This is a genomic window from Aurantimonas sp. 22II-16-19i (assembly GCF_002088275.1).
Taxonomy (GTDB): domain Bacteria; phylum Pseudomonadota; class Alphaproteobacteria; order Rhizobiales; family Rhizobiaceae; genus Jiella.
Genome location: NZ_AQQS01000002.1, coordinates 224,399 through 335,049 on the forward strand (window position 1 = coordinate 224,399; position 110,651 = coordinate 335,049).

Genomic DNA, 110,651 nt, shown 5'->3' on the forward strand with positions numbered 1-110,651 from the left:
AGGGGGAGGTCGGTCATGGGTGAGACACGCTGATGGTCGCTTCGCCGATGGGATGCAGTCGGTGGATGTTGCTCGCAGGATGGCGTAGAAAGGCAGTCCGAGCGGCTTTCCGGCGTGGTGCGATTTGAAGTTTCCAATCGCTCGTCCCCCCGAATTTGACTGGGATCCGGAGAAATCGTCGAGGAACGACGATGAGAGGGGCCTGCCCTTCGACCGAGCGAAATCCTTCGACTTCGAGTCGGCCGTCTATCGGCTCGATGATAGAAGCGATTACGGAGAGCAACGGATCATTGCGATCGGCCTCATCGGCGGTTGATTGCACGTGGTTGTGTTCACGATGCGAGGCACCGTTATGCGCATTATATCCCTGCGCAAGGCGAATGATCGGGAAGGGCGCATGTATGTCCACAGCAGAACGCAAGGCAATCGATAGGGCTCTGGCCCGCCATGCGGACGTCTTGGAAAAGACCAGGCGTGCAAGGGCGGAGATGACGCCCGAAGAAGACGCGGCGATCACTGCCGATGCTTTGAATGATCCCGACAACCCGCCCATCGACGATGACGCGGAGTTCATGAGCTGGGATGAAGCGAGGGCACGGTTGCTCGGCCGTACGCAGGTGGCGCTCGAACTGGATGTCGTCGAACGCTTCCGCCGGGCCGGCGACGATTGGCAGGAGCGGATCGACGCGCTTCTCAGGGAGGCCGCGCCTGCTGAGTGATGCGCCGGGGCGGTGGTGGCGCTGACGAGCCTGGAAAGGATCGCGGACGTCATCCGACCGCCGCCGTCGCGGTGGGGTCCGCCCCCACATGCCCATCCTCCCGCCGCTCCTCGCAATAGTCCGTGTCCGAGCAGGCATAGAGCCTCCCGCCGCGGTCGTCGGTGACGATCTCGTCCAGATAGACCCCCGTCGCGCCGCAGAGGCCGCAGGGCTGGGAGAAGGTCTGGACGCTGAAGGGATGGTCCTCGAAATCGAGGCTTCTCACCCGGGTGAAGGGCGGGATCGCATAGATGCGCTGCTCGCGGCCGGCGCCGAAGAGCTGCAGCGCCCGGCAGTCGTCCATCTTCGGATTGTCGAATTTCGGGATCGGCGAGGGATCCATGACGTAGCGCCCCTCGACCTTCACCGGATAGGCGTAGGTCGTCGCGATGTGGCCGTGCTGGGCGATGTCCTCGTAGAGCTTGACGTGCATCAGCCCGTATTCTTCCAGAGCATGCATGATCCGCGTCTCGGTCTCGCGCGGCTCGAGGAAGCGCAGGGGTTCGGGGATCGGCACCTGGTAGACCAGCGTCTGGCCTTCCGACAAAGGCGCTTCGGGAATGCGGTGGCGGGTCTGGATGATCGTCGCCTCCGCCGTCTTCGTCGTGACCTTCACATTCGAGACGCGGGCGAAGAAGGCGCGGATGGAGACGGCATTGGTGGTGTCGTCGGAGCCCTGGTCGATGACCTTCAGCACGTCCTCCGGCCCGATGATCGCCGCCGTTACCTGCACGCCGCCGGTGCCCCAGCCATAGGGCATCGGCATCTCGCGGGAGGCGAAGGGCACCTGATAGCCGGGGATCGCCACGGCCTTGAGGATCGCCCGGCGGATCATCCGCTTGGTCTGCTCGTCGAGATAGGCGAAGTTGTAGCTGGGCAGCGCAGTCATCGGCTTGGTCCCCCAAGGGCTGGATGGGCCGGCAGAGACAGGGAAGGACGAATTCCGTGACATGGATGGCGCTCGGCGAGCTTTTCGCGATCCTCTTCGGTCTCGCCCTTGGCTGGTTCTTCCTGATCTATCGCGATCCGGTCACCGGCAAGCTCGGGCGCGGCATCTCCGGGCGTCCGCGTGTGCCGGAGGGCGAGCGAGAGAGCGACGCCCGTCCGTCCGAGTGAGCAGGACAGACCGGTCATTTCTCCGCGTCCTCGTCCCGGACACCGTTGCCTGAAGGCCGACCCGCACCGCTGGGCTCGGCTCCATCGGCGGGCCTCGCGCCATGCTCGGCCTTCATCCGGCGCAGAAGCTCCAGCTCGGCCTGGAAGTCGACATAGTGGGGCAGCTTCAGATGTTCCACGAAGCCGGTCGCCTGGACGTTGTCGGAATGGGCGAGGACGAATTCCTCGTCCTGCGCCGGCGCTCGGCGCTCCTCGTCGAACTCGCCCGCCCGCAGCGCCCGGTCGACGAGGCTCATGGCCATCGCCTTGCGTTCGAGCTGTCCGAATACCAATCCGTATCCGCGAGTGAACTTCGGCGGCACGTCTTTCGAGCCGGCGAACTGCGAGACCATCTGGCATTCGGTCACGCGGACGCGGCCGATGGTGACGGCAAAGCCGAATTCCGGCAGGTCGACCTCCACCTCCACCTCGCCGATGCGGATCTCGCCGACGAAGGGATGGGTGCGGCCATAGCCGCGCTGGGTCGAATAGCCGAGGCCGAGCAGGAAGCCCTCGTCGCCTCTGGCCAGTGCCTGGAGCCGAAGATCGCGCGAGGCGGGAAAGGCCAGCGGTGAGCGGGTGAGGTCGGCGGGCTTGCCGCCATGATCCGCGCCGTCGCCCTCGATCAGCGCTTCGTCGCCGAGAATGTCGGTCACCCGCGGGGCGGGGCCGTCCTCTGCCGGCCGGCGCGATGCCGGCGCCGCGACCTCGCCGTCCTCGGCCATTTCCGGCTCGATCAGCCGGTGGGTATAGTCGAAGGTCGGGCCGAGCAGCTGCCCGCCGGGCAGGTCCTTGTAGGTGGCCGAGATCCGCCGCTCGATCAGCATCTTTCCGGTATCGATCGGGCGCGAGGCGGCAAAGCGCGGCAGGGTGGTGCGATAGGCGCGGATGAGGAAGATCGCCTCGATCAGGTCGCCGCGCGACTGGCGCACGGCCATTGCCGCGAGTTCCGGATCGTACAGCGATCCCTCGGCCATCACCCGGTCGACCGCGAGCGCCAGCTGGCCGGCGATCTGCTCGAGCGTCAGTGCGGGAACCGAGCGGTCGCCGCGCCGCCGGTCGGCGAGGAGGCGATGCGCATTGGCGATGGCGGCCTCGCCGCCTTTCACGGCAACGTACATCTCAGCCCTCCGTGACGATGGTGGAGCGGGGCAGGCAGAGCGCCTGCGTGCCGGCGGTCAGGATCAGGTCGAGCCCGCAAGGGTCGAGCGTCCGGTTGGCCCGCCGCGCCGCGACGAAGCCGTCACCGAGCCCTGCGACGCGGATGAGCGCGTGGCCGGAAATGCCGGGCCCGGTCAGGCGGAGTGCCTCGCCGCTGTCCAGCGAAGGCACCTCGACCAGCAGCGTCGCCGAGCGGTCCGGATAGGCGAGGGTGCCGAGGGCGAAGGTTTCCAGCGCCGACCTGTCGAAGCCGCGGGTGACGGCGAACCGCGCCGCGCCCGGCTCGGCCAGCCGGGCGCTGGTCTGGAAGCCGAGCCAGGCGGCGAGCGCATCGCCCGCGCCCTCGACGCTGACGGGCGTGTCGGCATCGGCGAGGGTGCAGAGGATCGCGCCCTGGGCGGGGGAGAGCGGCGCGGGCGGGGCGCAGCGGGACTCGAGATCGACGATGGTCCCGGGGCGCGACATCGCCTGCAGCAGGGCGGCGAACACCGCCTGCGCGTCGAACACCGGATCGGCGAAGCCGCCTTCGACCGCGCGGCGGGAGAGCTCAGTGGTGTCGGCCATCAATCCTCTCCGCGCATCATGGTGAAAAAGTCGACCCGCGTTGCTTCGGTCTCGGATCGCCGCTCGCGGTCGGCTTCGGCAAGCGCCGCTTCGAGGACTGCGACGACCTCGCTTTCCACGCCTTCCCGCGCCGCCTCGACCTGCCAGAGCGCGTCGAAGGCCGCGGCGAAGGTCGCGCGGTCGCCGTCGCGGCCGAGCACCATGGCGTGGCCCACCGGTCCTTCGTCGAGCCGGACGCTCGCCCGTGTCACGCTGGCCTCGCCGAGATTGAAGGGCGCGCCGCCGCCGCCCGCCCGGCCGCGCACCATGACGAGGCCGGCCTCGGGGCCGCGCAGGGGCAGGATCTCGCGGCCGCCGCCGAGCTTTCCCCAGGCTTCGCACAGGAACGCGGCATCCGCCTTCGCGAAGGCCGAGACCGCACGCCGACGGCCATTGTCCGGGGATGAGGGGGAAGGTGTGTCGTCGGGGCGGTGCATGATCTTACCGTCACTCGCGAAGAGCAGTTCGTTCGGACCTTATTGTCTATTTGTATAGACAACTGGATGATGTCTATTTAGCATGTCGGCTATGACGGGTAAATGACGATTCGCCCGAGTTTCTTCCGGATCCCCGTCGCGCAAGTCAGCGACGGCGTCGCCCTGTGGGAAACGAAAGGGGTCGAGATTCGCCGCGCTGGCCTTTGGGAGCCTGCCGGCGGTACGTCGCAGGCCGGTCAGTGGGACCAGTGGCCGCCGAGACATGCCGGGGCGAGACATGCCGGGACGACTGCAAAATCGAGAAAGGCTGCGATGACGTTAGAATCCAGCGCCGGCATCGCCCGATGGCGGCAGATCGCCGACCATCTGCGCCTCGACATCGCCGAGGGGCGGCTGTCCGACATGCTGCCGAGCGAGGCGCGGCTGGCCGAACGCTTCGCCGTCAACCGTCACACGGTGCGCCGGGCGATCGCGACGCTCGCCGAGGAGGGGCTGCTGGCGGCGACGCGCGGCCGGGGCACCTTCGTGACGCCCCGGCCGGGCCGCATCGCCTATCCCGTCGGATCGAGCAGCCGCTTTTCCGAAAACATCGGCGCCGCCTCCCGCGAGCCCGGCGGGTCGATGATCGGCGCCGTGCGCGAGGCGGCTCCGGCCGACATCGCCGCTCGTTTCGGCTGTCGCATCGGCGCGCCGCTGGTCCGGCTGGAGTTGTTGCGCGTCGCCGACGGCGCACCGCTGATCGTGTCGACCGTCTGGTTCGAGGAGGCGCGGGTGCCCGGCATCGTCGCCGCCTATGCCGAGGCGGGCTCGATCACCAAGGCGCTCGCCAGCCTCGGCTTCGCCGAACAGCGCCGGCTGTGGACGCGGGTCGCGGCGATCGCGGCGGAGCCGGGCGACGCCGAGCATCTCGCCTGTCCGCTCGCGGCGCCGCTGATCTCGACGACCAGCCTCACCGTCACCGCGGCAGGCGAGCCGCTGCAATATGCCCGCTCGCGCTTTCTCGGCAGCCGGGTGGAACTGGTCTTCGATCACGCCGGCGAAGCCAGGCCGCCGGAGGGACGCTGACGGCTCGCGTCCCCGAAAGCCTTCAGTCCGGGAAGATCGGGTTCGACCAGGCGAGCTTGCCCGCATCGTCGCAGACGACGACGCGGCACCAGTCGCCGGCGACGCGCTTCAGCGAGAGTTCGGCCGAGACCAGCGAGCCGTCCTGCTCATAGGCGGTCTCGGCCCGGCTGCCGCGGCCGACCAGCGAGATCATCCGGGCCGGCGAGGTCCGTACCAGGAGCGTGTCGCCCGCAGTCTCGATCGCCTCGATCGCCGGTCCCTGGCTGGAATAATAGAGGCCGTCCTTCATCGCCGCGAGGAGGGCGTCCGGCCGGTTCGTTTCGGCCTTGACCATCATCCAGCCGCCGCCGGCGTCCGGGATCTTCAGATGGGCATCGTCGGTGGCGTAGCCGGTGAGGTGCCGGTGCCCCTCGTTCAGGAGCTGGTCGAGGAGCGCCGTGCCGTCGCCGCGGCCGGTCTCGATGGCGCAGCCGGTGTTCCAGATCTCCACCGCATGGGCGACGTCCGCCAGCGCCCGGCCGTCCTCGATCGTCAGCGACGACCATTGCGGATGGGCGATTCCGACGAAGGCGCCGGCATCGCGGGCCCGACGGGCGAGGGACTCCATCCGCTCGTCGGGAAACGGCGGGTCGAAGTCGGCCGGCAGGCCACAGGCGAGGACGTGCCAGATTTCGCCCTGGCTGTTCTGCGGCGCGTGGATCTCGGCACCGAGGATCGTCGTGAATCCGTCGCCGCGAAACTCGTTCGTATCGGTGATCGGGAAGTCGAAGGCGGGCAGGAAATGGTCCGACAGGCAGAGGAAGTCGTAGCCCATGCCGCTGTAGAGCCCGCACACCTCCCCCGGCGACAGCGCGCCGTCCGAACGGGTGGAGTGGGTGTGGATGTTGCCGCGGTGGAATCGCCCCGCGGCGGAGAATGCCTCGCGCCCGTCCATGTCTCAGTTCTCCGATGACCAATCGCCGGATCCTTCCGGCAGTTCGATGACGCGGGGATGACGCCCGAATGAACACCCCGGCGCTGGCGCTGCGGCCCCGTCACCGCTCTGTCATCGTGCCGATAACGAAACGTCATCTGCGAGGGCTACAAGGCGCGGTCAAATTCTCCCCTTCCGGATGGGACTTTCCATGACCTTCGCCAACCCGATCACCCGCCGCTCGATGCTGAAGGCAGGCGCCGCTTCCGCCACATTCCTCGCCGCTCCGGCCATTCTCACCCGTCCGGGCTTCGGCCAGAGCTCCGGCACGGTCAACGTCTTCGTCTGGGGCGACTACGTCCAGCAGAACATGATCGACAAGTTCCAGAACGACACGGGCATCAAGCTCAACCTGTCGACCTACGGCTCCAACGACGAGGCCACGCAGAAGCTGAAGGCCTCCGGCGGCAAGGGCTTCGACATCATCTTCCCGTCGGTGACCAACGTCGCCAACTACCAGGACGGCGACACCTTTCTGCTGCAGCCGATCGACGAGACGAAGGCCAATGTCGGCAACGTGATCTCGTCGATGTATCGCGATTCGATCCAGCTCGGCGCCGTCCAGAACGGCAACCGCGTCGCCATCCCGTTCAACTGGGGCACCGAGGCGGTGACCTTCGATTCGACGGTGTTCGAGGGCGTCGCCGATGCCGACGTCTCCTACGGCATGCTGTGGGATCCGAAGGCCAAGGGCAAGGCGGCCTTCCGGCAGAAGTCGGTGCTGATCGGCACCGGACTCTATCTCGATGCCATGGGCGAGGTGCAGTCGAACCGCATGCTCGACGTCTACAAGAGCGAAGAGGACATGCGCCGGGTCTTCGACACGGTCGCCAGCTATATCGTCGATCATCGCGAGAACTTCGGCGCGTTCTGGAACAACGCCACCGAGGCGCTCAACGCCTTCCAGCAGTCCGGCTGCGTCGCCGGCCAGACCTGGGATTCCACCGGCCTGCTGCTCAACCGCGACAAGCCGGAGCTGAAATACCGCATGCCCAAGGAAGGCGGCATGACCTGGATGGACTCCATGGCGATCCCGTCCGGTGCCGAGAACCTCGACCAGGCCTATGCCTTCATCAACGCCATGCTCGACCCCGAGATGGCCGGCCTGATGAGCGCCAACACCGGCTACAACTCCTGCGTCGACGGCGCGGCAGCGAACGCCGGCGAGGTCTATGCGCGCCAGTTCCAGGAAGTCTACACCGCCGAGAACCTCGCCAATCTCTGGTGGTGGCAGCCGGATACGCCGTTCTTCGCGTCCGGCCAGCAGGAATATGTCGACCGCATCACCAACGCGTCCTGAGCCGAATGGGGCGCGGCTTCGAGCCGCGTCGGTCGATCAACCGCGGCGCGCGAGACCATCTTGCGCGCCGCCGTCAAAACCAGAGGGTTGCGGCGGCTCGCCGCGCCCTTCCGTCCTGAAGGGTGCGGGAATTGGACGAGCGCAATCCGACAGCCTGTCTTGCCGGCGAGAAGACGACCGGCAGGTCCCATGGCGAAGTGCGGCTTTCATACGCGGCGACGATCGAGCACCGCCTCATGCGCCAGCTGTGCCTCGGCCTCGAGGCGATGACCGGCCGGCGCCGCCTCGAGGCGCTCTACCGGGACTATGTCGGCGACCCTTCGCGCGGCGACTTCTTCGCCGAGGCGATCGCGCGCATGAACATCCGGCTGGCCGGCCAGGGCGTCGCGCACATTCCCCGGCAGGGGCCGCTGGCCGTCGTCGCCAACCATCCCTACGGCGCCATGGACGGGATCGCCCTCGGCTGCCTGCTCGGCCGCTTTCGCGGCGACGTCCGGATCATCGCCCATTCGGCGCTGGCCAGGGTTCCCGAACTGGCCGAGAAGCTCTTCGCCATCGACTTCTCCGGCACCCGGGAGGCCGAGCGCGCCAACATCAAGGCGCGGGCTGCCGCGCTCGCCCATCTGAAGGACGGCGGCTGCCTGATGGTGTTTCCGGCCGGCGGCGTGATGACGACGCCGCATCCGCTCGCAAGGCGCGCCGTCGAGCTGACCTGGGGCCCGCTGTCGGCCCGGCTGATCATGCGCTCCGGCGCGACCGTCCTGCCGGTCCATGTCCCGGGCCAGAACTCGCGCCTGTTCCAGATCGCCAGCCACCTGTCGCAATCGCTTCGCTATGCGCTGCTATTCCACGAGGCGGCGCGGATGATCGATGGTCGGATCGCGCTGCATGTGGGACGGCCGATCGATCCGACGGTGATCGCCGGCTTCCAGGACGCCGTGGCACTGACCGAATGGCTGCGCTGGCAGGTATTCTCGCTCGGCACGGCCGCCATCCCCGACGAGCCCGACTTCTTTGCCGGCATGTTCGAGGAAGACACCAGCGAGAGCGAGGCGATGCCGGCGGTCTGATCGCAAGTCCTGACGATCCCTCCGGGAGATCGAACTTCAGCACCTGTCGATAACTCCGGTCGGTCGCCACGCGGATTTCACATGCTGTCCGGTCCGATCGGTCGGACAGCGCGTGACAAGGCGGTTCGGGTCGCCGGAAGAATGGGTGCGGCTGGCCTTCAGGCCCCGGCCGGAGTTGCAACGAGGGGATATTCCGGCATGGATGGGAAAAGCGTCGAGCTTTCCGGCATCACCATGGTGTTCGACGGCTACACCGCCGTGCACCCGACCGATCTCACCATTCCCGCCGGCGAATTCCATTCCATCCTCGGGCCCTCCGGCTGCGGCAAGACCACGCTCCTGCGGATCCTCTCCGGCTTCCAGCGGCCGAGCCGGGGCCATGTGCTGATCGGCGGCGAGCCGGTCGACCACCTGCCGGCCAACCGACGGCCCACCGCGATGATCTTCCAGTCGCTCGCCTTGTTCCCCCGCATGAGCGTGCGCGACAACGTCGCCTTCGGTCTCGAGGCGCGGGGCATGTCAAAGCGCGAGCGCGGCGAGAAGGCCGACGAGCTCCTCGCGCTGGTGGCCCTCGAGGCCCATGCCGACAAGCGGCCGGACCAGCTCTCCGGCGGCCAGCGCCAGCGCGTGGCGGTCGCCCGTGCGCTCGCGGTCGAGCCGGCGGTGCTCTGCCTCGACGAGCCGCTGTCGGCGCTCGACCTGAAGCTTCGCCAGCACATGCGCACCGAGCTGCGCTCGCTGCAGAAGCGCACCGGCGTCACCTTCATCTACATCACCCACGACCAGGGCGAGGCCCTGACCATGTCGGACCGGATCTCGGTGATGAACAAGGGCCGGATCGAGCAGGTCGGCACCCCCACCGAAATCTACGACGCGCCCGCCACGCCCTTCGTCGCCGGTTTCGTCGGCGAGCAGAACGTCTTTGCCGGAAGGGTGACCGCGATCGAGAACGGCTTCGCCCGCCTCGACGGCCCCGGCGGCACCTTCACCGGACGCCGCATGATCGACGTTTCCGTCGGCGACGAGGCGATCCTGATGGTCCGCCCGGAGCGCACGGGCTTCGCCGGCCCGGACACCGACGACGGCAACCGGCTGAGCGCGCGGGTCGAGGGGCGCGAACTCGAGGGCCCCTACCTCAATCTCGTCGCCCGCGACGCGACCGGCCGCCGGATCGTCCTGCACCTGGCCAATGACGGACGCGCGCATCCCGAGGGCGGCCCGGCGGTGATCGGCTTCCGGCCGGAGGACGCCATCGTCATGACCGCCGCGAGCGGCGCCGCCGATGCCGCGGCACGGGTCGACGATGCGGGCGCCGACATGGCGGCGAGAGGTTGAGATGACCACGCTCCTGCGCACCTATGGCGGGCCGCTGACGACGCTGATCGTCGCCCTGGTGGTCCTGTGGATCGGCGGCATGATCGCCGCGCCGCTCCTGACCATGGCGGAGCGCTCCCTCGTCCATGTCGACCGCGGCGACGAGCTGACCCGGACGAACACCGCCGTGAACCGGCTGTCGCGGGACATCGCGACGATGGACTACGATCTGGCGGCGCATGAGCGGGAACAGGCCGATCTCAGGGCCGCGTCCCCCGGTGCGGCAAGCGGCGCCGAGGCCGGTGGCGGCGGCGGCTTCCTCGTCCCCGGCATGAGCGTTCCCTCTGCCGGCAACCGGCCGAACCCGGTCGAGCCCCCGTCGCCGTCACCCTCACCCTCACCCTCACCCTCACCCTCTCCCTCGGCGCCCTCGCTGCTGCCGTCCTTCGGGGCCGGCCCTGCCGCCGAGCGCACGTCGGACACCATCGCCCGGGAGATCGCCGACCTGCAGACGCGGCGTGCCGCGGCACAGGCCGAAATGGCGTCGCTGAAGGAGCGGCAGGCCGAACTCGTGGAAGCGAAAGCCAACGCCCCGCGCTATTCCTTCAAGAACTATTCGACGATTTCGCCGCTGCATCTGACGATCTTCGTCAAGACGATCTTCTACGCGGCCCTCGTCACCCTGATCGCCTTCGTCGTCTGCTATCCGGTCGCCTATTTCGCCTCGAACCTGAAGGGAGCGCTCGGGGCCGGCGTGATCCTGCTCCTCCTCGTCGTGCCCTATTCGATCAACGAACTCCTGCGGGTCTATGCCTGGGTGATGATCCTCGCCCGCGAGGGCGTCCTCAATTCGGCGCTGCAGGCGGTCGGCCTCGTCGGCAGCGACGGGCCGCAATGGGCGGCCTCGAACAACGCGGTGTTCCTGGTCTCCGCCTACACCTTCGTCCTGTTCATGATGTTCCCGCTGATGAACGCCCTCGGCACCCTCGACCGCAGCCAGGTCGAGGCGGCGCGCGATCTCGGCGCCTCGGTGTGGCGTGTGCACTACCGGGTGGTCATGCCCCACGCCAAGCCCGGGATCGCCATGGGAGCGATCCTCGTCTTCATGCTGTCGGCGGGCGTGATCACCGTGCCCGAACTTCTCGGCCGCGGCCTGCATCCGGACTGGTTCAGCCAGGTGATCTACCGGCGGTTCTTCGAAAGCGGCAACTGGAACCAGGGCTCGGCCTATTCGCTGATGCTGCTCTTCAGCTGCATCGTCTTCATCCTGATGGTGCTGTCGCTGTTCCGCGTGTCCATCCGGGAGATCGCCAAATGAGTGCGACCGTCGGCGAGCCGCCCGTCCTCGATGTCGGAGTGCGGACGAATTCCGGAACGCGCTTCTTTGCCAGTGGCGCCGGATCCGTCCTGATCAAGCTCTATCTCGGCGTCTTCTTCGTCGTTCTGTTCGCGCCGATCGTCATCATGGTGGCGGCGGCCTTCAACGCCTATCCCTCGCCCTCGATCACCGTCTGGCAGGGCTTCACGCTGAAATGGTTCGCCGCGATCTTCAACGATGCGCGGATGATGACCGGGCTGATGAACTCGCTGCTGATCGCCTGCGGCGTCATCGTCATCGCCATTCCGCTGGGCCTGTCCGGGGCGCTGCTTCTGACCCGGCTCGAAAGCCGGGCGAACGGTTTCCTCTACACCGTTCTCGTCGCCCCGATCATGATCCCGGGCATCGTTCTCGGCTGCACCTCGATGATCTTCTGGCGCGATGCCTTCGGCGTCGATGCGGGGCTGTTCACGGCGATGATGGCCCAGGCCTCCTTCATCGCCTCCTATTGCCTGCTCCTGTTCATGGCGCGGCTGTCGCGCCAGGACCGCAGCCTCGACGAGGCCGCTGCCGACCTCGGCGCGACGCCCCTCTTCACCTTCCGGCGGGTGACGCTGCCCTTCCTCGCGCCGACCATCGCGACGGCCTCGGTGCTGGCCTTCCTGCAGTCGATCGAGAATTTTCCCACCACCTTCTTCGCGATCGGGCCGGACTATACGCTGGTCACCGAGATCGCCAGCCGCATGCGCTTCGGCCTGTCGCCGATGATCAACGCCATCGGCGTCATCTTCATCGTCGTGACCATCGTCGCCTCGCTGATCTGGGCAAGCGGCCGGGTGCGGGCCGAGCGGCAGGCGCGCACCGGCGCGTGACGACGCTGCGAGGGACGGGGGGCGAGGTCTGGAGCTGCGAGGGCAGGGGGGCCAAGGTCTGAGGCTGCGAGGGCCGGGCGTGCGCCAAGCGGAGAGGGCGGCTTGCCTCGCGTGTGCCGGCACGCCACTGTTCCGCGCATGAAGCTACAGTTCCGCTGCCTGCCCGGCTGGAAGGGCAGGATCCCCGAGCCGAGACCTGCCACTGGCAACCTGCCGGCCTGGCTGAAGGCCATGCCGCGCAGCGCCATCTCCGGGATTGCCGGCGGCGAAGTGCGCACCGTGAAGCAGTGCCCGCCCTTCGTCGACGCCATGGGCGCCGGCGTCCTGTTTCCGCTGATCGCAGATCTGCAGGTGAAGGACGGCGTCTTCGAATGGGACAGCGGGCTGCCTGCCCATCCGCTCGCGAGGCTCACGCGCTCGCCGATCGGCCTGCATCTGCCCGAACAGCTGACCGGCTTTCCCGGCGCCGATCCGGCGAGCTTCGCCGTCAAGTTCACCAACCCCTGGACGCTGCAGATGCCGGAGGGCTGGTCGATGCTGTTCTCCCATCCGCACAACCGGCCGGAGCTGCCGTTCCGCACGCTCACCGGCCTCGTGGACGCCTTCCCGGCCGGCTTCGTGCATTTTCCGGCTCTGTGGACCGATCCGGCCTTCGAGGGCGTCGTTCCGGCCGGTACGCCGGTGGCGCAGGGCGTGCTCGTCCGACGGGAGGCGGTCACGATCTCCTGCGGTGAGATGGACGATGCGGAACTGGCCGCGAGCCTCGACCTCCAGGATGCCCTCGACGCCGATCCCGGCGTCTATCGCAAGCGGTTCAGGACGGGGCCGACCGGGGATTGAGCGCCAGCCTGCCGCGCGCGCCTTTCGAGCGCAGCGACAGGACGATGCCCGCATGGGCAGGATCGACGCTCGCCCAGGCCCGCTCGGCCTCGTCGAAGCGGCCGAGATCGCGCAGTGCCTCGCCCCGGCAGAGATGATGGCCGTCGCCGAGGGCGCTGGCGGCGACGTCGCCCAGGACCGCGAGCGCGTCGGAGGGGCGGCCGAGCAGCAGCGCCGCGCGGGCGGTGTTGAGGGTTGCATCCGCATCGCCGGGATGGCTGGCGAGATAGGCCATGCCGGCGTCGAAGGACGCCTGCGGTTCGCCCGCCTCGAGCCCGCAGGCAGAGATCTCGAACAGTGCCTTGATGTTCGCGGGATCGAGCTCGCGGGCCCGGCGTGCGGCGGCGAAACCGTCTCGTGGCCGGCCCGAAAGCCGCAGGGCGAGGGCGTGGTTGTAGTGGAGGGCGGCGTTGTCCGGCTCGGCGGCGACCAGAATGTCGAGCGCGGCGGCCGCGGCCGGAAAATCGCCGCGGGTCAGAGCGTGGAGAAGCGCGGCCGTGGCGGCGTGAGTTTCGGGCGCCGGCGCCTTCGGTCCGGCCTGCCGCCGCCGTGTCGCCGGCTGCCTGCCGCCGCCAGAGGTTGCGCTTTGCCCGTTCCTGCCTGCCCGGCCGCCTCGCATCGCGCCGTCTCCCGCGTCTGACCCCTCGGTCCGGCATCCATGGCAGGTCATGCGGCACGGCGGCAAGTGGGGCCGTCGGGCAGGCGGCGGCCCGGGCGAAACGGTTCAGTCCGCGCGGTCGCGGGTCAACAGTTCGGCATGGGGGAAGAGGGCGGGGGAGCCGCCGCAATGGACGAACAGCACGCGCCGGCCGGGCGCGATGCGGCCCCGTTCGACGCAGTCGATCAGCCCGGCCATCGCCTTGCCGGTATAGACCGGGTCGAGGAATAGGCCCTCGCTGCGCGCCAGCCGGCCGATGGCGGCGTTGCCCTCGGCGCTGGGCACGGCATAGGCCTCGCCGACATAGCCGGTCTCGATCGCGACGTCCGCAGGATCGAACCGCTTGTCGAAGCCGAGGAGCTCGGCGCCCGCATTGGCCATGGCGGCGATACGCTCGGAAAACGGCACCGCGCTGCCGCTGACGGCAATGCCGATCACCTTGGTCCGGGGCCAGAACATCGCGCAGCCTACGAGCAGGCCCGCCAGCGTGCCGCCGGAGCCGACCGGGGCGACGATCAATTCGGGAGCCGGCCGTCCCGCCTCGCCATATTGCTCGCACAGCTCCTTCACCGCCGCGACGTAGCCCATCGCGCCCAGCGCGCTCGCTCCGCCGAGCGGGATGATGTAGGGCGTCTCGCCCCTGGCCGATGCGGCGTCGGCGTGCTGCTGCATACGCGGATTGATTTCGGTGAAGTAGGCGTCCGGATCGAGGAAATCGATCTCGGCGCCGAGAAGATGGTCGAGCAGCAGGTTGCCCTGCATGACGTCCGGCCTGTTGCCGCGCAGCACGAGGACCGGCTTCATGCCGAACTTGCGGGCGGCGGCCGCCGTCATCCGGGCATGGTTGGACTGGTGGCCGCCGGTAGTGATGAGCACCTTCACGCCCCGGTCGACCGCGTCGGCCATCAGATATTCGAGCTTGCGCACCTTGTTGCCGCCGCCGCCGAAGCCCGTGAAGTCGTCGCGCTTGACCGTCAGCTCGATGCCGAGTTCCGCGCTGATCCGCTTCAGATCCTCGAGGGGGGTCGGCAGGAAGCCGAGGGAGATGCGGGGGATGTCGGAAAGCTTCATGTTGCGCTCGAACTTGTGCCGGAGGGGGTGTGGCGGGGCACGGTGGAAGCAATCGCTCCTGTTGTGATATATGATATATTTGGTAGGATCGGCGCAACGCCTTCGGTGGTGTATGAAGGAATTCTGCGCCTGAACGTTGCGCATGGCCGCAGACGGTGATCATAGGCGTACACGGTGGAGACGAAGATGGCCGATCCGATCATCCGCGTCGACGGTCTCGGCGCGTCATTCTTTCGCGACGGGGCGTGGCACGAGGTTGTGCGCGGCGTTTCCTTCGCCGTCCATGCGCGCGAGACGCTGGCGCTGGTCGGCGAATCGGGCTCCGGCAAGAGCGTGACGGCGCTGGCGATGATGCGGCTCCTGCCGCGCGAGACGAGCCGGCTGACCGGCAGGATCGTCCTCGAGGGGCGGGACCTCCTGGCGATGCCCGAGCCGGCGATGCGCCGGGTGCGCGGCAACGAGATCGCGATGATCTTCCAGGAGCCGATGACCAGCCTCAATCCGGCGCTGACGGTCGGCGACCAGATCTCTGAGGTGCTCGTCCATCACGACTCGATGTCCTTCCGAGAGGCGAAGGCCGCGACGCTGCGGCTGCTCGACAAGGTGCGCATCCCGGCCTCGGCGCGCCGCTTCGACGAATATCCGCACCAGCTGTCAGGCGGCATGCGGCAGCGGGTGATGATCGCCATCGCGCTGGCCTGCCGGCCGAAGCTCCTGATCGCCGACGAGCCGACCACGGCGCTGGACGTGACGATCCAGGCGCAGATCCTCGAACTCATCAAGATCCTGCAGGAGGAGGAGGACCTCGCCGTCCTGTTCATCACCCACGACATGGGCGTCGTCGCCGAGATCGCCGACCGGACGGCGGTGATGTTCAAGGGCGAGGTGGTGGAGACCGGCAACACCGCCGCCATCTTCCACGCGCCGCGCGAGGCCTATACACGGGCGCTGCTCTCGGCCGTGCCGGAACTGGGCTCGATGCGCGGCACCTTCCTGCCGGCCCGCTTCCCGCTGATCGATGGGGCGACCGGCAAGCCGGACGGCGTCGGCGAGACCGCCCGCGCGCCGGACCAAGCCGCGACGCCGCTGCTGCGCGTCGAAGGTCTCACCGCTCGGTTCGACACGGCGTCCGGCTTCTTCGGCCGCGTCACCGGAAGGGTCCATGCGGTCGAGAATGTCTCCTTCGATCTCGCCGCCGGGGAGACGCTGGCTCTTGTCGGGGAATCGGGCTGCGGCAAGTCTTCCACCGGCCGGGCGATCATGCGGCTCACGCCGGCCCAGGCCGGCTCGATCGCCCTCGACGGGCGCGAGATCCTCGGCCTGAAGGGTGCCGATCTCGGCTTCCTGCGGCGCAGCGTCCAGATGATCTTCCAGGATCCCTTCGCCAGCCTCGATCCGCGCATGCGCGTCGGCGCGGCGATCGCCGAGCCGATGCTGGTGCACGGCACCGCCGGCCGCGAGGAGGCCAGGCACAGGGTCGCCGAACTCCTGCCGCGGGTCGGGCTCGAGCCGGCGATGGCGGGCCGCTATCCGCATGAATTCTCCGGCGGCCAGCGCCAGCGCATCTGCATCGCCCGGGCGCTGGCGCTGGAGCCGAGGCTCATCGTCGCCGACGAGGCGGTCTCGGCCCTCGACGTCTCGATCAAGGCGCAGGTGATCAACCTGATGCTCGACCTGCAGCGCGACCTCGGCCTCGCCTTCCTGTTCATCTCCCACGACATGGCGGTGGTCGAGCGGATGAGCCACCGGGTGGCGGTGATGTATCTCGGCGAGATCGTCGAGATCGGGCCGCGCCCGGCGATCTTCGAAAATCCCCAGCATCCCTATACCCGCCGTCTGCTGGCGGCGGTGCCGATCCCGGATCCGGCCCGCAAGGGCATCCGGCGGCCGCTCGACGATGCCGAGATCAGGAACCCGATCCGCCCGGTGGACTACGTGCCGCCGAAACGGCAATGGCGGACGGTCTCCCCCGGTCATCTCGTCCAGGTCTGGGGCGAGGAATGGGCGGAGCCGGCCAAGGCGGCCTGAGCCGCAATGCGGGGCGGTCACGCCGACGCGGCGGCGGCGAGGGCGTCAGAACAGCGGCACGACCGTCCCGATGCCGCCCGCCTCGGCTTGTTCGAGCACCCGCGCGGCGAGGGCGATGTCGAAGACGTTGAGCCCGAAGCTCGAAAAGAACACCGAGTCTTTATGGTCTGGGCGCCAGCCGTCGACCACGATGGCGGCAAGGTCGGCGGCGACGCGGGCGGGCTGGAAGCGCCCGGCGCGATACATCTGGAAGAGGCTCTTGGCGCTCTTCTCGGCAAATCCGCCCCAGAGATCGACGGTCACGGCATCGAAGGCGTCGATGGCGCCGAAGCGAACCTCGTTGAAGCCGGCCTGGACGACCAGCCGCCCGGAGCGAACGGCCTCGCGCCCGAGAAGCGGCGTCGGTGCCGCCGTGCAGCAGAGGACGACGTCGGCGTCGGTGATCGCCTCGAGCAGCGTCGCCGCCGCCGCGACGGGCGGCCCGTCCGCCTGCCGCAGTTCGGCGAGGAGAGCGTCCCGCCGCTCCGGCGTCCGGTTCCACAGGCGGATCGCCGAAACGCCCGGGAACAGCGCCCGGACCATCTCCGCATGGGTCTTCGCCTGCGCGCCCGCGCCGAGAATCGCGACGCTGCGGATCCGCTCTGCGGCGAGCATCCGCATGGCGATGGCCGAGACGGCGGCGGTGCGCATCCGTGTGAGGAGGGCGCTTTCGACGAGGCCGAGGGGCCGGCCGTCGCTGAGCCGATTGACGAGGGTGGTGCTGGTGATGCTGGGCAGCTCGGCGCTGGGGGCGGCGCGGTGCATCGCCCATTTCAGCCCCGCCGCGTCATAGCGCCCGCCGACCGAGGCGGGCAGGCCATAGGCCTTCTCGCGCGGATCGGTGCCGACCGGCAGGACGCATTCGTCGACCATTGCCGCCTCGCCGAGACGCAGGAGCCGCGTCGTCTCGCGCACGTCCTCCACCGCCAGCGACCAGTCGCCGGCGCCGGCGGCGAGCGCCTCGGTGCGGGAGAGGATGCGAAGCGTGATCATCCGTCGCCGTCTCCCATCCGTCCCATGGCGGTGAGCCAGGCCTCGACCGACCTCAGGAAGCGCGGATAGCCTTCGAGGGTCAGGAACTCGTCGACGCCATGGGCATTGCCGCCCCGCCCGGCACCGCCGATCAGGAAGGATCGGGTGTGCGGCGCAAAGGCATAGGCGGGCGCGGCGCCGATCGCCCAAGGCCAGATCTGCGGCGGCCGGGAAGTCTCGGCATAGGCGGCAAGCAGCGCCTCGACGCCGGCCGATTGCCGCGGGAAGCGATGGCCCGGATAGGAATCGGCGAGGTCGATCGTCACGCCGTCCAGCCCGTCCTGCGCGAGTGCCGCCCGATAGGCGGCGACGAAGTCGGCCGGATCGAGGCCCGGCGGGCATCGCAGGTCGAAACCGGCATGGGCCGACGCGGGAATCACCGCGTCGCCGGCGGCAGGTTCGGTCGCAAGGCTCGAGATGGTGGCGGAGGCCGTCGACAGCACGTGGCGGAGCAGCGTCTCGGCGTCGCCGTCGATGGCGTAGCGCCGGGTCTTGCGGAAGGCGAGTTCGGCCATGGGATCGAAGGACTTCGCAAGCTCTGCGACGATCTCTCCCGCCTCGGCGTCGAGCGCGATCTCGGCGAGCCGCCCGGTCGGCGACTGGCCGAAGCGGGAGAGGGCCGCGACGAGCCGGCTCGCCGGATTGGCGATCCAGGGCGCGTTGCTGGAATGGATCGCGGCCGACGGCCCGCCCCATTCGCCGCCTTCGACGCCGATCCTGCCCTTGGCGATGCCGGAAAAGCCGAGAGTGAGGCGGGGAGGCCCGCCGCCATATTCGCAGAAGGACGGGAACAGCCCGCCGAGCGACGGCCGCACCGGGCAGTCCGGCTCGGCCAGATAATCCCGCAGCGCGCCGCTGCCGCTCTCTTCCTCGCCCTCGACGACGATCTCGACATTGACGCCGAGGTCGCCCCGCTCGGCGAGGTCCTTCAGGACCGTCAGCATGCCGGCCAGCGGCCCCTTGTTGTTCTCCGCCCCGCGGGCGACGAAGCTCGGCCCGATCCCTTCGAGGTCGACGATCCCGCCCGCAAAGGGCGGCGCCTGCCAGCCCTCCTCGCTCGCCGGCATCACGTCATACATGTTGTAGAGGACGACGCTGGTCGCAGCGCCGGTGTCGATGCGGGCGTGGACGACCGGCGCTCGGCCCCGGCTCGGCCTTGCCGAGACGATCTCGGCGCCAAGGTCTCGGCTCAGCCAGTCGGTGAGGGCCGCGGCCTGCCGGGCGAGCGACCGTTCGTCGCCGCGCACCGACGGGATGGCGCACCATTCCGCCGTCAGCGCCAGGGCCGCTTCAGTGAGTGCTCCGGAAGCCGCGGTCACAGCCGGATCCTCGGATTGAGGAAGACATAGGCGATGTCGACGAGGAAGTTCATCACCACGAAGACGAAGGCCGCGAACAGCACCACCGCCTGGACCACGGGAAAGTCCTTCGTCTGGATCGATTCGACGGCGAGGCGCCCGATGCCCGGCCAGGCGAAGATGATCTCGGTGATCAGCGCGCCGCCGAGCAGCGAGGCGAAATACATGCCCTGCACGGTGATCACCGGGATCAGGGCGTTGCGCAGCGCATGGTGCACGACGATGCGCCAGCTGGAGATCCCCTTGGCCCGGGCGGTGCGGATGTAGTTCTCGCCGAGCACCTCGATCAGGCTGGCGCGCACCAGCCGGGTGATGGCGCTGAAATAGTAGGCGCCGAGGGCGATCGAGGGGAGGATCAGCTGCCATGGCGTGCCGATGCCGCTGCTCGGCAGCCAGCGCAGGTTCAGCGAGAACACGATGATCAGGAGCAGCGCCAGCCAGAAGACCGGGATCGCCTGGCCGAGCAGCGAGATCACCCGGATGGCGAAGTCGATGCCGCTATTCTGGCGGATCGCGGCGATGGTGCCGAGGACGAAGCCGAGCAGCGAGCTCCATGCGAGCGAGACGCAGGCGAGCAGCGCCGTCGCCGGCAGGCGCTCGAACAGCAGGTCGAGAGCCGGGCGCTGAAAGCGCAGCGACTTGCCGAACTCGCCGGACAGCACCCCGCCGACGAAGCGGCCATACTGGATCCAGACCGGGTCGTTGAAGCCCATGGCCTGGCGGAAGGCTTCGATCTCGGCGCGGTTGGCGTCCGGCGGCAGCATCAGCGTCGCCGGATCTCCCGTCAGGAACAGCGCGAAGAAGACGATCAGCGAGACGCCGATCATGACCACCACCCCTTGCAGGGCCCGGCCGGCGATGAAGGACAGGGTTTTCACGGGGCTCAGGCGTTCCTGCGGTCGGCGCGGCGGACCAGCCAGTCGCCGAGGAGGTTGCAGCCGACCACCAGCGCGCCGATCACCAGGCCCGGATAGAGCACCAGCCAGTCGGCGAGGAGGATGAAGGACCGGCCCTCGCCGATCAGATTGCCGAGGGTCGGCGTCGGTGGCTGGACGCCGAGGCCGAGAAAGCCGACCGAGGCTTCCAGGATGACGAGGCGGGGCAGGTCGAGGGTCAGGAGCACGGTCTGCGGCCCGACGATGTTCGGCAGCACGTGGCGGAAGATGATGGCGAGGTTCGACATGCCGATGGCGCGCGAGGCCTCGACATATTCCAGTTCGCGCACCTCGAGGGTTCGGGCGCGGGCGACGCGGGCGAAGATCGCCCAGCCGGTCACCCCGAGGACGAGGACGAGATTGCCCATGGACGGGCCGACGACCGCGACGATCAGGAGAATGAGCAGGATGAAGGGGATCGCCATCTGGATGTCGACGGCGCGCATGATGACGATGTCGAGCCAGCCGCCGTAGTAGCCGGCGAGCATGCCGAGCACCGTGCCGAGGATCACCGAGATCACCGAGGCGGACAGGACGATGGCGAGCGAGACCGCCGTCCCGAGACCCAGCCGGGCGAGGAGGTCGCGTCCCAGCTGGTCGGTGCCGAGCGGGTGGAGCTGGCCGTCGATGACGCTCATCGGCGGCCGGAACGTGGCGGTCAGCGCCCCCCGCACCGGGTCGAGGGACCACAGCAGCGGAACGAGGATGCACAGAGCCGCCACCGCCACCAGGAGTGTGACGGCGAGCACGGCATCGGCGTTGCGCCGGACGGTCCAGAACTGCGTCATCCCTTACTGCGCAGCTTCCAGCTTGATGTCGAAGACGGGAATGCGGGCGTCGGGCCGGCCTTCGAACGTCACGTTCTTGGCTTTGCCGTAGAGGGCGTCTTCCTGGTAGAGCGTCAGCAACGGCACCTGCTCCCGGGCGACCGTCTGGATCTCCTCGAGGACCTTCTTGCGGGCCTCGGGGTCGACGATCTTGCGGCTCTCGTCCAGCAGCGTGTCGAGTTCCGGGACGGACGCGGTGGAATAGGGCTCGCCGCTGCGCATGATGGCGTAGATGGCCGCATCCGCGTCGAGGGTCTGGGTCGAGCCCCAGCCGAGCATGAAGATCGGGCCCTTGCGCGGCACGTCCTTGGTGTAGACCGCCCAGTCGAGAACCTCCTGGTCGATCTTGACGCCGATGTCGCCGAACTGCTGGGCGATGGCCTGGGCGACCTCGGAGTCCTTCATGTAGCGGCGGGTGGACTGCATCTTGATGGAGAACCCGTCGGGATAGCCGGCTTCCTTCAGGAGTTCCCTGGCCTTTTCCGGCTCGTAGGCGGTGGGCGGTACGTCGAGATAGCCGAAGTCGGCAGGGCCGACCTGGGTGCCCTTGACGCTCGCCATGCCGCCGAGAATGTTGTCGACGATGCCCTTGCGGTCGATCGCCGCGTCGAGAGCCTGGCGGACCTTCAGATCCTCGAGCGGCTTTTCCTTCATGACGAGGCCGAGATAGACGGTTAGGCCGCCGTTCTTCACCTGGACGAGATCGGCATCGGGGCTCTGGCGGACCAGCGGCACCAGATCGACCGGCACGTTCTCGACCAGATCGGCCTCGCCGGTGAGGAGCGCGGTCATGCGTGCGGTGCCATCGGGGATCGCCCGGAAGGTCACCTTGTCGATTGCGGGCTTGCCGCGCCAGTAGTCGGCGTTGGCTTCGAGGATGACGTGCTGGTCGGGCACGAAGTCGACGAGCTTGTAGGGGCCGGTGCCGATCGGCTTGGAGGCGAAGACGTCGTTGCCGACCTTCTCCACATATTTCGGCGGCACGATGTAGGCCGGATAGCGGCTCATCCGGGTCGGGAGCAGCGGATCGGGTCCATCGGTCTTGATCCGGACTGTTTCAGGATCCACAACTTCTACGCTGGCGACGGTCCGGATATAGGAGAGAGTCGGAGAGTTCGCCTGCGGATCGATGATGCGGTCGATGGTGAACTTCACCGCTTCGGCGTCGAAGCTCTCGCCATCATGGAATGTGACACCCGTGCGCAGCTTGAATTCCCAGGTAGTGTCGTCGATCGCCGTCCAGGAGGTGGCAAGTCCCGGAACCAGCTTCATCTCCTGGTCGCGCATGACGAGGGTGTCGAAGATGTTGTCGACGATCGTCGCCGCCTCGCGCAGGAAGCCCGGATCCATCGCGGTCGTCGAGACCGAGCGCGCGATGGTGATTTCCTCTTCGGCGGCGGAGGCCGGAAGATGCGCCGCGAGAAGCGCCGCTGTAGCGATGGCTAAGGCTCTGATATGTTTCATGATAGGACACAGCTCCAGTGAGTCGCCGGGGGCTGGGGGCGACAGCGAGACGGATCAGGGCAGAATGAGAATATATGATATATTTTTATGTGCAAGGCATGAGCTGAGGGGAGTGCGGGCTTAGGATGAAGCAAGCGAGCGGGGACAGGGGGCCGGGGTCGCCGTTGGGCCCGATGGGATTGGCGCCGCGGCGGAGCCTTGTCGCGCATGTCGAGGATGTGCTGCGGCAGGCACTGATTGAAGGCCGCCTGGAGCCGGGAACGCGTCTGGTGACGCGGGAACTTGCCGACAGCCTCGGCATGAGCATCACGCCGGTGCGCGAGGCGCTCGTGCGCTTCGTCGCCTCCGGTGTCCTGACCGCCGAACCGTCGCAGTCGTTCCGGGTGCCGACGCTCGATGGGGCTCAGTATGGGGAGATCGCCGAGGTGCGGAAGGCGGTTGAGGGACTGGCGGCGGCAAATGCAGCGCTGCGCATCTCGGCCAGCGAGATCGAGCAGATGGTCGAGCTGCTCGCCCGTTATCTGGCGGCGAAATCGTCGGACGATCCGCATCTGGCGCTGACCCTCAACAAGGAGTTTCGATTTGTCCTCTATGCAGCTGCCAATATGCCTACACTTCTGGGCGTGATCGAGATGCTCTGGCTGAAGGCCGGGCCGGGATTCAATTATCTTTACGACGGCGAGAAGCGGACGGTCACCGAACACGCCAATTACGAGGACCTTCTCGCCGCCCTGCGCTCACGAGATCAGGATGGCGCGCGCTGGGCGATAGAACACGCAATCGACGACGGTGCCAAGCGCGTCGTGGAAGCCATTGCCCGAAGAGGGGGGGCGACCAGCACGGTCTGACGCCTGGGCCATCGTGTTGCACCGCCTCAGTCTGCGCCGAGGGATTGGCGGGGCAGGTCGGTGCGGCGTCCCCACTCGTTCCAGGACCCATCGTAGATCCGCCAGCCGGATTTTCCCATTCGCTCGAGCTGGAATGCGAGCACCGCGGCGGTGACGCCGGAGCCGCAGGTGGTGACGATCGGCCGGTCGGGATCGATCCCCGCTTCGCGGAAGGCCTGCTCGGCCTCCTCTGGCGGGCGAAAGACGAAGCCGCGCTCGGGATCGATCATGCTCGTCCAGGGCAGGTTGATCGCGCCCGGCATGTGGCCGCTGGCAAGCCCCGGGTAGCCGGAGGGAAGAGCGCCGCTGAAGCGGTCGGGCGTTCGCGCATCGACCACCTGCGCCGAACCGGTCTCGAGGGCCGCGAGAACGTCCTGCCACGCCGCAAGGTCCGCCGGTTGCGGCTGCGGCGTGAAGACCTTCACCTGTAGTTGAGCCGGATCGCCCGTCTCGACGGGACGGTCCTCGGCCTGCCAGCGGCGCAGGCCGCCGTCGAGGATCGCCACCTTGTCGTGGCCGAAGCGGCGAAACATCCACCAGACCCGCGCCGCGACATAGGTGGCATCGTAGATCACGACCGGCGTCGAATTGCCGATCCCCAGCGCTCCGAGGGTCGCGGCGAAATGCTCCGGCGTCGGCATCGTGTTGGGATAGGGCGAGGCCGGATCGGAGGCGGCTTCGAGATCGAAGTGCCGGGCGCCGGGGACATGCCCGTCGCGAAAGGCCTCGATGCCCTTGCGTCCGGCCTCCGGTGCGAACCAGGCGCAGTCGAGCACGACCGCATCCTCACCGTCGCGTCGGCGCACGAGCTCGTCCGGTTCGATCAGCATCACCTGGCTCTCCTGGAAATCAACGCGGCACCACGAAGCATCGGACGGGCGCTCGGTCAACGGCGGGTGGGTCCCCGGACGCCGTCATTTCACCGGGTCGCGCATGGCGCGGCCTGCGCCGGGATTTTTGCGAAGAGGCGGGAATTCCGGCCCTTTAGAGTTTGCCGACAAGGCGATATGTCTCGCAGACCGTCGAATCGCCTGACAGTGAGGCGCGTGACGACATTCGGACCTACGCCGGCTGGCCATTTGCGGGCAGATACGGCATGCGTTGTTGTGCCCATTCGCTGGCATGGGTCTTATGTGATTGATCGAGCGAGGAACATCCCCCTCGCATGAGCAGACTGAATGGCTGAGACGGCTCGAGATGGCTGACCACAAGACTCTGCGCCTCGACGATCAACTCTGCTTTGCGCTCTACGCCGCGACGAATGCCGTGACGCGGGCGTACCGGCCGCTGCTGGCCGATCTCGACCTGACCTATCCGCAATATCTGGTGATGCTGGTGCTTTGGCAGGACGGCCGCTCCACGTCGCGCGCCATCGCCGATCGCCTGCATCTTTCCGCCAATGCCATCAGCCCGCTGCTCGAGCGGCTGGAGCGGGGCGGGCTGATTTTGCGCCAACGCGATCAGGCCGACCGGCGCGTCGTCCACATCGATCTGACGGAGCACGGCCGCGCGTTGCAGTCCCTGGCCTACGACGCACAGCAGGCGGTCGAATGCCGCACCGGTCTTGCTCTCGATGAGCTGGAACGTCTCCGCGACGAACTGGTAGCGCTCGCCATGCGCATGGGCGGGAATGCCGTCTCCTGTCCTTGACGCCCCCATCGGCCGCAGCCGCGGGCGTCAGAAGGGCGGGATCGACCGGACCGAGGCGGCGAGGCGCCACCTCGGTCGGCCACGACCGGATCAGTCGAAGCAGGTAGCCCGATGGACCCCATCGGCAGGTCGGACGTCTGGTCCGCTCACCCGCTGAGCCGAGCGGGTCGGATACACGGTCCGATCCGGGCGATCGGACGGGCGCTCAGTTGTTCGGCCCGTCGATGCGGGACGGAGAGATTGGATCGGAAGCCGGAAAGGTCTCGTCCAGCGCTTCGTCGAGTTCGGCTTCCTCGTGCTTGGCCTCGTCGCGTTCGCGCTTCTCCCGCTCGCGCTTTGCCTCGGAAGTCTCGTCGGCATCGTTCAGGCGGTTGTTGTTGCCATTGGTCATGGATTGCACCCTGTGACGGAATTCGTCCTGCCTGAACGATCATCCTCGCCGATGGTTTCCTTCGACCTCTTCGGCTGGCCGGTGTCCGGGACGCGCGGACGGCGCAACGTCGCCGGCTTGGCCGCTCCCCTGCGTCAATAGCCCGCCTGCCGGTCGACGACATTGTCCAGCGCCTCGCCGCGCTCGTGCGCCGCGATCTGGCGCATGATGATCGGCGCCAGTGCGTCCGGGTCCGAGAGCGCCGCCGCATGGGGCGTCACGAACACCTTCGGATGGCTCCACAGCCGCGATTCCGCCGGCAGCGGCTCGGCATTGAAGACGTCGAGCGAGGCCTCCATCAGCCGGTCCTCGTCGAGGGCGGCGAGGATCGCGGCCTCGTCCTGAAGCCCGCCGCGCCCGGCATTGACCAGCACCGGCCCACCGAGGGGCGTGTCGCGCTTCAGCCGGGCGAGGAGATCCTCGCCGATGATGCCGCGGGTGTCGGCGGTGAGCGGCAGGAGGACGACGAGAATGTCGCTTGCCGCGAGGAACGGGCCGAGGCCGGCGCTGCCGGCGAAGGTCTCGACGCCGTCGACGCGCTTCTCGCCCCGGCTCCAGCCGGTGACCTTGAAGCCCAGCACCTGCAGCTTCCTCGCGGCGTCGATGCCGAGAACGCCGAGGCCCATGATGCCGACGGTGATCTCGCGCGCCGCCGGCTGCATGCGCTCGTGCCAGATCTTCTGCGCCTGCTGCTGGCGATAGGCCCGGCCGCGGCGGAAATGATCCAGCACCCGCCAGACGACGTATTCGCTCATCCGCTCCTTCAGATCGTCCGCGACGATGCGCACGATGGGCACCGCGGGAAGTTCGCGGTCGGCGAGGATGTGGTCGACCCCGGCCCCGAGGGAGAAGATCGCCTTGAGCTCAGGCAGGGTGGCGAGCAGCCCCGGCGGCTGCTTCCAGACCACGGCGTAGTCGATCGGCTCGCCGCCGGCCTCGCTGGCGTCGACGACGATCCGCCGCTCGGGCGCCGCCTCGTGCAGCGCCTGCCACCAGCGGGAGGGATCGAATCCGGTGACGGAGAGGAGAATGGCCATCAGTCGCTTTCGCTGTCAAAGAGGCTGCCCTGCAGCGCCTGCGCTCGCGCGCGGCCCTTGCGGGCGAACCAGTGGGTGCAGGCGATGAGATAGCCGTTCAGGACACGGCCATCGTCGACCGCCGCGATCAGATCCTCCACCGGGGCGAGGATCGGGCGGATGTCTTCGTGCTCCTCGTCCTTGCCGGCGCTGATCCCGAGATGACTCGCATCGACGATGGCAAGGAAGATGTGGGCGTGCTCGTCGGTCAGTCCCGGCGAGGGCAGCATCGAGAAGCAGCGCTCGATGGCGAGGGCGGCAAGGCCGGTCTCCTCCTCCAGTTCCCGCGCCGCGGCCTCGGCGACATTCTCGCCGGCATCGACCATGCCGGCGGGAAGCTCCACCGCCGCCGCGTTCGGCGTGGCCAGCGACGCGGCCAGCCGGAACTGGCGGATCACGACGATCGAATCGCTCTGCGGATCATAGGGCACGATCACGGCCACCGCGCCGGTTGCCAGATATTCGCGCTCCATCGGGCCGATCCTGGCGCCGCCCTCGAGGGAATCATGCTCGATCGTCAGCTTCTTGAAGTCGCGGAAGCCGCTGTGGAGCAGCGCCTCGTCGACGATCTCGACGCCGAGCGGCTGGTCGGCCAGTTGGTCGCGATAATGCCCGCTCATTCCGATACGACTCCCGTCGGCGCCGCCTTGATGTCGAAGGCGGCGGCCATCAGCGCTTTCGTGTAGTCGGTGCGCGGCCGCTCGAAGATCTCTTCGGCGGGGCCGCGCTCGACCACCTGGCCGTTTCGCATGACGACCACCTCGTTGGCCAGCGCCCTGACGACCTTCAGATCGTGGCTGATGAACAGATAGGCGAGGTCGTGGCGTTTCTGCAGGTCGCGCAGAAGGTCCACCACCTGCGCCTGGACGCTCATGTCGAGGGCCGAGGTCGGCTCGTCCAGCATGACGAAACGGGGATTGAGGACCATGGCCCTGGCGATGGCGATGCGCTGGCGCTGGCCGCCCGAAAACTCATGGGGAAACCGGAAACGGGCGGCGGGATCGAGCCCGACCTCGGCGAGAACGTCGACGACCCGCTTGTCGCGCGCTTCGGCCGAAAGCCCGCGCTCGTGGATCGACAGGCCCTCGGCGATGATGTCGGCGATCGACATGCGCGGCGAGAGCGAGCCGTAGGGATCCTGGAAGACGATCTGCATCTTCCGGCGCAGCGGCTTCATCGCCTTGAAGGAGCGGGTGTCGATACGGTTCCCATCGAAGATGATCTCGCCCTTCGACGAGATCATCCGGCACAGCGCCAGGCCGAGGGTGGTCTTGCCCGACCCGGATTCGCCGACGACGCCGACGGTCTGGCCGGCCCGCAGCGTCAGGTCGATGCCGTCGACGGCCTTGACGTGGCTGGTGGTGCGGCGCAGCAGCCCGGTCTTGATCGGGAACCAGACCTTGACGTCGCGGGCCTCCATCACGACCGGCGAATTGACGTTGGCGGCCGGCGGGCGCCCCTTCGGCTCGGCGGCGAGCAGGTGCCGGGTGTAGGCGTGCTGGGGAGCGTCGAACAGCGCTCGCGTCGGCCCCTCCTCGACGATCTTGCCGCGATACATCACGCAGACCCGATCGGCGATGCGGCGGACGATGCCGAGATCGTGGGTGATGAACAGCATCGCCATGCCACGCTCGGCCTGGAGGGTCTTCAACAGCTCCAGGATCTGCGCCTGGACGGTGACGTCGAGGGCGGTGGTCGGCTCGTCGGCGATCAGGAGATCGGGATCGTTGGCGAGCGCCATGGCGATCATCACGCGCTGGCGCTGGCCGCCGGAGAGCTGGTGCGGATAGGCGCCGAGCCGCTCCTCGGCATTGCGGATGCCGACCTTGGCGAGGAGTTCGAGGGTGCGCTCGCGGGCCGCCTTGTCCGAGAAGCCGCGATGCAGCTTGAGCACCTCGCCGACCTGCTTCTCGATCGTGTGCAGCGGGTTGAGCGAGGACATCGGCTCCTGGAAGATCATCGAGATCCGGTTGCCGCGGACCTTCATCAGATCGCTCTCGTCGTCGTCGATGAGGTTTTCGCCCTCGAAATACACCGCGCCGCCCGGATGGCTCGCCGCCGGATAGGGCAACAGCTTCAGGATCGACAGGGCCGAGACCGACTTGCCGGAACCCGATTCCCCGACGAGGGCCAGCGTCTCGCCCTTGGCGATCGAGAAGGACACGTCGTCGACGGCGAGCACCGTCTTGCCGCTCTGGCTGAAGGCGACGGAGAGGTTCTCGACGGAGAGGAGGGCGGAAGCCTCGCCGACCTTCTTGATAGGTGTGCTCGTCAAGGGATGACTCCGCTGTGATCCGGCCCTGGATGTGGGTTTCGGTCGCGATTTGCGTTCAAGAGAGGGCGCCTCGATGTGCTGAGGGAGAATCAGAGCAACCGCATGGCTATCTCTTTCTCGGAAATTCGCGTCAGAGACGCCGGAAATCGAAGCCGTCGGTCGCTGGAGAGGATACTCGTGCAACCGGTTTCGACAGCCGTCGCAACGTGGATGGCATCCGGCAGCTTGCCGCCGTTCTCTGTCCGCACTGCAGCACTTCGGATGAGGATGTCGACAGTGATCGGAATGGTCCTGAGACCGAGTGGCTGCGTGAGGAGCGCTCGATAGGCGCGGACGAGATCATCTCTTGCCGCCGCCAGGGGCCTGACCATCACCTCAGCGAGAGAGAGTTGGCTTGTCAGAAGATCGAATTGGCCTCTGGCGGACAACTCGAAGAGCTTCATGACGTCGGGATGCTTCTTCTCCACGAACGCGATCAGGATGTTGGTGTCGACGTAGATCGGCGCCACTCTCAGTCGTCCCACTCGTCGCGAAGCGCACGGATACGCTGGACCGCCTCCTCTGTCGTGGTCCCGAGGTCGGCGCCGGCTCCCCAGATCCTCCGAAGAGCCGCAAGCCGTTGCTCCAGTTCCTCGGGTGAGATCGAAGGGGGCGTCGCAACCGCTTCACTCGCCGACAACTCCCCTTCGAACGTCACGCTCACCGGCGTGCCGGGAACGAATTTCTCCCGCATGTCCTCCGGCAGCTCGTCGACGCTGACCGTCCTCGTAATTCGCCCGACCTCACCCATCGAAACCTCCTCGCCTCATTTGAAGCTCTTGCGCGGATCGAAGGCGTCGCGCACCGCCTCGCCGATGAAGACCAGCAAGGATAGCATCAGGGCGAGGACGAGGAAGCCGGAAAAGCCGAGCCAGGGGGCCTGCAGGTTGTTCTTGCCCTGGGCGAGGAGCTCGCCGAGCGACGGCGAGCCGGGCGGCAGGCCGAGGCCGAGGAAGTCGAGCGCCGTCAGGGTGGTGATCGAACCGGACAGGATGAAGGGCAGGAAGGTGAGCGTCGCCACCATCGCGTTGGGAAGGACGTGGCGGAACATGATCGTCCAGTCACCGACCCCGAGCGCCCGGGCCGCGTTGACATATTCGAAGTTGCGGGCGCGCAGGAACTCGGCCCTGACGACGCCGACGAAGGCGACCCAGGAAAACAGCATCATGATGCCGAGCAGCACCCAGAAGCCCGGGGGCAGGATCGCCGCGATGATCAGCAGGAGGTAGAGGACCGGGATCGATGACCAGATCTCGATGAAGCGCTGGAAGAACAGGTCCACCAGCCCGCCGAAATAGCCCTGGACCGCGCCGGCGGTGACGCCGATGATCGCCGATCCGGCCGTCAGGATGAGGCCGAACAGCACCGAGATCCGGAAGCCGTAGATCACCCGGGCGAGGACGTCGCGCACCTGGTCGTCGGTGCCGAGCCAGTTCATGTTGCCGATGACGCAGCCGGGATCGTCCACCCCTTGCGGATAGCCCTGGCAGCGCTCTTCCTTGGACAGCGTCCAGAAGGGCGGCGAGGGGGCCGGCGTCGGCGGCTCGAGGTTCTTGGTATCGTAGGAATAGCGGATCGGCGGCCAGATCATCCAGCCATTGGCGTTGATCTCTTCCATGTTGACCGGATCGCGATAATCCGTCGTCGGCAGGAAGCCGCCGAACACCTCCTCGGGATAGTCGACGAAGACCGGATAGTAGAACTCGCCCTTGTACTCGACGAGGATCGGCCGGTCGTTGGCGACGAATTCGGCGAACAGCGCGATGAAGAACAGGATGCCGAAGATCCACAGCGACCAGTAGCCGCGCCGGTTGGCCTTGAAGTTGCGCCAGCGGCGCTGGTTGATCGGCGAGATCCGGGGCCGCCTGGTGAGCGCGCTGTCGGGCGCGAGCTGGGCGATGCCGCTGGTCTGTTCGCGGGCGATGTCGGCCGCCCGCTCTTCGGGCTGTTGGCCATTGCGACGCTCGGCGTCCAGACGGTCCTTCAGGGCGTCGTCCATGGTCAGACCTCCCGCCACATGGCTGCTTCCGAAAACCGGTTCCCACTTTTCGGCGCCATTCTCAGACCTCCCGCCGGTCGAAGTCGATCCGCGGATCGATCCAGGTGTACATGAGGTCGGAGATCAGCGTGGTGACGAGGCCGATGAGCGAGAAGATGTAGAGGGTGGCGAAAACCACGGGATAGTCGCGCTTGTAGATCGAGTCGAAGCCGAGATAGCCGAGCCCGTCGAGCGAGAAGATCGTCTCGATCAGCAGCGAGCCGGTGAAGAAGGCGGAGATGAAGGCGCCGGGAAAGCCGGCGATGATGATCAGCATGGCATTGCGGAAGACGTGGCCGTAGAGGACGCGCCGCTCGTTGAGCCCCTTGGCGCGGGCGGTGGTGACATACTGCTTGCCGATCTCGTCGAGGAAGGAGTTCTTCGTCAGGAGCGTGGTCGTGGCGAAGGCCGACAGCGACAGGGCGATCAGCGGCAGGGTGAGGTGCCAGAAGTAGTCCGGGATCGTGCGGGTGACGCAGGCGGCCGCGTCGAACTTCGACGACCAGGGCGCACACCAGGCGCCGCTGACGCCGTCCGACAGGAGGCCGCGCAACGGGAACCAGTCGAGGAACGACCCGCCCGCGAACAGCACCATCAGGAGGATCGCGAAGATGAAGCCGGGGATCGCATAGGCGACGATGACGATGCCGGAGGTCCACACGTCGAAGGTCGAGCCGTCCTTCAGCGCCTTGCGGATGCCGAGCGGGATGGAAATGCCGTAGGAGATCAGGGTGATCCACAGGCCGAGGGAGATCGACACCGGCATTTTTTCCAGGATCAGGTCCCAGACGCCGATCGAGCGGAAATAGCTTTCGCCGAAGTCGAAGCGGGCGTAGTTCCAGATCATCAGGCCGAAGCGCTCGAGCGGCGGCTTGTCGAAGCCGAACTGCTGTTCGAGCTTCTTGATGAATTCCGGATCGAGCCCCTGTGCGCCGCGATAGCCGGAATCCTGGGCGCTGGAGGACGAGCCGAAGTCGGAGCTCGCACCGGAGACCCGGTCGGCCGCGCCACCGGCCTCGCCGCGCAAGCCGGCCACGACCTGCTCGACCGGGCCGCCGGGCGCGAACTGCACCACGATGAAGGAGATCGCCATGATCCCGAGGATGGTCGGGATCATCAGCAGCATTCGGCGAAGGATGTAGGCGCCCATGTCGGGTTTCGCGTCTCCGTTTGGCGTCACACGACCCTTCCGGGCGGCGGCGCGGAATTCGCCTGTGTTTCGACGTTGTTAACCAAAAGCGCGGCGCAGCGCAAAAGACCGACCGCCAGGCGGGCGATCCTCCCGGCCGAGTGCCGCCCAGACCCTTTCGTGCCAGGCTTGCTCAGGCCTTGCCGATCGCCCTGGCCTTGGCTTCGTCCAGCCACCACAGCCGCTCGACCGGCCAGCCATAGTCGGGCTTCGGCTCCCTGAAGCCGAACATGTCCCAGTAGGCGGCCCGGTGGCTTTCCGAATGGATGTTCGGGATCCAGTCGAAGCGTGCGCGCAGCACCCGGTCGAGCGCCCGCATGGCCATCGTCAGGCTCTTGCGGTCCTCGGCCCGGTTGACGACGTCGATCAGCGCGTCGACGGCCGGATCGGCCATGCCGACGAAGTTGTTCGACCCCTCCCGGTCCCTGGTGAGGCTTCCGAACAGACCGACCAGCGTGTCCCGGGTGGGGGTCGAGCCGAGCGAGAAGGCGCCGCCGATCAGGTCGTAGTCGAAGCGGTTCTTGCGCTCCTGATACTGGGCGCCGTCGACCAGACGAAACGAGGCGTCGATCCCGAGCGACGTCAGGTTCTGGATGAACTTCGAGTAGACCCGCTCGAACCCCTGGTCGTCGATCATGTATTCGAGGGCGAAGGGCTGGCCGGCCGCGTTCACCAGCTTGCCCTCCGCCTGTTTCCAGCCTGCCTCGGCGAGCAGCCCGAGAGCCTCGCGCAGCCTCGCCCGATCGCGGCCCGAGCCGTCCGAGACCGGCTGGGTCCAGACGTCGCCGAAAACCTCTTCGGGCAGCTTGTCGCGCAGCGGCTCGAGGATCTTCAGTTCCGCCGGCGAGGGCGGTCCCTCCGCCTTGAAGTCGGATGTCTCGAAACACGAATCGGAGTGCTCGTAGATGCCGTAGAACATCTGCGCATTCGTCCATTCGAAGTCGAAGCACAGATTGATGGCGTGGCGCACGTTGCGGTCGGCGAAGCGCTCGCGGCGCTGGTTCAGCGCCCAGGACTGGAATGTCGGCGTCTTCTCGCGCGGAAATTCGCGCTTGATCACCTTGCCTTCGACGACCGCCGGAAACCCGTAGTCGGTCGCCCAGGTCTTCGAGGTGAACTCCTCGCGGAAGGTGATGTTGCCCTTCTTGAAGGCCTCGAAGCCGATCGTGCGGTCGCGGAAGAAGTCGATGCGGATGGTGTCGAAATGATCGAGGCCGCGGGCGAAGGCCATATCCCTCGCCCAGTAGTCCTGGCGCTTGCCGTATTCGACATAGCGGCCGAACTCGAATGCCTTGACCTCGAAACGCCCGCTGCCGGGGATCGGCTTCGCCGTCACGTTCTCGAAGGCTTCGGCGTCGAAGAAGGCCTTCGGCACGATCGGGATGCCGAAGGCGCCGAGGGCGTCCTGGTCGGTCTGCCGGCCGGAGAAGACGAGGCGGACGCGGTCCGGCGCCTCGGCGACCACCGCGTCCAGCTCCTGCAGCGTGATCTGCAGGGAGGGGTGCCCCTTCTCCTTGAACGTCTCGTAGCTGAAGACGACGTCCTCCGCCGTCACCTTGGCGCCGCTCGAGAACGTCGCTTCCGGGCGCAGCGCGAAGACATAGGCATTGCGATCCGCGGAGATCGTCACCGAGCTGGCCAGCGCACAGTAGAGCGAGTCCGGCTCGTCCAGAGACGAGGTCATCAGCCCGTCATAGAGCTTCTCGATCCGCGGCGGCGCATTGCCCTTGAGGACGAAGGTGTTGAGCGTGTCGAAGGTGAGCGGCGACTGGTTCAACGCCCAGTTCGGCACCGACATGTTGAACTGCCCGCCCGCCGGCGCATCCGGCGTCGCATAGCCGAAGTGTGAAAAGTCAGCCGGATATTTCAGGTCGCCGAAGGCCGACAGGCCGTGCAGCGGCGTCTCGGTCGGCGAGGCGGCGAAGCCGCGGCCGGGCAGGAGGGCGGATGCGGCGAGGCCGAGCGCCATCTGACCGAAGCCGCGCCGGGTGAAGCGGAACGTCGTGCCCATCAGTTCGACGCGGCCTTCTCGGCGCTCTTGATCCACCAGGCGAAGGGGTCGATGGTCGAATAGCCGGGCCGCTTGCCGGACATTTCGAGCTTGTCCCAATAGGCGAGCCACATGTCGGCATTGCGATACTGCGGAACGACGTAATACTCCCACAGCATCACCCGATCGAGCGCCCGCGTCGCGGCGACGAGGTCGTCGCGGTCGGTGGCATAGACGATGTTGTCGATCAGCTTGTCGATCGCCGGGTTCTTGATGCCTGCGTAGTTCCGGCTTCCGGGAGAGTCTGCTGCGGCGCTCGACCAGAAGTCCCGCTGCTCGTTGCCGGGCGAGAGCGACTGCGGATAGTATTTGACCGATACCATCTCGAAGTCGAAATTGGTGATTCGCTCGATATACTGGTTGGTGTCGACGATGCGGATGCTGGCATCGATGCCGAGACGCTTGAGGCTGTCGGCATAGGGCTGGAGGACCCTGGCGTCGGTCGGGTCGTCGCCGAGCATCTCGATCGAGAGCTGCCGCCCCGTCTTCGAATCGACAAGGCGTGTTCCCTCCAGTTCGTAGCCGGCCTCCCGAAGCAGCTCGAGGGCCTTGCGCAGATTGTCGCGGACCGAGCGGTTGTCGGTATAGACCGGCAGCTCGAATTCCTCGGTGAAGACTTCCGGCGGGATCTCATCCCGCAGCGGCTCCAGGAACTTCAACTCTCCTTCGCTCGGCAGGCCCGTCGCCGCGAGCTCGCTGTTGTCGAAGTAGCTGGCCATCCGCGAATAAAGGCCGAAGAACAGCGTCTTGTTCATCTCCTCGAAATTATAGGCGAGCGTCAGGGCCTCGCGCAGCCGGCGGTCCTGGAACTTCGGCAGGCGGTTGTTGAGGACGTAGGCCTGCATCGATTCGACCTGATGGTCCGGGATCGCGACCTTCTTCACCTGGCCGTTCTCGAAGGCCGGGAAATTGTATTCCTGCGACCAGCGCCGCGCGCTGTTCTCCAGCCGGTAGTCGTTGAGGCCGCCCTTCTTGAAGGCCTCCCAGGCTGCGTTGGCGTCGCGCAGATAGGTGTAGTCGATCCTGTCGTAGTTGTAGCGGCCCTTGTGGGTCGCGACGTCGGCGCCCCAATAGTCCTTCACGCGCTCCCACTCGATCGACTGTCCGGTGACGAAACGCCCGATCTTGTAAGGGCCCGAACCCAGCGGCGGCTCCAGCGTGGGCTGCGAGATGTCGCGCTTGTTGCCGTCGGGGCCGGTCCCCTCCCACCAGTGCTTCGGCAGCACCGTCAGGTCGCCCATGATGTGCGGCAGTTCGCGATTGCCGGTCTGGTCGAAGGTGAAGGTCACCTCGCGCTCCCCGGTCTTCTCCGCCTTGACGACGTTCTTGTAATAGGCGCCCCACTGCGGATGGAGCGCCTTCAGCGTGTCGAAGCTCCAGATCACGTCCTCGACGGTGATCGGTTCGCCGTCATGGAAGCGGGCCCGGGGATCGAGGCGGAAGGTGACGAAGGAATCGTCTTCCGGAAAACGCACCGCCTCGGCGATCATCGCATGGGAGACCGACGGCTCGTCCGTCGATTGCTCCATCAAACTATCGTAGAGCAGGCCGCCGCCGAAATTGGCGAGGCCCGCCGCCGGCGTGCCGCGCACGACGAAGGGGTTGAAGCTGTCATAGGAGCCGAGCGCCACCGAATTCAGCGTCCCGCCCTTCGGCGCATCCGGGTTGACGTAGTCGTAATGCTCGAAGTCGGCCGGATATTTCGACGGCTCGGTCAGCGACATCGATGTCTGCCACTCGCCGGCGGACGAGACATCCGGCGCTTCGCCGGCCGGAGCCTTCGACGTTGCCGCAGCCGCAGCGTCCGGCGCCGCCTCGCCGGCGGCAGCTGCCGGCTGCGCCGCCGAAACGGCGGGCTTTGCGTCCGCTCCGGTCGCGGCGCCATCCTGATCCTGCGCGGGTGCGGCCGATAGCGAGAGGCAGAGGGCCATACTTGTGGTGGCGATGAGCTGGGCGGCGCGCGTCATGATCGGCAAGGGCAGGTCTCCGTGGGCGGGGGTCCGTTCGTCGAAGGCTTCGTCACATCACAGCTTTATGGCGACCGTCGGGACGCCTTGCCAAGTGACGATTCGTTCATCTCGTGGAGGGAGCGGCCGTGCCCGTCAAAGCAAAGGCCCCGGCGACGAACCGGGGCCTTGCGGCAGGGCGGTATCATGAGAGCCGGTGAAGCGGGTTCACTGGCCCGTCGTCGCGCCGCTCTCGTCGAAGGTGGCGAGATAGGCGATGACGTTGTCGATGTCGGCGGTATTCTTCAGGCCCGGGAAGGACATCTTGGTGCCGGGCACCAGCGCCTTCGGGTCGGCGAGCCAGGCGTGCAGCTCCTCGACCGTCCAGGTCGGGTGCTCCGCGGCATAGCTCTGGAGCGGGGCGGAGAAGGTGTAGCCCTCGACCGCTGCGACGGCTTCGCCGACGATGCCGTTCAGCTCGGGCCCGATCTTGTTCTTGGCCCCTTCGCCGACGGCATGGCAGGCCTTGCACTTGTTGAAGACCTTTTCGCCGGCCGCCGGGTCTCCGGCGATGGCGACCTCTGTCGCTCCGCCTTCGGCCGGTGCGGCAGCGCCAGCTGCGGCAGCCTGCTCGCCGGCGGGAGCGGCTTGTTCGGCCGCGCCGGACGCCGGCTGCTCTGCCGCCGGGGCCGCCGGAGCTGCGGTCTCCTGGCTGGCAGCCGCCGGCGGGGCGGGCTGTTCACCCTGCACGCCTTCGGCGGACATCTGCGCCTCGGTCGTCGCGTCGCTGCTCTCGACGGGCGGCGCTTCCGGCGCGGATCCAGCCGCAGCCGGCGCCTGGGCCTCCTCGCCGCCTTCGCCCATCTTGGTGGTCGTGGCGGGGTTGGTGACTTCGGCCGCCTGCTCGCCTTCGCCGGCCGCTGCGGCGCCTTCGGCCGGAGCCTCGGGAAGCGCTGCCGGGTTGTCGGACAGGGAGCGCAGATAGGCGATGAGGGTGGCGCGGTCCTCCGGGCTCTTGATGCCGGCAAACCCCATCTTGGTTCCGGGAATGTAGCCCTTGGGATCCTTCAGGAAGTGATAGAGATGCTCGTAGTCCCACGGGACGGAGCCGCCCTGGGAGAACTCCGCCATCGCGGGGGAATAGGAGAAGTCGGCGACCGACGCGATGGGACGGTTGACCACGTCCCACAGATGCGGGCCGACCTTGTTGGGGCCGCCCTTCTCGCCGGAATGGCAGGCGCTGCACTTCTTGAACACGTCCGCACCGGCGTCGGCGCTGGCGGTCTGGAGCAGCGCGGCGATCGGCGGATCTTCCTGCGCGGCTTCCTGGCCGCCGGCGGGTGCCTCCGACGGATCGGCAGCGACGATCTCGTAGCCCGGCGTCTCGGGAGCCTCGGAATGGAACAGTCCTTCGGCGAGAAGGCTGCCGCCGAACAGCACGAAGACGGTGCCGAGAATGGCCCCGAAAATCTTGTTGGCTTCAAACGAATCCATGTGCGGGACCGATCCTCCCCATCCAATTCCACAAGCTGCCGCAAGCGGCAGACCCCCACGCAAGCGGCCGGACCCTAGGTGTTTTGCCGATTCATGGCAACACCTGTAGATAGCCCGGCAGCGGGGCTTTTTGTCACTTTCTAATGTGGGACTCAAGCTCCGGTCAAACCTCGTCACGGTTCAGCGAAAGTCTCATGTCGACACTCGTTCTCATCCCCGCGCGGCTCGGCTCGACGCGGCTTCCGAAGAAGGCGCTGGCGGTCATCGCCGGCCGCCCCATGGTGGTGCATGTGGCCGAGCGGGCCGCGGCTGCGGGCTGCGGGCGCGTCGTCGTCGCCACCGATGCCGAGGAGATCCTGAAAGAGGTCGAGGCGGCCGGCTTCGAGGCGGTCATGACGTCCACCGGGCACCAGTCGGGCTCGGACCGCATTCACGAAGCCTTGCAGAAAGTTGATCCGCAAGGCGGCGCCGAAACGATCATCAACGTCCAGGGCGACCTGCCGACGATCGATCCGGAGGCGATTCGCCGGGTGCTCGTGCCGTTCGAGGATCCGGCCTGCGACATCGCGACGCTCGCCGCCGAGATCCGCCACGACGACGAGCGCACGAACCCGAACGTCGTCAAGCTGGTCGGCTCGCCGATCGGGCCGGAGCGTCTGCGCGCGCTCTACTTCACCCGCGCCACCGCGCCCTGGGGCGAGGGGCCGCACTACCACCATATCGGGCTCTACGCCTATCGGCGCGAAAGCCTCGAGCGCTTCGTCGGGCTCTCCCAGTCTGTTCTGGAGAAGCGCGAGAAGCTCGAACAACTGCGGGCGCTGGAGAACGGGATGCGAATCGATGCCGAAATCGTCGATACCGTCCCCCTCGGCGTCGATGGTCCGGACGATCTCGACCGGGCGCGCCAGATCCTGGGAGCATGACGATGGCCGACGACCGCCCGATGATCGCCTTTCAGGGCGAACCCGGTGCCAATTCCGACATGGCTGTCAGGGACGTGTTCGGCGAGGCCTACGAGGCGCTGCCCTGTCCGTCCTTCGACGACGCCTTCGCGGCGCTGAAGAACGGCACGGTGGAGCATGAGGGCCGCGAGCGGCGGGTCGAGCGGGCGATGATCCCGATCGAGAACACGCTCGCCGGCCGGGTCGCCGACATCCATCTGCTGATGCCCGATTCGGGGCTGCAGATCGTCGGCGAACACTTCATGCCGATCCATTTCCAGCTGATGGCGCTGCCGGGCGTCCGCCGCACCGAGATCCGCAGCGTCGCCAGCCACATCCACGCCCTCGGCCAGTGCCGCAAATATCTGCGCGCCAATGGCTGGAAGCCGCAGGTCTCGGGCGACACCGCGGGAGCGGCCCGCGAGGTGTCGGAAGCCGGCGACCGGACGCGCGCGGCGCTCGCGCCGCGTCTTGCGGCGGACTATTACGGCCTGTCGATCCTCGAGGAGGACGTCGAGGATGCCTCGAACAACGTCACCCGCTTCGTCATCCTGGCCAATCCGTCCCAGCAGCCCTTCGCCGACCCTGACGAGCAGCGCCTCAGCCTGTGGGCGGCCCGCGATCCCGAAAAAAGCGACGACGGCCGCCAGATGATCAGCCGCGACGTGGTGACCACCTTCGTCTTCCGGGTGAAGAACATCCCGGCGGCGCTCTACAAGGCGCTGGGAGGCTTTGCCACCAACGGCATCAACATGACCAAGCTGGAGAGCTACCAGCTGGGCGGCAGCTTCTCGGCGACGCTGTTCTACGCCGATGTCGAGGGCCATCCCCACGACCCGGCGCTCGGCCGGGCGCTGGAGGAGTTGCGATTCTTCTCCGCCGAATACCGCAATCTCGGCGTCTACCGCGCGGCCGAGAACCGCCAGGCGCTGCTTCTGCCGGGGGAGTGAGGCAACGCGGTGCCGGCAGAAGCCCCTCGTCCTTCGAGGCTCAGCGTCGCTGCGCTCGGCTTAGCCCCTCAGGATGATGGGTCTTCTGCTCCGGCACTCGTCAAAGGCATCGCTGCGCAAATCCCCGTATTCGCTCCGGTAAGCCACCGCTCTCCAGGAACGGCGCATGGCCCTGGCCGGCGACTTCTATCGCTTCGAGATCGTCGTGGCGCTCCGTCATCGCGGCAACGGTCGCGCGGCTGAACAGCGCGGAGGTCTCGCCGCGGATGACGAGCAGCGGTATCGCCTTCATCAGGTCGAAGAAGGCCCAGAGTTCCGGCAGGTCGGCGCTAAGATCCATCGCCCGCAGCGGCTCGAGGAGCCGGAGATCGTAGTTGCCCAGGATCCGGCCACCGCGCTCGGTGAAGCCGGCACGGGCCATGCGCTCGAAGTCCTGACGCGACGCGGCGGGAAAGCTGGGACCGAGCGAGGCCGCCACCGCGTTGGCCGCGCTTTCCCAGTTGGCAAAGGATTCGACCATCCCCACCGTGTCGCGGATCTGCCTGAGCCCCTCGGTCTCGATGCGCGGGCCGGCGTCGTTGAAGACCGCGCCGGCGATGGCTGAAAGGCGCATCGCCGCGATCAGGTGGATGACCAGTGCGCCGCGGGACGTGCCGACGAAGACCGCGCGGGAAATGCCGAGATGGTCGAGGCCGGCGAGGGTGTCTGCGGCTTCGGCCGGCACCGTGTAGGCTTCGGGGCCTTCTGCATATTGCGACAGGCCGCGGCCGCGAAAGTCGAAGGATAAGACTGGACGCGTGGGATCCGGCTCACGGATCAGCCGGGCGAGTTCTGCAAAGTCGCGGGAATTGCGGGTGAGGCCGGGCAGGCAGACGATCGGCAGCGGAGCGGGCGCCCCGTCATCGCCACTCTGTCCGATCCCGCCCCAGAACCGGCCCGCCAGTCGCAGCCCGTCGTGGTCGAAGAAGAACGGTTCGCCGTCCGTCGGTGCCATGGCCGCCTCTCCGGAAAGTAGCAGTGGAGAAGCGTCTCCGCCGCCGATCATCGTCGAGCTATGGCGCGGCCGGGCGAATGCGAGCCGGGTGAAGCGAATTTCGGTGCAGTCCAAGCCGAAGCGGCGGCCGTGGCGCAAGGTCGCGCAACGGCCCGCCTTGCCTCAGCCGCGCCGGCCGTTGACGAGGTCGCTCTCGATGGAGAAGGGCGCGCCGAGGCGCATCTTGTAGACCTGGTAGTTCTCCATGATCCGCTGGACGTAGTTGCGCGTCTCGGTGAAGGGGATGCGCTCCACCCAGTCGACCACCTGGTCCAGCGACATGCCGCGCGGATCGCCGAAGCGCTCGATCCACTCGCGGGCGCGCCGCGGACCGGCATTGTAGGCGGCGAAGGTGAGGACGTAGGAGCCGTTGAAGTTGTCGATCTGGTCGCCGAGATACTGCGCCCCGAGGGTGGCATTGTAGGCGGGGTCCGAGGTCAGGCGCTGGGGCGAGTAGGCGACGCCGACCTTGCGGGCCATGCTCTTGGCCGTCCCCGGCATCAGCTGCAAGAGGCCGAGGGCGCCCACCGGCGAGCGGGCCTTCGGGTTGAAGGCGCTCTCCTGCCGGGCGATGGCATAGGCGAGCGCCTTGCCCGAGGCCGAGATGTTGGCGCTCGCGGGGATGACGCCGATCGGGAAGGCGAGGGCGGGGGCGTCGATACCGCGCCAGTAGGAGATCTTGCCGACCTGCAGGACGAGATGGTGGTCGCCGCGCCGCTCTGCCATGACCGAGAGAAGGGCGAGTTCGCCGGGACTGTCGAGCTCGCGGGCGAGATCGCGGTAGAGGATGTCGGCGCGCCAGTCGGAGCCGATCTGCTCCAGCCGCTGGATCGCCCGGACGGCCGGGCGCGAGGCGAAGCGGCTGCGGTCGGCCGAGCTCGGGTTGGGGAACTCGATCGCGCCGGGCCTGTGGCCGAGCCGCGAGGCGGCGAGCTGGCCGTAATAGGTCGCGCCGTAATGGGCGGCGCGCTGGTAGTAGCCGCGGGCATCGCCGCCGCCGCCGGCCTCGGCGGCGCGGCCGAGCCAGTAGTAGCCCCGCGACAGCGACAGCGGCTTGTTCGACATCTGGACGATGCGGGCGAAGTGGCGGGACGCCGTCCCGGGATCGCGCAGGAAGCGCATCGCGATCCAGCCGGCGTGGAACTCGGCCTCCACCGCCTCGGTGGAATCGGCCGCCGAATGGCCTGCCGCGACCCGGTAGGCCTGTTTCGCCTTGCCGAGATCGAGAAGGTCGCGGGCGACGATGCGCCGCTCGTTCCACCAGGCGTCGGGATCGATGAGGACCGCCGGATCGCGCGGCGCATTGGCGATGATCTCGGCGGCCTCGTCGACCTTGCCGGCCTTGCGGTTGTATTCGACGAGGGCGAGCAGATAGCCGGGATCGGAGCGCTGGGACCGCGGCACCGCCGCAAGCAGCCGCCCGGCATTGCCCTCGCCGCGGATGACGGCGGTGCGGGCGGCATAGAGCTCGCGCGCGCCGGCGAGCTTGGCGACCCGCGCGGCGTCGCTCACCCGTTCGCGGTAGAGCAGCATGTCCATGCGCGCCTTGTGATCGGCGGGCCCGATCAGCGTGCCGAAGGTCGACAGCATCGTGCGCTCGAGCGAGGTGTCCATCACCTCGCTGCGCCAGGTCCGGGCGATCAGCTGCTTGGCGCGGCCCACTTCGCCGACGCCGAGATAGGCCCTGGCGAGGGCCATCGCGCCCTGCGGGCTCTCCGGCGTGCTGTTGGCGAAAGCGGCCAGAACCTCTCGCGGGCCGTGATTCTCGCGCCAGATGGCCTTTTCGGAATTGATCCGCAGGTCCTTCATGCCCGGCCAGCCGGCGAGCGTGCGGGCGGCATTGGCGATCTCGATCGCCGGCACGTCCCTGCCGCCGGTGAGGGCGATCGCCCAGGTGAGGATCTCCCGGTCGAGGGAGCCGGGGGTCATGCCCTCGCGGATGGCCCGGGCGCGCAGGGCGTTGTTGTCGGAGAGCGCCTGCAGCCCGTTCTTCAGATCGCCCTCGACCGGCCGGACCGGATTGACGGCCCGCGGCATCGCCGCGATCGAGGCGGTGAAGGCGCTGGTTCCTGACGGCATCTCGGCCGGCGGGCGGCGCGGGATCGGGATGTCCGCCGGCACCGCGGCGGCCGGCGCGCCGAAGCGTCCGGCATCGAGGCCGACGCCGGCCCCCATGCTGCCGGTGAGGCCGGCGGGCCGGCCGCTCGGCAGCGGGCCGACCTCGGGCAGAAGTCCCGGCTGCGCCAGGCTCGGCTGCACGATCAGCGACGCCGCGAGCGTCATCAGCAGGCATCGGGTGATACGCGGAAGTCTCGGCATGGACATCCTCATCGGGTGTCGGAAATCGGGCGAAGCGCCGGGGCGATGTCTTCCGGCATGGTTGCCGACAATCTCACGATCGCCGTTAAGGCCGTGTTACCAGCAGGCTTTTCGCCGGTACCCCGGCAAATGACGACCCCGCTTGTCTCCTCCCCGGAGCTTCAATATGGTCGCGCTTCCAGCGAAGGGTCGGCGACGGTTCACGCCCCGCTCGGGGGAGGATCGATCGGGCCGCTCGGGGCGACGGCTGGCGGTTCTCCGGCAAACAGAACAAAATTCGCGGGGCACAGTCCCGAAGGGTGGATATAACATGTTCAAGGGCTCGATTCCGGCGCTGGTGACGCCGTTCGACAAGGACGGCGGCCTCGCCGAACAGGTCTTTGCCGACTTCGTCGAATGGCAGATCGCGGAAGGCTCGAGCGGGGTCGTTCCGGTCGGCACAACGGGAGAGAGCCCCACCCTCAGCCATGACGAACACAAGCGCGTCGTCGAGCTCTGCGTCAAGGTCGCGGCGGGTCGCGTTCCCGTGATCGCCGGGGCCGGCTCCAACAACACCGACGAGGCGATCGACCTTGCGGTCTTCGCCGAGAAGGCCGGGGCCGACGGGCTCCTGGTGGTGACGCCCTATTACAACAAGCCGAACCAGCGCGGCCTCTATGCCCATTACGCGGCGGTGGCCAAGGCGGTGTCGCTGCCGATCCTGATCTACAACATTCCGGGTCGCTCGATCATCGACATGACGCCGGAAACCATGGGCCGGCTGGCGGCGGACTTCGCCAATATCGTCGGCGTCAAGGATGCCACGGCCAAGGTCGACCGGGTCTCCGAGCAGCGGCTGACCTGCGGCAAGGATTTCGTCCAGCTCTCCGGCGAGGACGCGACGGCGCTCGGCTTCAACGCCCATGGCGGCCATGGCTGCATCTCGGTGACGGCGAATGTCGCCCCGCGGCTCTGCGCCGAAATGCAGGCCGCCTGCGCCCGCGGCGACTATGCGGGCGCGGTCGAGATCCAGGACAGGCTGATGCCGCTGCACAAGGCGCTGTTCATCGAGCCGAGCCCGACGGGCGTCAAATACGCGCTGGAAAAGCTCGGCAAGGTGGCAAATTCCGTCCGCCTGCCGCTGGTGCCCATCGAGGCATCCACCGCCGAGACGATCGACCGGGCGCTCGCCCATGCCGGCCTCCTGAACTGACGCTCCAGCCCCGCGCTCCCGCCTGCCGTGCCAGGACACGCGGCGAGAGGGCCTGGCACGGGGCGGCTGCGTGCCGGCGGTCCCTCTGGCGGTGCTCCCTCTGGCGGTGGGGGCCGGCAGGGACCAGATGTCGGGTCGAGACGACGACCCGCCCCAACTCAGAAGGACGTGCGCTTTTCGCGTACTGCATCGCACCATGGCCAAGAAGAAACCCGCCGATTCCAACATCGCGGCCGAAAACCGCAAGGCGCGGTTCAACTACGAGATCATCGAGACGCTGGAGGCGGGGCTCGTCCTCACCGGCACCGAGGTGAAGTCGCTGCGCGAGGGCAAGGCGTCGATCGCCGAGGCCTATGCGACGGAAGAGCAGGGCGAGCTCTGGCTGATCAATTCCAACCTGCCGGAATATCTGCAGGCCAACCGCTTCAACCACAACCCGAAGCGCCGCCGCAAGCTGCTGGTCCACCGGACCCAGCTGAACAAGCTCGCCGGCGCCGTGCAGCGGGACGGCATGACGCTGGTGCCGCTGAAGATCTATTTCGACGAGCGCGGCATGGCCAAGATGGAACTCGCCGTCGCCAAGGGCAAGAACGCCCCCGACAAGCGCCAGACCATCAAGGAACGCGAATGGAACCGCCAGAAGGCGCGGATCCTGAAGGAAGGCTGAGGCGCGGCCGCTCCCTCTCTCCGTCCCCGGCGCCGGATGCTCCCGCTCGCGGCGACACCGATGACCGCGGCGCCCGAAGAGAACGCGTGCGAAAATGCCCGGCGGCGCGGTGCGCCCCGAGATTGGCTGCAGTCCCTTTGCCGGGGCGCTTCGAGACGCGCCGCGGCGATGTCTGGCCGCCCCGAACGGAGGGGCAGCGGAACGCCGGAGGCAAGCCCTCCGATAATCTAGTCTAACGGCTCGCCTCCGGCGTTCCGCACGGTGTCTTTTCGGGCCCTTCTGGCTTGCCACATCCTGCGTGGTCCCTTGGGCTTTCGCCGCAGGGCCGCACCGAATGCGCTCACCGGCTGCCGGCGCTTCACGGGAGCCCCCTTTTCAGGGCCTCCCGTTGTAGCGGCCCGATCCGCACCCGCGCCGTAGTACGCGAGGGGCCGGCGGAGCCTCGAACCCGTCCGAGCCGTGAACAACCCTCCGGAAGGGGCCACGCCGCGGACACCGCCCGTCTTCCCGAACGATCCCGGCGATCATTCGTGTCCCTCGGGAAGACGGCGAGAGGATCGTAGGGCGCGTAGGTGGGGGCGGGGATATCTTTTTGGCGCTCGCTCTCTTCCCTCGTCCTTCGACTGGCTCAGGATGAGGGACGAGAACGGTTGCGCCCATCACGGCGTCGGCCGAAGATATTGACGGGTCGACGCCCACGCCGACGTTGCCACAGGGTGGTCCCAGTAGCCCCTCATCCTGAGCCTGTCGAAGGACGAGGGGCGCTTGGTGATGGAGGCCGGAAATCAGCCCTGCGCCCATCTCGGCCGTTATAATCATCGTGTCTGCCGCTTGAAACTGAACGTTCTTGCCAGATGCGTAAACGCCAGTAAGGCGCAAAATTTCTGGCCGATTCATTTCAGCCTGAGAGAGAACAAAAAAGGACCGAATCGTCCCCGTTCGGGTTTTGCAACAGGGCCTAGATGGAAGAGTTGGCCGCGCACGATCCTCCGGTTGCCATCGCTATTTTTCTGAATCTGCCGCTGTCTCTTCGCGACTTAGATTGTTACTTTTCACTCGCTGCAACTACAGTGGCAATGTGAACCCAAGCCTCGGAGCGCTCATTTCTACGCCCTTTCATATTCCCCGCACTCTCCGCGTAAGAGATAGGACAATGCCCGAGGCGGAGCTTCTCGTTGAGCCGGGCCTCGCCATTGTTCTTGCCGAACCCGGCGCAGGGAAGACCGAGCTACTCGCCAGCGCGGCCCGAAGGCTGGGAGGGACGCGCATACGGGCTAGCACCGTACGGAATTCCACCCGGTCCGCACTCCTCATCGTAGACGCATTCGACGAGGTGGCGCGTGTTGGCGAAGCTCGCGTGCACGACATTCTGCACAAAATCCGAGATTCAGAGCCCGAACGCGTTCTCCTCTCAAGCCGTTCTGGCGAGTGGGAGGATGCCCGGACCGGACTCACCAAGGAGATCTTCGGGATAGAACCAATGGTCGCTCATCTCGTGCCGCTGGACGAGGGAGAACAGCGACGGCTCTTCGAGCACCTCCACCCCGACCGCTCATTCGATGCGTTCTATAGGGGGATACACCAGTTCGATCTCCACCACCTCCTGGGCAATCCCGAGTTCCTGCGGCTCTTCGCGGGCGCCTACGACGAAGCCGACGGACGATTGACATCGCGGGATGGCGTTTTCACCCTAGCAGTCGAGAACCTCGCGAAAGAGTCAAACCCGGACGTCACAACGCGGGGGGCGCCGGCACGTCAGGCGCGCATTGCATGGGCGAACGAGGTCTTCTCGAAACTGCTCCTTTCCGGTGCGGATGGCATCGCTTTGGGCGATATCGCAGAGGACGACCTCCATCCGCAGTTCGAGACCATTGGTATGGGCGGTGATGGGCCGCCATCCGTTTTGGGGACGAGGCTTTTTCGCCCGGGGGGGGGGCGACGAACCAGCACGAGCCGGTCCATAGGATAGTCGCTGAATACGGGGCAGCGAAACATCTTGTCGGCCGCATCGGCGATCCGTCGTACCGTTTGACGATCACGCAATGTCTCGCCTTGGTCGCTCCGAACGGAACGGTGCGGGATGATCTGCGCGGGCTATTGGGCTGGGTGGCCGCTTTAGGGCCTCAGACGATCCAGGACGCGGCGATTGCGCTCGATCCCTATGCAGTGTTGTCCAACGGCGATCCGTCGCGGCTTACCTCGACCTCACGGATGAAGCTGATCGGCGCACTGGCTGATCTGAACGCTGACGACCCCTACTTCCGCCGCAGCGACAGATGGCGGACCTTCAGTGCATCCGGCTTCTTCACCGGAAACGTAGTTCACGCAGTCCGGCCGATGCTCGCCGCATCGGCTGATGGGCACCTTAGAGGATTGCTGCTGGAGCTTCTCGTCGGATCTCCCGCCGTTGTCGAACTTCGGCCTGAACTCGAAGCCATTCTCCTCGATGAAAACGCCTATATTGGTCCTCGCCTCAATGCACTGTCCTGCTTGTTAGGTGACAGCACTTACGAGCTGGACGAAGCACTTCGAAGTCTCGTGGCCATGCGGGACCTCGATGCCCTCCGGTTGGCCTCCGAGATCTTCATGAAGATGGCAGACGCGGCGCCCTACGAGCCGCTCCGCTCGGCACTTCAGGCTTCCGCCGGCCTTTACCCGACAGATCGTTTTGACCGTTCGCGTGTCATTGGCGAGCGATACTTCATCAAGCGGCTCGTCGGGGAACTCGCCCTTGATCTCACGGTCCGACTGCTGGATGATCTGACGGATGGGCTCCGCTGCATCTGTGGTCAGGAGCGATACCGCTGCCACTGCCGCGACGGCATCAGCAAGATCGTGGGCCTGCTCCTCGACAACTATTTCGAACGTGCTCGTAGCCTCCATGATCCTGATCGGGTTTGGAGATGGGTACGAAGCCTCCAATTTCACGGCCAGATTGGGACCGATCGGAGCGCCTCCGTGGCGGCGCTTCAAGCAGACGACACTCTCAGGCGAGCGCTTTATAAACGCGCCTTTGCGGCGCTGACGTCCCGAAGTGAAATCTCCGACGTGGCCTTCGACGTCATGAACTCCCGTGGGCATTCCGGCTTATGTCAGCGTGAGGGCGATGCGCGCTGGCTAGTCGATCTCGCATACGAGACCGACAATCCTTCGCTCTGGACCGTATTTGCACCGTCCCACCGATACTATGCTGCCAGCGAATTACGAGGGCCGGTCGATCTACGCCGGCATTGCCGCGAACAGGCGCGAGAGAAGCCGATCTTGATGCGCGAATGGGCAAGGATGAACCGCGCGCTAAAGAAAAACTGGGAGCAGCATCGGCCACGACGATATCGATTCGAAGCAAGGCAGCGGGGACGAGTACGCCGTTTGGCTGAGGCCAACACTGCCTTCTTCCGAGAGAATCGGCTGGCGATCGAACAAGGCGAGAATGTTCGATGGACCTGTGATGTTGCTAGGACCTACCTCATTCAGCCTGACATGCTTCCTGAAGTGACTCATGGTCTGTTCGATCCGGAGATCATTCTCAGACGTAGCCTTCTAACTCTGAGCGATCGTTGCCCTTCAGTCGGAGAAGTTGGGGAAGGTGATAAACAAGGATGGGTGCAGATTTTCCTCGCCGGAGCCGTCGCGGAATTTCGCGCGACAGGAACCCTAGCGACGGTCGCGCCAAACATTCTTCGAACCATCCTGCTCGGCACCCATGGCTACAGCGCTTTTGCGGAAGGTGAACGGGAGGCATTCCTTGCCGAGCTCCGCCAGCGGGTCGCTCTGCCACCCGAAGAAGTGGAAACCTATGCTCGCTCGTATCTAGAGCCCTCGCTATCGGGTTCGGCGGCCTACACTGACCTCCACTTTCTAGACCGCGAGCCGGCGCTGAAGCACTTGCGTGCCTCTCTTCCGCTCGAATGGCTGCGCCGGTTTCCCGACCTGCCCCTCGAGACTCTCGAGACTCTGTTCGACATGGCCGCGGGTCACGGCGATCGGGGAGAACTGCTTACGTTGATGAGAGAGCGGTGCATGGCACTCAACGAGGGCATGCTACCTCATCGAAATGAGAAGCAAAGACGCTTCTGGTTCATCCGCGACTTCTGGTTTTCTCAGGAGGTCCATCCACTCGTCTGGGCGTACATGGAACGAGATCGCGATACTGTCTTGTGGCTGGAGCAGCTACGGGAACGCGGCCGGGCGGAGGATGCTATCTGGACGACGTTGTCCGCCCCGAAGATCGAGCGAATCCTCCGCACGTATCTCACCGAGTGGCCCGTCGTCCCCCTCCCGTCGAGTTGGGGAACCGGCAGCCCTAGGGGAGAAACGGCGTATCGCTACCTCCGAGATATCGTCTGGCAAATCGGTCGGGACGATCCGGCCGTCGCGCTGCCCGTCGTCGAGAGGTTGCTAGCCGAGACGATTGCTTTGCCCTCCCTCAACGATCTTCGCAGCATTCGGGCCGACCTTCGCCGTCGGGCAGCGACGGCCTCGACGCGCGCCCGTCCGGCAGAGGTCGCGGCCTCTCTCGACGCCGGGCTCCCCGCCAGTGTCGAACAGTTGCGTGCGCTCGTGCTCGAGTTTCTTCAGGAGATGCAGAAGGACATCCGGGCTGGGCACAATAAGGTGCGCGATCAGTTCTATGACGGCGGCGAACGCCTGAATGAGGTCCGCGCGATGGCCTGTGTGTCCTCATGGCTCGAACCCCGTCTGGCCCCGTATGATGTGCACGATGTGGTCGAGCACCAGTTGGCGGACCGGAACCGGTGTGACCTCACCACAACCCGGATGGTCGCCGGCCAGGCACGGATGCTCGTGATCGAGGGCAAGGGACAGTGGCACAGCGATTTATTCACGGCGGCCAGTGCGCAACTCGCTGACCGCTATGGAATGCACCCCCACGCCGACGAGCAGGGCATCTTCCTCGTCGTCTGGTACGGGGCGGGGGTCGAGGTGGCCGGACGCAAGCGCCATGGTTTCGCGTCTGCCGCTGAGCTGCAAGCTTCCATTGAGGCTAGACTGTCAAGTCACCTGAAAGGGCGGGTCGATGTCGTGGTCCTAGATGTATCGCGCGCTTGAAGCGCCAAGCATGTCCTAGCTGCATCCGCGAGCATTTCGTGAAGCGTTTCAGTGATGGATCTGCGAACGGCAGTGCACCGCGCCAATACCTCTTGTCCCGCCGGAAGCTATCCCGCGTCCCCGTCATTGGCCTGGTGGTCGCTTTGAGTTGATTGTCGAATGGCCAATTTCTGCGCTCACCCACCCCAAAGCTTCCAGGCAGCTTCCGGCCATTCCAGCCGAATCCCGCCTTGACGACCACCGACGTCGGCCCCCCTCACCGATAAACCATATCAATACTATCAAACGCCCCCAGCGCGTGGTCCTCGCGGAAGAAGGCGTGGTCTTGCTCGAGGCGGTCGGAGGCTTCCTCGGCGAAGCGGACGAGGTCGGCGATGAAGAGGGCGCGGGGGGTGGCGGCGGCGACGATGGAGGGTTCGATGTCGTAGTCGATCTGGCCGAGATCGTCGGAGAGGGCGTGGGCCTGGGCCAGCACCGCGCCGCAGACCTCGGCGTATTCCTTCCAGGTGGGGTTGCTCAGCTCGTCGAGATCGATGTCGTCGCGGAAGGGGGCGCGCTCGCGGCTCATGAAGCTTTCGCCGTCGATGGTGACGGCGCCGTAGAAGATGTCGCCATGGGCGAGCTGCACCGCCTGGCCGTGGGCGATGCGGTCGGCCTTGGCGCCGGCGTTGAAGTCCGACGGCGGGGCGATGCCGTCGAGGGCGGAGCGCCGGGCGCTCTTGAACTCGATGATGATGTCGTCGGTGGCGTCCTTCGAGGGGCCCTCGATCAGGACGTAGTAGCGCGGCAGGCCCAGCGACGCGGTGCCCTGGCCGTGGCGCATGCAGACGTCCTTGACCTTGAGCTCGCCGGCGCGCTTCGGCGCGTCGATGCCGTTGGCCTTGGCGAGATCGTCGATGGCCTTCTGGAACTTGTCGATCTCGCCGGAGATCGGCTGCAACTCGTCGGAGGCGCGAAAGCCGCGGCCGGAGCCGTCGAGATAGTCCTCCCAGAGCCAGGCCTCGCGCTCCTCCCAGGCCTCCTCGAACAGCCGCTGGATCACCTTGGGGGAGTTGTCCATCCGGTAGCTCTCGTTCTTCTCCGTCGCATGCTCGGCATAGGCCTCCATGGCGGCGAAGTAGCCCTTGACGAAATGCTCGACGATCTTGCGGCGCTTCTTGCGCTTCAGGCCGCCCTCCTCGCGGGCGGCGATCCAGAAGCCGACGGCGCCGCGCTTCAGGTCGAAAGTGAAGGGGGCGTAGATCGTCTCGTCGAAATCGTTGACGCCGAAGATCGGCGCGCCGTGCTCGTCGGGCATGACGCCGAAGTTTTCCGGATGGACGTCGCCGAGCGCCATCACCGAGGGCATGTCGGCATCCTCGCCGACCATGTCGCGGTAGAACAGGAGCGCGGTGCCGCGGAAGAACTTGAAGAAATCGTTCGCGAGCTCGTCGAACTTCATCCGGGCCGCCTCGTTGCGCTGCTCGATGCGCTGGGCGTGATCCTCCCGCAGGGTCGAGCGGACATGCTCGCGCCGGGCCTGGCCGGTGAGGAAGCGCGGCGGCATGATCTCTTCGCCGGAAGCGATGCGGGCCGACAGCTCGCGGAACGCCTCGACCCGGCCCTCCGCCTTGCGCGACGGCTTGACCTCGACCTTTTTCGATTTCGTCGTCGCCGTCTGCTTCTTCTGCGCCTTGGCCATGGTCCATCCTTCCGCTCGCTGAGGTTCCGGAACGCGGCGGGGGGATGGCCGTTCCGTCGGCGGGGCGGGCCGACCGGTCCGGGGAACATGCAAGGAGCGGCGGAGCCCATGCCACGCGTCGGGATCATCTCGGACACCCACGGCCTGTTGCGGCCGGATGCCCTGGCGCTGCTCCAGGGCGTTTCGCACATCATCCATGCCGGCGACATCGGCGCGGCGCAGATCGTGCCGCGGCTGGCAGAGCTCGCGCCGGTGACGGCGATCCGCGGCAATGTCGACATCGCGGGCTGGGCGCGGCGCTTTCCGGAGACGGTGGCGGTGGAGCTGTTCGGGCGGCGGTTCTTCGTCATCCACGACCGCGGCGACCTCGCCTTCGATCCGGCGGCGGAGGGCTATGACGCGGTGATCTCAGGCCATTCGCACAAGCCGGGCATCGAGACGCTCGGCGGGGTGATGTATCTCAATCCCGGCAGCGCCGGGCGTCGGCGGTTCAGGCTGCCGGTGACGGTGGCGACGGTGCTGGTGGAGGGGGAGGGAATGGTGCCGGCGATTCACGCGGTTGTTTAGAAGCGGGGGCCCGCCTGACGGGGCGCCGCCGGTTGTCGTTTCCAGGGAGTGGCCACGACCACCGTCGCCATCCGGCAGGTACGCCCGCCGCGCGGCCGGTTGAACGGCGGGGGCGGTGCTCCAGCTAGGGGCGGAGGTCCACCAGCGACGTTCCAGGGCATGAACTTGCAGACAGGCAGCTCCCGGCGCGGCGAGGACGCCGCTTTCCTCGTCGGGCTCGCCCGGGCCTTTGCCGGCGCGCTGCTGTTCGCCCTGCCGATGCTGATGACGATGGAGATGTGGCAGCTCGGCTTCTCGGTGGATCCGCTGCGGCTGGCGCTGCTCCTCGTCCTGGCGGTGCCGCTGCTCACCGGGCTGTCGCACTACAGCGGGCTTCGGCCGATGACGCGGATCCGCGACGACATCGCGGACGTCTTCGTCGCGCTGCTCGTCGGGGCGGTGACGGCGGTGCTCGCCCTGACGGTGTTCAAGGTTCTGAGCTTCGACATGTCCGTGGAGGAGATCGTCGGCAAGATCGCGATCCAGGTCGTGCCGGCGAGCATGGGCGCGATGCTCGCCCGCGACCAGTTCGGCATGGAATCAGCCGGTGCCGACGAAGCCCGCCAGACCGGCACGAGCTATCGGGGCGAGTTGTTCCTGATGGCGGCGGGCGCGCTGTTCGTCTCGTTCAACGTCGCCCCGACGGAGGAAATGATGCTGATCGCCTTCCAGATGACGATCTGGCACGAGCTGGCGCTGGTGGCACTCTCGCTGGTGCTGATGCACGGCCTCGTCTACTCCCTCAGCTTCAAGGGCGAGCACGGCCATGACGGCACGGCCTCGTTCTTCGGCATCTTCGCCCGCTTCACGCTGGTCGGCTACGTGCTGGTTCTGGCGATCAGCTTCACCATGCTGTGGATCTTCGGGCGGACCGACGAGACGTCGCTGGTGGAGATCCTCAGCGCCACCATCGTCCTCGGCTTTCCGGGCGCCCTCGGCGCCGCAGCGGCGAGGCTGATCCTGTGACGGCGACGGACGAGGACCGGCAGCCGCAGTCGCCCGCGGACGCTCCCGCCGCTCCGCCCTCGACGTCGCCGGTCGAATGGCTGACGGCGGCGGCCGGCTTCGCCGTCGTCGCGGCGATGGTGGGCTATCTCGCCTTCATCGGCTGGTCTCGGCCGGAGGGGCCGCCGGCGGTCGAGGTGTCGCTCGTCGCCATCGTCCCGCAGAAGGGCCATCATCTGGTGCGCTTCGAGGCGCGCAACGAGGGCAACTCCACCGCGGCCGGGCTGGTGGTCGAGGGCCGGCTGGAGCGATCCGGCGAGGTCGTCGAGACGGCGCAGGTGACGATCGACTATCTGCCGCAGCAGTCGGTCCGGGACGGCGGTCTGTTCTTCGACGCGGATCCTTCGGGTTACGAGCTGGTTCTCGCGGCGAGGGGCTACATGACGCCGTGACGGCGACCGGACGACGTCCGGTGCGCCATGCGACCGGTGCCGGGCCGGGCCGGGCCGGGGGGCTACTTCAGAAACGCCGCCACCTCTGCGAACACCGCCTCGAACATTTCCGTCGTCAGCCGGCCGGTATTGGTGTTGTAGCGCGAGCAGTGATAGCTCGAAAAGATGCGCAGGCCCGCGAGATCCGTGGCCCCGGCGTGGCGGAAGGGATGTGCCGCGAGGCGGCCACCGAGCGTGCGGATGGTGGAATCGTGGGCGATCTTGCCGAGGGTGACGACGGCTGCGAGATTGGGCAGGCGGTCGATCGTCCCGGTGAGGAAGGGCCGGCAGGCGTTGATCTCGGCGCCGACGGGCTTGTTCTCCGGCGGCACGCAGCGCACCGAATTGGTGATCGCGGCGCCGATCAGCTCCAGCCCGTCGTCGGGGCGGGCGGCGAAGCGGCCATTGGCGAAGCCGAAGCGGGTCAGCGTCGCGTAGAGAAGGTCGCCGGCATAGTCGCCGGTGAAGGGGCGGCCGGTTCGGTTGGCGCCCCGAAGGCCGGGCGCGAGGCCGACGACGAGGAGGCGGACGTCGTCCGGCCCGCCGGGCGGCAGGAGGCTCGGAACCGGCGCATTGTGCCAGGCCGGTTCCTTGGCGCGCCATTCCTCGCGAAAGGCCGCGAGGCGTGGGCAGCGTGGGCAGTCGCGAGAAGGCTCGGCCGGGGTGTCGGCAAAGGGATGGGCCGGGCCCGGATGGGCGCCGGCTGCCGCTATGGACGTCGATGTCGACACGGACGCTGCTGCCTCTTGCGGCTCAGTAGTCGTCGTCTTCGGCTTCCGCCTCAGCGCGGCGGGCCATGCGGGCCTCGCGCTCGGCCGGATTGCGGCCGATCTCGCCGCGCAGGGTAACGATGTCGATGAAGTGGTCGGCCTGGCGGCGCAGGTCGTCGGAGACCATCGGCGGCGAGGAGGTCAGCGTCGAGACGACGGACACCTTGCGGCCCTTGCGCTGCAGCGCCTCGACCAGCGAGCGGAAATCGCCGTCGCCGGAGAACAGCACGAAGTGATCCACCGTATCGACCAGCTGCATCGCATCGATGGCCAGCTCGATGTCCATGTTGCCCTTGATCTTGCGGCGCCCGGACGGATCGGTGAATTCCTTCGCCGGCTTCGTCACCACGCGGTAGCCGTTGTAATCCAGCCAGTCGATCAGCGGGCGGATCGAGGAATACTCGTTGTCTTCGATCAGGGCCGTATAGTAATAGGCGCGAAGCACATAGGCCTGGCGCTGGAACCAGGTCAGCATCTTCTTGTAGTCGATATCGAATCCAAGATTTTTCGACGTAGCGTAAAGGTTGGCACCGTCGATGAATAGGGCAAGTTTTTCACGTTGATCAAACATTTTTGCGCAACTTTCGCTAGAAAACCGAAAAAAGACGATGGTTCAGTCGCCGACTGGATGGCAATGCCTGAGCGATGCAGTTTGAAGCGGGGCCGTAGCAGGTTTTCGCGGCGGACTGCAAGTCGTCATGCTGTCGCTCGATTGCGGCGATTTCACCGATGCAAGACATTCCGAAAGCGGCTCGGGGCGCCGCCGCGCCGGTGCTCGTGCGGATCGGCGGTGGGGGCTGGATCCCTGCGGACGCGGCGACCGGGGTTGATGGCGGCGATGAACCGGTCGCGGTAGAATCCGTGGGCGCGGGAGAAATCAGTCCGCGCGGGGGACTTGTCGCGCCGCGGCGAAACGGTTATGTCCGCGACTTCGTCACCGAATTTATTCGTTTCAGGAGACAGGCATGGCCCGCGTCACCGTAGAAGACTGCGTCGATAAAGTTGAGAACCGTTTCGAGCTGGTTCTCCTCGCCAGCCACAGGGCGCGCCAGATCTCGCAAGGTCAGACCATAACGGTCGATCGCGACAACGACAAGAACCCCGTCGTCGCCCTGCGCGAGATCGCCGACGAGACGCTGTCGCCGGGCGATCTGAAGGAAGACCTGATCCATTCGCTGCAGAAGCATGTCGAGGTGGACGAGCCGGAGCCGCGTCCCGACCAGGACCGCCGCGACGAGAACCAGCGCCTCGTCACCGCCGCCGCCTCGGAAGTGCCCGCCGCGATCCAGCCGGCCGCCGACGACGAGGAGCCGGTGTCGTTCGACCGGATGTCGGAGGACGACCTCCTCGCCGGCATCGAGGGCCTGGTGGCGCCGGAAAAGACCGACGATTATTGAATGAGCGAGGCGCTTGCCTCTACAATGCCGCCAGGCGTTGACACTATATCAAGGGGGTGTCGTTCTTGATGGGGCGACGCCCCCTTCGTCGTTCCGTCACCTCCAAGGTCTGATCGCCAAAGCCCATGATGCGGCAATACGAACTCGTCGAGAAAGTCGCGGCCTATAAGCCCGATCTCGACGAAGCGCTCCTCAACCGAGCCTATGTCTACGCCATGCAGAAGCATGGCTCGCAGAAGCGTGCCAGCGGCGACCCGTATTTCTCCCACCCTCTCGAGGTCGCGGCGATCCTCACCGAGATGCATCTCGACGAGGCGACGATCGCCGTCGCGCTGCTCCACGACACGATCGAGGACACCGACGCCACCCGCAAGGAGATCGACCAGGTCTTCGGGCCGAAGATCGGCCAGCTGGTCGAGGGCCTGACCAAGCTGAAGAAGCTCGACCTCGTGTCGAAGAAGGCCGCCCAGGCGGAGAACCTGCGCAAGCTGCTTCTGGCGATCGCCGACGACATCCGCGTCCTGCTCGTCAAGCTCGCCGACCGGCTCCACAACATGCGCACGCTGGGCCCGATGGCGCCGGAAAAGCGCGCCCGCATCGCCCAGGAGACGATGGACATCTATGCTCCGCTCGCCGGACGCATGGGCATGCAGGACATGCGCGACGAGCTGGAGTCCCTGGCCTTCCGCCACATCAATCTCGACGCCTACGAGACGGTGACCGCGCGGCTCGCCGAACTGCGCGAGCGCCATGAAGGCACCATCGCCGCCATCGAGCGCGACCTGACGGCGCGGCTGAAGGAGAACGGCATCCACGCCACCGTCTCCGGCCGCCAGAAGACCGCCTATTCGGTGTTCTCGAAGATGCAGAGGAAGGCGCTGTCGCTGGAGCAGCTGTCGGACATCTTCGGCTTCCGGGTGATCGTCGACAACGAGGAGGCCTGCTACCGCACCCTCGGCATCGTCCACCGGACCTGGCCGATGGTGCCCGGCCGGTTCAAGGACTACATCTCGACGCCCAAGCAGAACGACTACCGCTCGCTGCACACCACCATCGTCGGCCCGTCCCGGCAGCGCGTCGAGCTGCAGATCCGCACGATGGAGATGCACGAGGTCGCCGAATACGGCGTCGCCGCCCATGCCCTCTACAAGGACGGGGCGGCCTCGGGGCCGGTGCATCTGTCGAAGGATTCCAATGCCTATGGGTGGCTGCGCCGTACCATCGAGCTTCTGGCCGGCGGCGACACCGCCGAGGAGTTCCTCGAACACACCAAGCTCGAATTGTTCCAGGACCAGGTGTTCTGCTTCACGCCGAAGGGCCGGCTGATCGCGCTGCCGCGCGGGGCGACGCCCATCGACTTCGCCTATGCCGTCCATTCGGAGGTCGGCGACAACTGCGTCGGCTGCAAGATCGACGGACGGATCATGCCGGTCGTGACCGAACTCGCCAATGGCGACGAGGTGGAGATCATCTGCGCCAAGGGCCAGACGCCGCCCCAGGCCTGGGAGAACATCGCGGTGACCGGCAAGGCGCGGGCGGCGATCCGACGCGCCGCGCGCACGCAGATCCGCAAGCAGTATTCCGGCATCGGCCAGCAGATCCTCGAGCGCACCTACGGGCGGGCCGGCAAGACATTCTCGCGCGAAGCGCTGAAGCCGCTGCTCGGCAAGCTCGGGCACCGGGAGATCGAGGATGCGCTGGCCGCCGTCGGGCGCGGCGAGCTGAAGCCGACCGACGTGCTGCGGGCGGCCTTTCCGGACTATCAGGAGAGCCGGGCGGCGCGGCCGGCGGAAAAGGGCGAGGACGAGGGCTGGTTCAACCTGCGCACGGCCGCCGGCATGATCTTCCGCATGCCGGGACGCTCGAGATCGAAGCCGCGCACCAATGGCAAGGCGATCCCGATTCGCGGCGCCGGCGACGACATGCCGGTGCATTTCGGCCCGGACGGCGCGGTGCCGGGCGATCGCATCGTCGGCATCATCGAGCCCGGCAAGGGCATCATCATCTATCCGATCCAGTCGCCGGCGCTCACCGCCTATGACGACGAGCCGGACCGCTGGATCGACGTGCGCTGGGACATCGACGAGGCGATGAGCGAGCGGTTCCCCGCCCGCATCATGCTGTCGGCGAAGAACGAGCCGGGCTCGCTGGCCGAGATCGCCGAGACCATCGCCGTCAACGACGCCAACATCCACAACCTCTCGATGGTCTCGACCGCGCCGGACTTCACCCGCATGGTCATCGAGCTGGAGGTCTGGGACATCCAGCATCTCAACCAGACGCTCCGGCAGCTCAGGGCCAAGTCCTGCGTCGCCGACGTCGCCCGCGTCAACGGCTGAACCGGCGGCTTGCGGCAGCGCCAGCCGGTCACTAACGAAGGGGCGATGACGACAAGCGGAGCGACCATGACCAACGAGGACGTCCTCGACATCTTCCGGAAGGCCGGTGCCTATCTGGAGGGCCACTTCATCCTGACCTCCGGCCTCCGGAGCCCGGTGTTCCTGCAGAAGGCGCGGGTGTTCATGCATCCGGACCTGACCGAGACGCTGTGCCGGGCGCTCGCGGACAGGATCCGCGAGACGGTGGACGGTCCGGTCGACTTCGTCGTCGGGCCGGCGGTGGGCGGCCTGATCCCGGCCTACGAGACCTCGCGGCATCTCGGCGCGCCGGCGATCTGGGTCGAGCGGGAGAACGGCGTGTTCCGGCTGCGGCGGTTCGAGATCGCGCCGGGCGCCCGGGTCGTCATCGTCGAGGACATCGTCACCACGGGGCTGTCGATCCGCGAGACGGTCGCCTGCATGCGCGATCTCGGAGCCGACGTCGTCGCGGCGGCCTGCATCATCGACCGCTCCGCCGGCAAGGCCGATGTCGGCGTGCCGCTGATCGCGCTCGCCGAATACGAGGTGCCGGCCTATCCCGCCGACGCCCTGCCGCCGGAACTCGCCGCCATCCCGCCGGTCAAGCCCGGCAGCCGGTCGCTCTGACGACGGTCGGCAGGCGGCGGCCGGCGGACCTGACCTGCCCGGCTGCCTGGCTGCCTGCCGTGACGAGGCAAGCGCAACGTCGCTGCCGAAAGGTTTTTTGCCGCAATCGGATGCTCTTGAGTGGCGCGGGATGCGGGCGGCGCGATCGGCAGCACCCGCGATCGCCCCATCCGCGTATGATCGTCTCCGAACGGTTCCCACTGTCCGAGATCATGCATTAAGCTCGTGGTCGCGGGGGAGGGGACGGCCCGGAGCGCGCCGAGCGGAACGCGTCCTTGCGAGCCGGCCGTCGTCCCGGCGCCGATCTTGGTTGGCCGGTCTTGGTCGAACGTCCCGGGAGAGTGGAACGGTCATGTTGTTTCGGCGGCGGATCCCCGAAAGCCGATGGGAGCGGTTCTCGGCGTTGCTCTGGCCACGCCGGTCGTTCCGGCGCTCCTATCGCTATTTCGTCAAGCGGGTGATCCGCCTCGACGCCGCGCCGCATGCGGTGGCGGCGGGATTTGCGGCCGGGGTGTTCGCGTCGTTCACGCCCTTCATCGGGTTCCACTTCCTTCTCGCCTTCGCCATCGCCTATGTGATCGCCGGCAACATGGCGGCGGCGGCGCTGGGCACCGCGGTCGGCAATCCGGCGACCTTTCCGTTCATCTGGGGCGCCACCTACGAGATCGGCCGCACGCTGACGGCGAGGAGCATCGACGCGGCGCCGCATCCGGCGACGCTGGAATCGGCGCTGTCGCCGTCCAATCTCCTGGCCATCTGGGACCCCATCGTGAAGCCGATGCTGATCGGTTCGATCCCCCTCGGGCTCGCCGCCGCCATCGCCGGCTATGTCCTCGTGCGCTCGGCGGTCGGCAGTTTCCAGGCTCATCGCAGACGGCAGATCGCCGCGACGGGCAGGCCGCCCGGCCAGCCCGCGGCCCCGGCCGGGCGGCCGATCGTCGAGCGGCTCGCCGGCCAGGGCCAGTCGGGCGGCGGCGACACGGCCGGCGGCGTCCGCCCGCAGCCTGACAAAGTTTAACGCCGCCGCCGTTGCGAGCCGGCTTTCGAGTGGGTAGAAGGCGCTCTGCGGCCGGGCCGCGCCCGGTGCAATGGCTGGAAGAGAAGATGATGGTCGATCAGGCCGAACGGACGGACAAGGGCGGCTTCGGCGAGACCGTCAAGGTCATCATCCAGGCGTTGCTCCTGGCGCTGGTCATTCGCACCTTTCTGTTCCAGCCCTTCTCCATCCCCTCGGGATCGATGATGCCGACGCTGCTGGTCGGCGACTATCTGTTCGTCTCGAAATGGAGCTACGGCTTCTCGAAATATTCGTTTCCGTTCTCGCCGGACCTCTTCGAGGGGCGCGTCCTCTCCTTCGAGCCGGACCGCGGCGACGTGGTCGTCTTCCGCAAGCCGCACGAGGAGGAGGTCGACTACATCAAGCGCCTCGTCGGCCTGCCCGGCGATCACGTCCAGATGCGCGACGGGGCCCTCTACCTGAACGGCAAGGCCATTCCGCGCGAGCCGGCCGGCGACTTCACCTTCGACGACGGCACCACCGCCCAGCAGTATCGCGAGACGCTGCCGAACGGCGTCTCCTACACGACGCTCGACCTGTCGCCCAACTCGCCGGGCGACAACACCCGGGAATTCGTGGTGCCGCCGGATCACTACTTCATGATGGGCGACAACCGCGACAACTCGCTCGACAGCCGGTTCGACGTCGGCTACGTGCCGTTCGAGAACCTGGTCGGCAAGGCGCGGGTGATCTTCTTCTCGATCAAGGACGACGTGTCGCCGCTGGAGGTCTGGAACTGGCCGACCGACCTCAGGCCCAGCCGCTTCTTCACATGGCTCGGGTGACGCGGGAAAAGTCCCTCGAGGCGCTCGAACGGACGATCGGGGTTAAGATTCGCGACAGGGAGCGCTTCGAGCGGGCGCTGACCCATGCGAGCCTTCAGACCGAAGGCGGCGCCAAGAGCTACGAACGGCTGGAATTCCTCGGCGACCGGGTGCTCGGCCTCGTCATCGCCGAGCGGCTGTTCGGGCAGTTTCCCGAGGCCGACGAGGGGGAGCTGTCGCTGCGGCTGAACGCCCTCGTCAGCGCCGAGGCCTGCGCCGAGATCGCCGACGAGATCGGCCTGTTCGACTATGTGCGCCAAGGCACCGACCTCAAGAAGCTGAAGGGCGAGCGGACCCGCAACATCCGGGCCGACCTCGTCGAATCGCTGATCGCCGCCATCTATCTCGGGGAAGGGCTGGACACCGCCCGCGACTTCGTCATCCGCCACTGGGGCGAGCGGCTCGACGCCGCCGTGGTGGCGCGGCGCGACCCGAAGACGGCGCTGCAGGAATGGGCCCATCAGCGCGGGCCGACGGCGCCGCGCTACGAGATGATCGACCGCTCCGGCCCGGATCACGAGCCGGTCTTCGTCATCCGGGTGGCGATCGAGGGCATTGCGCCCGCCGAGGGGCGAGGCCGCTCCAAGCGGATCGCCGAACAGGAAGCCGCCGCGGAAGTCCTGCGGCGCGAAGGGGTCTGGAAGGACACGGATTGAGCGACGAGACCAACGACGACGCGATCGGAACGGCAGGCGCGGCAGGCGCGACGGGTGCGGCCGCACCGACGGGCGAAGCTTCCGGCACCGGGCGGCGCTCGGGCTTCGTCGCGCTGATCGGCGCGCCGAACGCCGGCAAGTCCACCCTCGTCAACCAGCTCGTCGGAACCAAGGTGACCATCGTCACCCACAAGGTGCAGACGACGCGGGCGCTGGTGCGCGGCATCGCCATGCACAAGACCGCCCAGATCGTCTTCGTCGACACGCCCGGCGTCTTCAAGCCGAAGCGCCGGCTCGACCGGGCGATGGTCAAGACCGCCTGGTCCGGCGCCCGCGACGCCGACATCGTTCTGGCCATCGTCGATGCCGAGCGCGGCGTCAGCGAGGACGTCGAACGCATCCTCGAGCGGCTGAAGGACACGCGGTCGACCAAGGCGCTGCTCCTCAACAAGGTCGACCGGATCCAGCGCGACAAGCTGCTCGGCCTGACCCAGCAGATCACCGAGCGCACCGAATTCGACCGGGTGTTCATGATCTCGGCGCTCGACGGCTCGGGTTGCCCGGACCTGATGGACTGGCTGGCGCAAACCCTGCCCGAGGGGCCGTGGTACTATCCGGAAGACCAGGTCTCGGACCTGCCGCTGCGCCAGCTTGCGGCGGAGATCACCCGCGAGAAGCTGTATCTGCGGCTGCACCAGGAACTGCCCTATTCGTCCCATGTGGAGACCGAGCTGTGGGAGACCCGGCCCGACGGCTCGGCCCGGGTCGAGCAGACGATCTATGTCGAGCGCGACAGCCAGAAGGCGATCGTCCTCGGCCACAAGGGCGAGACGATCAAGGCCATCGGCAAGGCGGCCCGCGAGGAGATCATGGAGGCGGCGGACCAGAAGGTGCACCTCTTCCTGTTCGTCAAGGTGCGCGAGAACTGGGGCGACGATCCCGAGCGCTACCGGGAAATGGGGCTCGACTACTCGAGCTGATCGGCAAGGGCGCTTTTCGCGATGGAATGGCGTGAGGAGGCGATCGTGCTCGGCGTCCGGCGCCAGGGCGAGACCAGCGTCATCGCAGAGGTGATGACGCGGGCGAGGGGGCGGCATCTCGGCATCGTGCGGGGCGGGCGCTCGCGCCGCCAGCAGCCGGTTCTGCAGCCGGGCAACAGCGTCGAGGCCCATTGGCGGGCGCGGCTCGACGAGCACATGGGCACCTTCATCCTCGAACCGGTGACGCTCCGGGCCGCCTCGCTGATCGAGAGCGCCGCGGCGCTGAATGCGGTGCAACTGGCGGCGGCGCATCTCAGGCTCCTGCCCGAGCGCGATCCGCATCCCCGGCTCTATGATGGGCTGGCCGTCCTGATCGAGCATCTCACCGAACCGCAGACGGTCGCCGCCCTGATGCTGCGCTTCGAGATCGCGCTTCTTGAAGAATTGGGCTTCGGCCTCGATCTCACGCGCTGCGCGGCGACCGGCCAGACCAGCGACCTCGTCTATGTCTCGCCGAAGACCGGCCGCGCCGTCAGCCGCGAGGCGGGCGCGCCCTGGCACGACAAGCTCCTCGCTCTGCCGGCCTTTCTGGCGGAAGAGGGCGGTGCGGAGGGGGAGGACGAGCTGCGCGCGGCCTTTCGCCTGACCGGCTACTTCCTCGCCCGCAACGTCTTCGGGCCGCGCGGCATCAAGGAACCCGAGGCGCGGCACGGCCTGCTGGCCGCCCTGGGGAAGGCCGGCGTCAGGCCGCGGCGCAACCCCTCTGCCGAGGAATGATCGCGGCGCTCTCGTCGTGCTTGCGACCGGTTTCCAGTTGCAGGTCGTATGACCTCTGGAGGTTCAGCCACAGCTCCGGCATCGTGCCGAAATAGCGCGCCAGCCGCAAGGCCGTGTCGACCGTGACCGGCGTTTCCTCCCGGGCCAGCCGCTCGATCCGGGTTCGCGGAACGTGCAGCGCCTTCGCCAGGCCATAGGGCGTCATGGCGAGCGGCGCCAGAAAATCCTCGCGCAGGATCTCGCCGGGGTGAATGAGCGGTCGTTTCAGATCTATTGCACGGACTCGATCTCGCTCGGGCAGCCGGTTCACACCGCCAACGCAGGCCGCTCCACCGCGCTCTCCCGGATCGGCCAGTGCATGAGCGCCGCGAAGAGGCCGAGGACGACGCCGAGCCACCAGACGACGTCGTAGGTACCGTAGATCTCGTAGAGATAGCCGCCGAGCCAGACGCCGAGGAAGGAGCCGATCTGGTGGGAGAAGAAGACGAGCCCGCCGAGCAGGCCGAGATACTTCGTGCCGAACATGATGGCGACGAGAGCATTGGTCGGCGGCACGGTGGAGAGCCACAGGAGACCCATCACGACGGAGAAGACCACCACCGTCGCCGGGGTGATCGGCGTCAGCATGAAGATCGTGACGACGATCGAGCGGCCAACATAGATCCAGGCGAGGAAATGCGGCTTCGACACGCGCTGGCCGATGATGCCCGACGAGATCGAGCCGATGATGTTGAAGAAGCCGATCAGCGACAGCGCCACCACCGCCCATGTCGGCGCGATGCCGACATCGGCGAGGAAGGCCGGGAAGTGGGCCGTGATGAAGGCGACCTGGAAGCCGCAGACGAAGAAGCCCGAGGTGAGCAGGAGAAAGCTCCGGGTCGCGAAGGCCTCGCGCAGGGCCGCGCCCATGGTCTGCTCGATCTCGGGCTTGAGGTCGCGGCGGGTCTGGCCGTTGCCCCTGAGGGCGAAGGAGAGCAGCGGAACGAGCAGCATCATCGCCGAGAGAACGAGCAGCGCGTCCGACCAGCCATAGCTGTCGATCAAAGCCTGCGACAGCGGCGCGAAGAGGAACATGCCGGCCGAGCCCGCCGCCGTGCCGAGGCCGAAGACGAAGGAGCGCTGCTCGGCGCTGACCCGCCTGGCGAAGGCGGCCAGCACGATGCCGAAGGAGCCGGAGGCGACGCCGAGCCCGACGAGGACGCCGGAGCCGATGGTGAGGAAGAAGGGCGAGGGGGCGACGGCCGTCACAGCGAGGCCCGCGGCATAGAGGAGGCCGGAAAGGATCAGCACCCGGGCGGTGCCGAACTTGTCGGCGATTGCCCCGAACAGCGGCTGGCCGGCGCCCCAGCATAGGTTCTGGATGGCGATGGCGATGGCGAACTCGTCGCGGCTCCAGCCGGTGTCCATCAGCATCGGCAGCTGGAAGAAGCCGATGGCCGAGCGCGGCCCGAAGGTCAGGAGCGCGATCAGGCAGCCGGCGCCGATGGCGATGAGGGCGGCGTTGTCGGGACGGTCTCGGGCGGGAGCGGCGCTCATGACGATCAACCTCGAGACGGATGGACGTGATCCTCGCTTTTACTCCGCAAATGGCCGGCGGCAAACGCGCAATCGCGATGGGTGTCATCAGGAAATGCGATGGGTCGTCGCTTGGGGGGCTGGGCGGGTGTGGGGGGCCGGTCTCGGGACCGGATCGCTTGACGCGATCCCGCCTGTCGGGCTTTTCCCTTCCGCTCGGCGGTTCGAGCCGATAGAACGCCGTCGCGGCGCAGCAATGGATGATGACCCGTGGACAGACATGAGACGATCGAGGCGTTGCGGGCCGCGCTCCGGCCGGCGCGGCAGGCGGGCGAGAGCATCGGCGTCGTGCCGACCATGGGCTATCTCCATGACGGCCATCTGGAGCTGGTGCGTCGGGCCCGGGCCGAGAACGACCGGGTGGTGGTGACGATCTTCGTCAATCCGACGCAGTTCGGGCCGAACGAGGATTTCTCGACCTATCCGCGGGACATGGAGCGCGATCTCGCGCTGCTGGATGCGGCAGAGGTGGACGCGGTCTTCACGCCCGGCGTCGCGACGATGTATCCCGAGCCGCTGCAGACGACGATCTCGCTGAAACCCTTGGGCGACATGCTGATCGGCCAGGTGCGGCCCGGCCATTTTTCCGGCGTCGCGACGGTGGTGGCGAAGCTGTTCAACATCGTCCAGCCGACGCGGGCCTATTTCGGCGAAAAGGATTTTCAGCAGCTCACCGTCATCCGCCGGATGGTGGCGGATCTGAATGTTCCGGTGGAGATCGTCGGCGTGCCGACGGTGCGCGAGGCGGACGGGCTGGCGATGTCGTCGCGCAATGTCCGGCTGTCGCCGGAGGATCGGCAGGCGGCGCGGGTGCTGTCGAAGGCGCTGGCCGAGGGCGCGGCGATGATCGCAGCGGGAGAGGGCGATGCGGCCAAGGTGCTGGCGCAGATGACGACGACGATCGCCGCCGAACCCGGCGTGGCGCTGCGCTCCCTCGACATCTGCGACGCGCGCGATCTCGAACAGGTCGAGGCGATCGACCGGCCGGTGGTGATGCTGGTGACGGCAGAGGTCGGGCCGGTGCTCCTGATCGACCAGCGCGAGGCGCGGACGGCCTGAGCGAGGCGATGACGGGAGACGGGCGATGAGCGCGCAGAACGAGGGCAAGCGCCGCACGGCGCCGCAGGTCCGGGCGCAGAAGGGCGGCGATAAGATCGTCTCGCTGACGGCCTATAGTGCGGCCCTCGCGCCGCTGGTCGATCCGCTGGTCGATTTCATCCTCGTCGGCGACAGCCTCGGCATGGTCGAGCACGGGATGGATTCGACGCTTGGCGTCACGCTGGACATGATGATCGCCCATGGCAAGGCGGTGGTGGGTTCGACGGCCGAGGCGCTGATCGTCGTCGACATGCCCTTCGGCAGCTACGAGGCCTCGCCCGAAGCGGCGTTCCGCGCGGCGGCAAGGGTGATGGCGCAGACCGGCTGCGGCGCGGTGAAGCTCGAGGGCGGCGCGCATATGGCGCCGACGGTCGCATTCCTGGCCGCGCGCGGCATCCCGGTGATGGCCCATGTCGGCCTGACGCCCCAGGCGGTGAACGCGCTCGGGGGCTTCCGCAGCCAGGGCCACGACGCGGCGGCGCGCGACAAGATCCTCGGCGATGCGGTGGCGGTGGCCGAGGCGGGGGCCTTCGCGGTGGTGATCGAGGGAGTGGTCGAGCCGCTGGCCGAGGAGATCACCCGGACGGTGGCGATCCCGACCATCGGCATCGGCGCGTCGGCGGCCTGCGACGGGCAGATCCTCGTCCTCAACGACATGCTGGGGCTGACGGCGCGGGTGCCGAGGTTCGTCAAGCGCTACGGCGCGATCGGCGAGGCGGTGTCGGAGGCGGTGAAGGCCTATGCGCAGGAGGTCCGCGGCCGGACGTTTCCGGCCGAGGCGCATGTGTACAAGCCGCGGGGTTGAGGGCGCGGCGACGAGCGGCGGACTGACGCCCGCCGATCGTCTTGTTCGTGGGCCCGATGCGGCCTCGTGCGGGCCGGTTCAGGCGGCCGGGTCGAGCTCGACCTTGATCCAGCCCTTCTCCTGGCTGTCGAAGGTCTCGTAAGCCTTGATGACGTCGCGCATCGGTTCGGTCTCGGTGAGGATGTGCTCGGGCTTGAGACCGCCCTTGCGGGTCAGCTCGACCAGCTGCTGGACGTATTTCTTGTGGTTGGCGTTGCCCATCCGCATGGTGATGTTCTTGTTCATCGCCGCGCCGATGGGGAAGAACTGGTCGCTCTGGGGATAGACGCCGATGATCGACAGGGTCCCGGCCTTGGCCAGGCTCTCGACCGCCCATTCCAGCGACAGTGACGGGGCGTCGCCGGCGGCGTAGTGCGCCGCGTCGGTGGCCGCGCTGGATTCGGCGATCTGCTTGACCTGCATCGCATACATCTCGGCGCGCTTCTCGACCACCTCCCTCATCGGGCCCTTGACCGGCTTGAAGGCGTCGACGCCGACGACGTCGATGGCCCGGTCCGGGCCGATGCCGCCGGTCAGCTCGCGGACCGCCTCGATGGGGTTCTCCTCCTCGAAATTGACGATCTCGGCGCCGAGTTCCTGCGCCTTGGCGAGCCGGTCCGGCCGGCGGTCGACGGCGATGACGCGCTGGGCGCCGTAGTGCCAGGCGGCGAGGATGGTGAACAGGCCGACCGGGCCGCAGCCCATGACGAGGACGGTCTTGCCGCGGCCCATCTCGATGTCGGCGATGTCGGCGCCGAACCAGGCGGTGGAGGCGATGTCGGACAGGCAGATCGCCTGGTGGTCGGTGATCTCAGGATGCAGCGGCACGAGATTGACGTTGGCATAGGGGATGCGGGCATATTCGGCCTGCAGACCGTCGAAGGGACCGGTCGGGGCCGGGCCGCCATAGAAGGACGTGCCGGCGAGATGGCCGTTCGGATTGGCGGTGTCGCACTGGGCGGTGTAGCCGTCGCGGCAGTAGGAACAGCAGCCGCAGGCGATGGTGGAGGGGATGACCACGCGGTCGCCGCGCTTCAGGTTGCGGACGTTGGAGCCGACTTCCTCGACGATGCCGACGCCCTCGTGGCCCATCACGGTGCCGGCCTTCATGCCGGGCATGGTGCCGCGGATCATGTGAAGGTCGGTGCCGCAGATGGCGGAGGACGTCAGCCTGACGATGGCGTCGGTGGGGGCGGCGATCTTGGGGTCCGGGACGGTATCGAGACGGATGTCGCGGACGCCATGGAATACCACTGCTCGCATGTCTGGATCTCCTTGACTGGGTCGCACGCGCGCGGCCCGGCGGGGCGCGCGGATGTCGTCAAGGCAAACCGGCCGTCTTCCGGCATCGTTCCAACGCTCGTGAGACGCCTACGGAGTTCGCGTCGGCGCGCATGACATCGGGCAGTTTCGCGCTGCCGCGCTCAGGGCCGGGGGGTTTCGCGCTGCCGCGCTCAGGCCGACACGAGCGGAAGCCAGAGCCAGAGGCCGACGAGGGTCGCCAGAAGCACCGGCGGCGTGATCAGGAGGCCGATCTTCATGTACTGGCCCCAGGTGATGGTCTGGCCCTTGCGCGAGAGGACATGGAGCCAGAGCAGGGTGGCGAGCGAGCCGATCGGGGTGAATTTCGGGCCGAGATCGTTGCCGATGACGTTGGCGTAGATCATCAGCTCCCGCGTCAGCGGGTCGAGATCGCCCTGGCCGATCGCCAGGGCGCCGACGAGGGTCGCGGGCATGTTGTTCATCACCGAGGCGAGGATCGCCGCCGCAAAGCCCGTGCCGACCGTCGCCACGAGGGAGCCCTTCGAGGCCAGCCATTCGAGCACGCCGGCGGAGAGGTCGGTGAGGCCCGCCTGGCCGAGGCCGTAGACCACCAGATACATGCCGAGGGAGAACAGGACGATCTGCCACGGTGCTTCCTTGAGAACCCGAGGCAGCGAGACGACCGCGCCGCCGCCGCCAAACCAGCGGCCGGCGATCGCCATCAGGACGAGGGCGCCGGCGCAGGTGACGAAGGCGACCGGCACATCCAGCGGGGCGGTGACGAAATAGGCGATCAGGAGGACGGCCAGGAGCGGAAAGGCCGCCCTGAACACCGCCGGATCCTTGATCGCCTCGCGCGGCTCCTCCAGCGTCGCCGCATCGTAGCTCTGCGGCAGGACGCGGCGGAAGGCGATCCACAGGACGGCGAGCGTCGCAGCGAGGGAGACGAAGTTCACCGGTACCATCACCGCCGCGTAGCGGTCGAAGCCGATGCCGAAATAGTTGGCCGAGACGATGTTGACGAGATTGGAGATGACCAGCGGCAGGCTGGTGGTGTCGGCGACGAAGCCGCAGCCGATGATGAAGGCGAAGGCCGCGGCGGGCGCGATCTGGAGGCGCAGCAGGATGGCGAGGACGATCGGGGTGAGGAGCAGCGCCGCGCCGTCATTGGCGAAGACGGCGGCGATGGCCGCACCGAGCAGGATCACCAGCGGGAACAGCCGGCGGCCGTTGCCGCCGCCCCAGCGGGCGACATGCAGCGCCGCCCAGTGGAAGAAGCCGGCCTCGTCGAGGATGAGGGAGATGACGATCAGCGCGACGAAGGTGAAGGTGGCGTCCCAGACGATGCCCCAGACCAGCCCGACGTCGGCCAGATCGACGATGCCGAGCGCCAGCGCGACGACCGCGCCGCCGCAGGCGCTCCAGCCGATGCCGAGGCCCTTCGGCTGCCAGATGACCAGGACGAGGGTGGCGAGAAAGATCGCGAAAGCGAGCATTGGGTCAGACCAGACATCGCGAGAGGGGAGGAACGGTGGTTGGATTCGTGCGATGTCCGGCGGCTCCCTTCGGGACGTCGGACATCAAGCCGGAGCCGGCGCCGAACGGGCTGGATCGGCCGCCGGATCCGGCCGACCGGACGGCCGTCAGATGCTGCGCTGGTTGACGCGGGCGGACAGCGCCTCGGCGGTCTCGACGCGCTCCGAGTAGCGGTCGGTGAGGGCGCCGGAGCGCCCGCGGGTCATGTAGGTGAACTTCGTCAGTTCCTCGCAGACGTCGACGATGCGCTCGTAGAGCGCCGAGGGCTTCATCCGGCCGGCCTCGTCGAATTCGTTGAAGGCCTTGGGCACCGAGGACTGGTTGGGGATCGTCACCATCCGCATCCAGCGGCCGAGGATGCGCAGCTGGTTGACGGCGTTGAAGCTCTGGGAGCCGCCGGAGACCTGCATCACCGCCAGCGTCTTGCCCTGGGTGGGGCGGACGGCGCCCTGCGACAGCGGGATCCAGTCGATCTGCGCCTTCATGATCCCCGTCATCGCGCCGTGGCGCTCGGGACTGACCCAGACCATCCCCTCGGACCACTGGGCGAGACCGCGCAGCTCGGCGACCTTCGGATGGTCCGGCTCGGCGGCGTCGGGAAGCGGCAGGCCGCGCGGGTCGAAGGTCTTCGCCTCGCAGCCGAGAAAGGTCAGGAGGCGTCCGGCTTCCTCGGCGACGAAGCGGGAATAGGAGCGCTCGCGCAGCGAGCCGTAGAGGGTGAGGATGCGGGGCGCATGGCCGGGATCGCCCGGCGCCGCGTAGAGCGCCGGGTCGACGGGCAGAAGCGCGCCGGCGACGAGATTGGGAAGGTCGGGAAGAGGCATGTCGGGCAAGCGATCGTCCATTCCGGAAAGGGAGGCGGCCCGGCCGGAACGGCCGGGCCGAGAGCCATGGGCCGGCCCGTCAGTTGCGGGCCGGGACGACTTCGCCGTCTTCCTTGGTGAAGGCGCCGATGTCGGGATTGGGAAGGATCTCCAGCACCTTTTCCGAGGGACGGCAGAGCCGGACGCCCTTGTCGGTCACGACGATCGGCCGGTTGATCAGGATCGGATTCTCCATCATCGCCTGCAGCAGCTCCTCGTCGGAGAGCTTCTCGTCGTCGAGGCCGAGCTCATGATAGGGCGTGCCCTTCTCGCGCAAGAGATCCCGGGGCTTCATGCCCATCATGTCGAGCAGTTCGATCAGCGTCTCGCGGCTCGGCGGCGTCTTCAGATATTCGATCACCTCCGGCTCCTCGCCGGACTGGCGGATCATCGCCAGCGTGTTGCGGGACGTGCCGCATTGCGGGTTGTGGTAGATCGTGACGGTCATGGGAGCTCGGTCTCTCTCGGTCGATCGGCGGTGGTGCCGCCATGCGGAGGGCTGCGGAACGGGCGGTCGGCCGCGTTCCGGGTTCAGGTAGCCAGCCAAATATGATGGCCACCAGCCGCACGCCAAGTGTTCTGGCGTGCGTGACGGGGAACCGCCGAGAAGCCTCGCCCCGGACGGCGTCGACCAAGACCGGGATCGGTATCGATGCTCACGCGACCTTGTTCTCCGGGGCGGCGATGGTGGTGCCGATCGAATCCAGATGACGCTTCAGGCTGATCCTGTCGAGGCTGGCGATCGGCAGGCTGGCGAAGATCGAGATGCGGTTGTTCAGCTGCCGGAACGTCTCGGCGAAGGCGAGGGCACGCTCCGCCGGTCCGCCTTCCGCGCTGGCGGGATCGGGGACGCCCCAATGGGCGCTCATCGGCTGGCCCGGCCAGACCGGGCAGGCCTCGCCGGCCGCGTCGTCGCAGACCGTGAAGACGAAATGCAGCTTCGGCGCGCCCTCGCGGCCGGCGGCAAACTCTTCCCAGGATTTCGACCGCAGCCCCTCGACCCGAAAGTTCAGCCGGCGCAGGAGGTCGGTCGTCAGCGGGTGGACCTCGCCGCGGGGCTGGCTGCCGGCCGAATAGGCACGGAAGCGGGTGGAGAAGTCGCGATTCATGATGCTCTCGGCGATGATCGAGCGGGCCGAGTTGCCGGTGCACAGGAACAGGACGTTGTAGATTTCGTCGGTCATTTCTTCCTCCCTTTGGAACGACATTTCATACCGTCGGCCCCGATCCTCGACCGGTGCCAAGGGGTACCCGTTCAAGCGCCGCCAAGGCTCGATACCAGTGCGCCGGGAGGCTGCCTCCCGGGCCACGGGTATCAGCTGACGGTCTGGCGCCGCTTCGCTGCCTTCTCGCCGTCCGCACATCCTTCGTCGCAGGACGCGGATGCACCGACGCCGCAGATCTCGGGATGACCGTCGCAGCAGTCCTCGGCCAGGAAGGCGAGGAGAGCCCGCATCGCCTCGAAGCGCACCGCGTAGCGCACCATCCGGCCGTCGCGCCAGGAATGCACGAGGCCGGAGCGGTCGAGCCCGGCCAGGTGAAAGCTCATGCGCGTCGGCATGATCGACAGCCGCTCGGCGATCTCGCCCGACGGCAGCCCGTTCGGTCCGGCCTTGACGAGCAGGCGGAAGGCGCGCAGGCGGTCGGCATGGGCGAGGGCGGCAAGGGCGGCAACGGCGTGGTCATCTTCCATGGATGCGATCATACAAGGATCGTTGGAGGATGCAAGATCGAGACGGCGTCCCGGATGAGCCTGGCCGCCTGTGTGGTCGACCTCGGCGAGCCACCGCCAGGAGATTCACGGTGCCGGTCTGTTCGCGGCAACCCGCCTGTGCCGGTGGCGCGCCGAACGGCGCTCGACGCGCTATCCCAGATCAGCCCGGTATCGGATGGGGCGAGCCCCCATGGCGCGTCGGAACGCCTCCTCGAACTGCGGCACGCTGCGGAACCCGCATCTTGATGCGATGTCCGCGACGGAGAGGTTCGTTGAGCGCAGCAGATCCCTCGACCGCAGGATTCTCCGTTCCAGGAGGAACTGATAGGGGGACTGGGAGGTCGTCGTCTTGAAAAGTCTCGAAAAATGGAACCGGCTCAGTCCCAGCACCTTCGCGAGGTCCTCGACGGAGAGATCGTCTTCCAGATGCGCCTCGATGAAATCCAGGAGCCGGTCCAGCTCAGCTTCGCTCAGGCGCGGGCCCGAACGCACAGCGTGCATCTGCAGCAGTTCGCCGACCGCCACGAGGCACAAGGATTCCAGATAGGCGGCACCCGAGCCGACGGTGATGGCGTTGGCCAGCTTTTCGAGTGTCACGCGAAGCGACAGGTCGAGGGCATAGAGGAAGGGCGGCGGACTGTTGACGGTGAAGCCGGTGCGAAACTCCTCGACCAGCGTCGTCGCATCGAAATACAGCGCCGTGAAACTGTTGCTGCGGATCTTCGGCACGGACCAGCCGGCGACCTGGCATCCGGCCGGGACGAAGGTCAGCCGGTGGCCGAGGGAGCGGCGGTGAGAGCGCGGGCCGTCGGAGAGCTCGACCTCACCGTCCTGCAACTCGATGTCGTGCAGGGCGAGGTAATGGCTGTTGCCCACGACCTTGTATTCGAACCGTTCGTCCGGGAGCCGCACATGCTCGATGCTCAGCCCCGACAGCTGGCGCAGCGGACGATCCGGCGATCGGACCCTCGCCGTTTCGAACTCAAGTTCACAATCCGGATTGATGAACCGTGCGGGCAAGATTCAGAATTCCTGCTTCAGTGTCAGTTTTCGTGCTGCTAAGGTCGCATTGTCAACCTCATTACGGGACGAGTGAATGGACGACAATGCTACACTGCTAGCACCGCGGCGATCCTATCCAGATGCACGGCCGGATGCCATCGCGAAGAGGCCCGCGCCATCGCCTCTGGTGGCCGAGCCCGGCCGCGCGCTGCGCGCCGACGAGCTTCCACGCGCCGGTGCATGCTTCGTCGCATGGTACGAGGTGGAGCGGCAGACGCGTTGTTCCCAAGCCGAACGGTCCGTCGCTTGAATCCGCAGGTGGCACCCCAGTTCCTGCTCGATCTCAGCGACCGTTTGCGCGAGATCGCCGCTCCGCGCGCGGTCATGACGGCCGCGGCCGAGCTCTTGGGTCGGCACCTCGGGGCCATGCGCGTCGGCTATTCGGAAATGGAGGAGGACGGTGTCCACCTTCATGTCGAGGGGGACTGGCGGGCGGAGGGGGTGGACTCGGTCGAGGGCCGTCACAATCTCGAAAGCTACGGCCCGGAGATCGCTGACGCCTACCGGACGGGCCAACTGGTCGCCATCGAGGATTTCGATGCCGACGCCCGCACCGCCGGCAAACCTTCCGCCCAAGCGCATCACGCACTCGGTGTCCGCGGGCAACTCGCGGTGCCGCTGATCAAGGCCGGACGGCTGATTGCGCTCCTGTTCGTGCATTCGGCCGAACCGCGTCGCTGGAGCGAGGCGGACGTCGCGCTCGTGCGGGAGGTGGCGGAGCGCACCTGGGCCGCCGTCGAGCGGGCTCGTGCCGAAGAGGCGCTGCGGCTCAGCGAGGCACGGTTTCGCACCGCGCTGGAGATCGGGACGGTCGGCGCGATCTATTTCGACATGGACGGGATGCTCATCGACGCCAATGACGCGTTCCTGCGAATGGGCGGCTACAGCCGGGAGGACCTCGAGGCGGGACGCCTGACCTGGCAGCGCCTGACCCCTGCCGAGTGGATGGACGATTCCGAGCATGCCTTCGCCGAGCTGAAGGAGAAGGGCCACACCACACCCTACGAGAAGCAGTACATCCGCAAGGACGGCTCAAGGTGGTGGGCGCTGTTCGCCGCCAAGCTGCTGCCCGACGGCACGGGCTTCGAGTTCGTGCTCGATATCAGCCACAACAAGCAGACGGAGGAGCGCCTGCGCGCCACGACGCAGCGGCTCAACGCGGTGCTCGACAATGCTTCGGTTGCCGTGTTCGTCATGGACGAGCAGCAGCACTGCATCTACATGAACCCGGCCGCCGAGGTGCTGACCGGCTATACGCTGGCGGAAACGCAAGGGCGGCCGCTGCACGATGTCGTGCACCACACCTATCCCGACGGTCGTCCCTTCCCGATCGAGGAATGCGCCATCGACCGCGCCTTTCCCAGGAACAACAAGGAACAGGGGGAGGAGGTGTTCGTCCACAAGGACGGCAGCTTCTACCCGATCGCCTTCACCGCGAGCCCGATCCGGGACGAGGACGCCAAGACGGTCGGGACCATCATCGAGGTGCGCGACATCTCACGCGAGAAGGCGGCGAAGGAGCGCCAGGCGCTGCTGATCGGCGAGCTGCATCACCGGGTGAAGAATACGCTGACCACGGTCCAGTCCGTCATGAACTTCACCCTGCGTACGTCGGACAGCATGGAAGCGTTCCGACAGGGGATGACCGGCCGGATCTCCTCGCTCGCCCGCAGCCATACGCTCCTGACCGACAACGAATGGGCCGGAGCCGATCTCCAGAAGATCATCCGCGCGGAACTGGAACCCTATGATGACGGCAAGCGGCTGACGCTCGATGGCGCGATCTTCCATCTCCCCGTCGATGTCGCCGTCCCGCTCGCCATGGCCGTGCACGAACTGACCACGAACGCCGTGAAATACGGCGCGCTGTCGGTCCCGGACGGGCGCCTGACCGTCGGCTGGAAGACGGAGCGGACGGAGAGCAGCACCATGCTCCATCTGGAATGGGTCGAGAGCAACGGTCCTCCCGTCACGCCCCCGGCCCGACGCGGCTTCGGCTCGACCTTGCTCGAGCGGGTGCTGGGCGGACAACTCGGCGGCACCGTGGAGGTGAACTATCCGCCGGAGGGCGCGCGCGTGCGCATCCAGGCCGTCATCTCGCAGGCCTGACATGGAAGGCAAGGCCAGAACCGCTGGTCCGACCGCTGCTGCTTTGCGCTGCCGCGGTTCGACTTGCAGCGGCACCGGTGCGCGGCTTCATCCGGTCGTTTCCACCAGCTCCGCCGCTCCCTACGCGTCGCCGGAAATGTGCGGCGCCACGTCGGCGCCGCCCATGCGGTTGTAGGCGTCGAGGGCGGCGACCTTGTAGGCCTCGGCCAAGGTGGGATAATTGAAGGTGTTCTCGACGAAGTAGTCGAGGGTGCCCTTCAGGTTGAGGACCGCCTGGCCGATGTGGATCAGCTCGGTGGCGCCCTCGCCGACGATGTGGCAGCCGAGGAGGCGCCGGGTCTTGAGGCTGAAGATCATCTTCAGCATGCCCTTGTCGAGGCCCATGATGTGGCCGCGGGAGGTCTCGCGGAAGCGGGCGACGCCGATCTCGTAGGGGATGCCGCGCTCGGTGACCTCCTTCTCGGTCATGCCGACCATGGACATTTCCGGCACCGAATAGATGCCGTAGGGAAAATATTCCGGCGGCTCGACGGCGGAAAAGCCGAAGGCGTGGCAGGCGGCGACGCGGCCCTGTTCCATCGAGGTGGAGGCAAGGCTCGGAAAGCCGATGACGTCGCCGGCGGCGTAGATGTGCGGGACCTCGGTCTGCAGCGTCTTCGGATCGACCTTGAGCCGGCCGCGATGGTCGGTGGTGAGCCCGCAGGCCTCAAGGTTGAGCGCCGTGGTCGAGCCCATCCGGCCGGCGGCGAAGAGGACCATCTGGCTGCGCACGTGGCGGCCGCCCTCGAGGACGATCTCGCAGAAGCCGTCGGCGAGCTTTCGCACCGCCTCGACCTTGTGGCCGAAGCGCAGGGCCATGCCGCTGTCGCGCAGCTGGTAGGTGAAGTCCTCGAGCAGCTCCCTGTCGATGAAGTCGAGCATGGTGTCGCGCGGCTCGATCAGCGTGACCTTGACGTCGAGGGCGTTGAAGATCGTCGCATATTCGACGCCGATGACGCCGGCGCCGATGATCGCCATGGAGCGGGGCAGGGCGGCGAGCTCGATGATCTCGTCCGAGTCGAGGACGGTCTTGCCGTCGAAGGGGATGTAGTCCGGCCGGAACGGCTTGGTGCCGACGGCGATGAGGAAGTTGTCGGCGGTGAAGCGATGGCTTTCGCCCTCGTCGCCATGCACCTCGATCGAATGGGCATCGACGAAGCGGGCCTCGCCGCGCAGGGTGGCGACGCGGTTGCGGGCGAACTGGTGCTCCAGCACCTCGACCTCGTGGCCGAGGGTCAGGTGCAGGCGGTCGCGCAGGTCGGCCGCGGTGATGTCCTGCTTCACCCGGTAGGCGCGGCCGTAGAAGCCCCGCTCGCGCCAGCCGGAAAGGTTGAGGACCGTCTCGCGCAGGGTCTTCGAGGGGATCGTCCCGGTGTGGACCGAGACGCCGCCGACCTTGCGGCCGCGCTCCACGACGAGGACTCTGTGGCCGAGCTTGGCGGCCTGGATCGCCGCGCGCCGGCCGGAGGGACCGCTGCCGATGACGATGAAGTCGTAATGTTCCACGCGGGGTGCCTCGATGGTGGGGTGTCGCTCGGGTGGCATGCCGACGAGCCGCAGGAGGCGCGTCTCGCCGGCATGCAGGAGTGGCTTGCAAGAAACGTGCCTATGCTTGACCGGGCCTTGAGGGACGCCAATCCCGCTCCGGCAAGCTGCTGCAACCGGCGGCGAGACAGTGGCGGCAGACGGGTGGCAGGTCGGCTGGGGCGGCCCGCGGGCGGGGTGAAGCATGGCGATCATCCCGGCGCGGCGGGCGCAGCTGCCGCTCGCAGCGACGGTCGATGCCCGTCGCCGCGGCAGATGCCGGCCTCGCCGGAGCGTCCCCGGACGCGCCGAAGGGTGACCGCGCCGTCACCGGCGATGCCATTGCCAGCGCCGCGGCCCGGCGCTACCACCTGCGGCAACGATCATTGTTAGCGGGGATGCCGCCATGGCACTCGATGTCGCGGTCCAGATGGACCATGTCTCGTCGATCTCGATCAAGGGCGATTCGACCTTCGCCATCTGCCTCGAGGCGCAGCGGCGCGGGCACAGCCTGTTCCACTACACGCCGGAGCGGCTGTCGCTGCGGGACGGCAAGGTGACGGTGCGCGGCGAGGTGATGGAACTGCGCGAGGAGGAAGGCAACCACTTCACCCTCGGCCCGCTGGAAAAGCGCGATCTCGGCGACAGCGACGTCGTGCTCCTGCGCCAGGATCCGCCCTTCGACATGGCCTACATCACCTCGACCCACATCCTGGAGCGGGTGCAGCCGAAGACCCTGGTGGTCAATGATCCGGCCGAGGTGCGCAATGCGCCGGAGAAGATCTTCGTCACCGATTTCCCGGACCTGATGCCGGAGACGCTGATCACCAAGGATCCGCTCGAGGTGGCCGAGTTCCGCAGGGAGTTCGGCGAGATCGTGATGAAGCCGCTCTACGGCAATGGCGGGGCGGGGGTGTTCCACATCACCCGGGAGGACCGCAACATCACCTCCTTCATGGAAACCTTCGGCCTGCTGTTCCGCGAGCCGTTCATCGTGCAGCGCTACCTCAAGGACGTGCGCCAGGGCGACAAGCGGATCATCCTCGTCGACGGCGAGGTCGCCGGCGCGATCAACCGGGTTCCGGCGGAGACCGACGCGCGCTCCAACATGCATGTGGGCGGGGTTGCCACCGCCACCGAGCTGACCGAGCGCGAGCGCGAGATCTGCGCGCGGATCGGCCCGGCGCTGCGCGAGCGCAACCTCCTCTTCGTCGGCATCGACGTGATCGGCGGGCTGCTCACCGAGATCAACGTGACGTCGCCCACCGGCATCCGCGAGGTGGCGCGCTTCGGCGGCAACGACATCGCGGCGATGATCTGGGACGCCATCGAATCGCGGCTCTGAGAGCGAGGGTCCCGGCGAGAGGCGTCGCGTCCCGGACGGGGCGGGCCGGGCCGGGCGTGACGGGCCGGGCAGGATGGTCGATCGCAGGCGTCGGCAGCGGCCGGACGCTTCAGTTTCCGTTCAACATGAATGGCGGATGAAGGCGCCGTTACGGAACTGTTCGGGCGCACTGTGTTTTCCTCAGGTCGAAAAGGTCGGGATCCCCCGGCCAGGAATTTTCGGCAGGAGGAACACCCATCATGATGAAGACGCTTCTCGCAGCGGCCGTGCTGGCGGGCGCCGTCGCGGCCCCCGCGGGCACGGCCAACGCCTCGGAACGGGCGGTGGCGACCACCGACGTCAACCTGCGCGCCGGACCCTCGACCGAATATCCGGTCGTCGACGTCCTGGTCGCCGGCGAACGCCTCCGGGTCTTCGGCTGCCTGCAGACCCGCTCCTGGTGCGACGTGCGCTTTCGCGGCCAGCGCGGCTGGATCTCGTCGAACTACATCGCGCTCACTGGCGGCAACTATTCCGGCCGGCAGGACTTCGACCCCTATTCGTCGCCGGTGATCACCTTCTCGGTCGACAGCTACTGGGGCGACCACTATCGCAGCCGCAACTTCTACGGCGACCGGGACCGGTTCCGCGGGCATCGCGACCGCGACCGCGGCCATCGCGGCGACCGCGGGCGGGATCACGATCGCGGCGATTACCGCGACCGGGACCGGGACGGCGGCCGTGACCGGGATCGCGGCGACCACCGCCGCGGCCGCGACGACGACCGGCGGGACTATGGCGGTCGGGGCGACCGGGGCGGATGGGGCGACCGCGACGGCCGTCCGGGCTTCGACCGCGATCGCGGACCCGATCGGGCCGACTTCGACCGTGGCGGGCGGGGCGGCCGGGGCGACCGCGACGGCCGTCCGGGCTTCGACCGCGATCGCGGACCGGATCGGGCCGACTTCGACCGTGGCGACCGTGGCGACCGTGGCGGCCGGGGCGGCCGGGGCGACCATGATCGCGGCCCCCGCCGTGGTTCCGACACGCGCGGCCCGGGCAACGGCGGGCCGCCGGTGCCGCTCTACCGGGTCGACTGACCCCGCGGCTGAGCGCCGGGCGGGTCGCGGGTCGTCATGCGCGATCCTCTCCCCGGCGGCATGACCGGAAACGAGCAGCGGCAGCCGGATGGCGATCCGGCCGTCGCTGTTTTCGTATCCCGCCCTTGCGTCGGATGGCTGGGACGACGTTCGTCGCTGGAAGACGACGGGCGTCACGCAGCGACGCGCCGGTCACGTCCGAAATCGTCTGTTCCCCGCATTTTCTGGTTGCCCTTGGGAAACATCTCGTAGAAGACTATCGTGTCACCGTAGCGTGCGCTCTTCCGGGCAAGAGCAGACGGCGACGGCCGATGTTGCGAGTATCAGGGGCTGCCGTTTGACCGAGCCATGGAGCGGATATCGCAAAGGTTGTATCGGGGGCATGCCTTGAGCGGCGCCGTTCGCTGGCTCGTGGCCGGCGCCGGCTTCACCGGGGCCGTCGTCGCCGAGCGGATCGCCCGGACGCTGGATCAGAGGGTCCTCATCGTCGATCGCCGCGACCATCTGGGCGGCAACGCCTATGATTTCACCGATGCGGACGGCAACGTCATCCACAAATACGGCCCGCATATCTTCCATACGGGCAGCGATCGGATCTGGGAGTATCTCTCGCAGTTCACCGAGTGGCGGCCCTATGTCCACCGCACCATGGTGGCGATCGGCGACCAGCTGGTCACGCTGCCGTTCAACCTCGATTCGCTGCAGCGGGTCTTCCCCGGCCCTGCCGCCGACAAGATCTCGGCGGCTCTCGTCGCCGACCACGGCTCCGGGACGCGGGTGACGATAGGCAAGCTGCTCGAGAGCCCGACGCCGGCGATCGCCGAGTTCGCGCGGTTCCTCCATGAGAACGTCTATCTCAACTATGTCCGCAAGCAATGGGACCTCGAGCCGGAAGAGCTGAGCCCGTCCGTGCTGGCGCGCCTGCCGGTGTCGATCAGCCATGACGACCGATACTTCCAGAGCCGCCACCAGGCGATGCCGGTCGACGGATATGCCGCCTTGTTCGAGCGGATGCTCGCCCATCCCAAGATCGAGGTCGCGCTCGGCACCGAATTTGCCGACGCGCGCGCCAGCCATCCGTCGGCGAGGATCGTCTATACAGGACCGATCGACGCCTATTTCGACCATCGCCACGGCGAACTGCCTTATCGCAGCGTCCGCTTCGACCTGAGCTTCGCCGCCGCGGAAAGGGCTCAGCCGGTGGGGACGATCAGCTATCCGGGGGCGGACGGCTACACGCGGATCACCGACCTCTCCCACATCACCGGGCAGACGAGCCGCAGCGTCCTCGTCAAGGAGTTTCCCGAAGCCTATGCCCGGGGGCGCAACGAGCCGTTCTACCCGGTGCCGACGCCGCAGAGCGCAGCGATGCTGAAGCCCTATGTGGAGGCCGCCGGCAAGCTGCGGGGCAAGGTCTGGTTCGCCGGCCGGCTCGGCGACTACGCCTACTACAACATGGACCAGGCCTGCGGCCGGGCGATGGCGCTGGTCGACAAGGAACTCGCCGGCGCGGCATGACCGCCCGTCGGCGCGTTGCGCATCCGCCGGATGCCGGGCCGCCTGATGCCCGGCCCTCCGATGTCCGGCGTCCCCTCGGCGCGGACGCTGCGCCGCCATGCCGCGGCACCTTGGTGGCGGAGGCCGGCAAGGCCGGCGACTGCCGGCGCGAGGCTGCTTGGAGATGATCCGGGGCTGTGCTAAGTCGCCTGCTCCGGGCGGGCCCGCGCAGCGATCCTCGTCCGCTGAGGCCAGGCCCCGCCGCAGGGCGCCGATCGCCACAGAGAGCGCCATTCGCCACAGGGAGAGTGACAGCATGAGCCAGGCCCAGAGCGCCGATCCGAAGACCGATTTCTCCGGTTTCTTCACGACCCCCATTTCCGAAAGCGACCCGGACGTCTTCTCCGCCATGGAGAAGGAGCTCGGCCGCCAGCGCCACGAGATCGAGCTCATCGCCTCGGAGAACATCGTCTCGCGCGCCGTCATGGAGGCGCAGGGCTCCGTCCTCACCAACAAATATGCCGAGGGCTATCCGGGCCGGCGCTACTATGGCGGCTGCCAGTATGTCGACCTCGTCGAGGAACTGGCGATCGAGCGGGTGAAGCAGCTGTTCGGCTGCGAATATGCCAATGTCCAGGCCAATTCCGGCAGTCAGGCCAACCAAGCGGTGCTGCTGGCGCTGTCGAAGCCCGGCGCGACGCTGCTCGGCATGAGCCTCGACGCCGGCGGACACCTGACCCATGGCGCCAAGCCGAACCTGTCCGGCCGCTGGTTCAACGCGGTCCAGTACGGGCTCGACACCTCGACCGGCCTCATCGACTACGATCAGGTCGAGCGCCTCGCCGTCGACCACAAGCCGGAAGTGATCGTCGCCGGCGGCTCGGCCTATTCCCGCCACATCGACTTCGCGCGCTTCCGGGCGATCGCCGACAAGGTCGGGGCGTATCTGTGGGTCGACATGGCGCATTTCGCCGGTCTGGTTGCGGCGGGCCATCATCCGAACCCGTTCCCGCACGCCCATGTCGCCACCTCGACGACCCACAAGACCCTGCGCGGTCCGCGCGGCGGCATCGTTCTCACCAATGACGAGGACATCGCCAAGAAGATCAATTCGGCGATCTTCCCGGGGCTGCAGGGCGGACCGCTGATGCATGTCATCGCCGGCAAGGCGGTGGCCTTCGGCGAGGCGCTGCAGCCGGGCTACAAGTCCTACATCGCGGCGGTCTGCGAGAATGCCAAGGTGCTGGCCGAGACGCTGCGCGAGGGCGGCCTCGACATCGTCTCGGGCGGCACCGACACCCATCTGATGCTGGTCGACCTGCGCCCGATGAACCTCACCGGCAAGGACTCCGAGAAGGCGCTCGGCCGGGCGAACATCACCTGCAACAAGAACGGCGTGCCGAACGACCCGCAGAAGCCGATGGTGACCTCGGGCATCCGCCTCGGCACCCCGGCGGCGACCAGCCGCGGCTTCGGCACCGCCGAGTTCCGCGAGGTCGGCAAGCTGATCCTCGAAGTGCTCGACGGTCTTCGCAAGGCCAATTCGGAAGACGGCAATGCCGAGATCGAGGCCTCGGTGAAGGAACGCGTCGTCGCGCTGACGGACCGTTTCCCGATCTATCAGGCGATCTGAGTCGGCACCGGCTTTTGGGCCGGGCCGTTCGTGACTATCTGGAAAAGGCCGCGTCACCGCGGCCTTTTCGTCGTGTGAGACCTGGCGCCATCGCAGATGGCCAAGGGTCGCGGATCGCGCGCTTCGTCGAGGCTTCGGCCCGGCGTCGAAGCCGCGACAGGTTCGACGGGCGGACGCCTCGGCGTTGCGGCGCGTTGCCATGAGTGCGGGAGCAGAAGACGATGCGCTGTCCCTATTGCGGGTCCCAGGACAGCCAGGTGAAGGATTCGCGCCCGGCCGAGGACGGCGCGGCGATCCGCCGCCGGCGGATCTGCCCGGACTGCTCGGGCCGTTTCACCACCTTCGAGCGGGTCCAGCTGCGCGAGCTCCATGTCCTGAAGAAGTCCGGCAAGCGGGTGCCGTTCGTGCGCGACAAGCTCGCGCGCTCGGTGGAGATCGCCCTCAGGAAACGGCCCGTCGATCCCCAGCGGGTCGAGCGGATGATCTCGGGCATCGTCCGGCGGCTGGAGCAGATGGGCGAGCCGGAGGTGCGGTCCGAGGCTATCGGGGCGATGGTGATGGAGGCGCTGCGGGGGCTCGACGACGTCGCCTATGTGCGCTTCGCCTCGGTCTATCGGGACTTCGCCGAGGCGAGCGACTTCGAGTCCGTGATCGGAGAACTCGCCCGCTCCCATACGGCGATCGCGATGGAGACGGTCAAGCCCGCCCCGGCTTCGAAGGAGGACGATCCCCATGACGACTGACGCAGCCCCCGTCGCGAATGGCGCCTCTGGCGCCTCGGCCTTCGCCCCGGAACGGCCCGAGGACCGCTGGTTCATGGCGGCCGCGATCCGCTATGCGATGCGCCATGTCGGGCGGACCGGCACCAACCCGTCCGTGGCGACCCTGATCGTGCGCAACGACGGCGAGGGGCCGCGCATCGTCGGGCGCGGCGTCACCGCGCTGGGCGGCCGGCCGCATGCGGAGGCGGGAGCGCTGGCCGAGGCGGGCGAACTCGCCCGCGGCGCGACCGCCTATGTCACTCTCGAGCCCTGCGCCCACCACGGCCGCACGCCCCCCTGCGCCGAGGCGCTGGTGCGCGCCGGCATCGCTCGGGTGGTCTCGGCCGCCGCCGACCCCGACCCGCGGGTCGACGGCAAGGGCCACCAGATGCTGATGGCCGGCGGCGTCGCCGTGACGCGGCGCGTGATGGAGAGGGAGGCGGCGCGCACCATCGAGGGCTACCTGACCCGGCACCGGCGCGGCCGCCCGGGCGTCACCCTCAAGATGGCCCTGTCGCGGGACGGGCGGATCGGCATTCGCGGCGGCGGCCAGGTGAAGATCACCGGCCCCGTCTCCGACGCCCAGACCCATCTGGTGCGGGCCCGTCACGACGCCATCCTCGTCGGCGCCGGAACCGCGCTGGAGGACGATCCGCGCCTCGACTGCCGGCTGCCGGGCATGGCGGGCCGCTCGCCGGCGCGCATCATCCTCGACCCGAACCTCAGAACCTCGCCGGAGATGACTGTCGCCCGCACCGCCCGCAGCGTGCCGACGATGATCGCCACCTTCGAGACCTCCGACCCGCAGCGGCAGGCCGCGCTCGCCGAGGCGGGGGTGACCTTCGTCGCCTGCGTCGCCGATCCGGCGAGCGGCCGCGTCGCCCTGCCGGAGCTGCTCGAGGATCTCGCCGCCACCGGCATCACCTCGATCCTCGTCGAGGGCGGGGCGAACATCGCCGCGAGCTTCCTCGCCGACGGGCTGGTCGACCGGCTGATCCTCGTCGAGGGCGCGGTGGAGATCGGCGAGGCGGGGATCGTCCCGCCGCTGGACGTCGCGGCGGCCCGAAGCCGCTACAGGCTGCTGCGGCAGGACGTGTTCGGCGCCGACACATGGTTCGACTTTGCCTGCGAGGAGATTGTCTGATGTTCACCGGGATCGTCACCGATATCGGCCGGATCGAGGCGGCGGAGCCGCGCGAGAAGGGCTGCAGCTTCCGCATCGCCACCGCATACGATCCCGCGACGATCGCGATCGGCGCGTCGATCGCCTGCGCCGGCGTCTGCCTGACGGTGACGGCGCTGCCGGAGGCCACGGCGAATGCGAGGTGGTTCGAGGTCGAGGCGTGGGAGGAGGCGCTGCGGCTGACCACCGCCGGCGGCTGGGGCCCGGGAACGCGGGTCAATCTGGAGCGGTCGCTGAAGGTCGGCGACGAGCTCGGCGGCCACCTCGTCTCCGGCCATGTGGACGAGCTGGCGGAGATCGTCGCGCGCGAGGACGAGGGGGAGGCCGTCCGCTTCCGTCTCAAGGCTCCGGCAGCCCTCAAGCGCTATATCGCCAGGAAGGGCTCGATCTGCCTCGACGGCACGTCGCTGACGGTGAATTCGGTGGAGGACGACGTCTTCGACGTGCTGCTCATCCGCCACTCGCTCAGCGTCACCACCTGGGGCGATCGCGCCGTCGGCGACAGCGTCAATCTTGAGATCGACCAGATTGCGCGCTATGCCGAACGCCTGTTCGGCGGCAGCAGCAGCGAGATTTGATCAAGCTTCGTCCCAGGATAATGTATCCCTTCGGGCGACTTCGACAGCAGTGGGAATCACCGCAGCTGCTGTCGATGGCCATCGCGCTTCGAGGAGCCGATCCTTTTTGATCCAAGCGAGTGAAACCGAGTCTGACTGGTTGCCGCCCAAGATTCGATATGCTGAAGCATCCTCGCCGGCATAAAATCCCACGTGACCTTTGCTGCTTCCTCGCGATTCCCGCCAAAAAACCATTACGGCCCCCGTCGTTGGCTCGGTCTTGTAGCCAAATCGCCTCCAGGCGCGAGCCCACAATGGGGCGGTTGGGATGGGCTCCCGGTCGAGGGTTGAACCGATGCAGTGAGCGACGAACAGGCCGCACCAGGGTGTGTCATCGGAATCGTATGGGATCCCAGCGTCGCTTGCCCAGTCGAGAATTTCAGGATTTGACCCGGTGCCGGGTTTCTCCTTAGTCCCTATCAGTCGGCGCGCTTCCTTGAACCAGACGAGATCGACCTGGTCGAGACCGGTATACTTCGGTGTGTTCGGAAACAGAGCGCCCAGCGTCATTGGACCGACGATGCCGTCGACTTCCAAATTTGAACGGCGTTGAAACTCTCTCACGGCTGCGATGGTCTGACGGCCCCAGATGCCGTCGATAGGACCGGGATTTATGCCGTGGGCGGCCAGCGCCTTTTGAATGTCGGATACTTTCATAGCGACAGGGCTCCCAAGGATGAACGCTTTTGACGCACTGGCCCGTAGGACCATCATTTTCATGGCCCCTGTTTGCGTGCGAGATACACGCTCTGAATGTGGACGAGGTTATTAAATCCCTTTAGGGAAGGCAAGGCCACTACCTAAATTCACAAGGAAAAAAATAGCTCTTCTATTCGCATTGAGAGCAGTATCAGTCAGCAATCATAGAAAATTTGAAGGAGGTGCCCTAAGGAGATATATCGCCTTCTGGCGATGATGGTCTCCCGGCGGCCGGTGCCCCCGCTACTATGGAGCAATGCGGCCCCGACCTTGCGAAAAGCCATGGGTCTTCCCGCCAGTGCCTGTTGCCTGTGGTGCGGCGGAGGCGTATCCCCGCGACGACCCATTTCCGGAAGGACTTCCCATGGCTTCCAACCCGCACATCCTGATCGTCGAGGCGCGCTACTACGAGCACATCGCCGATCATCTCCTCGCCGGCGCCAAGGCGGCGCTGGATGCCGCCGGCGCGACCCACGAGGTCGTCACCGTGCCGGGCGCGCTGGAAGCGCCCGCGGCGATCGGCTTCGCCTTGTCCGGTGCCGACGGCGGCGGCACCGAGTTCGACGGCTATGTCGTGCTCGGCTGCGTCATCCGCGGCGAGACCTTCCATTTCGACATCGTCGCCGGCGAATCCGCCCGGGCGCTGATGACGCTGTCCATCGACGAGGGGATCGCCGTCGGCAACGGCATCCTCACCGTCGAGAACGAGGAGCAGGCTCTGGTGCGCGCCGATCCGGCCCGCAAGGACAAGGGCGGCGAGGCGGCCAAGACGGCGCTGCGGATGATCGCCCTCCGCGAGCAGCTGGGAGACTGACCATGGCCGATCCGCATCAGCCGCCCCGGCCGGTGAAGGCCGCCAACAAGCGCGGCGCGGCGCGGCTCGCCGCCGTCCAGGCGCTCTACCAGATGGATGTGGGCGGCTCGAACCTGCTGGAGACGGTGGCGGAGTACGAATCCTACCGCCTCGGCCAGGAGATCGACGGGGAACAGTACCGCTCCGCCGACGCCGGCTGGTTTCGCGACGTCGTCTCCGGCGTGGTGCGCCAGCAGACGGTCATCGACCCGATGATCCACGCCGCGCTGCCGAGGGACTGGCCGCTCGCCCGCCTCGACACGACGCTGCGGGCGATCCTGCGGGCCGGCGTCTTCGAGATCCGCTCGCGGCTCGACGTGCCGGTGGCGGTGATCGTCAACGAATATGTGGACGTCGCCAGAGCCTTCTACACCGACGAGGAGCCGCGCCTCATCAACGCCGTGCTCGACCGCATCGCCAAGGAAAACCGCCCCGACAAGGTCGACAGGCCACAGCCGGGCGCCCCGGTGGACGAGACCCGAGGGGCGGACGAGACCCGAGGGGCTGACGGAAGCGAACCGTCGTGATGTCGGCCGCCGCCGGCGGGCTGGCGCAGGCAAGGGGTGCCGCAACGGCGCGGCGCAACGCCTTCGTCCTCGCCACCGCCCAGGCGGTGGTCGGCTCGGCGGCGCCGGTGGCGATCTCGACGGGGGGGCTCGCGGGAACCTGGCTGCTCATGGACGACAAGTCCTGGGCGACGCTTCCCGTCACCGGCTTCAATGTCGGCGTGGCGCTGGGGGCGCTTCCGGCGGCAGCCCTGATGCGGGCGATCGGCCGCCGCCTCGGCTTTTCCGCCGGCGCGCTGTTCGTCTCGGTGGGCGGCCTCTGCGCCGGGCTGTCGCTCATCGCCCAGTCCTTCTGGCCCTTCGTCCTGTCGCTGATCCTCGTCGGCTGCGGCAATGCCTTCACCCAGCAGTACCGCTTCGCCGCCACCGACGGCGCACCGCGGGACTACCAGGCGCGGGCGATCGCCATCGTGCTCGCCGGCGGCATGTTCTCCGCCGTCATCGGCCCGCAGATGGTCAACTTCACCACCGAGGTGTTCCGCCCGGCCGAATTTGCCGGCGGCTTCTTCGGCCTGTCGATCCTCGGGCTTCTCGGCGTCGTCGTCCTGTCCCGGCTGCGCATTCCCGAGGTCCCCGCCGTCCAGGCGGGCGCAGCGCCCGCCGAGTCCGCGCGCCCGCTCGCCGCCATCGTCGCCCAGCCGCGCTTCCTGACGGCGCTCGTCTGCGGCGTCGGCAGCTTCGCGATGATGAGCTTCGTGATGACCGGCGCGCCGCTCGCCATCGTCGCCTGCGGCCTGCCGAAGGAGGTCGGCTTCTTCGGCATCCAGTGGCACGTCATGGCGATGTTCGGGCCGAGCTTCTTCACCGGCCGGCTGATTGCCCGCTACGGCAAGGAGCGGGTCATCGCGGCCGGCCTCGTGGCGCTCCTCCTCAGCTTCGCGGTGTTCCTTTCCGGCGAGGCCGTCTGGCAGTTCTGGCTCGGCCTCGTCCTGCTCGGCCTCGGCTGGAACTTCGGCTTCATCGGCGCGACGGCGATGGTCGCCGAGACCTACCGGCCGTCCGAGAAGAACAAGACGCAGGGCTTCCACGACCTCGTGCTGTTCACCACGGTGGCCTTGTCCTCCTTCATGTCGGGGCGGGTCTTCGTCGCCAGCGGCTGGGAGACGATGAACCTCGTCGCCGTGCCGATCGTCCTCGTCTGCCTGGCGGCCGTCGTCCTCGAAGCGCGCCGGGCCGGTGCGCGTCTGCTGCCGGGCTGACCTTCCCCACCGCCGCGATCCCATCCGTTCGCTGCGCTTGACGCGGCGACGCGCTCATATAACCTCCGCTTGCCCGGGCCGTGGGGGGAGCAGGATCGGTCGGGGCTCACGAACGCCAGGACCGCAAGAACGACAAAACCGAAGAACGACAATGGGATCGTCGTCGGCCTGAAGCGCCGGCGACCAAGTGAGGAAACGGCATGCCGACAATTCTACTGGTGGTGGCCCTCTGCGGGCTACTCGCGATCGCCTACGCCATCTGGGCGACACGCTCGATCCTCGCCGCCGATCAGGGCTCGGCGCGCATGCAGGAGATCGCCGGCGCCATCCGCGAGGGGGCGCAGGCCTATCTCGCCCGGCAGTACACGACCATCGCCATCGTCGGCGTCGTCGTCTTCGCCCTCACCTGGTTCCTCCTGTCCCTCTATGCGGCGGCCGGCTTCGCCATCGGCGCGATCCTGTCCGGTCTCGCCGGCTTCATCGGCATGAACGTCTCGGTCCGGGCCAATGTGCGCACCGCCCAGGCGGCCGCCCGCTCGCTCGGTCTCGGCCTCTCCGTCGCCTTCAAGGCCGGCGCCATCACCGGCATGCTGGTCGCCGGCCTGGCGCTCCTCGGCGTCACCCTCTACTTCTTCGCCCTGACCTCCTGGTTCGGCTTCCAGCCGGCCGACCGCACGGTCATCGACGCCCTCGTTTCGCTCGGCTTCGGAGCCTCGCTGATCTCGATCTTCGCCCGCCTCGGCGGCGGCATCTTCACCAAGGGCGCCGATGTCGGCGGCGATCTCGTCGGCAAGGTGGAAGCCGGCATCCCCGAGGACGATCCGCGCAACCCCGCCACCATCGCCGACAATGTCGGCGACAATGTCGGCGACTGCGCCGGCATGGCGGCGGACCTGTTCGAGACCTATGCGGTGACGGTCGTCGCCACCATGGTGCTCGGCGCCATCTTCTTTGCCGGCTCGGGCGTCATCGAGAGCGTGATGCTCTATCCGCTGGCGATCTGCGGCGCCTGCATCATCACCTCGATCATCGGCACCTTCTTCGTCCGGCTCGGCGCCAACGGCTCGATCATGGGCGCGCTCTACAAGGGGCTGTGGGTGACGACGCTGCTGTCGATCGTCGGGCTCGGCGTCGCGACCTGGGCGACGGTCGGCTTCGGCGACGTCGGCCAGTCCTCGGCCGGCATCATGATCAACGGCCTCAACCTGTTCATCTGCGGCATCGTCGGCCTCGCCGTCACCGGGCTGATCGTCTGGATCACCGAATACTACACCGGCATCGGCTTCCGGCCGGTGCGCTCGATCTCGGAGGCGTCGGTCTCCGGCCACGGCACCAACGTCATCCAGGGCCTCGCGGTCTCCCTCGAGGCGACGGCGCTGCCGACCATCGTCATCGTCGCCGGCATCATCTCGACCTACCAGCTCGCCGGCCTCTACGGCACCGGCATCGCGGTCACCGCCATGCTCGGCGTCGCCGGCATGATCGTCGCTCTCGACGCCTTCGGCCCGGTCACCGACAATGCCGGCGGCATCGCCGAGATGGCGGGCCTGCCCGCCGACGTGCGCCGTTCGACCGACGCGCTCGACGCGGTCGGCAACACCACCAAGGCGGTCACCAAGGGCTATGCCATCGGCTCGGCCGGCCTCGGCGCGCTGGTGCTGTTCGCCGCCTACAACTACGACCTCCAATTCTTCATCCAGCAGGCCGATGCCGGCAACGGCTTCGAGTACTTCCGCGGTGTCCAGCCGGACTTCGCCCTCACCAACCCCTATGTCGTGGTCGGCCTGCTGCTCGGCGGCCTGATCCCCTTCCTGTTCGGCGGCATCGCGATGACGGCGGTCGGCCGGGCAGCGAGCTCGGTGGTCGAGGAGGTGCGCCGGCAGTTCCGCGAGAAGCCCGGCATCATGGCGGGCACCGAGCGGCCGGACTATGCCCGGGCCGTCGACCTTCTGACCAAGGCGGCGATCAAGGAGATGGTGGTGCCCTCGCTCCTGCCGGTGCTGGCGCCGGTCGTCGTCTACTTCGCCGTCTATCTGATCTCCGACAAGAGCCAGGCCTTCTCGGCGGTCGGCGCGATGCTGCTCGGCGTCATCGTCACCGGCATCTTCGTCGCCCTCTCGATGACCTCCGGCGGCGGCGCCTGGGACAATGCCAAGAAGTCCTTCGAGGACGGCTTCGTCGACGCGGCGGGCGTGCGCCACATGAAGGGCTCCGACGCCCACAAGGCGTCGGTCACCGGCGACACGGTGGGCGATCCCTACAAGGACACGGCGGGCCCGGCGGTGAATCCGGCGATCAAGATCACCAACATCGTGGCGCTGCTGCTGCTGGCGGTGCTGGCGCATCAGTAAGCCGGACGACCGCTCCCGGCGCCGAATCGCGCCGGGAGCGATCTCGGCGCAGTAACGGGCGGCATCGGCGATGCCGCCCGATCCATCGGACACCGGTCCCCTGACACCGGCCCCCTGACACCGGCCCCCTGACACCGGCCCCCTGACACCGGCCCCCTGACACTGGCCCCCTGACACCGGCCACCGGATACCGGACACCGGATGCCAGGCCGGCCCGATGCGAAAACTCGGTCCTTCTGCCTCACCCTCCCTTGCCCGCGCGCGGCAGATCGGGTAGGGAACGGCAGCTGGAAAATCGGCGCCTCGCGCCGGACTGCACCCGTAGCTCAGCTGGATAGAGTGTCGCCCTCCGAAGGCGAAGGTCACAGGTTCGAATCCTGTCGGGTGCACCACAAGCCGGCTTCGTTCAGAATAGAACTGCGAGCCCATCCCGGCAGCCCTGAGCGGGTACGCCAACGTCGCGGCGGCGCGCGGCCGAAAGCCGGGGTCCACCTTCGGCGAGCGATCCGGTGTGGGACCATTTCGGTCATGGCCCGGAGCGGAGAATCCGGCCTGTGTTTCGGCCCGGCCTGTGTTTCGGCCCAGCCTGTGTTTCGGCCCAGACTGTGTTCCGGCCCAGACTGTGTTCCGGCGTGGTGCATTCCGCGTCGATTGACGAGCAGACCTGCCCTGATCGGCAACGGCCGAGCCCGCGCTGCCTCGCTCAGCGATAGAATGAAGACTGAAGTGAGCCGCTTCCGTCGCACCGGCGGTAAGGCGGGGCGATCCGCGCTCACTTCCGGAAAGGATATAGATATGGCTTTGGCGCGTATGACGGCCGAAAGTCGGTCGCTGCTCACCAGGCTCGTCCGCGAACCCGCGGATCACCCGGACACCGGCTTGATTCCCGATCTGACGAAGCTCGGCTTCATCGAACGTCGCGACCAGAAATGGTATCCGACGCGCGCGGGGAAGGACTATCTGAAAACCCAGCGATGACGCGCCATCCAAACGGCCAAGCGTTGAAGGGTCCGCTGGCTGAACCGGCTCCGGTTCGCTGGAGCGCGATGAGATCGGCTTCGATCGACATCCCGCTCTGTCCTCTTCTTGCCGCATGATCTTTCCCGAAAGCCGGTTGCCGCTTTTCGGGATCATGCTCCAGCCCCCTGCCAAGAACAGGGGCCGCAACACCTCAGGAGACAGAATGGCCAGAAAGCCGAACTTCAACATGGAGCGTCAGGAACGCGACAAAGCCAAGGCCGCGAAGAAGGCCGCGAAACTGGACGCCAAGATCGCGAAGAAGGAAGACGACGGAGCGTCCGGTCCCGACCAAGCGGCCGAGACGGCCGCCATCAGGAACGAGACCGAATGAGCAGCGGCTCAGATTCCCGGACGAGCGCCGACAAGCATTTCAAGCAGCTGCGAGAGGACAAGACGACGGCCAAGTCCCAAAAGATGGAGGCCACTCGGGTCAAAGCGGATGCGGACAAATCGGCGCGCCTGAAGGCCGCCCGGATGGCGAAGGCGGCCGAGACCAGCGAAGAACAGTAGACGCCTCCTTCGAAGGGTGGACCGGGTGCCCGACATGAAATCGCCCGGTCCACGGTTGGCGCTCAGGCCATCTGGATGTTCACCGCCTTCGGCCCCTTGCCGCGATTGTCGGGCTCGGTGTCGAAGGACACCTTGTCGCCGTCGTTCAGGGACCTGAGGCCGGATCGTTCGAGAGCCGAAGCGTGGACGAAGATGTCACTGCCGCCGCTGTCGGGAGTGATGAAGCCGAACCCCTTGTCCGCGTTGAAGAACTTTACTGTGCCTGTCTGAGCCATGTGTCTTCCGATTGCTTGCCTTCCGGGCAGACCCTCGTGGCCTGCCTTTTGCACCATCGACGGGCTGCAGTCAGGACGCAAGTCGGCTCGATCGTCTCCCTTCTAATCGGGGACGATCGTGAATGCGAACGCAGCCCTCGGTATCGGCGATACGGAGGCGTGGAGACGGGCTCCCGCCAGCGCATCGGCTTCGGCGCGATCGGCGAGTTCCTCCGGCGGCATGCCGATCGCAGCCGTGAAGTCCCGCTGGTATCGAAGCGCGCGGAGCAATCCTGCGGCCCGTCTGGCGTGCCGCAAGGCAGGCACGTCCTTTCCCTCCCGCAGCTTGACGCCAGCGGCGCAGAGGAGGATCAGCGCGTGCAGGAAGGTCCGCTGCCCGGGTGCCTCCCGAGACGTCTGCCACAGGCCTTCCCACGCTTCGTGAGCTTCCCAGTAGTAGCCGAAATTGAAGAGATCGACGCCCCATCGAAACGCCTCCGACGTCAGCGCAGCATCCACACGCACCGTCGCGTCCGGCTCCGCGTCGTAGCTGTGGCCTTCCGGATGCCGCAGAGGATGGGGAAATCGTCCGGGGAGATAGGCGTAGGGCGGGAACGCCCGGTCGGGCAGAAGTCGCGGGCGGGGTGCTGATCCGAGCATCATCGGCGCGAAACTAACGCGGCCATCGGCGAAGACGAGGTGATGCAGGATGCGGGCCGGCGCAATGCCGGGGCATCTGCCCGGCCAGGATCGAAGCGGGAGCCGGGATGGTCGGCTTGCCCGGTAACCGACCTGCCTCAGTCATGAGAGCGGCGGCATCCGCGAGGATGCCGCCGCCGGTTGGTCTGCTTCTGATGGCGCGTGCTTCAGGCGGCGCGGACGTCGGACTCCGGACGCTCGATCGTCTTCTCGCGCAGCGAATCCATCAGCGACGGCGTGATCCGCTCGATGCCGAGGGCCTGGGCCTGGGCGATCGCCCGGCGGATGACGCCGGCCTTGGTGTCGGCGCGGATGACCCGCTCGCACGCCGGAAACACGGTGCTGCAATCCAGTTCGTACATGGTGCTCCTCCCAATTTGTTTCATTGGTTCATACGGGAGGAAAACGCAGTGAAATATATAGTGGTTCAACCGCAGCGACAAAAATTTGCGTCGCGTCGATAGATCACGGCCATTTAACTATCGGCGGCATGGAAGACAGGATCGACTGGACATTGCCGCCGGTCTTCAGCCCGAACAGCGTTCCGCGGTCGTAGAGGAGGTTGTACTCGACATAGCGGCCGCGGCGGATCAGCTGTTCTTCGCGATCCTCGGGGGTGAAGGGCAGGGGGGCGTTCTGGCGGACGATGTGGGGGTAGACGACCAGGAACGCCTTGCCGACGTCGCGGGTGAAGGCGAAGTCCTCGTCCCAGCCGCCGGCGTCGGCGGCCGAGTGCAGCCAGTCATAGAAGATGCCGCCGACGCCCCGCGGCTCGTCGCGATGCGGCAGGTAGAAATACTCGTCGCACCATTCCTTCAGCTTCTGATAGTCGGCGACCCGGCGATGCCGGTCGCAGACGAATTTCAGCGCCCGGTGGAAGGCGACGGCGTCGACGTCGTCCTCCTTGCGGCGGCGGTCGAGGGTCGGCGTCAGGTCGGCGCCGCCGCCGAACCACTGGCGGGTGGTCACCACCATGCGGGTGTTCATGTGGACGGCGGGAACGTTCGGATTGTGCAGGTGGGCGATCAGCGAGATGCCCGAGGCCCAGAAGGTCGGATCGTCCTCGGCGCCGGGGATCTGCTGGCGGAACTCCGGCGAGAACTCGCCATGGACGGTGGAGACGTGGACGCCGACCTTCTCGAACAGGCGGCCGCGCATCATCGACATGACGCCGCCGCCGCCGTCCCCGTCGCGGGACCACTCGGTGCGCTCGAAGCGGCCGGGCTCGGGCGAGACCTCCTCGCCGAACTCGTCCTCCAGCGCCTCGAAGGCGGCGCAGATCCGGTCCCTCAGGGCCTCGAACCAGGCGCGCGCCATCGCCTTCTTGTGCTCGATGTCCTCCGGCAGGCCCGTCGGCAGATCAGGTCTTTGCATGGCGGCTCTATCCGTTTCCCCCGCACGATCGGCAGCGCCCCCGCGAAGCCTCGCCGCCTCGCGGCAGCCGGCCGGCGCGCGGGCTGGCAGCGCCCGCACCGACCGACCCGCAGCGCGGGGTCAGTGCCGTGGCCCGTCCGATTCGTTATTCTGTCGAGATCACACTATCTTGGGGCGAAGTCGAGACAAACCCGCTTTTCACCGGAGTTCCCATGTCGCCGCTCGCAAGGCCACCCCTCGAGGGGTTGAAGCGCCAGCTGCGCCGGACCCGCGATCATCGGTCGCAAGGCGGCGAGCCCGGAGCCGACAGCTTCGTGCGCGAGACCTTCACGCTGGAGCGCGGCGAGGCGCGGGTGAAGGCGCGCGAGTGGTTCGAGAAATATCCCAAGGCCGCCTACTGGACGCAGGTGGAGAGCTGGCGGCAGCTGCCGGGCGACCGGATCGAATTCACCATGCGGCGACTGCCGAGCGCCGATTGAGGGCGCGGCCGCGCCGGGCCGGGTGGTCGGGGGGCGCGGCCGGTCCTGCGGGAGGCCGGAGAAGCCGTCCGGCTGGTGCCGACGCGAAACGGCCCGCCGCTCCATGGGAAGCGGCGGGCCGGAACGCGCGATTGCCGAGCGAAGGCGATCAGAAGCGGTAGTTGATCGCCGCCTTCACCGCGTGGAAGTCGAGGCTCTCGTCGACGGAGAAGTCCGTGCCGCCGACCGTTCCCGACAGGATCGTGTCGTCGCCGAGATCGGTATAGGAGTACTCGGTCTGGAACGAGACGTTGTCGAAGATGGCGTATTCGACGCCGGCGCCGACGACGTAGCCGGTCTTGGTGTCGTTCTCGTCGTTGGTGACAGAGCCGAGGCCGGTCAGCGAGACCGTCTGCTCGGTCTCGCCATAGGCGAAGCCGCCATGGCCATAGACCATGAAGCGGTCCATGGCGTAGCCGAGACGGGCGCGCACGGTGCCGAGATACTGCAGGTCCGAGCTGACCGAGGCCGAGCCGACGCCGCCGATCGAGGCGGTGAGCTCGGTGTCGATGTCGCTGGCGGCGATGTCGGCGACCGCACCGATGACGAAGTTGCCGATCTGGTAGTCGTAGCCGGCCTGGGCGCCGCCGAAGAGGCCGCCGGCAGAGTTCTCGAGCGAAGCGTCGCCGATGCCGCCGACAGCGGGGGACACGGCGAAGTCGTAGTCGAAGTCGCCGGTCGCCGCGCCGCCAAACAGGCCGATGTAGCCGCCGGTCCAGCTGTAGGGCGCTGCCTCCATCGGAGCCATCGGGGCGACCATCGCCGGCTCTTCATAGATCACGTCGGCGGCCTCGGCGACGCCGGCGAAGGAAACGACCGCGCAAGCGGCCAGGGAAGTCTTCAGGAAGTGACGCATCTGGATCCTCGTAGGTATGACGAGGCCCTCATGCACGCCCGCTCCCTGAAGCGATATGACGTCGATGCAACACATAGCAATCACCACTGACGGTTAGCCGTCTGGCGATTTCGCCTCAGGGTTTCGGCTTCAGACCGATCCCGCCGTAACCCCTGCGTTGCCTGGAAAGGCTGTGGATTCCGGGGCTTGCTCCAGCTGCCGGCGGCGGCAGGACCGCTTAGCCGGCTAGAGTCTTTTCGGCCGCGCCCGATCATGGCGGCGGCATCGGTGATCCGGCGGCCGGCGCCTTACTTCACCGCGACCTGCGGAGCGGCCGCGTCCCGGAACTCGACCGTCGTCACGGCGGGCTGGACCAGATGCGCCAGGGCTTCGACGTCCCAGTTGGTCAGCCGGACGCAGCCATGGCTGCGGCTCTTGTCGATGCGGGTCGGATGCGGCGTGCCATGGATCCCGAAGGTCGGCTTCGACAGCGCGATCCAGGTCGAGCCGACCGGGCCGTTGGGGCCGGCCGGGATGGTCAGAACGCCGGTGTTGTTGCCTTGGGTAAAATTCTTCGCCGGGTTGTAGCTGTAGGTCGGGTTCTCGGCGACCGCCGTGACCATGAGGTGGCCGGAGGGCGAGGGGGTCTCGTCGGATCCGATGGTCGCCGGGTTCATCAGGACGACGTTGTCCTCGGCGTCATAGGCGATGAGTTCGCCGCGCTGCTTGTCGACCACGATGCGGGCGACCTTGACGGTCGGGACCTCGCCGACATCGGCGACGAGGATCTGCGTGCCGACCGCCATGAGGTCGGCGGCCGGGTTCATGGCGAGGAGCAGATCCTCGTCCATGTGGAAGCGCTCGGCCAGCATCTCGGCGGGCGACTTGTAGCCGAGCCAGTCCAGCTTCGCCATTTCGCCGTAGTCGTCCGGGATCGGGTCGACGAAGCGTGCGTCCACGTCGGCCTGGCTGATCGTGTAGAGCCGGGTGGCCTGCCCCTGATCGAGGGAGAGGATCACCCAGAGATCCGGATCGACTTCACCGTCTTCGGGAAGGCCGCGCATCGCCTCGTAGGCGGCGATGGCCTTGCGGGTGTTCTCGCCGTCGAAGCCGTCGATGGCGCCCGGCGACGCGTGGGCCCGGTCGAGCAGGATCTGCAGCCGGATCAGGAACGGATCGGGCCGCTTCTGCTCGTCGACCGTCTCGAGGCCCGCCTCGTCGGGCAGGTCGGTCGAATTGTGGGGCGTGGCGATCTCCAGACCCGGTTCACCGGTGACGGCGACGCTCTGCGTTTGCGCGGATGCGAGGGCGATGGGAGACGCCGGCTGCGAACCCGTAGCGGAGGCAGCGCTGGCGGCCTCGGCCGCCCTTGCGATTTCGCCCGCCGGCTGAACGCTCGGGCCGGTGTCGTTGCTGCGCGCCGTCGCGGCGACGGCGTCCCGCTCCCGCACCGCCGCCTGCCAGCCCTTGAAGGTCGCGGTTTCGATGGCTTCCTTCGACAGGGGGCGCCAGGCCGCCTCGGCGGCGTGCGGCGTCGCGCCGGCCAGCAGGCCGGCGACGAGGGCGAGTTGGATTTTCATGGAGGGGCGCCTCGAAACGGAGCAGATCCTGGACCTCGAACCATCGCGAGGCGATCTTTCACTCGCCATTCCATCGATACAAGTGTATGCTTAACAAACGCTTAATCCAGTCGGGGACGCCGTTCCGGGCGCGATGCGAGGGACTGGCCCATGCAGCCGGAAGAGAGATATTCCAAGCCCCGGCCGTCCAGCCTGAAGCTGCAGCTCGTTCTTCTCCTCGTGTTCTTCCTCGTCCTGATCGGCGGCATCTGGATCTATGAGGGCGCGTCCCCGCCCGGCCCTTCGCCGGCGCCGTCGCCGGCCCCGGCAGACGTGCCGCAGCCCGCATCCTGACCGGCGGCGGGGCGTTGCGTCCCGTCATTCGACGCTCCAACGATCGCCTCGCAGTCTCCGGGCGCCCATCGGGTCAAGCGCCTCGCCCGTCCATCCGCGATCCGCTGCGACGGACCGGCGAGGGTGTCAGGTGCCGACCGGCCACGCCAACTGCCGCATGGCTTCCGCCGCGACGATGCCGGCGGAGACGGCGAGGTTGAGGGAGCGGGCGCCGGGCACCATCGGGATGGTCAGGCGGGCGTCGGCGAGCGCGTGGACGTCATCGGGCACTCCGGCGCTCTCGCGGCCGAAGAGCAGGCGATCGGTCGGGCAAAGCACGAAATCGGTGTAGGCGGTGTCGGCGCGGGTCGTCAGGAGGACGATGCGGCCGGGGCGCGCCTGCCGGTCGGCGAGGAAGGCGGCGAAGTCGTCGTGGCGGCGCAGCGTCGCCATGGCGGCATAGTCCATTCCGGCGCGCTTCAGGGCGCGGTCGGAGGCATCGAACCCCGCCGGCTCGACGATCTCGACGGCAAGACCGAAACAGGCGGCGAGCCGCAGGATGGTGCCGGCGTTGCCGGCAATGTCGGGCTGGTAGAGCACGATCGACGGCCGCGGCGAGGCGGCCGCCGTTTCTCCTTCGTCTTCCATGGGTTTTGCCATAATCTGCGGTCAGATCCTCTTGGTGGGCCGGGCTTCGACATCCGGTTCCGGGCGGCGGCCGGCAGGACGGGCGCCGGCGGGGCGACTGCCAGCCGGACGAATGCCGGTGACGAAGGCTATGCGAAGAGCATATCGGCTGCATCGGACCTTTCGAGCCCGACGCCCGACGCCCGACGCCCGATGCGCGCGGGCGGAACTGATATGTCGAACCCGATCCACCCGGATGCGGATGCGAATGGACGAGCGGTAGACCGGCATGCTCCTCGACGCCTTTCAGGACAAGGCACGGCTTCTGCTGGCGCGCGCAAGACGCGGCCGGCCGGGGGGACGGCTGTCCGGTATCCGCGGCTGGGTCAAGCGGCGCGGCGCGGACGGCCTGCGCATCGGCGCGGGGCTCGCCGGGGGTCTGAAGCGGATTTCGACGTCGACCGTCATGCGCCTTCGGATCCTCCGGCATGCAGCGGCGCGGTCGGCGGCCCGCAAGCCGGAAACGGGAACCGGGGCGACGGGACCGGCGAGATCGGTGAGACCGGCGCCCCGGATGGCTCGTGCCGCCCTTGCGACCTTTGCGGCGAAGACCTCTGCCGGCTTCGCGGCCGCACTGGCCAGAACGCGCAAAGCCAAGGGCGAGAACCGCATCGCCGGGACGATGGCCAGGCTTCGGCGGCAGGCGAGGGCGGCCACCGGAGCGATCCCAGGGGCTGCCGGTCGGCTGAAGCAGCGCGTGGGGAAGCCGGGGGAGCGGCGGCGCCTGGCCTTTCCGCCGCAGGGCGTGCCGGAAGCGCAGCGCGGTGCCGGTCCGGCCTGGGAGGCGCCGGTGGCCGCGGCGACGCCGGCCGAAAGCCGGTTCAAGCTCGCCGAGGTTCTGGGGCTCGCGACCCGCCTCGGTCTCGTCGCCCTCTTCATCGCCGGCGGCCTTGCGGTGATCCTGCTCAACACGCCGGCCGGCGAGGCGATCGGCGACAGGCTGAAGCGGACGGCGCCGACCGGCTCGGTCTTCGATGCGCCCTTCCCGTCAGCAGCCGGCGAGGAGCCGCCGGAAGAACCGGGCGCGAGCGCCGCGACGAGCGGACCCGTGCCGAAGGTCGCGCCGATCGCCTCGCCGCGGCTCCTGAGCCCGCCCGTCACGGCGACGGCGGAAGACTTCGTGCGCCTCGCCATGGTCGACCCGAAGCGCGTCTGCCAGGCGATCGATCCCGGCGACGGCATCATGGCGTGGCACGAAAGCGCGCTTTTGACGGGACAATGGGAGTGCTTCGCCACCGCGACGGCTTCGGGCGAAGAGGTGGCGCCCGAACCCGATTTCGAGGACGCTCCCATCGACGATGATCCCGATGTGGTGGCCGAGCCGGCGCTTCCCGATGTGCCGCAGCTCTTCGTCATGGCGCGGGGCCTCGAACGCGACGCCCTGACCAGCGTGCGGATCAAGCTGGTCGCCGACGGCGCGGCCAAGGCGAAGCGCGGCGCGAAGCGGCTGGCGGCCCTGACAGCGGCCCTGTTCGACACGCTGCAGTGGCGGGCGCCGGACGAGCTGTTCGGCAAGCTGGAAAAGCTGGAGGATTTCGAGCTCGTCCAGGCCGGGACGCGGTTCCGCTTCAAGCGCGAGCTCAGCCAGGGGTGGCAGTACAACCTGATCGTGCTGTTCCCGAACTACGTCAAATATCGCCAGGCCTCGGCGTTCCAGACGCCCAAGCCCGAGCCGTCCGACGGGGACGCTGCGATGGAAGAGCCCTCAGGACCTTCGGCCGTTCCCGGCGGCGAGCCCTGACGGGAGGTTCCGCCGCCGCCCGAAGGCGGCCGGGCGGCCTTGCGTCGCCGGCCGCAGGCCGGCGCCTTCGGCGTGGAGCGGGCGGTGCTTCGCCCGGGTGCCGACGTTGCTGAGCTTGGCCGACGCGCCGGCCTCGAGGCCCAGGGCCTCCTGACACGCCGTTTCCGACACGTCGTCGTAGAAGCGTCGCAGCGCCCGGAAGGCGTCGACGTCGCGGCCGGCGGTCGCGTGGACGAGCAGCACGACCGTCATCGCGTCGGCGGCCGACAGGCCGAGCAGCTTGAGCGCTGTGGCCAGCGCCCGGCCGTCCGAGCCGATGGGAAGCGTCGCGGCGATCTCCGGCGAAAGCTGGAGGCGGTCGGCGATCATGCGGATGGTCCGCTCGGGGCTGCCGCTTCGGGCCTCCTGGAGGAGATCGGCGATGGAGCTGGCGGGCCGGGCGGGCGCCGCGGCCCGAGGCTCGGCGGGCGGCGCGTCGGCCACGGGTGCGGCGGCCAGTGGCGCATCGGCCTGGGGCGCGGCGCGGCGGGGCTTGACGCGGGCGAGGGCCAGCAGGGCGTCGCGTGCCGCGGCGGCGCTGGTGAGGGGCGGCCGGGTATCGTCGCCACCGCCGGGAGCGACGCGGCGCGGCGCCGGTGGCCGGCTGGACGTCGCCTCGGCGGCGGCCGTGTCCGCAAGGTGAGGGCTGGCCGCATCCGGGGCCGTCCCACGATCCTCGGGCGAGGCGAGTGCGGCGGCGTCCTCGCCCGTCAGGCAAGGGCTCGAGAACAGGAAGGGCGCGGAGATCTCCGGCGGTTCCGCCAGGAGGAGCTCGACGACGGCGCGGGGGACATGCGGAGACGGGGCGAGGGCGATCGCCAGCTGCTTCCTGGTCGCTGCCGGCAGTTTCGACCAGATCGACGTCATGAGATGGGAGAAATCGGCGATACGCGCCGGGGCCGGCTGACGGACCTCGAGAAAATCGGCGACGGCCGCCTTGGCGATGGTGTCGAAGGCGCTCCGCCCGTTGCGGGTCTCGAGCGTTCGAAAGATGCGTGGCATCCGGTCGGCCATGACGCTCCGCTGAACTCTGTTCACGCCGCGCACAGCAGTCATCGCTCCGGTCAAGGATCCCGCAGCTCGCGTGAGCCGGGGTCGATAACGGGGGGTTACGGAGCGTTGCGGCTGCGTCACGAAAGGGTGATTTCGAAGACTTTGGATAGGTTTACGCAAGATTTCTTAGCAAGCTGTTAACTGTGGGACGGTGTCCTCTGAGCATGTCGGGCGAGCTGCCTGTCCCTGGGGAACGGCGAGCGGCGTGGGAGCGGTGGGTGACAGCATGGGAACGATCGTGATGTTCGATCCGGGGGGGCGAACCGGCCCGGTTCCCCGGGCACGGGGAGATCACCGGCAGCGGGGCGCGGTCGTCCTGATCCTGCCCTGCATCCGCCACGGGCGGATCGAGGCGCGGGGGACGCCAGCGCGGCGGGCGGCCGGGAGCGACCAGGCGGGGGCGCTGCGGGAGGCATCGCAGGCTCGCCACCTCTGCCAGGCGTCCGCGGGTGTGCCTGCGGCGATCTGAGACTTGGCCGATTCCGGATCGCTGCCCGGATCGCCCCTGCACGACAGATGGGACAGGAGGCGGCCCGGCTCTATCCGGCGCGCGGAATGGCATTGGTCGAGACGGCGTCGTCCGTCGGCGACACCTCGCAGGTCATCGACGAGACGAAGGCGTCGACGGCCGGTCGCTTGCTCTCCTCGTCGACGAGGACGCGGATCGTCATGTAGCCCTCGGTCATCTCCACCTCGACCGGGATCTGGGTCTCGGGCTCGTTCTCGGCGGCCGCCTTGTCGACGAGCTGGTCCTTCGTCCCGACCAGGAGATCGAAGGCGTTCGCGACGGCCGAGCGGTCGTTGATGCTGTAGAGATTGTCGCCGCGGCGGTCGTAGATGGACGCCGACCAGAAGGCCGGATCGTTCTGCGCGGCGCGGATGCGGACCGGGCCGTCGGCGAGGGAGAAGCGGCAACCGGCGGTGACGAAGGCGGGATCGACGAAGGCGAAGTCGCCGGCCGGCGCGTCGGCCGAGGCGAGGACCGAATCCGGCGCGCTGTCGAGGGCCGCGACGCGAACCAGATCGTCGATCTTGCCGAGTTCGGCCAGCCGGCCCCAGGCGTTGCGCCGGGCGACGTCCGGCATGGTGAAGATCACCGCGATGTGGACGAGGCCGGCACCGACGACGCCGATCAGGAGAGCCAGAGCGAGCTTACCCATCGAGGCAGTCTCCCCGCCGGATCGAGGGCAAAGCGAGGCTGGAGGCGCCGCTGGCGGCGCTCGCCGGGGTGTCGTAGAGCGCCAGCATCAGCGTCATCGGGCCGGTTCCCGAGGTGGCGAGCCAGTTGCCGGCCATGGTCCGCGGCCCGACGGCGATCTTGAAGGCGTTGTCGTCGTCGCGCATGAGATTGTTGGAGGTCAGCCAGCCGGGACGCCCGGCGCTCGGCCGGATCAGCTGCCCCTCGGGCTGATAGGCCGCGAGGGTGAAGATGCGGGCCGGCGGGGTGGTGCCGGCGATCACGTAGCTGCATTCCCGGCGCAGCGGGCGGCCCGCCTCGTCGGCGTTGCTGCGGAACTGGATGCCTTCGCCGATGCCGAGGGTGAGATTGCCGAGAACGGCGAGCCGCGCCTTGGAATAGGGATCGGCGTCGGGCGCGCCGGCGAAGGGCGTCGCCTGCCACTGACCGACGACGACGGTGCCGATCTCGGACGAATGGTCGACCGCCCAGCGCGCCGACCAGCCGCCGAGATAGAGGGCGATCGTGATCGCGATCATGACGAGGAGGGTAAAACGCATCGGTTGGACTTCGCCGTGGCTTCGAACGCGCGGCTACTGCGCGCGGGCGGTGACGGCGGCCCCGCCGCTGCCGCTGCCGGACGCCTCGGCGGAGGCCAGCTGCTCGGCCTCCAGCGGCTTCATCGCATCGAGCCGGTCGGCGATGTCGGAGAGGACGTCCTGGGTCTTCTTGCCGAGGGTCTCGGGCGGAGCCGGCCGGACCCCGTCGCCCTCCGCATTGGCGACCTTGGCGCTCTCGGCCGGGAAGGGATCGTCGAGATAGGGGATCGGCTTCAGATCGATGTGCTGGTGGGCCGCCTCCATGAAGCGCTGCCAGGTGAGCGCCGGCAACGAGCCGCCGGTCAGCCGGTTGGTCGGAGCGAAGCTGTCGTTGCCGAACCAGACGGCGCCGACATAGTTGCCGGTGTAGCCGACGAACCAGCCGTCGCGATAGGACTGGGTGGTGCCGGTCTTGCCGCCGACCCGGGTCATGGTCAGCTGCGCCTTGCGCGCCGTGCCCCGTTCGCTGACGCCGACCAGCATCTCGTTCATCGACTTGGTGGCGTCTTCGGAGAGGATGCGCTGGCGCGGCGGCATGTCGTTGCGGGCGTCCCAGACCACCTTGCCGGTGCCGTCGGACAGCTGCTGAATGGCGTGGCGGTTGGGGTTCATGCCGCCATTGGCGAAGACGGTGTAGGCGGTCGCCTGGTCCATGACGGTCACCTCGCTGGTGCCGAGCGCCATGGTCTTGTCGCCGCGCAGGGGAGATTCTATTCCCATCGCCTTGGCGGTCGCCACCGTGTTGTCGAACCCGACCTTCTGGTAGAGCTTGACCGCCGGCACGTTGAGCGAGCGGGCCAGCGCATTGGCGAGGGTGACCCTCCCGGCAAAGGACCGGCCGTAGTTCTGCGGCGACCACTTGCCGATGGTGATCGGGCTGTCGACGATCGTGTCCGTCGGCTTCATGCCCTGCTGCATCGCCGCCGCATAGACATAGACCTTGAAGGACGAGCCCGGCTGGCGGAGCGCCCGGGTGGCGCGGTTGAACTGCGAGACGCCGTAGTCGCGGCCGCCGACGATCGCCCTGACGCTGCCGTCGGCGGACAAGACCACCATCGCCGCCTCGCCGACGTCGTAGGTCTTGCCGAACTGGCGCAGATTGTATTCCACCGCCTCGTCGGCGAGCTTCTGCAGATCGAGGTCGATCGTGGTGCGGGCGACGAAGTTGTGCTGCGTCAGCCCCTTGGCCTTGGCGATGCGTTGCACCTCCTCGAAGGCGTAGTCGAGGAAATAATCCGGGGACGGGGTCGAGGAGCGGTCGATCGCGGTCGCCGGATTGCGCCGCGCGGCGATCACCTGGCCTTCGGTGAGGAAGCTCGCCTGGACCATGTTGGTCAGGACTTCGTTGGCGCGGGCTCTCGCCGCAGGCAGGTTGATGTGGGGCGCGTATTTCGCCGGCGCCTTGAACAGGCCGGCCAGCATCGCCGCCTCGGCGAGGGAGACCTCGCGGATGTTCTTGCCGAAATAGAACTCGGACGCCGCCGCCGCACCGAAGCTGCCGCCGCCCATATAGGCGCGGTCGAGATACATCGCGAGGATCTGGCGCTTGGAGTAGTGGGATTCCAGCCAGAGCGAGAGGAAGGCCTCCTTGATCTTGCGATCGAGGCTGCGTTCGTTGGACAGGAAGATGTTCTTGGCGAGCTGCTGGGTGAGGGTCGAGCCGCCCTGCACGACGCCGCCGGCCTGGGCATTGACCGTCATGGCGCGCATCAGGCCGAGGAAGTCGATGCCGAAATGATCGAAGAAGCGGCGATCCTCGGTGGCGAGCAGCGCCTTGATGAAACTGTCCGGCATCTCGTCGATGGGGACAGCGGCGGCGCGCAGGATGCCGCGCCGGCCGATCTCGTCGCCATGCTTGTCGAGAAACTGCACCGAATAGTCGCTCTCCTGCGGCAGGCCGTTCTTCGTCATCTTGATGGCCGGCTGGGCGAGGGCGAAGAGAATGACGAAACCGACGAGGCCGAGGGTGAGCCCCTCGCAGGAGAGTTCGACCAGCACCCGGTTGAAGCCGCGGGCGCGGAATTTCCGCGAGACGATGGTGACGCCTTCCCACCAGGCGGCGAAGGCGTGGAAGGCGCGCCAAAGGCCCGAATCGATCCAGGCGTCGACCTCGATGAGTCGCGAGGGCTGCCGGCGCTTCCGGGATTGATTCGTGTCGTTCTGCAAGGGCCAGCCCATCATTCTGCGCAACGCCCGCACGGAAGCGGGCCTTCAAGCCTGCCTCCCACTGGCGGTGCGGTCGATCATGGCCGCGACTTGTGCGGCCATCCATGACATCTTACGTCGTCCCTCACGCCTCTTATAGGCCGAAGGCACCGAAAAATCTTCAAAATTCACCGCATGGTTTCCCGATGAACGATGGCAGCGCCGATCACGATCCCGTGCCGTACTGGCGGGCGAAGAGCCTCGAGGAGCTGACGGGCGAGGAGTGGGAGCGGCTGTGCGACGGCTGCGGCCGCTGCTGCCTGAACAAGCTGGAGGACTGGGACACCGGCGAGATCGCCTGGACCAACGTCGCCTGCCGGCTGCTCGACGGCGAGAGATGCCGCTGCGGGCAGTACGAGACCCGCCACGAGGTGGTGCCGGACTGCGTCGGCCTGACGCCGGAGGCGGTGCGCTCGCTGACCTGGCTGCCGCCCTCCTGCGCCTACCGCCTGGTCGGCGAGGGGCGCGACCTCTACTGGTGGCACCATCTGGTCTCGGGCGACCGCGAGACGGTGCACCAGGCCGGAGTGTCCGTGCGGGGCCGCACGGTCAGCGAGGAGGGCCTGGCGCTGGAGGACTACGAGGATCACCTGGTGGAATGGCCGGGGGAGGACGAGGATGCGGCCGAGGCGGAGGACGAGGCGGACTTCGAGCCGATGCCGGAGAAGCAGATCTAAGAATAAATTCCTTGACTGCGTGACGGTGGTCGGGTAGGGTTCAGTCATCATCGAAAAATCAGTGGGCGGCACCGGGATACCGGGGCCGCCTTTTCGTTTCCGGGTCCGGGCGGTCGCGAGGCCGGGTCGGGTGCGGGACGCATGCGGGTTCGAGGCGCGGATGGCGGAACTCTTGTCGGACCGGCTGTTCGCGCTGTTGCTGCGCGAGGTGGAGCGCCTCGAGGTGGGGGCGGAGGACGATCATCCCGCCATCACGGCGCAGGGACAGACACCGGGGCCGGCACCGGGACCGGACGTCGTCGCGAGCCGCAGGGAGAGCCGCGGCGCGCTGAAGGGCCCGGCCGCCGGCAGGCCGACGCCAGTCGGCGCCAAGCCGGCCGCGGGGCGGGGCGGCTTCAAGGAACGGGCCGACGCGCTGATCCTCCTGACCCGGACGCTGGAGAAGCTTCTGGAGCTGCGCGCGCTGGAAGCCAGCGCCGGCGAGGACGACGAGGCGGAGACGCTGCGGCTGCGCGAGGCGTTCATGCGCCGGCTGCGGGCCCTCGATGCGCGGCGCGCCGGCGGGCCGAGGCTGTTCGGCGACGAAGCCGGGACGGGAGCGACGCCGGCGGCGGCGAAGGCGGCGACGGCGACGGTGGCGGGGGCGCGCGGACGGCAGGCGGGACCGAAGAGGGGCCTCAAGGCGCCGACGAAGGCGGGCGCAAAGCCGAACGGGCGAGGCGCCGATGGCGGCGCATAGCGCGGACGAGGACGAAGCCGAAGCCGCTGGCGGCGAGGACGCGGGGCCGCTGACCGAGGCGGAGTTCTGGGGCGAGACGGACGGCCTGATCTCCCGGCAGAAGGCCCGGGTGCTGGCCGGCGCGCAGCCGTCCTGGGCAATCACCGCGCGGCCCTCGCAACTGCCGCCGCCGGGCGACTGGCGGCAATGGCTGATCGTCGGCGGCCGCGGCTCCGGCAAGACCCGGGCGGGTGCCGAATGGGTGCGGGCGATGGCGGCCGGCGAGCCGCCCTTCGCCGACCGGCCGCACATGCGGATCGGGCTTCTCGCCGAGACGCTGGCCGACGCCCGCGAGGTGATGATCGACGGGGAGAGCGGGCTGCTGGCCGTCGCCGGCCAGCCGCGGCCGGTGTTCGAGGCGAGCCGGCGGCGCCTCGTGTTCGCCAACGGGGCGATCGCCCAGATGTTTTCCTCGGAGGATCCCGACGCCCTGCGCGGCTACCAGTTCGACCTCGCCTGGGGCGACGAGCTGGCGAAATGGGTGCATGGCGAGGCCTCGTTCGACAATCTGCAGCTGGCGCTGCGGCTGGGGGAAAGCCCCCGCGCGCTGTTCACGACGACGCCGCGGCCGATCCCGCTCCTGAAGCGGCTGATCGCCGATCCGCAGACCGTTTCGACCCACATGACGACGGCGGAGAACGCCGGCAATCTCGCGCCGGGGTTCCTCGCCGCGATGACCGAGCGCTACGGCGGCACGCGGCTCGGGCGGCAGGAACTGGACGGGCAGATCCTTGCGGCCCGCGAGGACGCGCTGTTCGACATCGGCCGGATCGAGCGGGAGCGCTGCGCGGCGCCGGACGAGTTGCAGCGGGTGGTGGTCGCGGTGGATCCGCCGGCGACCTCGACGGCGAAGTCCGACGCCTGCGGCATCGTCGCCGCGGGACGCGGGGCCGACGGGACGATCTACGTCCTCGCCGATGCGAGCCGCCGGCGCGCCAAGCCGCACGAATGGGCGGCGGCCGCGATCGGGCTCTATCAGGCGCTCGAGGCCGACCGCATCGTTGCCGAGGTGAACCAGGGCGGCGACATGGTCGAGGCGGTGATCCGGGCAGCGAGCCCCGACACGCCGTTCCAGGCGGTGCGGGCGACACGGGGCAAGTGGCTGCGGGCGGAACCCGTCGCCGCGCTCTACGAACGCGGCCGGGTGCGCCATGCCGGCCGGTTTCCCGAACTCGAAGACGAGATGGCGGATTTCGGGGCGGACGGCTTGTCCGGCGGGCGGTCCCCGGACCGGCTCGACGCGCTGGTCTGGGCGGTGAACGCGCTGGCGGGTGGCGGGGAGGCGCCGCGGATCCGGGGGCTTTAGGGGAAGGGCTGCGGGGGAGCGGTATGTGCCGGTTAGGTTTGTGCCGAGGCACCCCCCTCTGCCCTGCCGGGCATCTCCCCCTCAAGGGGGGAGATCGATCCCGCGCGAAAGTCGCTCCCTCACCGAGACAAGTCTGCTGCTGGCGCCAGCGTCGAAGGGGCTCCCTCACCGAGGGAAGCCTGCTGCTGGCGCTATCGTCGGAAGTGCGCAAGCGTCAACGCTGCCGATCTCCCCCCTGGAGGGGGAGATGTCCGCCCTTCGACTGGCTCAGGAGGACAGAGGGGGGCGCCGAAGGGCTCCCGCGCTGACAGGTGGCCGGCCGCGCAAATGGCCAGCTTCCCGAACGGATTCCAGAACATCGGAGCAATCGCATGGGACTTGCGGGAACGATCGCGGGCTGGCTGGGTGCGCCGCCACGGCCGCCGGGCGAGGGCGCTGGCGCGGCGGCGGGCGAGCGGAAATCTGCCGCCACGGTGGCCGGGACGCTGGTCTTCACCGGCGGCGACGACGGAGGATGGGTCGAGCGCTCCTATGCGGCGCTGGCGCGGGCTGGCTTCATGCAGAACCCGGTCGCCTATCGGTCCGTCAGACTGATCAGCGAGGCGGCCGCGGCGATCCCGCTGGTGCTTCACGACGGCGACAGCGAGGTGAGCGGGCATCGGCTGCTGGAGCTGTTGCGGCGGCCGAACCCGATGACCGACGGGGCGGCCTTCGTCGAGGCGATCTGCGGCCATCTGCTCCTCTCCGGCAACGCCTATGTGGAAGCAGCGCTGATCGACGGCGAGGTGCGGGCGCTGCATCCCCTGAGGCCGGATCGGGTGCGGCCGATCGAGGGCGCCGACGGCTGGCCGGAGGCCTATGAGTATCGGGCGGGGGCGAGCGTCCGGCGGATCGCGGCGGAGGGGCCCGGCGGCGAGCCGGCGACGATCCTGCCGCTGGCGCTGTTCCATCCGCTCGCCGACCATCGCGGCTTTCCGCCGCTGGGGGCGGCGCAGAACGCCCTCGACCTCCACAATGCCGCGGCGCGCTGGAACCGGGCCCTCCTGGAGAACTCGGCGCGGCCCTCCGGCGCCCTGATCTACAAGGCCGAGGGCGGCGGCAACCTGTCGCCCGACCAGTTCGACCGGCTGAAGAGCGAGCTCGAGACCGGCTACTCCGGCGCGGCGCGGGCCGGGCGGCCGCTGCTGCTCGAAGGCGGGCTCGACTGGAAGGCGATGGCGCTGACGCCTAAGGACATGGACTTCATCGAGGCGCGGAACGGCGCGGCGCGGGACATCGCGCTCGCCTTCGGCGTACCGCCGATGCTGCTCGGCATCCCCGGCGACGTCACCTACTCGAACTACGCCGAAGCCAACCGTGCGCTCTACCGTCTCACTGTGCTGCCGCTGGTGAAGCGGATCACCGGTGCGCTCGGCGCCTGGTGTAACGCGACAGATCAGGTGAGCCTGGCCGGGATTTTCCGGGATCAGGCGGAATTTGGCGGGAAAGTGTAGGCGGGGCGGGGCTTTGAGGGGAGATTGACGGGCAAAACGGCAAGGGCCGAGGCGTCAATTCAAATGCTCCCTCGGGGCGGAAATCGGCGCCGGGGGCGTCACTTCAAATGCTCCCGAAAACGCGGTTCATGAGCAGGGTCCGGGAGGAGCAGGCGAGCAAAAGTCGTTCGCGTCAGTCGTCGGCGAAGTCAGCGGGGAGCTGGCCGGCTCGGAAGAGGAGCTTCGGCTCCTCGAGCGTCTCGCCGGTCTCGTCGTCGGCGAGCTGCTCGAAGGCGACGGCGCCGGCGAAGCGATCGGCGATGCGGGTCGCCCGCCCGATCGCGGCCTCGGCGGTCTTTTCCTGGAACGTCTGGCCGGAAATGAGCCGGCGACCCTCTTTGACGAAGCCCTGGGCGACGAAATAGCTCTTGGCGGTCATAATCAAATCCCTCTCAAATGGCCGCGGACGCGGCCTGCGATACGCAGTTCGGGCAATTCGGACGGTGGAATAACCTCGTCGTCATAGCCCTCGTCCCGGTTGTCGCTGGACAGCTTCACTGTGCCGTCCCGCATGAGGCGGATGCGCTTGATGAGCGAGAGGCCGCCGTAGACGACGGCGTAGAGGCCCTCGTCGACCACGGAATCGATCGAGGTATCGACGATCACCCAGTCTCTGTCGGCGAGCGTCGGCATCATCGAGCGACCACGGACCCGGATGGTGGTCGCGAAGGCCGGGTTGACGCCGATTTCCCTCAAGTAGGCCGCGTGCATCGCGAAAAAGCTCTCGACGTCTTCGCTCTCCACCAGCGCGCCCGCGCCTGCGGACAGCTCGACGTCCAGACGCGGCAGCATGACTAAAGCGCCTTCGCGAAACGCTTCAGGATCAACGAGTTGCAGCATTGGAACGCCTCTGTGTTCCTGTTCCGTTCTGGCCGGAACATGACTCGTTTCTCTCCCAGAGTCACGCGCTGATTCGCCGACCTCCATGGGACCCTCGCCGGTGGCGAGCCATTCCAGCGATGAGCCTGCGGCCTCGCAGAGTTGCACCAGCGCGAAAAAATCGGGTCTCGATCGCCCGAACTTCCAGCTCGTGAGCTTTGCGACTGAAGCGCCTGCGAGCTTCGCGGCGGTTTTTTGATCTCCAATCTTGGAAATCAACGATTCCATCCGCTGCCCGAAATCATCACTGAAACTGGGAACTGGCTTCCCAGTTTCTTTTTTGGGGCGAGGCATCTGATAACCTACTGATAATCATGCAGAAAATAGCGTTCTCACTCTCAATCATGATTTTCTGAAGTGGGAACTCGATTTTCCGCTTTTCAATCATGATTAATCGAGATACGTTCTGCGTTGCGTTCGTAATTTTTACCCCAAAAAAGACCGGCTCTGCGAAAGCCGGTCCAAGGAGCATCGATGGCCAGTCCAGACGAGGAGTGGGACCGCTTCAAGATCAGGGCGGAAGTTCACCGCCGCGGCTCGACGCTGACCGAGATAGCGCAGCAGGCCGGCATCGCCGAAAGCTCCTGTCGCATGGCTCTAGTCGGCGCTTCTCGCGCCGGAGCCGAGGCGCTTTCCGCGTTCCTCGACGTTCCGCTGCCCAAGCTCTTCCCCGGTCTCTACCTCCGCGCTCGTCCCAACCAGCGCAAACCTAACCCGAAGAACCCCGCCCCGTCGCGG

At 67.7% G+C, this 110,651-nt stretch carries 109 protein-coding genes and 1 tRNA gene (2 of these 110 running past the window's edge); 56 read left to right on the forward strand and 54 right to left on the reverse strand.

Annotated elements, in window-relative coordinates; genetic code table 11:
* A protein-coding gene (gene phnK / locus ATO4_RS03605; RefSeq protein WP_083590039.1) for a phosphonate C-P lyase system protein PhnK crosses the window boundary here: on the reverse strand, window positions 1-17 show its 5' portion. It extends 760 nt beyond the left edge of the window; only the first 17 of its 777 coding nucleotides appear in the window; the start codon lies at window positions 15-17; the stop codon falls past the left edge of the window.
* A 107-nt stretch (window positions 18-124) separates the two neighbouring features.
* On the opposite strand from phnK, the gene ATO4_RS28215 reads away from it, so the two are divergent.
* Together ATO4_RS28215 and ATO4_RS03615 are read left to right on the forward strand one after the other, a co-directional pair.
* On the forward strand, window positions 125-316 hold the full coding sequence (locus tag ATO4_RS28215) for a BrnT family toxin (RefSeq protein WP_245308547.1): 192 nt from the start codon (window positions 125-127) through the stop codon (window positions 314-316).
* A gap of 85 nt (window positions 317-401) precedes the next feature.
* Window positions 402-719 (forward strand): BrnA antitoxin family protein, encoded by a 318-nt coding sequence (locus ATO4_RS03615; RefSeq protein WP_245308548.1) that lies wholly within the window; start codon window positions 402-404, stop codon window positions 717-719.
* Between the two features lie 49 nt (window positions 720-768).
* Here ATO4_RS03615 and ATO4_RS03620 read toward each other — a convergent pair whose 3' ends face one another.
* The gene (locus tag ATO4_RS03620; RefSeq protein WP_083590040.1) at window positions 769-1,647 is read right to left on the reverse strand and encodes an alpha-D-ribose 1-methylphosphonate 5-phosphate C-P-lyase PhnJ; all 879 of its coding nucleotides are present in this window, start codon (window positions 1,645-1,647) and stop codon (window positions 769-771) included.
* A 56-nt stretch (window positions 1,648-1,703) separates the two neighbouring features.
* Here ATO4_RS03620 and ATO4_RS27595 point away from each other — a divergent pair, with 56 nt between their 5' ends.
* On the forward strand, window positions 1,704-1,874 hold the full coding sequence (locus tag ATO4_RS27595; protein WP_176222846.1) for a hypothetical protein: 171 nt from the start codon (window positions 1,704-1,706) through the stop codon (window positions 1,872-1,874).
* A gap of 14 nt (window positions 1,875-1,888) precedes the next feature.
* Here the strand turns inward: ATO4_RS27595 and ATO4_RS03625 are convergent, their stop codons facing one another.
* The 3 genes from ATO4_RS03625 to phnG are packed head-to-tail and all read right to left on the reverse strand — an operon-like array spanning window position 1,889 to window position 4,114.
* Window positions 1,889-3,034 (reverse strand): carbon-phosphorus lyase complex subunit PhnI, encoded by a 1,146-nt coding sequence (locus ATO4_RS03625; protein WP_083590041.1) that lies wholly within the window; start codon window positions 3,032-3,034, stop codon window positions 1,889-1,891.
* Window position 3,035: 1 nt separating this feature from the next.
* Entirely contained in the window at window positions 3,036-3,638 is a 603-nt protein-coding gene (gene phnH, locus ATO4_RS03630) for a phosphonate C-P lyase system protein PhnH (protein ID WP_083590042.1), read from the reverse strand.
* On the reverse strand, window positions 3,638-4,114 hold the full coding sequence (gene phnG, locus ATO4_RS03635; protein WP_083590043.1) for a phosphonate C-P lyase system protein PhnG: 477 nt from the start codon (window positions 4,112-4,114) through the stop codon (window positions 3,638-3,640). Before phnG ends, phnH begins: the two co-directional genes overlap by 1 nt.
* Window positions 4,115-4,426: 312 nt before the next feature.
* Here phnG and phnF point away from each other — a divergent pair, with 312 nt between their 5' ends.
* Window positions 4,427-5,179, forward strand: a complete 753-nt coding sequence (gene phnF, locus ATO4_RS03640; protein WP_083590044.1) for a phosphonate metabolism transcriptional regulator PhnF — start codon at window positions 4,427-4,429, stop codon at window positions 5,177-5,179.
* A 22-nt stretch (window positions 5,180-5,201) separates the two neighbouring features.
* On the opposite strand, the gene ATO4_RS03645 is transcribed toward phnF, so the two are convergent.
* Complete coding sequence (locus tag ATO4_RS03645; protein WP_083590045.1) at window positions 5,202-6,113, reverse strand: CehA/McbA family metallohydrolase; 912 nt, start codon at window positions 6,111-6,113, stop codon at window positions 5,202-5,204.
* Window positions 6,114-6,303: 190 nt separating this feature from the next.
* Between ATO4_RS03645 and ATO4_RS03650 the strand changes: the two genes are divergently transcribed.
* The 6 genes from ATO4_RS03650 (at window position 6,304) to ATO4_RS03675 (ending at window position 12,866) form a co-directional block, all read left to right on the forward strand.
* Window positions 6,304-7,452, forward strand: a complete 1,149-nt coding sequence (locus tag ATO4_RS03650; RefSeq protein ID WP_083590046.1) for an extracellular solute-binding protein — start codon at window positions 6,304-6,306, stop codon at window positions 7,450-7,452.
* A gap of 131 nt (window positions 7,453-7,583) precedes the next feature.
* Window positions 7,584-8,522, forward strand: coding sequence for a lysophospholipid acyltransferase family protein (locus ATO4_RS03655; RefSeq protein ID WP_083590047.1), 939 nt, complete (start codon window positions 7,584-7,586; stop codon window positions 8,520-8,522).
* A 198-nt stretch (window positions 8,523-8,720) separates the two neighbouring features.
* Window positions 8,721-9,857 (forward strand): ABC transporter ATP-binding protein, encoded by a 1,137-nt coding sequence (locus ATO4_RS03660; protein WP_083590048.1) that lies wholly within the window; start codon window positions 8,721-8,723, stop codon window positions 9,855-9,857.
* 1 nt (window position 9,858) lies between these two features.
* Complete coding sequence (locus tag ATO4_RS03665; RefSeq protein WP_083590049.1) at window positions 9,859-11,154, forward strand: ABC transporter permease; 1,296 nt, start codon at window positions 9,859-9,861, stop codon at window positions 11,152-11,154.
* On the forward strand, window positions 11,151-12,026 hold the full coding sequence (locus ATO4_RS03670; protein WP_083590050.1) for an ABC transporter permease: 876 nt from the start codon (window positions 11,151-11,153) through the stop codon (window positions 12,024-12,026). Before ATO4_RS03665 ends, ATO4_RS03670 begins: the two co-directional genes overlap by 4 nt.
* Before the next feature lie 138 nt (window positions 12,027-12,164).
* Window positions 12,165-12,866, forward strand: a complete 702-nt coding sequence (locus ATO4_RS03675) for a hypothetical protein (RefSeq protein ID WP_083590051.1) — start codon at window positions 12,165-12,167, stop codon at window positions 12,864-12,866.
* Here ATO4_RS03675 and ATO4_RS03680 read toward each other — a convergent pair.
* Window positions 12,841-13,524, reverse strand: a complete 684-nt coding sequence (locus ATO4_RS03680) for a tetratricopeptide repeat protein (protein ID WP_176222847.1) — start codon at window positions 13,522-13,524, stop codon at window positions 12,841-12,843. The genes ATO4_RS03675 and ATO4_RS03680 overlap by 26 nt on opposite strands.
* 105 nt (window positions 13,525-13,629) lie before the next feature.
* Window positions 13,630-14,634 carry a D-cysteine desulfhydrase family protein gene (locus ATO4_RS03685; RefSeq protein ID WP_083590053.1) on the reverse strand — a complete coding sequence of 335 codons (1,005 nt, stop codon included), beginning with the start codon at window positions 14,632-14,634 and terminating at the stop codon, window positions 13,630-13,632.
* A 186-nt stretch (window positions 14,635-14,820) separates the two neighbouring features.
* Between ATO4_RS03685 and ATO4_RS03690 the strand changes: the two genes are divergently transcribed.
* Window positions 14,821-16,662, forward strand: a complete 1,842-nt coding sequence (locus ATO4_RS03690) for an ABC transporter ATP-binding protein (RefSeq protein ID WP_083590054.1) — start codon at window positions 14,821-14,823, stop codon at window positions 16,660-16,662.
* Window positions 16,663-16,707: 45 nt separating this feature from the next.
* Here the strand turns inward: ATO4_RS03690 and ATO4_RS03695 are convergent, their stop codons facing one another.
* Genes ATO4_RS03695 through ATO4_RS03715 form a run of 5 tightly spaced genes read right to left on the reverse strand, consistent with a single transcriptional unit; the run spans window position 16,708 to window position 22,317 of the window.
* On the reverse strand, window positions 16,708-17,694 hold the full coding sequence (locus ATO4_RS03695) for an ornithine cyclodeaminase family protein (RefSeq protein ID WP_139802228.1): 987 nt from the start codon (window positions 17,692-17,694) through the stop codon (window positions 16,708-16,710).
* Window positions 17,691-19,052 (reverse strand): M20/M25/M40 family metallo-hydrolase, encoded by a 1,362-nt coding sequence (locus ATO4_RS03700; protein WP_139802229.1) that lies wholly within the window; start codon window positions 19,050-19,052, stop codon window positions 17,691-17,693. The genes ATO4_RS03695 and ATO4_RS03700 overlap by 4 nt, the downstream gene beginning before the upstream one ends.
* Window positions 19,049-19,969 (reverse strand): ABC transporter permease, encoded by a 921-nt coding sequence (locus ATO4_RS03705; RefSeq protein ID WP_210191011.1) that lies wholly within the window; start codon window positions 19,967-19,969, stop codon window positions 19,049-19,051. The genes ATO4_RS03700 and ATO4_RS03705 overlap by 4 nt, the downstream gene beginning before the upstream one ends.
* A gap of 5 nt (window positions 19,970-19,974) precedes the next feature.
* Entirely contained in the window at window positions 19,975-20,814 is an 840-nt protein-coding gene (locus tag ATO4_RS03710) for an ABC transporter permease (protein ID WP_083590055.1), read from the reverse strand.
* A gap of 3 nt (window positions 20,815-20,817) precedes the next feature.
* On the reverse strand, window positions 20,818-22,317 hold the full coding sequence (locus ATO4_RS03715; RefSeq protein WP_083590056.1) for an ABC transporter substrate-binding protein: 1,500 nt from the start codon (window positions 22,315-22,317) through the stop codon (window positions 20,818-20,820).
* Between the two features lie 125 nt (window positions 22,318-22,442).
* Here ATO4_RS03715 and ATO4_RS03720 point away from each other — a divergent pair, with 125 nt between their 5' ends.
* On the forward strand, window positions 22,443-23,165 hold the full coding sequence (locus tag ATO4_RS03720; RefSeq protein WP_210191012.1) for an FCD domain-containing protein: 723 nt from the start codon (window positions 22,443-22,445) through the stop codon (window positions 23,163-23,165).
* Between the two features lie 26 nt (window positions 23,166-23,191).
* Here the strand turns inward: ATO4_RS03720 and ATO4_RS03725 are convergent, their stop codons facing one another.
* Entirely contained in the window at window positions 23,192-24,034 is an 843-nt protein-coding gene (locus tag ATO4_RS03725) for a sulfurtransferase (protein ID WP_083590058.1), read from the reverse strand.
* 367 nt (window positions 24,035-24,401) lie between these two features.
* Here ATO4_RS03725 and ATO4_RS03730 point away from each other — a divergent pair, with 367 nt between their 5' ends.
* Window positions 24,402-24,854 (forward strand): MarR family transcriptional regulator, encoded by a 453-nt coding sequence (locus ATO4_RS03730; protein ID WP_083590059.1) that lies wholly within the window; start codon window positions 24,402-24,404, stop codon window positions 24,852-24,854.
* Between the two features lie 205 nt (window positions 24,855-25,059).
* On the opposite strand, the gene ATO4_RS03735 is transcribed toward ATO4_RS03730, so the two are convergent.
* From ATO4_RS03735 to ATO4_RS28045, 11 genes are all read right to left on the reverse strand, one after another.
* Window positions 25,060-25,245: a hypothetical protein gene (locus ATO4_RS03735; protein WP_083590060.1), complete on the reverse strand. Its 186-nt coding sequence runs from the start codon at window positions 25,243-25,245 to the stop codon at window positions 25,060-25,062.
* Window positions 25,246-25,379: 134 nt separating this feature from the next.
* A complete protein-coding gene (locus ATO4_RS03740; RefSeq protein WP_083590061.1) occupies window positions 25,380-26,321 on the reverse strand; it encodes a glyoxylate/hydroxypyruvate reductase A in 942 nt (313 codons plus the stop codon).
* Window positions 26,321-26,980, reverse strand: coding sequence for an NUDIX hydrolase (locus ATO4_RS03745; protein WP_083590062.1), 660 nt, complete (start codon window positions 26,978-26,980; stop codon window positions 26,321-26,323). Before ATO4_RS03745 ends, ATO4_RS03740 begins: the two co-directional genes overlap by 1 nt.
* Window positions 26,977-28,635, reverse strand: coding sequence for an ABC transporter ATP-binding protein (locus tag ATO4_RS03750; protein ID WP_245308549.1), 1,659 nt, complete (start codon window positions 28,633-28,635; stop codon window positions 26,977-26,979). Before ATO4_RS03750 ends, ATO4_RS03745 begins: the two co-directional genes overlap by 4 nt.
* An 89-nt stretch (window positions 28,636-28,724) precedes the next feature.
* Window positions 28,725-29,144, reverse strand: coding sequence for a type II toxin-antitoxin system VapC family toxin (locus ATO4_RS03755; RefSeq protein ID WP_176222848.1), 420 nt, complete (start codon window positions 29,142-29,144; stop codon window positions 28,725-28,727).
* Between the two features lie 2 nt (window positions 29,145-29,146).
* Window positions 29,147-29,425, reverse strand: coding sequence for a hypothetical protein (locus tag ATO4_RS03760; RefSeq protein WP_083590064.1), 279 nt, complete (start codon window positions 29,423-29,425; stop codon window positions 29,147-29,149).
* Between the two features lie 15 nt (window positions 29,426-29,440).
* Window positions 29,441-30,673 (reverse strand): ABC transporter permease, encoded by a 1,233-nt coding sequence (locus ATO4_RS03765; RefSeq protein WP_083590065.1) that lies wholly within the window; start codon window positions 30,671-30,673, stop codon window positions 29,441-29,443.
* 61 nt (window positions 30,674-30,734) lie between these two features.
* A complete protein-coding gene (locus tag ATO4_RS03770; protein ID WP_083590066.1) occupies window positions 30,735-31,862 on the reverse strand; it encodes a microcin C ABC transporter permease YejB in 1,128 nt (375 codons plus the stop codon).
* Window positions 31,863-32,034: 172 nt separating this feature from the next.
* A complete protein-coding gene (locus ATO4_RS03775) occupies window positions 32,035-33,912 on the reverse strand; it encodes an extracellular solute-binding protein (protein WP_083590067.1) in 1,878 nt (625 codons plus the stop codon).
* Window positions 33,912-35,918 (reverse strand): extracellular solute-binding protein, encoded by a 2,007-nt coding sequence (locus ATO4_RS03780; RefSeq protein WP_083590190.1) that lies wholly within the window; start codon window positions 35,916-35,918, stop codon window positions 33,912-33,914. Before ATO4_RS03780 ends, ATO4_RS03775 begins: the two co-directional genes overlap by 1 nt.
* A 207-nt stretch (window positions 35,919-36,125) precedes the next feature.
* Complete coding sequence (locus tag ATO4_RS28045) at window positions 36,126-37,391, reverse strand: cytochrome c family protein (RefSeq protein WP_083590068.1); 1,266 nt, start codon at window positions 37,389-37,391, stop codon at window positions 36,126-36,128.
* 194 nt (window positions 37,392-37,585) lie between these two features.
* Here ATO4_RS28045 and ATO4_RS03790 point away from each other — a divergent pair, with 194 nt between their 5' ends.
* On the forward strand, window positions 37,586-38,314 hold the full coding sequence (locus tag ATO4_RS03790) for a 3-deoxy-manno-octulosonate cytidylyltransferase (RefSeq protein ID WP_083590069.1): 729 nt from the start codon (window positions 37,586-37,588) through the stop codon (window positions 38,312-38,314).
* On the forward strand, window positions 38,311-39,282 hold the full coding sequence (locus tag ATO4_RS03795; RefSeq protein ID WP_083590070.1) for a prephenate dehydratase: 972 nt from the start codon (window positions 38,311-38,313) through the stop codon (window positions 39,280-39,282). Before ATO4_RS03790 ends, ATO4_RS03795 begins: the two co-directional genes overlap by 4 nt.
* Before the next feature lie 100 nt (window positions 39,283-39,382).
* On the opposite strand, the gene ATO4_RS03800 is transcribed toward ATO4_RS03795, so the two are convergent.
* Window positions 39,383-40,276 carry an alpha/beta hydrolase gene (locus ATO4_RS03800; RefSeq protein ID WP_176222849.1) on the reverse strand — a complete coding sequence of 298 codons (894 nt, stop codon included), beginning with the start codon at window positions 40,274-40,276 and terminating at the stop codon, window positions 39,383-39,385.
* Between the two features lie 162 nt (window positions 40,277-40,438).
* Complete coding sequence (locus tag ATO4_RS03805) at window positions 40,439-42,598, reverse strand: lytic transglycosylase domain-containing protein (RefSeq protein ID WP_083590072.1); 2,160 nt, start codon at window positions 42,596-42,598, stop codon at window positions 40,439-40,441.
* Between the two features lie 346 nt (window positions 42,599-42,944).
* On the opposite strand from ATO4_RS03805, the gene dapA reads away from it, so the two are divergent.
* From dapA to ATO4_RS26865, 4 genes are all read left to right on the forward strand, one after another.
* Entirely contained in the window at window positions 42,945-43,826 is an 882-nt protein-coding gene (gene dapA / locus ATO4_RS03810; RefSeq protein ID WP_083590073.1) for a 4-hydroxy-tetrahydrodipicolinate synthase, read from the forward strand.
* Between the two features lie 196 nt (window positions 43,827-44,022).
* Complete coding sequence (smpB, locus tag ATO4_RS03815) at window positions 44,023-44,493, forward strand: SsrA-binding protein SmpB (protein WP_083590074.1); 471 nt, start codon at window positions 44,023-44,025, stop codon at window positions 44,491-44,493.
* 1,153 nt (window positions 44,494-45,646) lie between these two features.
* On the forward strand, window positions 45,647-46,462 hold the full coding sequence (locus tag ATO4_RS03820; protein ID WP_083590075.1) for a hypothetical protein: 816 nt from the start codon (window positions 45,647-45,649) through the stop codon (window positions 46,460-46,462).
* Between the two features lie 59 nt (window positions 46,463-46,521).
* On the forward strand, window positions 46,522-49,560 hold the full coding sequence (locus ATO4_RS26865; protein WP_139802231.1) for a hypothetical protein: 3,039 nt from the start codon (window positions 46,522-46,524) through the stop codon (window positions 49,558-49,560).
* A gap of 256 nt (window positions 49,561-49,816) precedes the next feature.
* Here the strand turns inward: ATO4_RS26865 and ATO4_RS03835 are convergent, their stop codons facing one another.
* Window positions 49,817-51,241 (reverse strand): DUF2252 family protein, encoded by a 1,425-nt coding sequence (locus ATO4_RS03835; RefSeq protein WP_083590078.1) that lies wholly within the window; start codon window positions 51,239-51,241, stop codon window positions 49,817-49,819.
* A gap of 108 nt (window positions 51,242-51,349) precedes the next feature.
* Between ATO4_RS03835 and ATO4_RS03840 the strand changes: the two genes are divergently transcribed.
* The 3 genes from ATO4_RS03840 to ATO4_RS03850 all read left to right on the forward strand — a co-directional run bounded on the left by ATO4_RS03840 (window position 51,350) and on the right by ATO4_RS03850 (window position 53,244).
* The gene (locus tag ATO4_RS03840) at window positions 51,350-51,808 is read left to right on the forward strand and encodes a metallophosphoesterase family protein (protein WP_083590079.1); all 459 of its coding nucleotides are present in this window, start codon (window positions 51,350-51,352) and stop codon (window positions 51,806-51,808) included.
* A gap of 159 nt (window positions 51,809-51,967) precedes the next feature.
* On the forward strand, window positions 51,968-52,813 hold the full coding sequence (locus ATO4_RS03845; protein ID WP_083590080.1) for a TIGR02587 family membrane protein: 846 nt from the start codon (window positions 51,968-51,970) through the stop codon (window positions 52,811-52,813).
* Window positions 52,810-53,244, forward strand: coding sequence for a TIGR02588 family protein (locus ATO4_RS03850; protein ID WP_083590081.1), 435 nt, complete (start codon window positions 52,810-52,812; stop codon window positions 53,242-53,244). The genes ATO4_RS03845 and ATO4_RS03850 overlap by 4 nt, the downstream gene beginning before the upstream one ends.
* Before the next feature lie 62 nt (window positions 53,245-53,306).
* On the opposite strand, the gene ATO4_RS03855 is transcribed toward ATO4_RS03850, so the two are convergent.
* Window positions 53,307-53,996, reverse strand: coding sequence for a uracil-DNA glycosylase (locus tag ATO4_RS03855; protein WP_139802248.1), 690 nt, complete (start codon window positions 53,994-53,996; stop codon window positions 53,307-53,309).
* A gap of 40 nt (window positions 53,997-54,036) precedes the next feature.
* Window positions 54,037-54,624, reverse strand: a complete 588-nt coding sequence (locus ATO4_RS03860) for an NYN domain-containing protein (RefSeq protein ID WP_083590083.1) — start codon at window positions 54,622-54,624, stop codon at window positions 54,037-54,039.
* A gap of 394 nt (window positions 54,625-55,018) precedes the next feature.
* Between ATO4_RS03860 and rpoZ the strand changes: the two genes are divergently transcribed.
* The 8 genes from rpoZ (at window position 55,019) to recO (ending at window position 62,728) form a co-directional block, all read left to right on the forward strand.
* Window positions 55,019-55,450: a DNA-directed RNA polymerase subunit omega gene (rpoZ, locus tag ATO4_RS03865; RefSeq protein WP_083590084.1), complete on the forward strand. Its 432-nt coding sequence runs from the start codon at window positions 55,019-55,021 to the stop codon at window positions 55,448-55,450.
* Window positions 55,451-55,575: 125 nt separating this feature from the next.
* The gene (locus tag ATO4_RS03870) at window positions 55,576-57,789 is read left to right on the forward strand and encodes a bifunctional (p)ppGpp synthetase/guanosine-3',5'-bis(diphosphate) 3'-pyrophosphohydrolase (RefSeq protein ID WP_083590085.1); all 2,214 of its coding nucleotides are present in this window, start codon (window positions 55,576-55,578) and stop codon (window positions 57,787-57,789) included.
* A 66-nt stretch (window positions 57,790-57,855) separates the two neighbouring features.
* The gene (pyrE, locus tag ATO4_RS03875; protein ID WP_083590191.1) at window positions 57,856-58,434 is read left to right on the forward strand and encodes an orotate phosphoribosyltransferase; all 579 of its coding nucleotides are present in this window, start codon (window positions 57,856-57,858) and stop codon (window positions 58,432-58,434) included.
* Between the two features lie 352 nt (window positions 58,435-58,786).
* On the forward strand, window positions 58,787-59,452 hold the full coding sequence (locus tag ATO4_RS03880) for a DUF2062 domain-containing protein (RefSeq protein ID WP_083590086.1): 666 nt from the start codon (window positions 58,787-58,789) through the stop codon (window positions 59,450-59,452).
* Window positions 59,453-59,541: 89 nt separating this feature from the next.
* Complete coding sequence (lepB, locus tag ATO4_RS03885) at window positions 59,542-60,276, forward strand: signal peptidase I (RefSeq protein ID WP_083590193.1); 735 nt, start codon at window positions 59,542-59,544, stop codon at window positions 60,274-60,276.
* On the forward strand, window positions 60,264-60,971 hold the full coding sequence (rnc, locus tag ATO4_RS03890) for a ribonuclease III (RefSeq protein ID WP_083590087.1): 708 nt from the start codon (window positions 60,264-60,266) through the stop codon (window positions 60,969-60,971). Before lepB ends, rnc begins: the two co-directional genes overlap by 13 nt.
* Window positions 60,968-61,951 (forward strand): GTPase Era, encoded by a 984-nt coding sequence (era, locus tag ATO4_RS03895; protein ID WP_280940475.1) that lies wholly within the window; start codon window positions 60,968-60,970, stop codon window positions 61,949-61,951. Before rnc ends, era begins: the two co-directional genes overlap by 4 nt.
* A gap of 21 nt (window positions 61,952-61,972) precedes the next feature.
* A complete protein-coding gene (recO, locus tag ATO4_RS03900; protein ID WP_083590088.1) occupies window positions 61,973-62,728 on the forward strand; it encodes a DNA repair protein RecO in 756 nt (251 codons plus the stop codon).
* Here the strand turns inward: recO and ATO4_RS03905 are convergent.
* Both ATO4_RS03905 and ATO4_RS03910 read right to left on the reverse strand, forming a co-directional pair.
* Window positions 62,694-63,038 carry a HigA family addiction module antitoxin gene (locus tag ATO4_RS03905; RefSeq protein ID WP_348626445.1) on the reverse strand — a complete coding sequence of 115 codons (345 nt, stop codon included), beginning with the start codon at window positions 63,036-63,038 and terminating at the stop codon, window positions 62,694-62,696. The genes recO and ATO4_RS03905 overlap by 35 nt on opposite strands.
* On the reverse strand, window positions 63,035-64,264 hold the full coding sequence (locus tag ATO4_RS03910; protein WP_083590195.1) for an MFS transporter: 1,230 nt from the start codon (window positions 64,262-64,264) through the stop codon (window positions 63,035-63,037). The genes ATO4_RS03905 and ATO4_RS03910 overlap by 4 nt, the downstream gene beginning before the upstream one ends.
* Window positions 64,265-64,513: 249 nt before the next feature.
* Between ATO4_RS03910 and panC the strand changes: the two genes are divergently transcribed.
* Entirely contained in the window at window positions 64,514-65,362 is an 849-nt protein-coding gene (gene panC / locus ATO4_RS03915; protein WP_083590089.1) for a pantoate--beta-alanine ligase, read from the forward strand.
* A gap of 25 nt (window positions 65,363-65,387) precedes the next feature.
* Complete coding sequence (panB, locus tag ATO4_RS03920) at window positions 65,388-66,206, forward strand: 3-methyl-2-oxobutanoate hydroxymethyltransferase (RefSeq protein WP_083590090.1); 819 nt, start codon at window positions 65,388-65,390, stop codon at window positions 66,204-66,206.
* Between the two features lie 78 nt (window positions 66,207-66,284).
* Here the strand turns inward: panB and ATO4_RS03925 are convergent, their stop codons facing one another.
* The 7 genes from ATO4_RS03925 to ATO4_RS03955 all read right to left on the reverse strand — a co-directional run bounded on the left by ATO4_RS03925 (window position 66,285) and on the right by ATO4_RS03955 (window position 72,641).
* The gene (locus tag ATO4_RS03925; RefSeq protein WP_083590091.1) at window positions 66,285-67,508 is read right to left on the reverse strand and encodes a zinc-dependent alcohol dehydrogenase; all 1,224 of its coding nucleotides are present in this window, start codon (window positions 67,506-67,508) and stop codon (window positions 66,285-66,287) included.
* Between the two features lie 191 nt (window positions 67,509-67,699).
* A complete protein-coding gene (locus tag ATO4_RS03930; RefSeq protein ID WP_083590092.1) occupies window positions 67,700-69,004 on the reverse strand; it encodes an arsenic transporter in 1,305 nt (434 codons plus the stop codon).
* 147 nt (window positions 69,005-69,151) lie between these two features.
* Window positions 69,152-69,868 carry an arsenical resistance protein ArsH gene (gene arsH / locus ATO4_RS03935; protein ID WP_083590093.1) on the reverse strand — a complete coding sequence of 239 codons (717 nt, stop codon included), beginning with the start codon at window positions 69,866-69,868 and terminating at the stop codon, window positions 69,152-69,154.
* 79 nt (window positions 69,869-69,947) lie between these two features.
* The gene (arsC, locus tag ATO4_RS03940) at window positions 69,948-70,355 is read right to left on the reverse strand and encodes an arsenate reductase (glutaredoxin) (protein ID WP_083590094.1); all 408 of its coding nucleotides are present in this window, start codon (window positions 70,353-70,355) and stop codon (window positions 69,948-69,950) included.
* Window positions 70,356-70,563: 208 nt separating this feature from the next.
* Window positions 70,564-71,091: an arsenate reductase ArsC gene (locus ATO4_RS03945; protein WP_083590095.1), complete on the reverse strand. Its 528-nt coding sequence runs from the start codon at window positions 71,089-71,091 to the stop codon at window positions 70,564-70,566.
* Window positions 71,092-71,222: 131 nt separating this feature from the next.
* Window positions 71,223-71,600, reverse strand: a complete 378-nt coding sequence (locus ATO4_RS03950) for a helix-turn-helix transcriptional regulator (RefSeq protein WP_083590196.1) — start codon at window positions 71,598-71,600, stop codon at window positions 71,223-71,225.
* A 171-nt stretch (window positions 71,601-71,771) separates the two neighbouring features.
* Window positions 71,772-72,641, reverse strand: coding sequence for an AraC family transcriptional regulator (locus ATO4_RS03955; RefSeq protein ID WP_083590096.1), 870 nt, complete (start codon window positions 72,639-72,641; stop codon window positions 71,772-71,774).
* A 300-nt stretch (window positions 72,642-72,941) separates the two neighbouring features.
* Between ATO4_RS03955 and ATO4_RS03960 the strand changes: the two genes are divergently transcribed.
* A complete protein-coding gene (locus tag ATO4_RS03960) occupies window positions 72,942-74,792 on the forward strand; it encodes a PAS domain S-box protein (protein WP_176222850.1) in 1,851 nt (616 codons plus the stop codon).
* 120 nt (window positions 74,793-74,912) lie between these two features.
* Here ATO4_RS03960 and sthA read toward each other — a convergent pair whose 3' ends face one another.
* Window positions 74,913-76,337 carry a Si-specific NAD(P)(+) transhydrogenase gene (sthA, locus tag ATO4_RS03965; protein WP_139802232.1) on the reverse strand — a complete coding sequence of 475 codons (1,425 nt, stop codon included), beginning with the start codon at window positions 76,335-76,337 and terminating at the stop codon, window positions 74,913-74,915.
* 424 nt (window positions 76,338-76,761) lie between these two features.
* On the opposite strand from sthA, the gene gshB reads away from it, so the two are divergent.
* The 7 genes from gshB to ATO4_RS04000 all read left to right on the forward strand — a co-directional run bounded on the left by gshB (window position 76,762) and on the right by ATO4_RS04000 (window position 84,431).
* Window positions 76,762-77,700 (forward strand): glutathione synthase, encoded by a 939-nt coding sequence (gene gshB, locus ATO4_RS03970; RefSeq protein WP_083590099.1) that lies wholly within the window; start codon window positions 76,762-76,764, stop codon window positions 77,698-77,700.
* A gap of 239 nt (window positions 77,701-77,939) precedes the next feature.
* Entirely contained in the window at window positions 77,940-78,779 is an 840-nt protein-coding gene (locus ATO4_RS03975; protein WP_245308550.1) for an SH3 domain-containing protein, read from the forward strand.
* Window positions 78,780-79,166: 387 nt separating this feature from the next.
* Complete coding sequence (gene glf, locus ATO4_RS03980; protein ID WP_210191013.1) at window positions 79,167-80,297, forward strand: UDP-galactopyranose mutase; 1,131 nt, start codon at window positions 79,167-79,169, stop codon at window positions 80,295-80,297.
* Between the two features lie 295 nt (window positions 80,298-80,592).
* Window positions 80,593-81,909, forward strand: coding sequence for a serine hydroxymethyltransferase (gene glyA, locus ATO4_RS03985; protein WP_083590101.1), 1,317 nt, complete (start codon window positions 80,593-80,595; stop codon window positions 81,907-81,909).
* A gap of 221 nt (window positions 81,910-82,130) precedes the next feature.
* Entirely contained in the window at window positions 82,131-82,652 is a 522-nt protein-coding gene (gene nrdR / locus ATO4_RS03990; protein WP_083590102.1) for a transcriptional regulator NrdR, read from the forward strand.
* Window positions 82,642-83,814 carry a bifunctional diaminohydroxyphosphoribosylaminopyrimidine deaminase/5-amino-6-(5-phosphoribosylamino)uracil reductase RibD gene (gene ribD / locus ATO4_RS03995; protein WP_083590103.1) on the forward strand — a complete coding sequence of 391 codons (1,173 nt, stop codon included), beginning with the start codon at window positions 82,642-82,644 and terminating at the stop codon, window positions 83,812-83,814. Before nrdR ends, ribD begins: the two co-directional genes overlap by 11 nt.
* Window positions 83,814-84,431 carry a riboflavin synthase gene (locus ATO4_RS04000; RefSeq protein WP_083590104.1) on the forward strand — a complete coding sequence of 206 codons (618 nt, stop codon included), beginning with the start codon at window positions 83,814-83,816 and terminating at the stop codon, window positions 84,429-84,431. Before ribD ends, ATO4_RS04000 begins: the two co-directional genes overlap by 1 nt.
* Here ATO4_RS04000 and ATO4_RS04005 read toward each other — a convergent pair whose 3' ends face one another.
* Complete coding sequence (locus ATO4_RS04005) at window positions 84,432-85,127, reverse strand: TIGR02594 family protein (RefSeq protein WP_083590198.1); 696 nt, start codon at window positions 85,125-85,127, stop codon at window positions 84,432-84,434.
* Between the two features lie 406 nt (window positions 85,128-85,533).
* On the opposite strand from ATO4_RS04005, the gene ATO4_RS04010 reads away from it, so the two are divergent.
* The 8 genes from ATO4_RS04010 to ATO4_RS04040 all read left to right on the forward strand — a co-directional run bounded on the left by ATO4_RS04010 (window position 85,534) and on the right by ATO4_RS04040 (window position 91,668).
* On the forward strand, window positions 85,534-85,983 hold the full coding sequence (locus tag ATO4_RS04010; protein WP_083590105.1) for a 6,7-dimethyl-8-ribityllumazine synthase: 450 nt from the start codon (window positions 85,534-85,536) through the stop codon (window positions 85,981-85,983).
* Window positions 85,984-85,985: 2 nt separating this feature from the next.
* On the forward strand, window positions 85,986-86,549 hold the full coding sequence (gene nusB / locus ATO4_RS04015) for a transcription antitermination factor NusB (RefSeq protein ID WP_083590106.1): 564 nt from the start codon (window positions 85,986-85,988) through the stop codon (window positions 86,547-86,549).
* A complete protein-coding gene (locus ATO4_RS04020; protein ID WP_083590107.1) occupies window positions 86,549-87,787 on the forward strand; it encodes an MFS transporter in 1,239 nt (412 codons plus the stop codon). Before nusB ends, ATO4_RS04020 begins: the two co-directional genes overlap by 1 nt.
* A 200-nt stretch (window positions 87,788-87,987) precedes the next feature.
* Entirely contained in the window at window positions 87,988-90,138 is a 2,151-nt protein-coding gene (locus ATO4_RS04025; RefSeq protein ID WP_083590108.1) for a sodium-translocating pyrophosphatase, read from the forward strand.
* A 315-nt stretch (window positions 90,139-90,453) separates the two neighbouring features.
* A tRNA-Arg gene (locus ATO4_RS04030) sits at window positions 90,454-90,530 on the forward strand.
* 322 nt (window positions 90,531-90,852) lie between these two features.
* On the forward strand, window positions 90,853-91,116 hold the full coding sequence (locus ATO4_RS26870; RefSeq protein WP_139802233.1) for a hypothetical protein: 264 nt from the start codon (window positions 90,853-90,855) through the stop codon (window positions 91,114-91,116).
* A gap of 205 nt (window positions 91,117-91,321) precedes the next feature.
* Entirely contained in the window at window positions 91,322-91,489 is a 168-nt protein-coding gene (locus ATO4_RS27605; RefSeq protein ID WP_176222851.1) for a hypothetical protein, read from the forward strand.
* Window positions 91,486-91,668, forward strand: coding sequence for a hypothetical protein (locus ATO4_RS04040; RefSeq protein ID WP_083590110.1), 183 nt, complete (start codon window positions 91,486-91,488; stop codon window positions 91,666-91,668). Before ATO4_RS27605 ends, ATO4_RS04040 begins: the two co-directional genes overlap by 4 nt.
* Before the next feature lie 62 nt (window positions 91,669-91,730).
* Here the strand turns inward: ATO4_RS04040 and ATO4_RS04045 are convergent, their stop codons facing one another.
* From ATO4_RS04045 to hemF, 4 genes are all read right to left on the reverse strand, one after another.
* Window positions 91,731-91,943 (reverse strand): cold-shock protein, encoded by a 213-nt coding sequence (locus ATO4_RS04045; protein WP_083590111.1) that lies wholly within the window; start codon window positions 91,941-91,943, stop codon window positions 91,731-91,733.
* A 102-nt stretch (window positions 91,944-92,045) separates the two neighbouring features.
* Complete coding sequence (locus tag ATO4_RS04050) at window positions 92,046-92,582, reverse strand: DUF309 domain-containing protein (RefSeq protein WP_139802234.1); 537 nt, start codon at window positions 92,580-92,582, stop codon at window positions 92,046-92,048.
* Between the two features lie 206 nt (window positions 92,583-92,788).
* Window positions 92,789-92,983, reverse strand: a complete 195-nt coding sequence (locus tag ATO4_RS04055) for a DUF1059 domain-containing protein (protein ID WP_083590113.1) — start codon at window positions 92,981-92,983, stop codon at window positions 92,789-92,791.
* Window positions 92,984-93,086: 103 nt separating this feature from the next.
* Entirely contained in the window at window positions 93,087-93,995 is a 909-nt protein-coding gene (hemF, locus tag ATO4_RS04060; protein ID WP_083590114.1) for an oxygen-dependent coproporphyrinogen oxidase, read from the reverse strand.
* Window positions 93,996-94,207: 212 nt separating this feature from the next.
* On the opposite strand from hemF, the gene ATO4_RS04065 reads away from it, so the two are divergent.
* Window positions 94,208-94,474: a hypothetical protein gene (locus ATO4_RS04065; RefSeq protein WP_083590115.1), complete on the forward strand. Its 267-nt coding sequence runs from the start codon at window positions 94,208-94,210 to the stop codon at window positions 94,472-94,474.
* Between the two features lie 148 nt (window positions 94,475-94,622).
* Here the strand turns inward: ATO4_RS04065 and ATO4_RS04070 are convergent, their stop codons facing one another.
* Entirely contained in the window at window positions 94,623-95,369 is a 747-nt protein-coding gene (locus tag ATO4_RS04070) for an outer membrane protein (protein WP_083590116.1), read from the reverse strand.
* A 287-nt stretch (window positions 95,370-95,656) separates the two neighbouring features.
* Window positions 95,657-96,928, reverse strand: coding sequence for a L,D-transpeptidase (locus tag ATO4_RS04075; RefSeq protein WP_245308551.1), 1,272 nt, complete (start codon window positions 96,926-96,928; stop codon window positions 95,657-95,659).
* Window positions 96,929-97,078: 150 nt separating this feature from the next.
* Here ATO4_RS04075 and ATO4_RS04080 point away from each other — a divergent pair, with 150 nt between their 5' ends.
* Window positions 97,079-97,261, forward strand: coding sequence for a hypothetical protein (locus ATO4_RS04080; protein ID WP_083590117.1), 183 nt, complete (start codon window positions 97,079-97,081; stop codon window positions 97,259-97,261).
* Window positions 97,262-97,387: 126 nt separating this feature from the next.
* On the opposite strand, the gene ATO4_RS04085 is transcribed toward ATO4_RS04080, so the two are convergent.
* Entirely contained in the window at window positions 97,388-97,888 is a 501-nt protein-coding gene (locus tag ATO4_RS04085; protein WP_083590118.1) for a tRNA (cytidine(34)-2'-O)-methyltransferase, read from the reverse strand.
* 553 nt (window positions 97,889-98,441) lie between these two features.
* Between ATO4_RS04085 and ATO4_RS04090 the strand changes: the two genes are divergently transcribed.
* On the forward strand, window positions 98,442-99,668 hold the full coding sequence (locus tag ATO4_RS04090) for a DUF6030 family protein (protein ID WP_139802235.1): 1,227 nt from the start codon (window positions 98,442-98,444) through the stop codon (window positions 99,666-99,668).
* On the opposite strand, the gene ATO4_RS04095 is transcribed toward ATO4_RS04090, so the two are convergent.
* The 4 genes from ATO4_RS04095 to ATO4_RS04115 all read right to left on the reverse strand — a co-directional run bounded on the left by ATO4_RS04095 (window position 99,633) and on the right by ATO4_RS04115 (window position 104,702).
* The gene (locus tag ATO4_RS04095) at window positions 99,633-100,709 is read right to left on the reverse strand and encodes a hypothetical protein (protein WP_139802236.1); all 1,077 of its coding nucleotides are present in this window, start codon (window positions 100,707-100,709) and stop codon (window positions 99,633-99,635) included. The two genes, ATO4_RS04090 and ATO4_RS04095, sit on opposite strands and share 36 nt — an antisense overlap.
* Before the next feature lie 590 nt (window positions 100,710-101,299).
* Window positions 101,300-101,920, reverse strand: coding sequence for a DUF1254 domain-containing protein (locus ATO4_RS04105; RefSeq protein ID WP_083590122.1), 621 nt, complete (start codon window positions 101,918-101,920; stop codon window positions 101,300-101,302).
* A complete protein-coding gene (locus ATO4_RS04110; RefSeq protein WP_083590123.1) occupies window positions 101,913-102,497 on the reverse strand; it encodes a DUF1214 domain-containing protein in 585 nt (194 codons plus the stop codon). The genes ATO4_RS04105 and ATO4_RS04110 overlap by 8 nt, the downstream gene beginning before the upstream one ends.
* Window positions 102,498-102,530: 33 nt before the next feature.
* The gene (locus ATO4_RS04115) at window positions 102,531-104,702 is read right to left on the reverse strand and encodes a PBP1A family penicillin-binding protein (RefSeq protein WP_245308552.1); all 2,172 of its coding nucleotides are present in this window, start codon (window positions 104,700-104,702) and stop codon (window positions 102,531-102,533) included.
* Between the two features lie 185 nt (window positions 104,703-104,887).
* Here ATO4_RS04115 and ATO4_RS04120 point away from each other — a divergent pair, with 185 nt between their 5' ends.
* From ATO4_RS04120 to ATO4_RS04135, 4 genes are all read left to right on the forward strand, one after another.
* The gene (locus ATO4_RS04120) at window positions 104,888-105,418 is read left to right on the forward strand and encodes a YcgN family cysteine cluster protein (protein WP_083590125.1); all 531 of its coding nucleotides are present in this window, start codon (window positions 104,888-104,890) and stop codon (window positions 105,416-105,418) included.
* Window positions 105,419-105,578: 160 nt separating this feature from the next.
* Entirely contained in the window at window positions 105,579-106,157 is a 579-nt protein-coding gene (locus ATO4_RS04125) for a hypothetical protein (protein ID WP_083590126.1), read from the forward strand.
* The gene (locus tag ATO4_RS04130) at window positions 106,144-107,502 is read left to right on the forward strand and encodes a terminase family protein (protein ID WP_083590127.1); all 1,359 of its coding nucleotides are present in this window, start codon (window positions 106,144-106,146) and stop codon (window positions 107,500-107,502) included. Before ATO4_RS04125 ends, ATO4_RS04130 begins: the two co-directional genes overlap by 14 nt.
* 371 nt (window positions 107,503-107,873) lie before the next feature.
* The gene (locus ATO4_RS04135; protein WP_083590128.1) at window positions 107,874-108,995 is read left to right on the forward strand and encodes a phage portal protein; all 1,122 of its coding nucleotides are present in this window, start codon (window positions 107,874-107,876) and stop codon (window positions 108,993-108,995) included.
* Between the two features lie 172 nt (window positions 108,996-109,167).
* On the opposite strand, the gene ATO4_RS04140 is transcribed toward ATO4_RS04135, so the two are convergent.
* Complete coding sequence (locus ATO4_RS04140) at window positions 109,168-109,413, reverse strand: hypothetical protein (RefSeq protein WP_083590129.1); 246 nt, start codon at window positions 109,411-109,413, stop codon at window positions 109,168-109,170.
* A gap of 2 nt (window positions 109,414-109,415) precedes the next feature.
* Entirely contained in the window at window positions 109,416-110,132 is a 717-nt protein-coding gene (locus ATO4_RS04145) for a S24 family peptidase (protein WP_139802237.1), read from the reverse strand.
* Between the two features lie 255 nt (window positions 110,133-110,387).
* Here ATO4_RS04145 and ATO4_RS04150 point away from each other — a divergent pair, with 255 nt between their 5' ends.
* Window positions 110,388-110,651, forward strand: the 5' portion of a protein-coding gene (locus ATO4_RS04150) for a helix-turn-helix domain-containing protein (protein ID WP_083590131.1). 45 nt of this gene lie beyond the right edge of the window; 264 of the gene's 309 nt are visible here — the first part of the coding sequence; it begins with the start codon at window positions 110,388-110,390; its stop codon lies off the right edge, out of view.

Excerpts from the sequence above, each read along its gene's own strand:
- phnH (WP_083590042.1), bottom strand. The coding sequence starts at position 3,638 with ATGGCCGACACCACTGAGCTCTCCCGCCGCGCGGTCGAAGGCGGCTTC.
- ATO4_RS04025 (WP_083590108.1), top strand. The coding sequence starts at position 87,988 with ATGCCGACAATTCTACTGGTGGTGGCCCTCTGCGGGCTACTCGCGATC.
- nusB (WP_083590106.1), top strand. The coding sequence starts at position 85,986 with ATGGCCGATCCGCATCAGCCGCCCCGGCCGGTGAAGGCCGCCAACAAG.
- ATO4_RS04050 (WP_139802234.1), bottom strand. The coding sequence starts at position 92,582 with ATGCTCGGATCAGCACCCCGCCCGCGACTTCTGCCCGACCGGGCGTTC.
- ATO4_RS04140 (WP_083590129.1), bottom strand. The coding sequence starts at position 109,413 with ATGACCGCCAAGAGCTATTTCGTCGCCCAGGGCTTCGTCAAAGAGGGT.
- ATO4_RS04065 (WP_083590115.1), top strand. The coding sequence starts at position 94,208 with ATGTCGCCGCTCGCAAGGCCACCCCTCGAGGGGTTGAAGCGCCAGCTG.
- ATO4_RS03650 (WP_083590046.1), top strand. The coding sequence starts at position 6,304 with ATGACCTTCGCCAACCCGATCACCCGCCGCTCGATGCTGAAGGCAGGC.
- ATO4_RS03615 (WP_245308548.1), top strand. The coding sequence starts at position 402 with ATGTCCACAGCAGAACGCAAGGCAATCGATAGGGCTCTGGCCCGCCAT.
- phnG (WP_083590043.1), bottom strand. The coding sequence starts at position 4,114 with ATGCACCGCCCCGACGACACACCTTCCCCCTCATCCCCGGACAATGGC.
- ATO4_RS03690 (WP_083590054.1), top strand. The coding sequence starts at position 14,821 with ATGGCCGATCCGATCATCCGCGTCGACGGTCTCGGCGCGTCATTCTTT.
- ATO4_RS03625 (WP_083590041.1), bottom strand. The coding sequence starts at position 3,034 with ATGTACGTTGCCGTGAAAGGCGGCGAGGCCGCCATCGCCAATGCGCAT.
- ATO4_RS04080 (WP_083590117.1), top strand. The coding sequence starts at position 97,079 with ATGCAGCCGGAAGAGAGATATTCCAAGCCCCGGCCGTCCAGCCTGAAG.
- ATO4_RS04075 (WP_245308551.1), bottom strand. The coding sequence starts at position 96,928 with ATGAAAATCCAACTCGCCCTCGTCGCCGGCCTGCTGGCCGGCGCGACG.
- ATO4_RS03645 (WP_083590045.1), bottom strand. The coding sequence starts at position 6,113 with ATGGACGGGCGCGAGGCATTCTCCGCCGCGGGGCGATTCCACCGCGGC.
- ATO4_RS03950 (WP_083590196.1), bottom strand. The coding sequence starts at position 71,600 with ATGGAAGATGACCACGCCGTTGCCGCCCTTGCCGCCCTCGCCCATGCC.
- ATO4_RS03740 (WP_083590061.1), bottom strand. The coding sequence starts at position 26,321 with ATGGCCATTCTCCTCTCCGTCACCGGATTCGATCCCTCCCGCTGGTGG.
- ATO4_RS03805 (WP_083590072.1), bottom strand. The coding sequence starts at position 42,598 with ATGACGCTCGCGGCGTCGCTGATCGTGCAGCCGAGCCTGGCGCAGCCG.
- pyrE (WP_083590191.1), top strand. The coding sequence starts at position 57,856 with ATGACCAACGAGGACGTCCTCGACATCTTCCGGAAGGCCGGTGCCTAT.
- dapA (WP_083590073.1), top strand. The coding sequence starts at position 42,945 with ATGTTCAAGGGCTCGATTCCGGCGCTGGTGACGCCGTTCGACAAGGAC.
- ATO4_RS03720 (WP_210191012.1), top strand. The coding sequence starts at position 22,443 with ATGAAGCAAGCGAGCGGGGACAGGGGGCCGGGGTCGCCGTTGGGCCCG.
- gshB (WP_083590099.1), top strand. The coding sequence starts at position 76,762 with ATGGCACTCGATGTCGCGGTCCAGATGGACCATGTCTCGTCGATCTCG.
- ATO4_RS04120 (WP_083590125.1), top strand. The coding sequence starts at position 104,888 with ATGAACGATGGCAGCGCCGATCACGATCCCGTGCCGTACTGGCGGGCG.
- ATO4_RS03765 (WP_083590065.1), bottom strand. The coding sequence starts at position 30,673 with ATGGACGACGCCCTGAAGGACCGTCTGGACGCCGAGCGTCGCAATGGC.
- smpB (WP_083590074.1), top strand. The coding sequence starts at position 44,023 with ATGGCCAAGAAGAAACCCGCCGATTCCAACATCGCGGCCGAAAACCGC.
- ATO4_RS04125 (WP_083590126.1), top strand. The coding sequence starts at position 105,579 with ATGGCGGAACTCTTGTCGGACCGGCTGTTCGCGCTGTTGCTGCGCGAG.
- ATO4_RS04105 (WP_083590122.1), bottom strand. The coding sequence starts at position 101,920 with ATGGGTAAGCTCGCTCTGGCTCTCCTGATCGGCGTCGTCGGTGCCGGC.
- ATO4_RS04010 (WP_083590105.1), top strand. The coding sequence starts at position 85,534 with ATGGCTTCCAACCCGCACATCCTGATCGTCGAGGCGCGCTACTACGAG.
- ATO4_RS04090 (WP_139802235.1), top strand. The coding sequence starts at position 98,442 with ATGGCTCGTGCCGCCCTTGCGACCTTTGCGGCGAAGACCTCTGCCGGC.
- ATO4_RS03930 (WP_083590092.1), bottom strand. The coding sequence starts at position 69,004 with ATGCTCGCTTTCGCGATCTTTCTCGCCACCCTCGTCCTGGTCATCTGG.
- ATO4_RS03685 (WP_083590053.1), bottom strand. The coding sequence starts at position 14,634 with ATGAAGCTTTCCGACATCCCCCGCATCTCCCTCGGCTTCCTGCCGACC.
- ATO4_RS03795 (WP_083590070.1), top strand. The coding sequence starts at position 38,311 with ATGACGATGGCCGACGACCGCCCGATGATCGCCTTTCAGGGCGAACCC.
- ATO4_RS03975 (WP_245308550.1), top strand. The coding sequence starts at position 77,940 with ATGATGAAGACGCTTCTCGCAGCGGCCGTGCTGGCGGGCGCCGTCGCG.
- arsC (WP_083590094.1), bottom strand. The coding sequence starts at position 70,355 with ATGACCGTCACGATCTACCACAACCCGCAATGCGGCACGTCCCGCAAC.
- ATO4_RS03680 (WP_176222847.1), bottom strand. The coding sequence starts at position 13,524 with ATGCGAGGCGGCCGGGCAGGCAGGAACGGGCAAAGCGCAACCTCTGGC.
- ATO4_RS03775 (WP_083590067.1), bottom strand. The coding sequence starts at position 33,912 with ATGGGCACGACGTTCCGCTTCACCCGGCGCGGCTTCGGTCAGATGGCG.
- ATO4_RS03695 (WP_139802228.1), bottom strand. The coding sequence starts at position 17,694 with ATGATCACGCTTCGCATCCTCTCCCGCACCGAGGCGCTCGCCGCCGGC.
- ATO4_RS28045 (WP_083590068.1), bottom strand. The coding sequence starts at position 37,391 with ATGGATTCGTTTGAAGCCAACAAGATTTTCGGGGCCATTCTCGGCACC.
- ATO4_RS03870 (WP_083590085.1), top strand. The coding sequence starts at position 55,576 with ATGATGCGGCAATACGAACTCGTCGAGAAAGTCGCGGCCTATAAGCCC.
- ATO4_RS03675 (WP_083590051.1), top strand. The coding sequence starts at position 12,165 with ATGAAGCTACAGTTCCGCTGCCTGCCCGGCTGGAAGGGCAGGATCCCC.
- ATO4_RS03660 (WP_083590048.1), top strand. The coding sequence starts at position 8,721 with ATGGATGGGAAAAGCGTCGAGCTTTCCGGCATCACCATGGTGTTCGAC.
- ATO4_RS04000 (WP_083590104.1), top strand. The coding sequence starts at position 83,814 with ATGTTCACCGGGATCGTCACCGATATCGGCCGGATCGAGGCGGCGGAG.
- ATO4_RS03735 (WP_083590060.1), bottom strand. The coding sequence starts at position 25,245 with ATGACCAATGGCAACAACAACCGCCTGAACGATGCCGACGAGACTTCC.
- ATO4_RS04055 (WP_083590113.1), bottom strand. The coding sequence starts at position 92,983 with ATGTACGAACTGGATTGCAGCACCGTGTTTCCGGCGTGCGAGCGGGTC.
- ATO4_RS03845 (WP_083590080.1), top strand. The coding sequence starts at position 51,968 with ATGAACTTGCAGACAGGCAGCTCCCGGCGCGGCGAGGACGCCGCTTTC.
- glyA (WP_083590101.1), top strand. The coding sequence starts at position 80,593 with ATGAGCCAGGCCCAGAGCGCCGATCCGAAGACCGATTTCTCCGGTTTC.
- ATO4_RS03715 (WP_083590056.1), bottom strand. The coding sequence starts at position 22,317 with ATGAAACATATCAGAGCCTTAGCCATCGCTACAGCGGCGCTTCTCGCG.
- ATO4_RS03835 (WP_083590078.1), bottom strand. The coding sequence starts at position 51,241 with ATGGCCAAGGCGCAGAAGAAGCAGACGGCGACGACGAAATCGAAAAAG.
- hemF (WP_083590114.1), bottom strand. The coding sequence starts at position 93,995 with ATGCAAAGACCTGATCTGCCGACGGGCCTGCCGGAGGACATCGAGCAC.
- ATO4_RS03880 (WP_083590086.1), top strand. The coding sequence starts at position 58,787 with ATGTTGTTTCGGCGGCGGATCCCCGAAAGCCGATGGGAGCGGTTCTCG.
- ATO4_RS03910 (WP_083590195.1), bottom strand. The coding sequence starts at position 64,264 with ATGAGCGCCGCTCCCGCCCGAGACCGTCCCGACAACGCCGCCCTCATC.
- ATO4_RS03770 (WP_083590066.1), bottom strand. The coding sequence starts at position 31,862 with ATGGGCGCCTACATCCTTCGCCGAATGCTGCTGATGATCCCGACCATC.
- ATO4_RS03860 (WP_083590083.1), bottom strand. The coding sequence starts at position 54,624 with ATGTTTGATCAACGTGAAAAACTTGCCCTATTCATCGACGGTGCCAAC.
- ribD (WP_083590103.1), top strand. The coding sequence starts at position 82,642 with ATGACGACTGACGCAGCCCCCGTCGCGAATGGCGCCTCTGGCGCCTCG.
- ATO4_RS03800 (WP_176222849.1), bottom strand. The coding sequence starts at position 40,276 with ATGGCACCGACGGACGGCGAACCGTTCTTCTTCGACCACGACGGGCTG.
- ATO4_RS03760 (WP_083590064.1), bottom strand. The coding sequence starts at position 29,425 with ATGGGTGAGGTCGGGCGAATTACGAGGACGGTCAGCGTCGACGAGCTG.
- ATO4_RS03730 (WP_083590059.1), top strand. The coding sequence starts at position 24,402 with ATGGCTGACCACAAGACTCTGCGCCTCGACGATCAACTCTGCTTTGCG.
- ATO4_RS04020 (WP_083590107.1), top strand. The coding sequence starts at position 86,549 with ATGTCGGCCGCCGCCGGCGGGCTGGCGCAGGCAAGGGGTGCCGCAACG.
- ATO4_RS03790 (WP_083590069.1), top strand. The coding sequence starts at position 37,586 with ATGTCGACACTCGTTCTCATCCCCGCGCGGCTCGGCTCGACGCGGCTT.
- panB (WP_083590090.1), top strand. The coding sequence starts at position 65,388 with ATGAGCGCGCAGAACGAGGGCAAGCGCCGCACGGCGCCGCAGGTCCGG.
- ATO4_RS03710 (WP_083590055.1), bottom strand. The coding sequence starts at position 20,814 with ATGACGCAGTTCTGGACCGTCCGGCGCAACGCCGATGCCGTGCTCGCC.
- phnF (WP_083590044.1), top strand. The coding sequence starts at position 4,427 with ATGACGTTAGAATCCAGCGCCGGCATCGCCCGATGGCGGCAGATCGCC.
- ATO4_RS04045 (WP_083590111.1), bottom strand. The coding sequence starts at position 91,943 with ATGGCTCAGACAGGCACAGTAAAGTTCTTCAACGCGGACAAGGGGTTC.
- recO (WP_083590088.1), top strand. The coding sequence starts at position 61,973 with ATGGAATGGCGTGAGGAGGCGATCGTGCTCGGCGTCCGGCGCCAGGGC.
- ATO4_RS03745 (WP_083590062.1), bottom strand. The coding sequence starts at position 26,980 with ATGAGCGGGCATTATCGCGACCAACTGGCCGACCAGCCGCTCGGCGTC.
- ATO4_RS04095 (WP_139802236.1), bottom strand. The coding sequence starts at position 100,709 with ATGCCACGCATCTTTCGAACGCTCGAGACCCGCAACGGGCGGAGCGCC.
- ATO4_RS27605 (WP_176222851.1), top strand. The coding sequence starts at position 91,322 with ATGGCCAGAAAGCCGAACTTCAACATGGAGCGTCAGGAACGCGACAAA.
- ATO4_RS03925 (WP_083590091.1), bottom strand. The coding sequence starts at position 67,508 with ATGCGAGCAGTGGTATTCCATGGCGTCCGCGACATCCGTCTCGATACC.
- ATO4_RS04085 (WP_083590118.1), bottom strand. The coding sequence starts at position 97,888 with ATGGAAGACGAAGGAGAAACGGCGGCCGCCTCGCCGCGGCCGTCGATC.
- ATO4_RS04130 (WP_083590127.1), top strand. The coding sequence starts at position 106,144 with ATGGCGGCGCATAGCGCGGACGAGGACGAAGCCGAAGCCGCTGGCGGC.
- arsH (WP_083590093.1), bottom strand. The coding sequence starts at position 69,868 with ATGCCTCTTCCCGACCTTCCCAATCTCGTCGCCGGCGCGCTTCTGCCC.
- ATO4_RS03820 (WP_083590075.1), top strand. The coding sequence starts at position 45,647 with ATGCCCGAGGCGGAGCTTCTCGTTGAGCCGGGCCTCGCCATTGTTCTT.
- nrdR (WP_083590102.1), top strand. The coding sequence starts at position 82,131 with ATGCGCTGTCCCTATTGCGGGTCCCAGGACAGCCAGGTGAAGGATTCG.
- ATO4_RS04135 (WP_083590128.1), top strand. The coding sequence starts at position 107,874 with ATGGGACTTGCGGGAACGATCGCGGGCTGGCTGGGTGCGCCGCCACGG.
- ATO4_RS04110 (WP_083590123.1), bottom strand. The coding sequence starts at position 102,497 with ATGCGTTTTACCCTCCTCGTCATGATCGCGATCACGATCGCCCTCTAT.
- ATO4_RS03945 (WP_083590095.1), bottom strand. The coding sequence starts at position 71,091 with ATGACCGACGAAATCTACAACGTCCTGTTCCTGTGCACCGGCAACTCG.
- ATO4_RS04070 (WP_083590116.1), bottom strand. The coding sequence starts at position 95,369 with ATGCGTCACTTCCTGAAGACTTCCCTGGCCGCTTGCGCGGTCGTTTCC.
- ATO4_RS26870 (WP_139802233.1), top strand. The coding sequence starts at position 90,853 with ATGAAGACTGAAGTGAGCCGCTTCCGTCGCACCGGCGGTAAGGCGGGG.
- ATO4_RS03665 (WP_083590049.1), top strand. The coding sequence starts at position 9,859 with ATGACCACGCTCCTGCGCACCTATGGCGGGCCGCTGACGACGCTGATC.
- ATO4_RS04040 (WP_083590110.1), top strand. The coding sequence starts at position 91,486 with ATGAGCAGCGGCTCAGATTCCCGGACGAGCGCCGACAAGCATTTCAAG.
- ATO4_RS04005 (WP_083590198.1), bottom strand. The coding sequence starts at position 85,127 with ATGAAAGTATCCGACATTCAAAAGGCGCTGGCCGCCCACGGCATAAAT.
- ATO4_RS03620 (WP_083590040.1), bottom strand. The coding sequence starts at position 1,647 with ATGACTGCGCTGCCCAGCTACAACTTCGCCTATCTCGACGAGCAGACC.
- rnc (WP_083590087.1), top strand. The coding sequence starts at position 60,264 with ATGGCTCGGGTGACGCGGGAAAAGTCCCTCGAGGCGCTCGAACGGACG.
- ATO4_RS03670 (WP_083590050.1), top strand. The coding sequence starts at position 11,151 with ATGAGTGCGACCGTCGGCGAGCCGCCCGTCCTCGATGTCGGAGTGCGG.
- ATO4_RS03840 (WP_083590079.1), top strand. The coding sequence starts at position 51,350 with ATGCCACGCGTCGGGATCATCTCGGACACCCACGGCCTGTTGCGGCCG.
- ATO4_RS03725 (WP_083590058.1), bottom strand. The coding sequence starts at position 24,034 with ATGCTGATCGAACCGGACGAGCTCGTGCGCCGACGCGACGGTGAGGAT.
- ATO4_RS03780 (WP_083590190.1), bottom strand. The coding sequence starts at position 35,918 with ATGACGCGCGCCGCCCAGCTCATCGCCACCACAAGTATGGCCCTCTGC.
- rpoZ (WP_083590084.1), top strand. The coding sequence starts at position 55,019 with ATGGCCCGCGTCACCGTAGAAGACTGCGTCGATAAAGTTGAGAACCGT.
- lepB (WP_083590193.1), top strand. The coding sequence starts at position 59,542 with ATGGTCGATCAGGCCGAACGGACGGACAAGGGCGGCTTCGGCGAGACC.